The sequence below is a fragment of the Gordonia hankookensis genome (assembly GCF_014673215.1).
In the GTDB taxonomy this organism is placed as follows: Bacteria; Actinomycetota; Actinomycetes; order Mycobacteriales; family Mycobacteriaceae; genus Gordonia; species Gordonia hankookensis.
Genome location: NZ_JACWMS010000001.1, coordinates 1,036,328 through 1,151,670 on the forward strand (window position 1 = coordinate 1,036,328; position 115,343 = coordinate 1,151,670).

Genomic DNA, 115,343 nt, shown 5'->3' on the forward strand with positions numbered 1-115,343 from the left:
GCTGATCTTCGCGTCGGCGAAACCCGCCTCGTGCAGGTTCTCCAGGGCGCGCACCGCCATGTCGAAGGAACCCGGGCCACGGACCGCGTCGTTGACCTCCGCGGTGGCACCGTCCAGCGAGATCTGTACGTCGACGTAATCCGAGGCGGCCAGGCGCTCCGCGACTGCCTTGTCGATGCGTAATCCGTTGGTGGAGAACTTCACCCCGACCTGGTGGCTGGTCGCGTAGTCGACCAGCTCCCAGAAGTCGGGCCGAACGGTCGGTTCGCCGCCACCGATGTTGACGTAGAAGACCTGCATGCGCTGCAGCTCGTCGATGATCGCCTTGCACTGTTCGGTGGAGAGCTCGCGCGGGTCGCGCTTACCCGACGACGACAGGCAGTGCACGCACGCGAGGTTGCACGCGTAGGTCAGCTCCCAGGTCAGACAGATCGGGGCGTCGAGGCCCTTCTCGAACTGGTCGACCAGCCGTCCCACCTTGGGAGTCTTCGGGACAGGCGGCGCAGATGCGGCGAGATCCGTTGCGGTGGGCGGAAGTTCCAATGTGGTCATCGGGCGTGACTCCTCAGGGCTGGACGAGGCGAGGGACAGTACTCAGGCGGCGCGGGGGACGATCATGCCCGAATCGGCGAGCGCGCCGAGCGCCTGCACGTAGAGCGCACGATCGGCTTCGCCGATGCCTGCGGCGGCCAACGCGTCCGAGGCAGTGGCGTGGTCGCCGAGTGAGGACACGATGTCCACGACTGTCAGGTTCTTCAGGAAGGACAGCTTGCGGGTGCCGAAATGGTAGAGCAGCGCGCCGAACGGCTCGGGCCGCAGAGCGACCTTGGGATTGAGCGTCCATGCCCCACCGGAATCGAATTGCGGTGCCGGGCCGGTGCCGGCGGACGCGTCGAGGCGGCCGCCGGACACCGGTGCGGATGTCGGGGTCGACATCAGTAGACCCCGCACATCCCGTCGATCGACACCTCTTCGACGAGGGACTCGCCCACGAGCTCGGTGTCCTGCGTCGTGGCTGACTGATCGGCCATGATCCAACCTCCAATTTTTGCCGGTAGTGATGCGGATCACCGCATACTATAATGGCACTCGGTGCAGAAAAACACCCCCGCGCCAAAACTGACCGGACGGACAGGTGACGATGAACCCATCAGACGCGGTGCACCCACTCGTACGGACCGCGCACGCAGGTCGCCGACCGGTCACCTCGCGAGCCCAGATCAGCACCGTCGCGATCGACCTCTTCACCGCCAGAGGCTTCGAGGAGACGAGCGTCGACGACGTCGCAGACGCGGTCGGCATCGCCCGCCGCACACTGTTCCGCTACTACCCGTCCAAGAACGCGATCGCCTGGGGCGATTTCGACGGTCATCTCGCCGAGATGCGCGCCCTGTTGGCCGAGATCCCCGACGATCTGCCGATCGCCGAGGCCCTGGGGCGCGCACTCATCTCGTTCAACGAGGTGCCCGACACCGAACTCACCGCCCACCGCCGCCGGATGTCACTGCTACTGGGAGTGCCGGCGCTCCAAGCACACTCGATGCTCATGTACGCGGAGTGGCGTCAGGTGATCGCCGACTTCTGCGCGCACCGCCTCCACCTCGGCGAGGACGAGCATCTCCCCCAGACGATCGCCTGGATGTGCCTGGGCACCGCACTTGCCGCCTACGAGCAGTGGCTCGCCCACCCGGGCTCCGACCTCGAAGCCCTGATCGTCGCCGGTACACGTACTCTGTCGCAAGGAGTCGGCGCGCTGTCGTGATGGGCTCCCCATGCGATACGCTGGACTAGAACGTGTTCTACTTTTGTTCCGGAACGGCGATGCCCGGACGCCCGTCCGGACATGCCGGCCAGACATGGAGAGGTGGCGAGATGACCGAGTTGACACCGCACGGCTCGCGCAGTGTGATCCTCACGGTCGCCGAGGTCATCGACGAGACCGCGGACGCCCGTTCAGTGGTCTTCGAGATCCCGGACACTCTCACCGAGTCCTTCACGGACTACAAGCCCGGCCAGTTCCTGACGCTGCGGATTCCGAGCGATCAGACCGGATCGGTCGCGCGCTGCTATTCGCTCGCGTCCGCGCCCGGCACCGACAAGCTGCCGAAGGTCACCGTCAAACGCACGGTCGACGGTTACGGATCCAACTGGGTCTGCGACAACCTCACCGCAGGCGCCCAGATCGAGGTGCTGCCGCCCTCCGGTGTCTTCACCCCCAAGGAACTCGACACCGAACTGCTGCTCATCGCGGCGGGCAGCGGTGTCACCCCGGTGATGTCCATCCTGAAAGCGGCCCTGCACGGCGGTTCCGCCCGGGTCACCTTCTTCTACGCCAACCGTGGCGTCGACGACGTGATCTTCGCCGATGAGTTGCGCGAACTACAGCAGGCACACGCCGATCGCCTCACGGTGATCCACTGGCTCGAGTCTCTCCAGGGCCTGCCGAGCCATGAAGTGCTGGCCACCACCTTCCGGCCGTACTCCGAGCACGCCGCCTACATGTGCGGTCCCGGTCCGTTCATGGATGCGGTCCACAAAGGGCTTGCGGGCGCCGGATTTCCGCATCACAACGTGCACACCGAGGTATACAACTCGCTGTCCGGGGACCCGTTTGCCGATGTGGAACTCGACGAGGTCAGCGAGGCCGAGGACGCAGAGGCCGCAACGGTCGAGGTGGAACTCGACGGCGAGACACACAGTCTGAGATGGCCGCGGAAGCGGTCGCTCGTGGACATCATGCTGGCCGCGGGTCTCGACGCGCCGTACTCCTGCCAAGAAGGCGAATGCGGTTCGTGCGCCTGCACCCTCAGCGAGGGTACGGTCGAGATGGAGAACACGGGGGCACTCGATCCGGAGGACATCGCCGACGGTTACATCCTCGGATGCCAGGCGCACCCCACGTCGGACTCGCTCAAGATCGAGTTCTGACCCACCACCGCGCGAACTCGACGAGAAGGACCGACAATGACTACCGAACGACTGGCACGTGGCCTCGGCGGCATGCTGTTGACCATCGGCACATTGCATTTCGCCGCACCGAAGCCGTTCGACGAGATCATCCCGAAAGAGATCCCCGCCGATCCACGCACGCTCACCTACGCATCCGGTGTCGCCGAGGTCGCCATCGGCGCAGGCCTGCTGGCACCGCGCACGCGACGCCCGGCTGCCGCACTGGCCGCCGCCCTCTTCGTCGCGGTCTACCCGGCGAACATCAACATGGTGCGACTGTGGAAGGACAAGCCTGCTGGGATGAAGGCCGTCGCCATCGGCAGACTGCCGCTGCAGTTCCCGATGATCTGGGCCGCGGTCAAGGTGTTCCGTTCCACACCGCAGAGTCGCTGATCCACAACCACTTTCGGACCTTTCGAGGTCTCGATGACGGAGTCGCTCAGCGTAGCGACCGCAGATGCGCCCGTTCACCGGGATCGAGGTGCTCGGTCGCGTAACTCAATGCGGTACGGCCCATCTCGGCAGCATGAGCATTCAGGTAGTCGGTCAGCACGGTGCGGTCCACGCGCTTCCCGAGTTCGCGCAACATCCATCCGGTCGCCTTCTGGATCAGATCGCGTCGATCGTGGATGACAACCGGGATCACGGCGAGCGTGGCATCGGGAGATCCGTGCTTGAGGAACGCGAACGTCCCGACGATGCCAGTCCGCCGGCACCACAGGTCGTCGGTTTCCGCCAGTTCGACAAGCGGCAGGTGGTCGCCACGTGCGACCAGCCATTCACCCAGGATCGGGTCGGCCGACGAGTCGACGAGATCCCAGTTGTCCACCCGCCCGTCGTGCAGGGCGGTCAGGTAGAGCTCGACCCAGGCGGTCTGCTCGGTGCCGGACGGAGCCCTCTCGAACTCGGCACGGAGCAGGAAAAGAGCGAGCAGGCGATGCTCGTGGATCGGCGAGTCCAGCAGCTCACGGATCACGCTCGGCCGCACTCCGCGAAATCGCTTGGCCACCTTGCGTAACGGCGGCACCGCCACACCGACGAACACATCCCCCTCGCCGTACTCGCCCGGCCCGGTCTTGAAGAAGCGCGCGGAGCTCACGGCCCGGGCGGGATCCGCGAGGTCGGCGACCGCGGCCACGATCTCCGTTGCCGAGAACGCGGCGACCATCGTCAGCCGATGACGTCGGCGATCGGGGTGCGTGTGAGGAGTTTCGGGCGCGTCTTCATCACCGCGCCGACCTTACCCGCGCCGACCACACCGGTCAGGATGCCGTCACGGCTGTAGTACGCCAAGAACTTTCGGCCATCGTCGTCCACCACGTGAACCTCGTCGGTCGACTCCGGGCGGCCGAGGACCTGGATCTTGAGATCGTACTGATCGCTCCAGAAGTATGCGGGTGTGGCGGGGATCATCGCGTCCGTCTTCGCGATCCGGTGCGCGACGACGCTCGCCTGCTCGACCGTGTGCGTCCAGTGCTCGACCCGCCGTGTGCCACCGTTCTCGATGCGCCAGTTGGCCACATCGCCGAGGGCATAGACGTCGGGCGCCGACGTCACGCCGTGTTCGTCACAGGCGATGCCGCCACCGACCTCGCGGGGGGCGACCTCGATGCCCGAGCCGTCGAGATAATCGATGACGGGCGCCGATCCGATTCCGACCACCACAATGTCGGCGTCGATCTCCGCGCCGTCGGACAGGCGCACACCGCGAACCCGGAAGCCGTCCGACAGCACCTCGTCCACGCCGACGCCCGTGCGGACGTCGACGCCATTGGCGACATGCAAACGGGTGACCAATTCACCGATCTCGGCACCAAGCGCCGCGACGAGAGGAGTCGGTGCCGGCTCGACCAGGGTCACCGTCAGACCACGCTGGACGAGACTCGCCGCAACCTCGCAACCGATGAATCCGGCACCCACCACGACCGCCCGGGTCGCACCCTCGAGCTCGCCGCGCAGGGTCAGAGCGTCATCGATGCTGCGCAGGACATGCACACCCGGCACGTCGTGCGCACCGGGCAGCGACCGGGGCCGCAGCCCGGTGGCGAGGACCAGGGTCTCGTACGCCACGATCTCGCTGCGTGCCGGCTCGTCGAAACGCTCGACGGTGACCGTGTGATCATCGGGAGAGATGGCACTCACCCGCTCCCCGACCCGCAGGTCGATCGACGAATCGCCGAAGAACTCGGCAGGCTTCAGGTCGACGCGGTCATCCTTGCCCAGCAGCACCGACTTCGACAGCGGCGGGCGATCGTAGGGCGGGTGGGGCTCTGCCCCGATCAGCGTGATGGTTCCGGCATAGTTGTTGGCGCGCAGGCTCTCAGCGACGCGGATCCCGCCGAGACCCGCTCCCACCACGACCACACCCGCGGTTGACCCACTCATCTGCGTCCTCCCATGACGTATTCAGATCCGCGCCCACGAGGTGCGACCCGGCGCCGCGACGTCGACGCGTTCCGCGTCGCCTGCGGTCGCCGGCCACCGTGAGCCGGCCGGAGATGCGCTGGACGCACCCCCTCATCGGGTGACATCGCCGACCATCTCGAGGTCGGCGAGCCGCCAGTTGCCCCCGACATTACGCATAGTGGCCCACCGAGCGGTAGAGGTGCGTTCGCCCCCGGCGCCGGCGGATGGGGTGGTCACGCCGGGAAACCGCACGGACTGATCGGTGAACACCATCATCTGGGCCTGGTCCGCGGCGTACGAGTTCACCCCGACACCGACCACCCGTACCGTCATGCTCGCTCCGCCCGTCACGGCACCGGGCAACACGACGTCGGGCCCTTCACTCCGGTACCGGAGGAGCAACGAACCCGTCAGATGCGTGGCCACCGCGGCGCGCTCGGACGGCGTGGAACCGGGCCCGAATGTCATCAGCGCCGTGACCGCCTGACTCGTCGCGGCCTGCACGGCGTCGCGCTGGTCCTCGTCGGGAACCGGGCGGGCGTGGTGGGCACCCACGAATCCGGCGATCGCGACGATCGTCGCGATGACCAGCACCGCCACCGCCATACCGAACCAGCGCCGTCCACGACGGGTGAGCTGCAACCTGCCGGTCATGTCAGCCCCGCCTGGCTCATCAGCCACCCGGCGGCTGTTCGTGTCATCGTCACCTCGATGGTCACACGACGGTCGTCATAGTCCCCACCGACCAAGGTCGGATCGGTTGCCTCAGCGACCATCAGAACGCGTGCCTGCGCGCCGACGTCGTCGGACGGCGGGTCGGTGATCAGACCGGCGGACAAGACCTGCCCGGTACTCGGCTGGTCCTGGCGACCGACCTCGGCGACGAGGGCGTCGCGCGACGTCACGAGTCGGTCGTGTTGAGCCCCGGTGGTCACCGCCAGCACCCGGTCGATATATCCGGCGGGGTTCTGGGGGTTCGCGGTCAGCAGCGTGGTCACCGCCGATCGTGATGCATCGAGTGCCGCCGTCGCGGCGTCGGCGCGTTGAGCCGCAGCTCGATTGTGCACCGCGACCCCCACGATCACCGCGACCAGGACCACCACGACGGCCGCGGCGACCGCAGCCCCGATCATCAGGCGCCGCGACCTGCGACGTGCCCGAACGCGCAGCGGTCCCGCCGCCGCGATACGCGCCAGCCGCGTGGCCCGGGTCGCCTCGTCAACCCGGTGCCGTGCCTGTGCCAGGCGCCCCTCAACGACCTCACTCACGAGATCACCTCGACGCGGGTCAGCAGCCAGTGGTCGGCGTTCTTGTCGAATCTCGCTGTGACCGATACCTTCTCGGCGATCGGGGTATCTCCGGACACCGCGGGCGTCGTCACGATCTTCGCGCGGATCAACACGTCCCCGCTGTCGGGTCCCGCGTCGACGATGCCGACGGCCTCCGGCGTCCACACGACGCTGCGTGCACCATCGGCAGGCGGGCGGGCGAGTTCTGATGCATACCGGGCGGCGAACTCACCGCCGACCAGTCCCCGGGCCCTGACCCGATCGGCCCGCCATGTCGCACTGTCGACCGAGAATACCTGCGCCACAACTCTTCCAGCGGTCTTGCGCAGTTCATCGCGGCTGTGCTCGGTGGCGGAGTCGGTGACCGAGTTCCGCCACTGCCAGGCCAGTACCGCGAGCAGGACGACGAGCACCGTCCCGATCGCGCAGCCGATGACGACCGCCGATCTCCTCGAGACGATCCGGGAATGGCCGCCCGAAGCGTCGGCACGGGTTTCGGTCATGGGATGTACTGCACCGCCGAGAGTTTCAGCTGGCCGCCGTCGGGCGAGACCAGCACACGTAGCCGGAACTGCCGGATCGCGGCGGCGCGTCCCGCGGCCGCGTCACCGGAGAACTCGACCGTCGCGGCAACCAGAACCGCGGCTTCGTCCCCGGACCGGCCGGAGACCCCGGCGCCATCCACCATGCCGCGCGCCACGGTCCCCTGGCTCTGGACGAACCGGCTGTAGCCGTCGGCGGATTGCGCGAACTCGTCGTAGAACGCGCCGGTCGCACCGTCGAGGATGCGCCGCGCCTGATCGGGCCGTCGATGATCGGGACTGAGCAGGAGAGACACCCTCGCCACCGCCGCCCGCTGGAAGTCGCTGTCGGTATAGGCGCGCTCGGCGCGCACCCACAACGTCCCTCCGACGACTGCCGCGACCACGGCGACGACGGTCAGGACCGCCATCAGCCACCGGATGCGGGACGGGCGCCGCTCACCGGCCTCGATCTCCGCCGTCCGCAGTTCGTCGACCGCGCTGCGCAACTCGGCACGCGCGGTCCGCTCGTCGTCGAGCAGACGGTCGCCGGCCATGCCTCGTTCCTCTCACCGATGGCACCGACGCCATCGTCGGGCCGTGTCCCACCCTAACGGTGACACCGGACACAGCCACAGGGGCATGGTGCGCTCGAACGCGCTACCGCCCGTCGGCGCCGATACGCTGCGAGTATGCCGCGCGCTGATCGTGGTCGTAGTCCAAGAACATGCTGTCCAGCTTGGTCATTCGGCGCGACATCCGCTTCATGCGCTGCGGGATCGTCGCGTTGGCGTGCACCCAGGCCATGGACCGGGGGGCCGTCACGCGAACCCTCGGCCGGGCGATGATCGACACGACCTCGGCCGCGACGTCCTCGGGATCGACCGGCCGAACGAGCGAATTGGTCCGCAGTCCCGAGATCAGACCGGTTCTGGTGAAGGTCGGCAGCACCGTACTGATTCGCACGCCGGTGGATGCCAACTCCGCATCGAGGGCCTCGGAGAACTCGATGACGGCGGCTTTCGCGCCGTTGTAGACGGTCAGTCCGGGAGTGGGCAGACGTCCGGCGACCGATGCGATGTTGACGACCTGGCCGCGCCCCCGCGTCACCATCCGACGGGCCGCGAGCTGGGTCCCGGTGATCACCCCGATGACATCGATGTCGAAGGTCCGGCGGATCAAGGCCTCGTCATAGGAGAGGAAATGCCCGACGGGCATGATCCCGGCGTTGTTGATCAGTACGTCGATCGGGCCGAGGGAATCCTCGACGCGCGTGAGGAAATCGTCGAAGGATTCGCGGTCGGTGACGTCGACGGAGAATCCCTCGACCCCGAGGTCGGCGGCAGCCTTGCCGACCGCCTCCTCGTCGACATCGCCGAGGGCGACGACGGCGCCCGCATCGAACAACTGTGTAGCCGTCTCGAATCCGATGCCGCGGGCACCGCCGGTGATGGCGATGATCTTGCCACGCAGAGCGGATCGGACCTCGTCATGATCGGGGTTTCGGCTGAGCCGGTTGCGCAGGGACATCGCTGATCCTTTGGTGCTGAACGGAATTGAGGAGACGGTGACCGGATGCGGTCACCAGATCATCGGGGCCAGATACTTGGCGGCGAGTGCTCGGACCGCTTCGGGTTGCTGCCGGCTCTCGTCGGAACTGGGGACCTCGAGATACGAGATGACCAACCGGACGTGGAGCTCCACCGCCTGCAGCAGATCATCCGCGGGCATCGTGGCGCCTGCCTCCCGTAGCGTGGCGGCGACCCGATCGGTCACCATGTCGATGAACAGGGCGGTCACCGACGCGGTGATGCCCTTCATCTCCGAGTCGGTGAGCACCAGGCGGCGCATCAGCGGATCCTCGGACACCATCAGCGCGCCCTCGGCGAAGGCCTCGACCACCGCGTCGGCGGGCCCGAGCCCGACGACCGCCCGTTCGAGGCGGCGCATCCCACGTTCGTAGAGTTCGTCGGCCACCGCCAGCAGCAGCGCCTCCTTGTTCGGGAAGCGGCGGTAGAGCGTGCTCCGACTGACGCCCGCTTGCGCGGCGACCTCATCCATGTTCGCGCGCCGGACCCCGACCGAGGTGAACTCGGCCCCGGCCGCCGAGAGGATCGCCTGTTCCTGATCCTCCGGTGACGAGGTGTTACGCGTCTTACGCGGCGCCCGTGTAGTCGTCATCGGCGTCGGATGCTCACGGGGAGCTTGTCTTTGGGCACGGGAAGGGAGCTGTAGTCCATCGGCATCGTATAGGTCTCCGGCACCGACCACTCGTGATCGCGTACCAGATGATGCAGGATCGTCTTGATCTCCATCTGGCCAAAATACAGGCCGATGCACTTGTGCACGCCACCACCGAACGGCATCCACGCCATCCGGTGGCCCTTGTCCTCGGCGCGGCCCGCCGAGAAGCGCTCGGGATCGAACATGTCCGGGTTGGTGAAGAACTCGGGGTCCCGGTGATTGGTGAGCTGCGGCACCGAGACGAAGCTCCCCTTCGGGACGAAGTATCCCTGGACCGAGGTGTCCTTGATCGCCATCCGCGGCTGCGCGGGCACCGGCGGACACATCCGCAGGGATTCCTTCATCACTGCGTCGATGACCGTGAGCTTGCCGAGGTCGTCATAGCCGAGCTCGCTGTCGAGTTCCATCGACTGCTCGTACGCCTTCTGTTGCCACTCGGGCGCTTTCGCCATCCGGTAGGCCATCTGCGTCAGCGTGATGGTCGACGTGTCGTGGGCGGCCATCAACACGAAGATCATGTGGTTGACCACGTCCTCGTCTGTGAAGCGATCGCCGTCGTCGCTCTCGGCATGGCAGAGCACCGAGAACAGGTCCGGCGTCTCACGCGCTCGTTTGGCCGGGATGTTCTCGTAGAAGAACTCCTCGAGGACCTTGCGAGACCGCAGCCCCTTCCACCATCGGCCGCCGGGAACCGGCTTGCGCACGTAGGCGACTCCTGCACGGACTGTCTCGATGAAGGCCTTGTTGAGCCTGTCCGCATCGTGTTTGGGCAGTTCGACGCCGAGGAAGACCTCGAGGGCGACGTCGAGCGTCAGCTCCTTGAACTCGCTGAACAGCTTCACATCGCCGGTGGGAAAACGCTCGATCCGATCGGCGATCATCGGCGCCATCTCCTGCATGTAACCCTTGAGCGCCGACGGGGTGAACGCCTGTTGGAGGATGTGCCGGTGATGCCGGTGCTCGTCGAAATCGAGCAGCATGATGCCGCGATTGAAGAAGGGGCCGATGAAGTAGCTCCAGGCGGGACCGTTGGCGAAGGCCTTATCGCGGTTCATGAGGATTTCGTCGGCGGCCCTCGGACCAGACGCGATCACCATCTGGATACCCAGCGCATTGAGCCCGGACACCTGGCCGAACCGTGCCAGCCGGTCGTCGCCGAACGCAAACGGATCACGGCGCATGGACATCATCTCGAGGATTCCGTTGCGGTCGGCGCACGGCACCTCGAGCAGGTCGCTGCCGGCCGGGGACTTCGCGAACACCGTCGTTGTCATGCCACGTCTCCTCACACCCACAGATCAGGCACAGATTGTGACCCCGATCGCGTTCAGTCGAACCATTGGAACAGAATATCGAAAATGTTTCTAGTCCCGGCCGCGCCCGGGGCCCCGGGCGGACAGCAATGCATGACAACGGACCAGGCGGTCGCGCCACCACTGCTCACGCGGCCCGTCGGCCAACGGCACGCCACTCCGATCGATGATGTGTTCGGGCCCGAACCAGCGCGTGGTGACCGCCCCTTCGGTCGGCAGGAACGGCACGGCCACATCGGCACCGAAGAGAGCGCCGGTGCCGAGCCCACAGGCATGGTCGAGGGTCGGCAGGGCGGCCGCCGCAGCCACTCCCGCAGCGATGCCCACCGCCGAGTCGAGCGCCGACGACACCACGACGGGCAGACCGATCGAGTCGGCGATCTCCAGCGTCGCCCGCATCCCACCGAGGGGCGCGACCTTGACGATGGCCACGTCGGCGGCATCGGCGGCGACCACCCGATAGGGATCGGCCGCCTTCCGGATCGATTCGTCCGCGGCGATCGGGACGTCGACGGCACGGCGAACCTCGGCGAGTTCCTCCACGGTTGCACACGGCTGTTCCACGTACTCGACTTCGCCGATCGCCCGGATCGCCCGGATCGCCTCGGCAACAGTCCATTTGCCGTTTGCATCGACCCGCACCCGGGCCACCCCGGCGCGGGCGGCGGCCACCCGCGCGACGTCGTCGTCGAGCGTCTGCCCGGGTTCGGCGACCTTGACCTTCGCGGTCGAGGCCCCTGGATAGCGAGCCAGAATGCCTGCGACCTCGAGCGCCGGCACCGCAGGCACGGTCGCATTGACGGCGATCACGTTGCGGACCCGCGGTGGCGGCCCCTGGTAGGCCGCCTCGATCCCGGCCGCGAGCCAGGCCGACGCTTCGTCGTCGTCGTACTCCACGAACGGACCGAACTCCCCCCACCCGGCGGGCCCGGCGAACACCATCGTCTCGCGCACGGTGAGGCCGCGGAACCGCGTGCGCATCGGCAATCGGACCACCATTGCCGTGGCGAGCAGGTCGGCCGTTGTGGGCAGTGCGTTCCCGGACATCACCGGTCCCTTCTCACGAATCCTCCTTGGAACAAATCTTTCACTTCGTTCCAAGCTGGGTTAGTCTCCTCCCATGTCAGTCAATCAGGACTACGAGCAGTCGATCCGTGAGGCCGAACCGGTCATCGTCGACGACGCGGCCGATACGGCGCTCCCCTCGCCGCGTCTCGGTGCCGATTCCCTCGTCTGGAAGTTCTACGGCGACAGTCGCGGGATCCTCGGCTTCCAGCGTCTGGCCGGCACCGAGAACTGCATCGAACAGCTCGGCCAGGCAGTGCTCGACCACTCCGTCATCTTCGACGACTTCCTGGGTCGCGCGCGGCGGACCGGACCACCGGTGATGAAGACCGTCTACAGCACCGAGCCGCAGAAGTGGGGACGGACGGTTCGCGACTTCCACCGCGACATCAAGGGCACGATCAGCGACGGATCGCGATATCACGCACTCAATCCCGAGCTGTTCTATTGGGCGCACGCGACGTTCGTCGATCAGGTGCTCTACATCACCGACACGTTCATCCGCAGGTTGAGCTACGCCGAGAAGGTCCAGATCTTCGAGGAGAGCAAGATCTGGTACGAGCTCTACGGGGTCAGCGCCCGGAGCCAGCCACAGACCTACGAGGAGTTCCTCGCCTATTGGGACGACATGCTGAACCGGTTCGTCCCACACAAGACCGTCGTGTACGCCACCGGTTACATCCGCCAGGGCCTCCCCCGGCCCAAGAAGGTTCCCGCGCCGGTGTGGAGGGTGGCTTCGGCCCCGCTGAACGGATTCATCCGCACCGTCATCGTCGGCACGATCCCGCAACAGATGCGCGACGTGTGCGGTCTCGAGTGGGATGCCAAACGGGAGAAGCGCTTCCAGCGTTTCGCGGCGGCCATGCGGGCGGTGAATCCGGTGTTCAACCGACTGCCGCTGAAGTGGCTCTACGTGCCATGGGCCTACCAGGCCTGGCGCGAGATCGGTGTTGACCCACGACCGTTGTACAACAAGAAAGTTTCGTCGTAGGACGACTCCCCCGGTGACCGGAGGCGCGGCGCGGGCCCGAGGTCGCCGCCGTCGAGCGCCCTGCTGATCGATGGTCCGATCCGCGCGACGCCGGCTGCCGCCGTCGAGCGGCGAGTTGCTCCGCCCACCAGGGCCGGTCGAGGCCTACGGCGACCGGAGGAATTCACCTGCGGCGGAGCCGAAGTCGGCGGTCCGATCCCGGTGCACACTGTGTCCGGCGCCGATCACCGTGAATCGCCCGCCGGGGAGCACCTCGCTGAGCGAGCGGAGATGTTGCGGCGGAAGGAAGCTGCGCCGCCCACCCGAGATGACCAGGGCAGGTGCCGTGACCGCCCGTAGGCGCGTCCACCAGTCCGGGTCGGCGACCTCGAACTGGGTCGAGACCTCGGTGGCCACCCGCCGGTCGAATCGGATGATGGGAACCGGATTGCGCACGGCCCAGCCCAGACCACGTACGCGTTCGCCGAGAGATGCCGCGACGACGATGTTCTCGTCGAGATCGTGTTGATCGCGCGGCATCGGCGGGATCTCCTCGAGGACGATGCGCCGCACGCGGTTCGGCACATCCATCGCCAACCTGAGCGCGGAGTGCGCCCCGAGCGAATGCGCGACCACGTCGGCCACGTCGATGTCGAGGTCATCGAGGACGAATCTCAGGTCGTCGCGGAAGTCGTCGAGCCGGTAGGTGGCGGCGTGCCCGCTGCGGCCGTGACCGCGGAGGTCGACAGAGACAACCGACCTGCCCTCACGTCGTAGCGCCCTGGCGAACGTGCGCCAGGTGCTGTGGTCACCGGCCATCCCGTGCACCAGCACGACGGGCGGACGATCGGGGTCGACCCCGGCGACCCGGACATGGAGTGCGAGGTCCCCCGAAGCGGTCGGTCGATGCAACACGCGCATGCCATCGAGGGTAATGAGCGGTGCTGCCGCCGAGATTCCGGGTGCTGTCGGCGGATCAGTCGCGGAACCAGCCGCTCTTCTTCGCACGCATCACCATGTCCTGCCAGTAACCCCACTGATGGGTACCGAGCGCCGGATAGTCGGTCGTGATCCGCACGCCCGCAATCGCCGCCCCGACCTCGAACGTGCGGGTCTGCGCGAGCGAGATGACCTCGAGCGGGGTGCCCTTGATGGATCCGATCGCATCGGTGTTGTACTTCCCCCACACACCCGATGCCGCGCCCACCCGGATGTGCATCCCACGCATCCGGGGGATCTGGACGAGGGCGTCGTTGCGGACCCACCGCTCGTTCCACGGCAGACCCCACATGGCGTCGGCGCTGAACGGACCGACCCCCGCGGCCATCCCGGCGTCGATCAGCGCCAGCCGCACCGCTTCCCGCATGGTCGGCGCAGACAGATTGAGGAAACCCGACATCGAGAAGACATGGGAGATCCGCTTCCGGTGGTATGCACCGTAGATCATCGCCGCGTTGCCGCCCATCGAGATACCCATCACGGCATACTTACCCCGCGGCCCCACCGCGAGACCGCGCGCATCCAGCTCTCTCACAATGGTGTTCAGGCGACACGTCCACCGATACCGGTATTTGATCCTGTTTCCCGGGCTGGCGGCATTCCAGTCGGTGTAGAAGCTCGCCAGTCCGCCGACCGGTTCCACCACGTTCACGCCGGTGTTGGCGATCCGCTGGATTCGCGTCTCATGGCGCCAACCGCTCTCGTCGTTCGTCGCCCGAAGCCCATCGAGCGCGATCACCGTCTTGTAGTTGCCCCATCTGGTCCACATGTCCACCGGCGTCGAGGGCATCCCGCAGCCCGACACGTAGAAACGACCGAAGGAGGCCGCGTTCGCGGTTCCCGCAGCGACCACTCCCGTCCCGGCAGCCGCGGCGAGCGCGAGCAGAAACACGAGGAAGCGTCGCCGCGCGACGGCAAAGCGCCCGCGGTCGGTGAGAACTGGCACCGCAGCACCGTAATTCGCCCACACCGGCGATCGCCATGGTTGTGACCACAGCTCCCACACATTGCAATCACGGTGTTACCAAAGTGACGCATGTGGCCCGTGTTACTCGCTTTTGTGCCCGCACAGCGGACCGATGAACGCCATGGATATTTCTGGTCGTTCAGACTTCGCGCCTGCGGACTCGGTGGCACACTTTCGCCTCAGAGATGAGCCGCCGGAGCTCACCGGTGAGAGGATCGCGATGGACGAGGCAGCGAACGCGAAGGTGGGAGTCAGCCGTCGGACGTTTCTCACGACGTCGGCCGCGATCGGCCTCGGCGCCACGGTGGCGACGAGCACCGGGGTGCGATCGGCCTCGGCCGCACCTTTGGGCACCGGCTCGGCGATGGTGGGCGGTGGCCCACCCCCTCCGCCGCCGGGATGCGGGAGCGTCAATTCCGGCGACTTCCTGTGGAAGTCGGTGAAGGACGCGACCGTCGCGAACCCGGGAGCCGGGAATCGTGTGGTCGAGCCCCAACCACAGCCGACAACAGCGTTCACGCAGCTCTACGCGGTTCGCCACGGCGGTGACAAGCCTTCCTCGGCATTCGACCAACTGCTGGTGCCGACCCGCCGGATCTCGGGCATCGAGTGCGAGACCCTCTGGCAACCGGACATGCTGAACCTGTGGAAATACGCGTGGATCGAAGCCACCGGCGTTCTCCCGACAGCGGAGGAGAACATCGTCGTCGGCGTCAACTCGCAAAAGGCTCGCAGACTGAACCAGCTACACATTCATCTGTCCCGGTTGTACGCAGGCACCCGTAAGTCCTTGGACGGGGTCGGGGGCCTACCGACCCAGCTCGCGGACTGGACCAAGCCGAAGGCGAACGTCGAACTGGCGATCGACGACCCCAATCGCACGTCCGCGCATTTCCGCGTCGTTCACCTCGACGCACTCCTGCCCAACCTCTTCGCCACCCTCCATCAGGCGGTCGGCGCGAAGGGGATGGCCGCGCAGATGATCGCGGTGACCAAGGCGCCCAAGGGTTTTTACGTGATCAGCAGCGAGAGCGGTTTGCCGCACGGGGGGACGAGCACCTGTGACGGCCTGTTCCACATGTGATCGGACCGACCGCCGTCCCGACCGGGTCATAGGTTCTGATGAGCAGCGCAGACGACGAAGGCGCCCGGTCACTTTCGTGACCGGGCGCCCTCGTGTGTTCGTCTAGATCAAGGTGAGTGACAGGGTCACTTGTTGATCTTGGTGACGCGGCCGGCACCGACGGTGCGGCCACCCTCGCGGATCGCGAAGCGCAGGCCCTCGTCCATGGCGACCGGCTGGATGAGCTTGACGCTCATCTCGGTGTTGTCGCCCGGCATGACCATCTCGGTGCCCTCGGGGAGGGTCACGACGCCGGTCACGTCCGTGGTGCGGAAGTAGAACTGCGGACGGTAGTTGTTGAAGAACGGGGTGTGACGACCACCCTCGTCCTTGCTCAGGATGTATGCCTGGCCCTCGAACTCCGTGTGCGGAGTCGTGGTGCCGGGCTTCACGATGACCTGACCGCGCTCGACGTCCTCACGCTTGAGGCCGCGCAGCAGCAGACCGGCGTTGTCGCCCGCCTGTGCCGAGTCGAGCAGCTTGTGGAACATCTCGATACCGGTGACGGTGGTCTTGGTGGACTTGTCGCGGATGCCGACGATCTCGACTTCCTCGTTCACGTTGACCTCGCCGCGCTCCACGCGACCGGTGACCACGGTGCCGCGGCCGGTGATGGTGAAGACGTCCTCGACGGGCATCAGGAACGGCTTCTCGGTCTCGCGGACCGGATCCGGGATCGACTCGTCGACAGCAGCCATGAGCTCCTCGACCGACTTGGTCCACTCGGCGTCGCCCTCGAGCGCCTTCAGCGCCGAGACCTTGACCACCGGGGCCTCCTCGTCGAACTCCTGGGCGGCCAGCAGTTCGCGGACCTCCATCTCGACGAGCTCGATGATCTCATCGTCGTCGACCATGTCGGCCTTGTTCAGGGCGACCAGGATGTAGGGCACACCGACCTGGCGGGCCAGCAGCACGTGCTCGCGGGTCTGCGGCATCGGACCGTCGGTGGCGGCGACCACGAGGATCGCGCCGTCCATCTGAGCCGCACCGGTGATCATGTTCTTGATGTAGTCCGCGTGACCGGGAGCGTCGACGTGCGCATAGTGACGCTTCTCGGTCTCGTACTCCACGTGCGAGATGTTGATCGTGATACCACGAGCCTTCTCTTCCGGAGCCTTGTCGATCTGATCGAACGCGAAGCTCTGGTTGAGTTCCGGGTACTTGTCGTGCAGCACCTTGGTGATGGCCGCGGTCAGCGTGGTCTTGCCGTGGTCGACGTGACCGATGGTGCCGATGTTCACGTGCGGCTTGGTCCGCTCGAACTTCGCCTTCGCCACTTGATTGTCCTCCTGGACTGTTGTTGCTCTGTTGGGTGGATCCCAACAGCTCTGTTCGGTTACTTACGTTGTTGCGCCCGCTTGTGATGTGGCCGGCGCGTGTCGCGGGGCGACCGACTTACTCGCCGGTGGCCTTCGCGATGATCTCCTTCGACACGTTCGCGGGAACTTCCGCGTAGGAGTCGAACACCATGGAGTAGTTTGCCCGGCCCTGGGTCTTCGACCGAAGGTCTCCGATGTAGCCGAACATCTCCGACAGCGGCACCTGCGCCTTCACGACACGGGCACCACTGCGCTCCTCCATGGCCTGGATCTGGCCACGGCGGGAGTTCAGGTCGCCGATCACGTCACCCATGTAATCCTCCGGAGTCGTGACCTCGACGGCCATGATCGGCTCCAGGATGACCGGGCTCGCCATCCGCGCGGCCTCCTTGAGGGCCTGCGAACCGGCGATCTTGAAGGCCATCTCCGAGGAGTCGACGTCGTGGTACTGACCGTCGAGCAGGGTGACCTTCAAGTTGACCAGCGGGTAACCGGCGAGCACGCCGTACTGCATGGCGTCCTGCGCGCCGGCATCCACGGAGGGGATGTACTCACGCGGAACGCGACCACCGGTGACCGCATTGTCGAACTCGTAGGTGGCGCCGTCCTCGGCGTCCACCAGCGGCTCGAGCTTGATGATGACCTTGGCGAACTGCCCCGATCCACCGGTCTGCTTCTTGTGGGTGAACTCGTGCTTGTCGACAGCCTTCTTGATGGTCTCGCGGTAGGCGACCTGCGGCTTGCCCACGTTGGCCTCGACCTTGAACTCCCGCTTCATGCGGTCGACCAGCACGTCGAGGTGCAGCTCGCCCATACCGCCGATGACGGTCTGGCCGGTCTCGTCGTTGAGCGACACCGTGAAGGTCGGGTCCTCTTCGGCGAGCTTCTGGATCGCAGTACCGAGCTTCTCCTGGTCGGACTTGGTCTTCGGCTCGATCGAGACGTTGATGACCGGGTCCGGGAAGCTCATCGACTCGAGCACGATCGGCGCATTCGAATCGCACAGGGTGTCGCCCGTGGTGGTGTCCTTCAGGCCGATCATCGCGTAGATGTGACCGGCCCAGGCCTCGTCGACCGGGTTCTCCTTGTTGGCATGCATCTGGAAGAGCTTGCCGATGCGCTCCTTCTTGCCCTTGGTGGCGTTGAGCACCTGGGTGCCCGGCGTCACGTGGCCGGAGTACACGCGGACGAAGGTCAGCTTGCCGAAGAACGGGTGAGCCGCGATCTTGAACGCCAGCGCCGAGAACGGCTCTTCCGACGAGGGCTTGCGCGACAGGACCTCTTCCTCGTTGCCCACTGCGTGACCCTCGACCGAGGGGACGTCGAGCGGCGACGGCAGGTAATCGATCACCGCGTCCAGCATCGGCTGGACACCCTTGTTCTTGAAGGCGGAGCCACAGATCACCGGGTAGTACTCGCGACCGATGGTCAGCTTGCGGATCGCGCCCTTGATCTCCTCGGTGGTCAGTTCCTCTCCACCGAAGTACTTCTCCAGCAACGCCTCATCGCTCTCGGCGACGGTCTCCATGAGCTTCTCGCGGTACTCGGCCACCTGGTCGACGAGATCCGCGGGGATCTCCTCGATGGTCGGCTCGGCGCCGATCTCGACGGTGCCGCGCCAGGTGATCGCCTTCTGCTCGATCAGGTCGACGATGCCGTCGAAGTTGTCCTCGGCACCGATCGGCAGCTGCAGAACGAGCGGCTTCGCGCCCAGGCGCTCCTCGATGGTGCGCACGGTGAAGAAGAAATCCGCACCGAGCTTGTCCATCTTGTTGACGAAGCAGATACGCGGGACCTCGTACTTCTCCGCCTGCCGCCAGACCTGCTCCGACTGCGGCTCGACGCCTTCCTTGCCGTCGAACACGGCGACCGCACCATCGAGAACACGCAGGCTGCGCTCCACCTCGACGGTGAAGTCGACGTGCCCGGGGGTGTCGATGATGTTGATCTGGTTGTTGTTCCAGAAGCATGTCACCGCTGCGGAGGTGATGGTGATCCCCCGCTCCTTCTCCTGCTCCATCCAGTCGGTGGTCGACGCACCGTCGTGGGTCTCACCGATCTTGTAGTTGACACCGGTGTAGAAGAGGATTCGCTCGGTTGCGGTGGTCTTGCCGGCATCGATGTGGGCCATGATGCCGATGTTGCGAACCTTGTTCAGGTCGCTGAGCACTTCCTGTGCCACTTAATTGCCTCGCAATTTCGCTAGAGCTGAATTGGTTGTGGTGAGCGTCGGGCCGATGATGATCCATCGCCGGCCCGACGACGAGATCACCAGCGGTAGTGCGCGAACGCCCGGTTGGCCTCGGCCATCTTGTGGGTGTCCTCGCGACGCTTGACCGAAGCGCCGAGACCGTTGGAGGCGTCGAGCAGTTCGTTGGCCAGACGCTCGACCATGGTCTTCTCGCGACGCTGGCGGCTGAAGGTCACCAGCCAACGCAGTGCGAGGGTGTTGGCGCGGTTCGGCTTGACCTCGATCGGCACCTGGTACGTGGCGCCACCGACGCGGCGGCTCTTGACCTCGAGGGTCGGCTTGACGTTGTCCAGAGCGCGCTTGAGGGTGACGACGGGGTCGGTACCGGTCTTGTCGCGGGCCTGTTCGAGCGCCTGGTAGACGATGCGTTCGGCGGTCGACTTCTTGCCGTCCAGCAGGATCTTGTTGACCAGCTGGGTGACCAGCGGCGAGCCGTAGACAGGGTCGTTGATCAGGGGGCGCTTGGGTGCGGGTCCTTTACGTGGCATGACTTATCAGTTCCCCTTCTTCGCGCCGTAACGGCTGCGGGCCTGCTTGCGGTCCTTGACACCCTGGGTGTCGAGCGAGCCGCGGATGACCTTGTAGCGAACACCCGGGAGGTCCTTCACACGACCGCCACGGACGAGCACCATCGAGTGCTCCTGAAGGTTGTGACCCTCACCCGGGATGTAAGCGGTGACCTCGACGGAGCTGGTGAGGCGCACACGGGCGACCTTTCGCAGCGCGGAGTTCGGCTTCTTCGGGGTGGTGGTGTAGACGCGGGTGCACACGCCGCGACGCTGCGGGCTCCCCTTGAGGGCCGCGGTCTTGGTCTTCGCGGCCTTGTCGTGACGGCCCTTGCGGACCAGCTGATTGATGGTTGGCACTAGGTGTTCTTCCTTTGTCGGCAGTTCCCGTCGGCGTCTCGTCAACGCTGTCGGCGGGCTTGTAGTTGTCGTGTCGCGGTTTGTGCTCCGGGCAAGCGCCGCGGATCAGAATTCGATCCCGTTGCTTCCACAACTCGCCCCACCAGCCCGTATGTGCTGGTCAGTACATTATCGCTACCCCGAGGTCGGGCGTGTCAGACACTCGATCGCGGTCTCGCTTGTCAGGCCGCGATCGCCCGGTTGCCGGGCATGCGGACTGGCCCAGCATGTGCCGGGCACCGGCGATCCACTCTACCGATCGAGTTTGCACAGGTCAAAAAACGGATTCACCCATCACGACGACGACCAACGGATGGTGAACGCGGGGTGTCCTGTCCGGTTGGTCAACGGACGGCGGCGGAACTTTGTTCCGCATGGTGCCGCTCGACACGGGCCGCCGACTCCTCGTCGCCCCAGAGCTCGAGGGTCTGCACCACCCAGAAGGCCGCGAACTCGGCCAGCAGCACCACCTCGACCCAGAACAGCCACGACGCGCCGACCGGGCCGATGCAGACGATGCCGATGAGTGTCAGAGCCATCACCACGGCGATGGCCGCGTATGCCAACGGATACCAGGAGCGCGCTCCCCCACCCTCGCGGTCGGCCAGTGCCGCAAGGCCATTGAAGACCACGACGAGGATGAGGCCGACGAACATCGACACCGCGGCGACGTCGTGGGTCGAACCGGGAATCCAGGTCCAGTGTCCGAACAGCCGCACCACGACGAGGATCACGGCCGCCACGCCGAGGCACCGTGCGACGATGCCGATCCACGTCCGGTGCGGCGAGGATGCGTAACCCCGGAGCCTGCCGAAGACGAACCACAGCACGAGCCCGGCCGCGGTTGCGGCAAAGGCCGCCCACACGTTCCACCGGACCCAGTCCGGGCTCGTGAGCGCCCGCTGGTCGGCCCGGACGGGTGTCGGGATGAACGCGACCAGGAACGCGAGAAACCCCGCGTAGTTGAGCAGGACGTCCTCGACCTCTGAACGACCCTTGTACGCCATGAGCATCGCACCCATCGCGCACAGTGCGCCGATGAAGACCGCGTGGACCGAGGTGTAGTAGTACCGGCTGATCGACGACTCGAGCCGGCCCTCCTCGATGCTGTCGATGGCGATGGCCACCCCGAGCATCAGGATCAGGGAGATCATCCCGACCCGGATGTTGCGGTACGTGTCGATGGTGTCGCCGCGACGTCGCGGCTCCACGTGGTCGTCGGCGAACCTCCTCAGCTTCCTGACACCGGATTCGACGATTCCCATGCCGACGTTGTCCATACCGAGGCCCCTTCGCCGTTCGCCGGTTCGACCAGACCGATGCCATCCATTGGATACGCACCTCCGGTGACGCGACAGGCTTTCGCGGATTCTGCGTCCTCCGCCGACACGAGGTTCGGGCCGGCCCGAGTTCACCGGGCCGGCCCGAACGGAGCAGATCTCGATACCGCCCTACGGCGTGTTCCACCACGTGACGATGGACGGCCAGGCCTTGGGATTGGACGTCTGGTAACCGATGTAGGCGCCGATTGCCGCACCGATCGCGGCACCGGGGACGGTCCAGATCAGGAAACCGATCAGACCACCGATCAGCGTGTACAGGGGCGTGTTCCCCTTCCAGCCGGCGTTCAGTTCTTTCCACATCATGTCGTAGCGCTGCTGCTTGCTGATGCGCTTCGCACGCGGCTTGGCCTTCTGCTTGTCGGCCGCGTCGGTGGCCGCCGCCTCGAGAACGGACCGGTATCCGGCAGGCACGACGGGCATGAACGTCGCCGTGCGGCGATCGGCGCTGACCGACCAGCGCAGCGGCACCCGGAAGCCGTCCATCGTGCCGCCCAGCGGCATCGTCTCCACGACCCGCCCCTCGATGTCGCGGACCTGCAACCCGGTGCCCGCCGCGGTCGGCGAGAAGACGCCGTCGCGCAACGTCGCGACGATGCTGTGTCCGTCCGCCGCGTACCCGGCGGTGACGAACGGAGTGGTCGTCACCCGGGTCGGCGCGGCGTGTGCGTTGGCCGACGGGATGACGAGGGCGACCGCGGTGACCGCGGCGATCGCCAGGAGAACACGGTGAATGTGCTTCATTGACCCCAACTTCGATGTGAACCCTGACTGCCCTCAGGCGAGATCCTGAGAGACGGCTGAACAGTAGCCCGGCATCCGGACAAAACCGCCCCGAAGGCCGGGCACGTGCGCCAGATCACACCGAATGTCGACCGATGAGACGACAGCGGCGAACTCCGCTCGGAGCCAAGGTTATTCGGTCGATTGGGGCAGCTTCACCTTCGCGGCGCCACGCTTCGCGGGGTTCGACGGCGGCGGCACGACCGGGCCGATGTCGCCGTCGGGCGCATTGTCCAGATCGACGACGACCGGTGCATGGTCACTGGGTTTGCTGCCCTTGCGCGCCTGCCGGTCGATCCACGCCGATGCCACCCGATCGGCGACGGGCCCACCGGCGAGGACGAGATCGATCCGCATCCCCAGGTCCTTGTGGAACATCCCGGCCCGGTAATCCCAGTAGCTGAAGACGCGGTCGTCGGGCCATCGCTCGCGGACCACATCGCGCAGACCCAACTCCTCGAAACCGGCGAGCGCCCGGCGTTCGGGCACCGTCACGTGCGTATGGCCTTCGTAGGCAGCCGGATCGAACACGTCGGCATCGGTCGGCGCGATGTTCATGTCGCCACAGAGCATCGTGCTGTCGGCGGTGGCGCCACCCGATGCAGCGGCGACACTGTCCCGCAGACGCGCCAACCACTCCAGTTTGTAGTGGTAGTGGTCTGAGTCGGGCTCCCGGCCGTTGGGTACGTAGAGCGAGTACACCCGGACGCCGTCGCAGGTGGCCGACACCGCACGCGCCTCGGTCGGCGAGTCCGGCTCGGGATACCCCGGAATCCCGTCGAAGCCCGACCGGACGTCGGCGAGTCCGACTCGCGACAGGATGGCGACACCGTTCCACTGCCCTTGTCCCACATGGGCGACCTCGTAGCCGCGCTCCGCGAGGTCTGCGCCCAGCACGTCATGGAACGCGTCGTCGGAGAGCTTGGTCTCCTGCAGGCAGACCACGTCGGGCGCTCGTTGGTCGAGCCAGGGCAACAATCGCGGGATCCGTTGCTTGACCGAGTTCACGTTCCAGGTCGCGACGCGCATGGTGTCAACCGTAGTCGCGGGTGCCCCACCCGCCGACGGCCTGCCGGTCACCGCGCGCAGCGGGCCCCGGGGCTGGCGCAGCGGGGTGATGTGTGTCACGTTAGGGCATCGATCCACTCGCCCACCCCTCCGAATCGTCACCCCCGCGCCCGGTCATCGAGCACTCGTGGCGTCGATCGGCCCTGTCCGGGGTTCGCCCCGACGACGCGACCCCGACCACCCTGGTCGACATCGCGTCGGCCGATCCCCTGCTCGATGCCGCCCGACCGATCCTCGACGACGCCGCCACGCGGCTCGGTGACACGGACATGAGCCTGTTGCTGGTGGACCACGAATGCCGGATGGTCTCCCGGGTGGCGTCCGGCAGCGCGCTGGAACGCAGACTCGACGATGTGGGAGCGGCACCCGGTGTGCCGTTCGGCGAGGACATGGTCGGTACGACGGCACTCGGTACGCCGGCCGAGATCCGCGGCGGGATCGCGATCAACGGGCGCGAGCACTACCTGGAGCAGTTCAAGTCGCTCAGCTGTTTCGGTCAGCCGATCATCCATCCGACCACCAGGCGGCTGGCCGGCATCATCTGCATGACGGAGATCTCCGACCAGATCAACCCGCTGGCGGTGCCCTTCGTCAACGGGATCGTGGCCGACATCGCCGACCGGCTGCTGGATCGTTCCCGAGCCCATCAGCGACGGGTGCTCGACGCGTTCCAGCGCGCGGCGCCACGGCGGGACATCGCGGTCGCCGCGATCGGCGACGATCTCCAACTGACGAACGCGCTGGCGGCCGAGTTGCTCTCGCCCACCGACATCGGCGCCCTTCGCATGGTCGCCGCCGATCCCCGTCTGCGCGAAACCGTCATGCCGCTCACCCTGGTGTCCGGCATCGACGTGGAAGTCCAGGTCGAGCCGGTTGCCGGCGCATCCGGGGCGGCGCTGTTCCGTTTCCGTCCGATCGTTGCCGCCCCGGCCACGCCGTCCGTGATCGCCACGGCGCCTGCGTGCAGCGTGGCGATCACCGGCGAACCGGGCACCGGCCGGAGCACCCACGCGCGATCGGCCACGGTGGACGCACAGGTCCCGCCGATGGTTCTCGACGTCGCCGACGAGTTGATCGCGGGACGCCACCCCGACGTCCTCGCCGCGCTCGCACTCGCCCGCCGGGAACGCTCGCCGCTGATCATCGACGGCGCCGATCTGCTCGACGACCGATCGGTCGCGATCCTCGGCAAGGCGGCTGCGCAGGCCACCCGGGAGGCTCCCCTGGTGGTCGTGAGCGGACCGCGCGAACACGTCGGCTCCGGCGTCGCGGCCCTGCTGTCCCGCTGTGTCACGCGCATCGACCTCGCGCCGCTGCGACATCGCACCTCCGAGCTCGCGGCGCTCGCGTCCGCGATGCTGACGGAGATCGACGAAGGACTCTCGCTGTCGGGGCAGGCCACCGATGCCTTGTTGTGCCAGGACTGGCCCGGAAACTTCTCCGAACTCAATGCTGTTCTCCGGCAGTCGGCCTCGGCATGCGTGGGCCGGGCGGCCCGGGTCGTCGAGCCGGGCGATCTGCCCGCCGCATATCGCACCACGAGTCGCGCCGCCCACCTCTCGGGCCGCGAGCAGGCGGAACGGACAGCGATCGTCGATGCGCTCGACCGTGCCGCAGGCAACAAGGTCCACGCCGCTCGCGACCTCGGGATCAGCCGCACCACCCTGTACGCGCGGATGCGTGCGCTGGGGATCTGATCCCCAACCGCGGCTACCCCGCCACCCGCCCAGGGCAACCCGGGATTCGCTGACAGCAACGTCGTCTCACGTCGAGAGCAACGTGCTGCCCACCGGACACCGCCCGCGCCGGTCGACAGCGCTGTGCAGGCCGGTGTTCAGATTCTGGACAGGGCGGCCGGTCGCATCGGTGGCAGAAATGAAGCAGGTCACATCTATGACCCAGATCACTCAGATCTCGCCACCTGACCAGGAGGTTTCATGACCGCCGTTGCCACCGACCTGCTCCACGGGGTACGCGACTTCATATCCCGCGACCGACCGATGTTGATCGGCGGTGAGTGGGTGTTCGCCGAATCGGGACGGACCTTCGAGACCATCGACCCGGCCACCGCCCGACCGATCACATCCGTCGCGCACGGCGACGCAGCCGACATCGACCGGGCGGTCCGCGCGGCACGGCAGGCCTTCGACACCGGCCCGTGGTCGCGCATGAAGCCCAACGAGCGCGAGCGGCTGATCTGGAAGGTCGGCGACCTCCTCAGCGAGCGGGCAACGGAATTCGGGCAACTCGAGGCCCTCGACAACGGCAAGGCGGCGACCGTCGCGACCGCAGTCGACATGGCGTGGTCGGCCGACATCTTCCGCTACAACGCCGGACTCGCCACCAAGATCACCGGCAGCACCGTCGACGTGTCGATGCCGTTCGTGCCCGGCGGTGAGTTCCATGCCTACACGTTGCGCGAACCCGTCGGCGTGTGCGGCCTGATCGTGCCGTGGAACTTCCCACTGCTGATGGCCGCGTTCAAGCTCGCGCCTGCGCTCGCCGCAGGCAACACCGTCATCCTCAAGCCCGCCGAGCAGACCCCGCTGACCGCGCTGCTCCTCGGAGAGATCTTCCAGGAAGCGGGATTCCCGCCCGGCGTGGTCAACATCGTCACCGGCTACGGCGAGGCGGGTGCCGCACTGGCCGCCCACGACGACGTGGACAAGATCGCCTTCACCGGTTCCACCGAGGTCGGCAAGAAGATCGTCGAGGCCGCGAAGGGCAACTTGAAGAAGGTCTCCCTCGAACTCGGCGGCAAGAGCCCCAACATCGTGTTCGCCGACGCGGACTTCGAGAAGGCCGTGGCCGGATCGGTCGCGGCGTGGATGTTCAACCACGGGCAGTGCTGCGTCGCGGGCACCAGACTCTTCGTCGAACGACCCATCTTCGACGACTTCACAGCCGCAGTCGCCGAGGCGGCATCGCAGGCCAAGATCGGTCCGGGACTCGATCCGGCCACCGAGCTCGGACCGTTGATCAGCCAGGAACAGTTCGATCGTGTGTCGGGCTACCTGTCCGCGGGACTGGCCGACGGCGCCCGCGCACTCACCGGCGGAAAGCGTTGGGGCGAAGAGGGATTCTTCATCGAACCGACCGTCTTCGTCGACGTCGAGCCCAGCTTCTCGATCGTGTCGGAGGAGATCTTCGGTCCCGTGGTGGCCGCTCTCCCGTTCGATGCCGACACCGGGGTGGCCGCCGCCGCCAACGACTCGATCTACGGACTGGCGGCAGGCATCTGGACCACCGATCTGTCCAAGGCCCACAAGACCGCACGGCAGGTCAAGGCCGGTTCGGTGTGGGTGAACCAGTACAACGGTTTCGACACCGCGATGCCGTTCGGCGGGTACAAGCAGTCGGGCTGGGGTCGCGAACTCGGCAGCTCCGCGATCGATCTGTACACCCAGACCAAGGCCGTCAACGTCGCGCTCTGAGCCGACACCCAATTCGCAAAGGAGCACTCACACATGTCCATCACCACCAAGGCGGCCGTACTCACCGGCCCGGGCAAGCCGTTCGAACTCGTCGAACTCGATCTCGACGAGCCCAGGGACGGCGAGGTCCTGATCAAATACACCGCTGCCGGACTCTGCCACTCCGACCTCCACCTGACCGACGGCGACCTGCCGCCGCGTTATCCGATCGTCGGCGGCCACGAGGGCTCCGGCATCATCGAGGCGGTCGGCCCGGGCGTCACCAAGGTCAAGCCCGGCGATCACGTCGTCTGCAGCTTCATCCCCAACTGCGGCACCTGCCGCTATTGCTCGACCGGTCGACAGAACCTGTGCGACATGGGCGCCACCATCCTGGAGGGGTCGATGCCCGACGGGTCGTTCCGCTTCCATTCCGGCGGAGACGATTTCGGAGCGATGTGCATGCTCGGGACATTCGCCGAGCGGGCCACGATCTCGCAGCACTCGGTGGTCAAGGTCGACGAGTGGCTGCCGTTGGACAAAGCGGTCCTCGTCGGGTGTGGCGTGCCGTCGGGATGGGGTACCTCGGTCTACGCGGGCGGCGTGCGCGCGGGCGACACCTGCGTCATCTACGGCATCGGCGGCCTGGGCATCAACGCGGTGCAGGGTGCGGTCTCGGCAGGCGCCAAGCACGTCGTGGTGGTCGATCCGGTGGCACTCAAGCGTGACACCGCGATCAAGTTCGGTGCGACACATGCCTTCGCCGATGCGGCCGAGGCAGCGGCGAAGGTCGACGAACTGACCTGGGGCCAGGGAGCCGATCAGGCGCTCATCCTGGTCGGTACCGTCGACGAGCAGGTCGTCGCGAACGCCACGGCAGTGATCGGCAAGGGTGGCACGGTGGTCATCACCGGCCTCGCCGACCCGACGAAACTCACTGTCCAGGTGTCGGGAACCGATCTGACCCTGAACCAGAAGACGATCAAGGGCAGCCTGTTCGGGTCGGCCAACCCGCAATACGACATCGTCAAACTGCTCCGGCTCTACGACGCGGGCCAGCTCAAGCTCGATGAGCTGATCACCCAGACCTACACCCTCGACCAGGTCAATGAGGGCTATCAGGATCTGCGTGACGGCAAGAACATTCGCGGTGTGATCATCCACGACGCCTGATCGACGGCGACCGACCCCGGCCCGGACACGACGAATCTCCCCTTCCGTGTCCGGGCCGGTCCACGTCGGTTCGGTCTCGTCACCATTCAGCTGACCGATACGTTCCACACGGCCAGGAGCCAGGGAACCGAGAGCGCCACGACCAGCGCGAGGTTGAGCCACCGGTGCTTCCACATGATCGCGGCGAACTCGCGAACCTCGGCGTTCGGGACGAAGTACGACGCGGTGCGCGCCCCGGTGGCGAACCCGTCGATCTCATTGCTGCGCATCAGCATTGCGGCACGCAGCGCATGGAAGTCACTGGTGACGACGGCAATCGGCCCCGCAACCGCTCGATCGGCGAGAAGCTCGGCCGAGAAGGCGATGTTCTCGGCGGTGTCGGTCGAATCATCCTCGGCCAGCACGGCATCGCCACGTATCCCGTGGGCCAGCAGATAGTCCGACATCGCTGCCGCCTCGGACATCTCCTCGTCCGCGCCGCGCCCACCGGAGCAGATCATGATCGGTCGGCGGCCCGACGCCTCAGCCAGGTCGAACACCTCATGAGCGAGATCGAGCCTGCCTGCCAGCAGTCTCCCCACCCGGCGTCCGTCGATGAGGCCTGCACCCAGCACGACCACGGCGCCGACCGGATCGCGCCGGACCCGTCGTCGAGCCCATGCGTCGTAAACGACCGACCAGAGAACCAGCGCCAGGAGCGCGAAGCCGAGATAGGCGCCAGGCACACCGATCGCCGCGAGGACGACCAGCAGGCGGTGGTCCGAGGTCGGGATCAGCCAACCGACCACCAGGCCCATGGCGACGCCGACGACATAGACCAGCAAGAGCGTCCCCAGCGTGGCCGACAGCATCATCGACGGGCGAAGGCCCTCCCTGCGCACCAGCTCGACTCCGGTGCGAACCAGGTACACACCGAGCACGGCCGCGGCGACCAGCCCGGCCACCGCCACGACCGCGAGCACCATGGCACCCGACAACTCGCGTCCGCGGGCACCCACCACCGCAGCGACCACCATCATCGCCACGACCACGACCGCGCCCGTTCCGAAGATGCCCGGCAACAATCGGCGCGGCTCACGCCAGGCACTGATGCCGGCGCCGAGCGCGAGGAGAACGAGCGCTATCAGCAGTGCACCCACGTCGGCAATCATGGCAGCCGCGCAGGCGCACATGAGGTCATTGGGGCGGACGAATCGATGGCCGTGGCCCCACCCGGTCATCGGCGGCCGGTCGGCGCCCGGTAGGAAGGAGACGAGGGCCGGCGACGGAGGTGAAGGTGTGAACAGGACCGTGACGAGATTCTGGACGTCATCGATCGTCGTCGGTGCGTGTCTGCTCGGTGGGACCGCATGTGGTGGGGAGCCGGCGTCGACACCGACCTCGGAGTCCGGCGTCGCGACCCAATCGGTGGTGGACAACCCGATCGATCCCGGATCGGTCACGCAGATCGCCGATGCCGTCCGTGGTCAGAACCTCGAGTTGACCGGCGAAAAGGACGTGACCGCCCAGGTATGTCCGACGGCCGGCTGTACCGGCGCCACGGCATTCGATCAGGCGACGTTCCTGAAGTTCCCGACCACCGGCCGGGCCACGACATACGCGGGTGCCCAGGACTCCGCCTACCAGGTGCTCGACCTGGTGGTGACGTTCCCGGAATCGACACCACCCGATGTGCGTACGAAATACGAGAACGCGGTGCGCGTCACCGTGCGCTGAATCGGAGTTCGCCGGGCCGCGACGCCACCGTGCTCAGCCGTGTCCCGCCGTGAGCAACCGGTTTCCCGCCGACGGCACCGGCGCGCCCGGTGAGTCACACACCTTCGGCCGACCGTAGTGCAGCGGCCACCAACTCTGTCCACGTCGCGACGACCTGCGCGCGGCGTTTCGAGTCGTCGGAGAGCGTGTCGGCCAGCCCGAGTCCGCGGGCGAGGTCGAGGGTGACCTGCGCGACGTTGTGCGCCTGCGGATTGGCGCCGTCGGGGTCCAGCGCCTCCACCGTCATCTGATGGGCCGCGTGCGCGAACCTGTCCTCCATCGGCAGGATCAGTTGACGCAGCGCGGGGTCTGAGGCCGCCGCGGCCCAGACCTGCAGCGCCGCCTTGAATTCCGTACCGGTGTAGATTCTGACCGCTCGGTCGACGGCCGCGGCGATCCGGTCCGGCCCCGCAGGCATCGCGGTGATCGCGGTCGATGCGGTCGAGGTCATGTCCTCGAAGACCTGCTCCAGAGCAGCCGTGATCAGGGCCTCCCTGGTGGGGAAATGATGCTGCGCCGCGCCTCGCGACACACCGGCCTGTTCGGCGACCGCTGCCACCGTTGCCGCCGACCAGCCGTCGTGGGCGAGCGCCTCGATGGTCGACCGCAACAGTCGCTCCCGGGTGATGCGGGAACGCTCCTGACGCGGCTCGCGCGGCGGCGGCGTGCGGGAGCCCACGGTCATCTCGTCATCGATTCCACTGCATCATTCCTTCTGCGTCATTCCTTCTGCGTCATTCCTTCTGCGCACCCAGGTCCCACCGCGGCGAACGCTTCGACAGGAACGCGGTCATGCCTTCGCGGGCCTCGTCGGAACCGAACAGGGCGGCCGACTCGTCGGCGCGCTGGCGGGCCAGACCGCGGAAGCTCGACAACACGGTCGCCGTGGTGAGCATCTTCGATGCGGCGAGGCCCTGCGGCGAGGCACGCCGGATGCCGGCCAGCACCGAGGTCAGACCGGCATCGAGGTCGTCGGCCGAGGCGAATGCCTCGGTGACGAGTCCGATCTCGACCGCGGCCGACGGGTCGAAGGTCTCGCCGGTGAGGAAGTACCGGCCAGAGGCCCGCGCGGTCATCTTCGGGAGCAACACCAAGGAGATCACCGACGGCGCCAGGCCCAGCCTGGCCTCGGTGAGCGCAAACGTGCACCGCGGTCCCACCAGCGCGATGTCGGCGGCACCGAGCAGCCCGAAGCCACCGGCGCGGACGTGTCCGTCGACCTTGGCGATGACCGGCTTCGGCATCTCCAGGATGACCCGCATCAGGTCGAGCATCGCCGACGTGCCGGCCGCCGACGCCTCTTCGACGTCGGCGCCGCGCGCCAGTGCCTCACTCAGATCCGCACCGGCACAGAATGTCCCGCCCGCATGCGTCAGCACGACGGCGCGGATGCCAGGGTCTCGTTCGGCGGCGCGCAAACCGTCGAGAAGCTGCGCCACCAGCGCCTCGCCCAGTGCGTTGCGATTCGCCGGAGAGTCCAGTGTGAGCGTGAGGACCTCATCGGCGATATCGGTGTGGACGACTTCGGTCATCGGCGACCTCCTCAGTACGACTTGGGCAGACCCAGGCTGGTCTGCGCGACGAAGTTCAGGATCATCTCCCGGCTCACCGGCGCGATCCGCGCGATACGGGCCAGGCTGAGCATCGGCGCCAGCCCGTACTCACTCGTCAATCCGTTGCCGCCCATCGAATGCACGGCGTGGTCGACGATCCTGACGCACGCCTCGGCGGCCGCGTACTTGGCCATGTTCGCCGGTTCGGCCGCGCCCCAGTCATCACCCGCGTCGTACAGCGTGGCGGCCTTCTGCATCATCAGCTTGGCCATCTCGATCTGGACCTTGCCCTCGGCCAGCGGATGCGCAATCGCCTGATGTGCCCCGATCGGCGTCTTCCAGACCGTTCGGTCGTTCACGTAGGCGACGGCCTTGTTCAGGGCGAAGCGGCCCATTCCGACCGCGGACGCCGCGGCCATGATGCGTTCGGGATTGAGCCCGGCGAACAACTGGCTCAACGCAGCGTCCTCGGAACCGACCAGTGCGTCGGCAGGCAGACGGACGTCGTCGAGGAAGAGCTGGAACTGCTTCTCCGGGTTCTGTAGTTCCATGTCGATCATCGTTGCTTCGAAACCCGGTGCGTCGGTGGGCACGATGAACAGCGCGGGCTTGAGCTTGCCGGTCTTGGCGTCCTCGGTGCGCGCGACGATGAGCACCGCCTCGGCCTGGTCGACACCGGAGATGAAGACCTTACGACCGGTCAGCAGCCACTCGTCACCGTCGCGGCGCGCGGTGGTGGTGATCTGGTGTGAGTTCGATCCGGCGTCGGGCTCGGTGATGCCGAACGCCATCGTGATCGTGCCATCGGCAAGGCCCGGAATCCATTGCTGCTTCTGCTCATCGGTGCCGAAACGGGCGATGATGTTGCCACAGATGGCCGGTGAGACGACGAGCATCAGCAACCCGGTACCGGCCGCGGCGATCTCCTCCATCACGATCGACAGTTCGTACATCCCGGCGCCACCACCGCCGTACTCCTCCGGCAGGTTGACCCCGATGAAACCGAGTTTCCCTGCTTCGGACCACATCTCGTCGGTCTTGCGTCCCTCACGGGCGCATTCCCGGAAGTACTCTTGACCGTACTTCGCGGCGAAGGCCGCCACCGAGGCCCGCAGGTCCGCCCGCTCAGGGCTCTCCACGAACGGGTTGGCGGCAATGTCATCCAGGTGTGCGGTCATCCGACTCTCTCCTCTTGGTTCGGGTTGTCCGAATGGTCCTCTACGGTGCCGGTGCCGGCGTCATTCCCGTCGTCGGCGCTGATCACCGCCAGTACGTCACCGACGGAAAGCTGTTGTCCGGGTTGGACCGACAGCGTGGCGACCACGCCGTCGGCGGGTGCGGTCACGGTGTGTTCCATCTTCATCGCCTCGAGCCAGAGCATCGGCTGCCCGGCGACCACACGCTCCCCCTCGATGACCGCGACCCGGATGACGGCACCCGGCATCGGCGCGAGCAGTGAGCCCGGGCGCGCCACCGCGGACGGATCGACGAAACGCGGCACCCGCCGCAGTGACACTGCGACACCGGGTCCGTCGACGAAGACGTGATCGCCATGGCGCGCGACGGTCAGGGTGCGGCGGACTCCGTTGACGGAGACGACGACCCGATCCGGGGACGTCCGGAGGACCGAGACACCGGGCAGGTCCGGCAGATCGATGCCGCCGCGCCCATGCCGGTAGCGGACCTCCATCTCCGGATCGTCCGCGCGCGTGTCGAGGTACCGCTTGACCTGATACCCCGACGCCAGATTGCGCCACCCCGCGGGCAATCCGGCCTGCACTGTGGCCCGGCCGCGTGTCTCCGCCGCATCCGCAAGCGCTGCCGCGACGGCTGCGACACGCACGTCCTCACCACCGGCGAGGGACCTGGCCAGCACGTCGAGACCGATGCTGTCGATGAATCCCGTGTCCGTGCGGCCGGACCCGAACGCCTCGCTGCGCAGGGTGTTGACGAGCATGTCCCGGTTGGTGACGGGACCGTGGATACGTGCGTCGGACAGGACACGCGCCAGCATCGCCGCCGCCTGCCGTCGGTCCTGCGCCCAACTGATCACCTTTGCCAGCATCGGGTCGTAGAAGGTCGAGATCTCGCTGCCCGCCTCGATACCGGAGTCGACCCGGATGCCCGGGCGGTCGAGGAGGCCGAACCGGACGTCGTCGGCGATCTCGATCGCGTGCACGGTCCCCGACTGCGGTTGCCAGTCGGCAGCGGGGTCCTCGGCGTAGAGACGGACCTCGATGGCGTGCCCGGATGCGGCGGGAGGTCGGACGTCGAGATGCTCACCCATCGCCACTCGCAACTGCCACGACACCAGGTCGGTGCCCGTGGTCAGCTCGGTCACGGGATGCTCGACCTGCAGTCGGGTGTTGGTCTCCAGGAAGAAGAATCGGCCGCTCTCGTCGGCGAGGAACTCCACTGTGCCAGCTCCGGTGTATCCGATCGCCGCCACCGCGGTACGCGCCGCCGCGTAGAGACGGTCGCGCAGGTCGCCCCCGAGACGCTCGACCAAGGGGGCAGGCGCCTCCTCGACCACCTTCTGGTGCCGGCGCTGAATGGAGCACTCGCGTTCGCCGACCGCCCAGACCGCCCCGTGCCGGTCGGCCATCACCTGGACCTCGATGTGATGCCCACGCTCGACGTAGGTCTCACAGAAGACCGTGGGATCGCCGAAGGCGGACTCCGCCTCTCGCGCGGCAGCGGCGACCGCGTCACCCAATTCGTCGAGCGAACGAACCACCCGCATCCCGCGACCACCACCGCCTGCTGATGCCTTGATCAGCAGCGGCAGGTCGTCGGCCGTCACGGCGGCCGGATCGATGTTGCCCAGCACGGGTACCCCCGCGTCGGCCATCAGCTTCTTCGCGTTGACCTTCGAACCCATCGCCGCGATCGCGGCCGGTGGCGGACCGATCCAGACGAGCCCGGCATCCATCACCGCCTGCGCGAACTCCGCGTTCTCCGAGAGGAACCCGTAGCCCGGATGGATGGCGTCCGCTCCGGCCGCCTGTGCCGCCGCGATGATGAGGTCGCCGCGCAGATACGTCTGCGCCGACGTCGAGCCGGGCAGCGCGACGGCGGTGTCGGCCATCTGCACATGCGGCGCGGCCTCGTCGGGATCGGAGAACACGGCGACGGCGCGCATACCCATCGCGCGGGCGGTGGTGAACACGCGGCAGGCGATCTCGCCGCGGTTGGCGACGAGTACAGAGGTGATCGTGGTTGTCATGTTCGCCTCACATCCGGAAGACGCCGAAGTTGGACGTGCCCTCGACCGGGCCACTGTCGATGGCCGAAAGGCACAGCCCCAGAATGGTCCTGGTGTCGCGCGGGTCGATCACGCCGTCGTCGTAGAGCATGCCGGACAGGAACGCCGGGACCGACTCGGCCTCGATCTGCGCCTCGATCATCTGCTTCATCGCCGCATCGGCTGATTCGTCGACGGTTCCTCCCCGCGCCTCGGTGGCGGCCCGGGACACGATGGAGATGACGCCCGCGAGTTGGGCCGCACCCATCACCGCCGACTTCGCGCTGGGCCAGGCGAACAGGAATCGTGGGTCGTAGGCGCGTCCGCACATGCCGTAGTGCCCGGCACCGTAGCTCGCTCCCATCAGCACCGAGATATGCGGCACGGTGGAGTTGGACACCGCGTTGATCATCATCGAGCCATGCTTGATGATGCCGTTCTGCTCGTACTCCTTGCCGACCATGTAACCGGTGGTGTTGTGCAGGAACAACAGTGGCGTATTGCTGCGGTTGGCGAGCTGGATGAACTGGGTCGCCTTCTGCGACTCCTGGCTGAACAGCACTCCCTGGGCGTTGGCCAGGATCCCGACCGGATACCCGTGGATGCGGGCCCAACCGGTACACAGTGAACTGCCGTAATCCGGTTTGAACTCATCGAAGTCGCTGTCATCGACCACGCGGGCGATCACATCGCGCGGATTGAACGGGATCTTCAGATCCGACGGGACGATGCCGAGCAACTCCTCGGCGTCGTAACGTGGTTCGAGCACCTCGGCCACCGGACCGGGTCCCTGCTTGCGCCAGTTCAACCGGGACACGATGCGCCGGCCGAGCCGGACGGCGTCCTGCTCGTCGGCGGCGAAGTAGTCGGCCAGACCCGACTGACGGGCGTGCATCTGGGCACCGCCGAGAGACTCGTCGTCGCTGTCCTCGCCGGTCGCCATCTTCACCAACGGCGGTCCGCCGAGGAAGACCTTCGACGCGTTCTCGATCATCACGACGTGATCACTCATGCCGGGAACGTAGGCGCCGCCCGCGGTCGAGTTGCCGAAGACCAGCGCGATGGTCGGTATCCCCGCAGCAGACAGCCTCGTGAGGTCGCGGAACATCCGGCCACCGGGGACGAACACCTCCTTCTGGGTGGGCAGGTCGGCCCCGCCGGACTCGACCAGCGAGATCATCGGCAGTCGATTCTGCAGCGCGATGTCGTTGCAGCGCAGAATCTTCCGTAGCGTCCACGGATTGGACGTGCCGCCTTTGACGGTCGGGTCGTTGGCCACGATCATGCACTCGACGCCTTCGACCACGCCGATGCCGGTGACCGCCGACGCCCCCACCTGGAAGTCCGAGCCGTACGCCGCCAGCGGGCACAACTCGAGGAACGCCGAGTCCTCGTCGATCAGCATCTCGATGCGCTCGCGGGCGGTCATCTTGCCACGCTCGCGATGCCGGGCGACGTACTTCTCGCCCCCACCGGCGAGTGCCTTGTCGAACTCGGTCCGGATCTCGACGAGCTTGTCACTCATCGACGAACTCGCCGCCCGAAAGTCCTCACCCGCCGGGTCGAGGGTGGATCGGATCGCCGTCATCGCTGGTACCCCAATCGTTTTGCCGCGAGACCGGAGAGGATCTCGGTGGTGCCGCCGCCGATACCGATGATCCGCATGTCGCGGTACTGCCGTTCCACCTCGGTGCCGGTCATGTACCCCATCCCGCCGAACAGCTGAACCGCTTTGTTCGCCACCCACTCGCCGGCCTCGACCGCGGTGTTCTTCGCGAAGCAGACCTCGGCGATCAGATCGTCGTCGGAGGTCACCTTCCGTTCCACGACGGCGCGGGTGTACGTGCGTGCGATGTCGATGCGGCGGGCCATCTCGGTCACCGCCTCCTGCACCGATTGGCGTGCGATCAAGGGCTTTCCGAATGTCTCCCGATCACGGACCCAGTCCAGGGTGAGATCGAGGCACCGTTGCGCGCTCGCGTACGCCTGAACGGCGAGGCCGGATCGCTCGGTGACGAAGGCCGTCGCGATCTGCGCGAACCCGGAGTTCTCCGCACCCACCAGACCGGCGACCGGTACGCGGGCATCGACAAACGACAGTTCGGCGGTATCCGAACTCCGCCAACCCATCTTGTCGAGCTTGCGGGTGACGCTGAGTCCTGGTGTGTCCTTCTCGATGACGAGCAGCGAGACGCCGGAAGCGCCCGGGCCACCCGTGCGGACCGCGGTCACGACGAAGTCGGCGCGCACGGCGGAGGTGATGTAGGTCTTGGCGCCGTTGACCACGTAGTGATCTCCGTCGCGGACCGCGGACGTGCGCAGGTGCCCGACGTCGCTGCCCCCGCCCGGCTCGGTGATCGCGAGGCTGCCGATCTTCTCGCCTGCGAGGGTTGGCCGGACCCAACGGTCGATCTGATCGGGATCACCGGCCCCGATGAGATGCGGCAGCGCGATGCCGTGGGTGAACAGTGATGCGAACACACCGCCTGCGGCTCCCGCGTAATGGAACTCCTCGCCCAGGATCGAGCCGTCGACGAGATCTCCACCGGACCCGCCGACCTCCTCGGGGATTCCCAGACCGAACAGCCCGAGCTTCGCCGCCTCGCGATGCAGGTCGCGCGGGATCAACCCGTCGCGCTCCCACTCGTCCTGATGGGGCAGCACGTGGCGCTCCACGAATGCCCTGACAGTGGAACGCAGTTCGAGGCGCTCAGGGGTGTCCCACACCGGACTGGTGATCGTCACTTGCTCTCCTTGCTGTTCGTGAAGGCGATCGGGATGGGCACCGGACGCGAGCGCAGCCACTCGCCCATGCCCTTGGCCTGTGGATCGAATCGGACGTTTTCGGCGACCCCGCGTCCGAGCACACCGTCGATCACGAAGTTGACCGCATTGAGGTTCGGGAGTCGGTGACGCCGCACCGGGAGATCGGCGATCTCGGGCAGCAGCTTTCGGAGCAGGTCGACGTCGAGGGTGCTGTCGAGCCAGGGGAACTGCTCCGGGTCGCGCACCCACACCCCGATGTTCGCGCTTCCGCCCTTGTCACCGCTGCGCGCGCCTGCCACCGTGCCCAGCGGCAGCGACGCCGTCGGGCCCCAGTCCGCGGAGGTCTCTGCCGGCCCGTCGTCGGAGTCCTCGGGCACCTCGGCGCGTAAGGGGCTCGGCGGGATACGTTCGACCACACCGGTTTGCAGGGCCACGCGGTGGTCGACAGCCGTGGCATCCACGTACCCCGGCTCGAACACGCCGTAGGGGTTGCCGTGTCCGGGAGGTGCGGTCGCCGCGAACCCGGGATAACTTGCGAGCGCGAGTTCGATGGCAGTCGACGAGAAAGCCCGGCCGACCTTCTTCGCGTCGGGATCACGCACCACGCAGCGGAGCAGCGCACTCGCCTGTTCTTCCGTCTCGGCATCCGGACGGTCGAGTCGCGAGAGTTCCCAGTCGATCTCGGCGGGCGCGGTGGGCAGGGCCGCCGTGAACTGATCCTTGAACAGCTCGGCCTTCGCCTCGATGTCGAGCCCGGTGAGGATGAGGGTGATCTCGTTGCGCACTCCGGCAAGGCTGTTCAGCGACACCTTGGTGGTCGCCGATGGCGCTTCGCCCCGCACGCCGCCGATGGCCACCCGATCGTCGCCTGCCTGCGCGAGCTCGATGGTGTCGAGCCGCGTGGTGACGTCGGGACCCAGGTACCGAGGTCCGCCGACCTCGTAGAGCAGTTGCGCGGTGACCGTCCCGACGGTGACCGCGCCGCCGGTCCCGGGGTGCTTGGTGATCACCGACGACCCGTCGGCGGCGACCTCCGCGATCGGGAAGCCGAGGTGACCCATCCGGGGCAACTCACGGAAGAACGAGTAATTGCCCCCGGTCGCCTGGGCGCCGCATTCGATGATGTGCCCCGCCACCACCGCACCGGCGAGTGCGTCCAGATCGTGGTATTCCCAGCCGAATTCACTGGCTGCCGGACCGACGGTGAGTGACGCGTCGGTGACCCGGCCGGTCACCACGATCTCGGCGCCGGCGTCGAGCGCGGTCTTGATCCCGAACGCTCCGAGATAGGCATTGGCGGTGAGGGGGTCCCCGAGTTGCAGCTCGGCTGCGCGGTCGAGGAGGTCGTCGCCGTCGACAAAAGCGATGTCGGCGCTGATGCCCAACCTCTCCGCGAGTTCACGCAGCGCCACCGCGAGCCCGTGCGGATTGAGACCACCGGCATTGGTGACGATGCGAACGCCCTTGTCGATGGCGAGACCGAGACAGTCCTCCATCTGACGCAGGAATGTCTTGGCATAGCCCGATCTCGGGTCCTTCATCCGGTCCCGGCCGAGGATCAGCATGGTCAGCTCGGCCAGGTAGTCACCGGTCACATAGTCCAGATCGCCACCCTCGAGCATCTCCCGCATCGCGGAGAATCGGTCGCCGTAGAAGCCGGAGGCATTGCCGATCCGGACGATCCTGCCTGCATTCGTGTCGGGCATGACTCAGTGGACCTCTCGTTCAGCAGTGGTCGACGGCCTCCCCGGTCCGGGTGGTCCGGCGAAGGCCTGGGCGATGCCCGCCCATCGCGTCGCGTCGGAGCCGATGATCTCCAGATCGAGATCCGCCAACGCACGTCGCTGGGTCACCAACTGGCAGAAGTCGATTGCCGGCCCGCGCACGACCTCGGCTGCGTCGTCGGGCCCCCAGGTCCACACGTCGCCCGACGGCGCGGTGATCTCATATCGGAACGGCGTGGCCGGTGGCGTCAGTCCGTTGACCGCGTAGGCGAAATCCCTGGTGCGGACACCGATGTGGACGACACCCCGGATCCGGTCGGTGGGCACCATCGTCACGCCCAATGCGTCCGCGACGTCGAGACCGTGTGCCCAGGTCTCCATCAATCGTGCCGTCGCCATCGACGCCGCTGACATCGGCGGGCCGAACCACGGGATCTTCACACCGTCGGGGACGGCACACAGTGCGTCGGCGAGGTTCACACGCGCAGTCCGCCAGCCCTCGAGATTGTGTGTGGGTGACGCGGTCGCCCCCTCCTCGGCTGCCTCGTCGACAAAACCCGTCGGGTTGTCGGCAGCCTTCTCGAGGGCCGCGCCGAAGGCATCCGGGTCCGTTGCGGCCATGGTCGCCATCCGGTCGGTCCACGACAGGTGGGCGATCTGATGCGCCACCGACCATCCGGCCGCAGGCGTCGGCAGCGCCCACTCGGAATCGTCCAGAGCGGCGACCAGGGTGTCGAGCTCCGCCGATTGCGCCGTCAGATCTGCTACGAGCCCCTCCACTATCGACATGCGATCAGGGTCACACAGCCCGCCAGAAAAATCAATCACGCGTGATTGTTTTTGCGCCGGCCGCACCCCAAATGCGCGACGAATCCGGTGCTTTGTCGACGGCGAGGAATCGACGTTGCTGTCGGCGGGATCTCGGTTGCCGTCGGCGGGCGGTCAGCGGTAGTGGACGTCCGCGGAGCAGCGACTGAGCAGCGTCCCGTCGTGCGCATGCATGGCGGCGTCGAACGACGCGACCCGACGACCGATCTTCACCGGCGTCACCTCGACGACGACGTCGGCGCCCTGCACCGCAGGCGACCGGAGAAAGCAGATCGCCAGATCGGCGACCTGGTAGTCGCGTCCGGCCGCCGCGTTCGCCTGGCCGGCAAACGAGCATCCCTGCGCGACGGCGGCAGCGATGATGCCGCCGTGCATCGTGCCGAACACGTTGCCCATCCACGGTTCGGTGCCCACGGTGAAACGCACACCGGTGCCGAGCGGGTGATCGACGGTGTCGACCCGACCGTTGAGCAGTTCGGTCAGATTGCCCGCGGCACGCGTACCCGCGGCGATCTGCTCGATGATCACCCGGCCATCGAGACCGGGCTCGATGGCCGGCGGCAGCGGCAGCCCCGGTAGGTCGGAGTTGCCGGGTGGAGCCGCTGCGCCCCGATCGCCGGTCGGGTTGTGGTCGAAGGTCCGACCCACTGCGACGTTGCGAGCGGTTCCAGAAGAGCAGATCCGGCCCGTCGACGTCACGATGTCGACGCGGGTGGTCCCGAATGCCTCGTCGTGCATGAGGAGTTCGGCATTCGCCGTCAGCCGGTCCCCCACATCGACACCACCCTGCATCGAGATGGCGAGACGGGCCTGCACGCATGGCGACCCGTCCGGATCGGAGGCGAAGTACGGCAGGCCACCGAGGTGATCGAACAACACCGCGAGCGCCGGTAGATCGATTCGGCCGCGGTGGTCCACGAGGTCCGTACTCACCTGCTGCTCGGCGCGCACGGTCGTCGGTCCGGTGGTCGCGACATTTCCGATGCCGAACGCCGTGACGGGATCGCGCGGCACGATGCGAGTGGATGAGGCCCTGTCGACAACCATGTCTACGGTCCTATCAGCACAAGCATCCGACCGACGAACCGAGCGGACGCTCGGACGAGCAGATGAGACACCATTCACATCTGGTGTCCTCACCAGCACCTCCCGCCCCGCAGGCAACCCCCCGCGGCAGTCTCGGATCCATAACAGAACCTGCGCACATCTGTACGCCCAGACCCCGCTCCGACACCCTGACAGACACGGAACGTGCTCGATCGGACTGGAGGGAACCTCAGATGACGGGACGTCGGACAACGATTCGGGCCGCCGCCTGCGCAGCCGCGGCCGCCGGCATGGCGATCGGCGTGATCGCGGGCGGTGGAACCGCGAATGCGGCACCGAAGATGCTGCGGGTCGACCAGGTGCCGAATGTGGGCGTCACCGTCGACCGGAACGGGCTCTCCGGCGGCTTCGCTGCCACCCTCGCGGCCACCGCCACAGGTGCCGACACCACCCGACTGCGGATTCTGCCGGTGGGCGACGCATGCTCGCGCAATCTCGGCCAGACGCGGGTCGCCATCACGTGGCGGAACGAACGCACGAACCACACCGACGACGTCGTGTTCGCCACGTGCACCGCGGGCAAACCATCGCCGGGGGCCGAGATCCGCGCCGGTCACGGCCGCATCTCCTTCACCACCACCATCATCGGCAAGGCTGATCGTGCCTTCACCGTGACACCCGGCGTCGGATGGTTCATCCGCTGAACACAGCGGCCGCCGGGCCACGAGTAGACATTTTTCAGAATGTGTTCACAAGAAATGAGAACACGTTCTAGAGTGGCGGCATGGCCGAGACCGTGACCCAGCTCCTGCAGGAGCGCGCAGACGACGACAACCTGGCGATCACCTACGAGGGCAGTCAGTGGTCCTGGCGCGAGTACGTCACCGACGCCAAGCGCGCTGCCGCAGCGGTGCTCGGCCTCGCCGATCCCACGCGTCCCATGCATGTTGGCGCCCTGCTCGGCAACACGCCGGACATGCTCATCGCGCTGGCCGCAGGGGCCCTCGGCGGATATGTGACGGTCGGCGTGAACAACACCCGCAGGGGCGACGGACTCGCCGCCGACATCCTCCGGGCCGACTGCCAGATCCTGATCACCGACGCCGAGCACCGTCCGCTGCTCGACGGTCTGGACCTCCCGGGCGTGCAGATCCTCGACACCTCGACACCCGCCTGGGACACGGCAACCTCCACCGCAGGCGAACTCGTCCCCCACTCGGTACCCACCGCGACCGACACCTTCATGCTGATCTTCACCTCCGGCACCAGCGGCAACCCGAAGCCGGTCCGGTTCGCGCACATGATGATCCCGTTCGCCGGACCGGTTCTCGCGGACAAATACAGCATCGGGCCCGGCGACGTCTGCTACTTGTCGATGCCGCTGTTCCACTCGGCAGCACTGATGGGCGGCTACTGCGTTGCGCTATGTGGCGGTGCCGCCATCGCGCCGGCGAAGTTCTCGGCGTCGACGTTCCTCCATGACATCCGGCGCTACCACGCCACGTACATGAACTACGTCGGCAAACCGCTGGCCTACATCCTCGCGACCGAGGAACGACCCGACGACACCGACAACCCGCTGCGAGTCGCCTTCGGCAACGAGGCAACCGACCGCGACATCAACGACTTCTCCACACGGTTCGGCTGCACTGTCTGGGACGGTTTCGGCTCGACCGAACTCGCCATCATCATCACTCGCGAACCCGGCACCCCAGAGGGATCGATCGGCCGGGGATTTGCCAATGTGGCGGTGTACAACTCGGAGACACTCACCGAATGTCCCCGGGTCGAGTTCGACGAGAACGGCGCCCTGGCCAACGCCGACGACGCGATCGGCGAGTTGGTGAACGTCGATGGCGCAGGCATGTTCATGGGCTACTACAACGACGAGGAATCCACCAGCGAGCGCCTGCGGCACGGCATGTACTGGTCGGGCGATCTCGCGTACAAAGACGCCGAGGGCTGGATCTACCTGGCCGGACGCACCGGCGACTGGATGCGGGTGGACGGTGAGAACCTGGCCGCCGGGCCGATCGAACGCATCCTGCTCCGCCTTCCGGAGGTCAACCGCGTCGCGATCTATGCGGTCCCCGACGAGCACGTCGGCGACGCGGTGATGGCCGCCGTCGTCCTCCAGGACGACGAGGAACTCACCCCCGAACGATTCGCCGAACAGCTTGCCGCACAGGCAGACCTGTCCCCCAAGGCGTGGCCGCGCTATGTGCGGATCGCCGGCGACCTGCCGACCACGGCAACCAACAAGATCCTGAAGCGGGAACTCAAGAAGGAGGGCCCGAGCGCGGGCGACGGCACGCTCTGGGTGCGCGAGGGCCGATCGAGGGACTACGTCGTCGTCGGCGCCTCGACGGCCGCGGTCTGAGGACCGATGACGATCTCACACGCCGGTGACGCCCGCCGATCGACCATCCCCACCGACGTCGATGGTCTGACCGCATCGTGGCTGTCAGACCTGTTGCGCTCGGCGGGGAACGACGCCGAGATCGTGTCTGTCGAATCCGAGCCGGTCGGGTCCGGCCAGATGGCCGGTTCATATCGGCTCACCCCGACCTGGGCGGCTCCCGGCGACCTGCCGAGGACGATGGTCGCCAAACTCGCGATCGGTGAACGTGCGCAACGCGAATTCGCAGCAGGTGTCTTCCACAACGAGGTGCTCTTCTATCAGCAACTGGCGCCCACCCTGACGGCCCCGATCCCGCTGTGTCACGCAGCGGTGATCTCCGACGACCACACCGAGTTCGTGCTGCTGCTCGAGGACATGGCGCCGTCGGTTCAAGGCGACCAGATCATCGGATGCACCCCGGAGCAGGCTCATGCGGTGGCCCTGGCAGCGGCAGGCCTGCACGCACCTCGGTGGTGCGATGGCACCCTCACCCTCCTGCCCGGCCTTGCGCTTCCCACGCACGACGACCGACTCCTGATGGACTCGGTTCTCGGTCCGATGGCCGATGCGTTCCGTTCGCGATTCGACCTCTCCGGTCGCGAGGCCGCCACCATCGACTGGCTGGTCGCGACTGCCGGGGACTGGCTGGAACGGGATCCTCGACGGTTCTCTCTGATCCATGGAGATCTCCGCATCGACAACATCCTGTTCGGACCAGATGATTCGGTCACGATCGTCGACTGGCAGACCATAACGCTGGGAAATCCCCTGCGCGACATCGCATTCTTGCTCGCCACCAGCCTGGGCACCGACGATCGTCGTGCTCACGAACGGGAGATGGTGGCGGCCTATCATGCTGCGCTGCTCGCGCATGGCGTGACCGACTACTCCCTCGACGACTGTTGGTCCGACTACGTCGACTCGCTGATCCAAGCGCCCATGATCATCGTCTTCGGGTGTGGCGCGGCGATGCCGACCGAGCGCGGTGACCGAATGTTCACGACCATGCTCGAGCGTGCCGCCGCTGCCATCGACGACTTGAATCCCGGTGTGCTCTCGTGAAACTGGTGATCGGCGCGAGCGGATTCCTCGGCTCGCACGTGGTGCGCCGTCTCGTGGAATCCGGCGAGCAGGTCCGCGTGCTGGTCCGCGACACGAGCGACACTCGCGGCATCGACGATCTCGCCGTCGAGCGGGTCGTCGGCGACCTGTTCGATGCGACGACCGTGTCCACCGCCCTCGATGGCTGCAATGACGTCTACTACTGCGTGGTCGACACGCGCGCCTGGCTGACGGATTCGGAACCGCTCTTCCGCACGAATGTCGAGGCGCTGCGCGCTGTCCTCGACGTGGCAGTGCATGCCGACCTGCACTCGTTCGTGTTCACCAGTACCCTCGCGACGATCGGCCGCGTCACGGGCCGCGCGGCCAGCGAGGCCGACGAATTCAACTGGGGTGACAAAGCATCGGACTATGTCCGGTCGCGTGTCGCGGCCGAGAACCTGGTCGTGGACTACGCGCGGACGCGGGGATTGCCTGCAGTCGCCATGTGTGTGTCCAACACCTACGGTTCAGGCGACTGGCAGCCGACACCGCACGGAGCCTTTGTCGCGGGAGCCGCCCTGGGCAAGATGCCCTTCACGGTGCGGGGCATCCGCGCGGAGTCGGTCGGCATCGATGATGCCGCCGACGCGTTGGTACTCGCGGCCGCACGCGGCAGCCGAGGCGAACGCTACATCGTGTCGGAGCGCTTCATCGATCTCGGCGAGATCATCGCCGTCGCCGCACGCACCGCCGAGCGCAGACCGCCCCGCCTCGTCCTGGGTCGGTTGTCGCTGTATGCATGCGGTGCAGTCGGTTCGGCGCTCGCCAAGATCACCGGCCGACCGCGACAACTGACCATCACCTCGGTGCGGTTGATGCATTACATGTCCCCGATGGACCACGGCAAGGCCGAACGCGAACTCGGCTGGCGCCCGAGCCCGGTCACCGACGCAGTCGCCGAGGGTGCCCGGTTCTGGATCGACCGTTCGGCACGACGCCGCGCCGACCGTGCCCGCGCCGGAGACCGACGCGGGTAGGTGACTGTTCCCGGGTCGGGGGCGACGTCACGCCAACAGGCCGGTCAACTCCGCCAGGCTGTAGGGCGCACTGTCCTGATGGTCGCGGTACGCGATGAACGTCGCCTGCTGTGGTTCGTACCGTCCGATGAAACCACCTGCAGCCGTGAATATCTGCCCGCTGATGCCCTTGGCGGCGTCACTTGCCAGGAACACATACAGGGCGGCCACGTATTCGGGCGGCGCCGGGTCCAATGCGGCGTCCCTGGTGAGATCGTCGAGGATGCCGCGACGGTGCAGACTCTCGATGTGCGCGATGTAGTCGTCTCCACTCGACAGCCGCGATTTGGCCCCTGGCATCACGACATTCACCCGAACGCCATGATCTGCGAGATCCGCACCGCCCGCCAGCGCGAGCGCGTTGACGCCTCCCTTTGCGGCGGGATAGCCACTCCCACCGAAGATCCCGAGCGACGCCGCCGAGCCGGTCAGCACGATCGATCCGGTCCGTTGCCGGGAGAAGATCTGTCCGGCGGCCCGCATCAGATGGAAGGCACTCATCAGGTGCGCATCGACCTGTTCGCGGAACTCGGCATCGGTGATGGTGAGGATGGTGGAGCCGGCGGGTTCGGCGATACCCGCGCAGTTGACCGCGATGTCGAGGGCGCCGTACTCGGCCAATGCGGTGTCCACCATCTGCTGGGCCACGCCATCATCGCCTGCCGACCCGACGACTCCGACGGCATAGCCGCCGCCCCCGCGGATCTCGGTGACGGTCTCCTCGACCGCCACCGGATCCCTGCCGTTCACCACCACCGACACGCCGCGGCCGGATAGCGCGTAGGCCACCGCGAGACCGATACCACGGGTGGCACCGGCGACCACGGCCACCCGCCCGGACAGGCTCAGATCCGGGTGGTACTCCGCGGACGACGATGTCCGGCCGTCCTCCATCAGACGCCGCTACCCACCGGTGTGATCGGGAGCGAACGTCCCCGGTCCGTGAACTCGAAGGAGGCACCCGAGCTGAATCGTGCGATCGCGACCTCGCCGGACTCCTTGTGCGTCTCGCTGCCGCGGATCATCACGAACTCGATCGCCTCGTCCGTCTCGTCGCTCGATCCGACCGTCCAGTGCGCATCCACCGCAGTTCCGATGGCCTGCAACGGCTCGTGGTGTTCGCTCTCCAACAGGGTGACCCACCCTCCGTCGGTCACGGCGTCGGAGCTCTTGGGTACCCGGACCACCACATCGCCGTCGCGGGCCTCGGCGGTCACGCCGGTGTACTGCCCGGGTCCGAGGACCGGGTGCAGGTTGATCACCGCGGCCAACCCCTCGGCATCCGGTGCGAGCCCGAGTGCCGCACGCAGCCGATCCGCAGACAGGCCCGCGATTCCGGTCAGCTGTTTGCGGAAGATCTCACGCGCCTGCTCCTCGCTCTCCGCGTGCCGGCGCACCGACAAGAGAAACCCGAGCGAGAGCAACTGGTGTTGCAGTGCAATCTCTTCGGCGATGCGTGCCAGCGCCGAACGTGACCATTCCCGGAACTGGAGATCGGCGACGAGAGGCCCACGATAGTCGGTCAGTCCGTCGCCGGATGACGAGTCGATCGGCGTGAGGACCGACTGCCCGGCTCGGGTGGTGAACATCTCGGCGGCATCGGCCGGCAGCGGCAGTTCCTCCCGGTCCGGTTCGATCGTCACCGTCCACTCACAGTGCGGCATACGGTCGACAGGCCGCCGCGGCGGACGGTGGATCGGCCGGATGCGCGCGCGGCGATTGGTCGCGATGGCGGTCGCGTCGAACGTCGGATCCTCGATGTCATGGCACATCGTCGTCACGTAGTCGTCGCCCATCGGCTCGACGTCCATCAAGGCGCCACAGTGTTGCAGGAAGAAGGAGCCGTGGTATTTGTCGGTCACCTCGTAGCGGAAGTCCATGAACTGAGGCGGAGCTCCGATGTCGAGTTGGAGGCATTTGAACATGTCCTCCACCCCGTCACCGTCGATCCCGAGCGCGGTCCGCATGCGGTGGGTGTACACCGGACTCGCCGCCATCCATTCCTCGATGGCGACCTCTCCCATCACCTCTCGCCCGAAGGCGCTGATGAGATGGGCCATCCCGCTACGGTCGATCAACTGCCCGGAGAGTAGTAACTCGGGCACCAGGATGGCCAGCTGATCCTGACTCAGGCCTTGGTAGGCCGGGGCTGTGTGAGTCATGGGTCAGATCACCAGAACGGGACGGGCGCTTTGCCGAACGGATACCAGCCGGGCAGGTCGCCCGGCGCCGACTTCTCGATCCGCTTGAGCATGCCGTCGCTCATCGCATTGGCCTTCAGTAGTTCCACGAACAGCGCCGACACATTGCCGAAGTCGAAGAAGTCGCGCTGCCAGGAGAACTGGAAATTGCCGGCGTACTTGAACCAGCTGCCCTGGATGCCCTCCAACGCATAGTTGGTGCCGTCCTCGCGTTTACGGTCGTAGACCTGCTTCCACAGTCCGATCATGTCACCGGTCTTCTCGTCGATGACCCACGCCTGGTACGGGTACTCCCACCCTTCGAGGCCCTCCATCTCCTGGCCGAGGGCGAGGTCACGGATCTCGTCGCGACCGACGGCCATGAAGTCTTTCTCGGGACCGTAATTCCATCCGTACGTGGCGTCTTCGGTGTAGAACTCGGCCAGCGGCTTCCAGTCACCCGCCTTCTCCGCGACGACGTTCGCATCCAGCCACCGCTGTTTCATTTCTTCCAGTTCGGCACGATCAAAAGACATGTCACTCCACTTCACTCGTCGTCTTCGACAATTCTCAGAGCTTGGGTCGGGCAGTACATCACCGCGGCCTCGACCTCGGCGCGGCGACTCTCGTCGGGTTCCTTGTCGAGGATCTCGACATGGTCGCGGTGCGCCTCGAAGACGTCGGGCGCCTCCATCTCGCACATCCCGTGCCCTTGGCACAGATCCAGGTCAACCTCCACACGCACTGACGATCACCGCTTCCGGTACTTCACGCGGCATGGTTGCTGGAGCTGAACGACCATCTTGGAGTGGTCGTTACGATAGGTCTCCGATGGCTGCAGCATCTCGAACTCGTAGTTCTGGAACAGCACCGAGAAGATCGCCTTGAGCTGCATGATGGCGAATTGCGCTCCCACACAGCGGTGCCGACCCGCGCCGAAGGGGATCCAGGTCCACCGATTGGCGATGTCTTCCTGCCGCGGCTTGTCGTAGCGGTCGGGATCGAAGGTGTCCGGTTCCGGGAAGTCCTCGGGCAGACGGTTCGAGATCGCGGGCGACACGGCGATGGACTGCCCGGCCTTGACCTCGAAGTCCTCGACATGGAAGTCCTTCTGCACCACGCGCATCAAGATGATGAGCGGTGGATGCAGACGCAGCGCCTCTTTGAGTGCATTCTCCAGCTGAGGCATCTGCCTGGTGTGCGCGAACGTGTACTCGGGACGCTCGCCCGCCGGCGTTTCGCCGTAGATCTCATCGAGTTCGCCGTACACCCGAGACATGTACTCGGGATTGCGCAGCAGCTCGATCAGCGTCCACGCCGCAGTACCCGAGGTGGTGTGGTGCCCGGCGAACATCATCGAGATGAACATCCCGGTGATGGTGTTCGCATCGAAGCCGACCTGGACGAGCACGTCCATCAGATCGCGATCTTCTTTGTTCTCGGTCGGATTCGCGATGCGGTCGTTCATCACACCCTGGATGAACTCGACCAACTCTGCACGGGCCTCGTCGCGCTTGCGGAAGCTCTCGATGTCGGCCTTGTAGTCGACATAGGCGATCGGGTCCGTGCCCTTTTCCAGATCATGGAACAGGTGCGCGATGTGTCCGTTCAGGCTCTCCCGGAACTTCCGGCCGATCAGGCATGCCGACGAGGTGTACAGGGTCAGCTCGGCAAAGAACTCGAGCAGGTCGATCTCGCCCTCGTCACCCCAGTCCGCGATGATGCGCTCGACCTCGTTGGGGATGGTCACCGCATGCTGTTTCATGTGCGGGCCCTTGAGGGCCGCATTGTGGATGGCCTTGGAGCGCTCCTCCGGGTCGGTGTCGAAGACGACGCCCTCACCGAAGACCGGTGTCATGAACGGATACGCGGCCGCCTGGTCGAGGTCCTCTTCCGGCGCCCGGAAGAACTCTTCGTTGGCCGCGGCACCGGAGACCAGGATCACCTCGCGATCGGCGAGCTGGAACATCCCGACGTCGCCGCACTCCTCGCGGATCCGCCAGAACAACGAGATCGGGTCGCCGGCCAGCTCGTCGAGATGCCCGTGTTCGCCTTCTCCCCGGGAGACGCGCTTCGGTTGGGTCAGAGCAGTCATCGCTGTTCTCCTTCAGGCTTCTTGTCACGTGTGAGGGCGCCCTCGGCCTCCACCTCGACCACACGCATGTGCGCTCCCCGCGGCATGGTCACGATCGCGGTGACGGCCTGGGCGATATGCCCGGGCTCGAGGAAGTTGCCGTGTCGGGCGAGTCCGTGCCGGATCCAGTCGTTCAGCATCTGTTCGGTGGTCTTCTGGTCGAGATCCATGCCCATGCCGGTCAGCACCTGACCGGGCCGGATCACGCTCGCGCGCACGCCCGTTCCTTCCAGCTCCAACTGGGCGGTGGCGACGAGACCGTCAATGCCGGCCTTGGCCGCCACATATGCCGACGACCACGGTCGCGGATGAAGGACGACGTCGGAACCGATGAAGACGTAGTCGCCACGGCGCCGCTCGATCATGCCCGGCACGACGGCCCGATACAGACGGTGGGCACCCACGAGATGGATGTCGATCTGCGAGGCGAAGTCCTCAGGGCTCACCTCGTAGGACAATCCGACCGCGAGGTCACCTGCGCCACTCACGACGATCTCCAGATCACCCAGGGCGGCTTGCGATTTCGCAACACACTCGGCGACAGATCCCTCGTCGGTGATGTCGAGCGGGACCGCAACCGCTTCCCCGCCCGCGGCCGTGATCTTGTCAGTCAGTTCTTGGAGCTTCTCCACCCGCCGCGCGGCAAGCGCCACCGGATAGCCTGCGGCGGCGAGGACCTCGGCGGTCGCGGCACCGATGCCGGACGACGCGCCGGCCACCAGCACGGGGCGACGATCGGGATGAGGAATGAACGCCATCAGCGCACCTTCACTTTCACGGGGAGCTCTGCGAATCCGCGCACGTTCACCGAGTGGACGCGGACCGCGTTGTCGATGTCGATGTCAACACTGCGGATGGAACGCGCAACCTCACCCAGCCCGATGTTGGACTCCAGTCGGGCCAGGTGTGCGCCGAGACAGAAATGTGTACCCATACCGAAACTCAGCAACGCCTGGCTGCAGTCCCGGCCGATCTGGTACTGGGCGGCATCGGCGCCGAAGACGTCGGTGTCCCGGTTGGCGGCGCCGACCAGCAACAGGACCCGCTCACCCGCGGGGATGGTCCGGCCGCCGTACTCGACATCGGACAGCACTCGACGCAACACCATCTGAGTGGAGTTGTCGTAACGCAGCGTCTCTTCGGTCCAATCCGCGACAGCGTCGGGATCGGCCAGCGGCTTCGCCAGCTCGTCCGGGTTACGCCAGCCCCAATACAGGGCATTGGCAAGGAGTTTGGTGGTCGTCTCGTTACCTGCGACCACCATCAGGACCATGAACCCGACGATCTCGTCCTCGGTCAGGCGGATCTTCTCACCGGTGGCGTCGTCGTCGACCTCCGCCTCGATCAGCGCCGACACCAGATCATCCCCGAGATTCTTCCGGCGATCGGCGATCAGGTCCGAGTAGTACTTGTGCAGCTCGATATAGGCGTAGACAGCCGCTTCCGGGATGTCGAGAACGCCTTCTTCCCGATGCAGCAGCAGATCTGACTGGTGCCGCAGATGCGCGCGATCGGCCTCCGGGACACCGAGGAGTTCGGAGACCACGTCCATCGGCAGCAGACCCGCGAAGTCGGCGATGTAATCGAACTCCCCCATGTCGAGACACTTGCTCCAATGCTGATGGGTGAGCGCCGTGATCCGTCCGGACAGATCACCGACCCTGCGGGGGGTGAAGCCCTTGGAGACCAGCTTGCGGATCCGCATGTGCTTCGGATCGTCCATGGCCAGGAATGACATCGACTTGTGCGCGTCCGGACCGTACGAGGACGGATCCATCGACACGCCCCAACTGTTGGACAGGTTCACAGCGTCCCGGAATCCGGCGCGGACATCTTCGTGACGGGACAGCGCCCAGAAGTCCATCGCCGCATTGTGATAGACAGGCGCCTCGCGGCGAAGCCGGTCGTAGGTCGGGTACGGATCCTCGTGGAAGTCGTACTCATACGGGTCGAACGGCACGAGATGCTCCATCCCCGTTCCCGTGGCGGTTTCGGTCATCACTTCTCCATCAGTAGATGTGCGGCTGCGACAAGACGTTCGGAGGTCTGCTCGTACGTCATGTGGCCCATTCCCGCGTGCACCAGACCGCCGGCGTAGATCATCTCCAGCGCATCGAGGAGTGGGCCCGGATTCTCCGGCTCCACCTCGAGTGCCTCGGCGAGCCGTCTGCGGATGAAGCCACCGATCCGCAGGCGGAGGTGTTCCACGTCGGGATCGGTACCGAGGAGCGCCATCGTGACCGCGCCACCGAGCTGCCCCTCCCCCGCGACGACCATCGACACCTCACGAAGCACCTGCGCCACCCGCTCGGTCGGCGTCGTCGTCAGGTCGGGCTCACCGACACCGGCACTGAGTCGGCGCCAGAAGACCTCGGCGACCAGATGACTCTTCGACGAGAAATAGGTGTAGGCGGTCGCGGGTGCGACACCCGCCAACTTGGCCACGGTTCGGACTGTGAGTCCGTCGAATCCCTCGTCGTTGAGCACCTCGACCGCCGCATCCGTCAATCTCGTGACGGTCTCGGCCTGCTGCTGTGTCAGTCTCCGGCGAGTGGATTCCTGGGATACAGGACTGGACATGTGAGCGAGGCTACACTAGGTTTGAACTTGAGTCCAGACACCTGTCCAGATGGAGTTCCAGCCAATGTCCTTACGTCCTGCATCGTCGTCGGAACTGCTGATCGACGGCAAGCTCACCCCCGGCGGGGGCGGCACCTTCGATGTCGTCAACCCGGCCACCGAGGAAGTCCTCGGCCAGGCCGCCGATGCCACCGCGGCCGACATGGACGCAGCCATCGCCGCCGCCCGAGTCGCCTTCGACACCACCGAATGGTCGCGCGACCACACACTGCGGGCCCGCTGTCTCCGCCAGCTGCGCGACACGCTCCTGGCCCATGGTGACGAGCTGCGCGACCTGACGGTCGCCGAGGTCGGTTGCCCCGTGTTCCTCACCAGCGGACCGCAATTCGAGGGACCGGTCACAGATCTCGGCTATTTCGCAGATCTCGCCGAGTCCTATCAGTGGACCACCGACCTCGGTCGGGCCAAGCCGATGGGAATCAAGAACGTCCGGGAGATCCGCAAGGAGGCGGCCGGAGTGGTCGGCGCGATCACACCGTGGAACTTCCCACACCAGATCAACTTCGCCAAGATCGGTCCGGCTCTGGCCGCAGGCTGCACCGTGGTGCTCAAACCTGCGCCGGACACCCCGTGGTGCGCTGCCCTGGTCGGCAAGGTCATCGCCGAGGAGACCGACTTCCCGCCAGGCGTAATCAACATCGTCACCTCCACCGATCACTCGCTGGGCGCGCAGCTGTCCACGGATCCGCGCGTGGATCTGGTGTCCTTCACCGGATCCACCGCAACCGGCAAGAAGGTGATGGCCGGCGCTGCCGAAACCCTCAAGAAGGTGTTCCTGGAACTCGGCGGCAAGTCCGCCTTCATCGTCCTCGACGATGCAGACCTCGCTTCCGCCTGCTCGATGGCCGCGTTCAACGTGGTCACCCACGCCGGGCAGGGCTGTGCCATCACCACCCGCCTCGTCGTGCCACGAGAGAAGCTCGACGAGGCGATCGCCGCGACCCGTGACTCGCTCGCCGGGCTTTCGGCAGGTGACCCGACCGACGCCGGAACCATCTGCGGACCCCTGATCTCCGCCACCCAGCGCAATCGTGTCGAATCCTACATCGAACTCGCGAAGACCGAGGGCGGCACCGTCGAGATCGGCGGCGGCCGGCCCGCCGACAAGGCCAAGGGCTACTTCGTCGAGCCGACGTTGATCTCCGGCCTCGACAACTCCGCCCGTGCCGCACAGGAGGAGATCTTCGGTCCGGTGCTGGTCATCCTCGCGCACGACGGTGACGACGACGCCATCCGCATCGCGAACGACTCACCGTATGGGTTGTCCGGTGCCGTCTGGGGTACGGACCCGGCACGTATCGACCACGTGGTCAACGGCGTTCGGACCGGAACGATGGGGATCAACGGCGGCATCTGGTATTCCGCCGATGTCCCGTTCGGCGGATACAAGCAATCCGGCATCGGCCGCGAGATGGGCGTCGCGGGCTTCGAGGAGTACCTGGAGTCCAAAGCGGTCGCGACGCCGGCCTGAGTGATCGACCCTTCCGACGCTCGCGAGCTCGCTCTTGCGGGACCGGGCAATCCCCAATGAACAGAAAGCAGGACAATGAGTTCCGACAACCGCTCGAACCGCTTCGCCGGCAAGACCATCATCGTGACCGGTGCCGCCGGAGGCATCGGTGAGGCCTACGCCCGCGCACTGGCAGGCGAAGGCGCCAATGTCGTGGTCGCCGACCTCAACGACGAACAGGGCAAGCAGGTCGCCGCCGACATCGGCGGTCTCTACGTCAGCACCGACGTCGCCGACGAGCAGTCGGCGCAGGCCCTCGCCACCGCTACGGTCGACGCCTACGGCACCATCGACGGACTGGTGAACAATGCCGCGATCTACGGCGGTATGAAGCTCGATTTCCTGATCACCGTGCCGTGGGACTACTACAAGAAGTTCATGAGCGTGAACCTCGACGGGGCGCTCAACGTCACCCGCGCGGTCTACCCGCACATGAAGGACGGTGGCGCCATCGTCAACCAGTCCTCCACCGCCGCTTGGCTCTACAGCGGCTTCTACGGCCTCGCGAAGGTCGGCGTGAACGGCCTCACCCAGCAGCTGGCCACCGAACTCGGCGGCCAGAACATCCGCGTGAACGCCATCGCGCCGGGTCCGATCGACACCGAGGCGACCCGCTCGACCACACCCAAGGAGATGGTCGCCGACATCGTCAATCGCCTGCCGCTCAAACGTTTCGGTACCCCTGAGGATCTCGTCGGCATGTGCCTGTTCCTGCTGTCCGACGAGGCAGGTTGGGTCACCGGACAGATCTTCAACGTCGACGGCGGACAGGTCATCCGATCATGACGGTGCGCCTGGGTTACGTCGGTCTCGGCAACATCGGCGGGCCGATGGCTGCCCGCCTGGCCAAGTGGGAAGGTGGCCTGACCGCCTTCGACCTCTCCGAAGAGGCGCTCGGGAAGGTCGTCGACCAGGGGGCCACCGCCGCCACCTCACTGGGCGACCTGGCGACAAAGGCAGACATCATCGGCATCTGTGTCCTCGATGACGCCCAGGTGCGGACCGTGGTCGCCGGCGACGGCGGCCTGCTGAGCGCCGCCGCACCGGGGACGATCATCACCGTCCATTCGACGATCGGCCCCCAGACCGCCGTCGATCTGGCCGCGGAATGCGCCGAACACGGTGTGACCCTGCTGGATGCGCCGATCTCGGGCGGCGCAGCCGGTGCCGAACAGGGCAGACTGGCCATCATGGTCGGCGGAGACCGCGCTTCCTACGAACAGCTCAAAGAGCCCTTCGGTCTGGTCGCGGGCATGCTCGTCCACGCGGGCGACGATGTCGGGGCCGGCACCAAGATGAAGCTGGCCCGCAATCTCCTGCACTTCATCTCGTTCACCGCAGCATCCGAGGCAGCCAGGCTCGCAGAGGCCGCCGGGATCAGTATCACCAAGCTGGGCAAGGTCGTTCGGCACACGGATGCGATCACAGGTGGTGCCGGGTCGATCATCCTGCGCGACACCACCGACGAGATCGCACCCGACGATTTCTGGTATGACATCTTGACACCGGTACGCAGGCTCGGTGAGAAAGACCTGTCGCTCGCACTCGAACTCGGACGTGAGCTCGGCGTCGATCTGCCGCTCGGCGACATCGCACTCCGCGACTTCGCCATCGGGCTGGGCGTGCCGCACCGAGAAGGAGAGGACGCATGACGTCAGCTGACGAGACCACCAGCCCGCAACGCCGAAAGGGCCTGGACATGATGTCCAAGGTCTACGGCTGGGAGATGTCGGACGGACCGGGAGACTTCTTCGCTCATACCGCCGACCAGGTGTTCGGCGAGGTCTGGACGCGGGAGGGACTCTCGGTCCGCGACCGCCGCCTGATCCTGCTCGGCGCCCTCGCCCAGGCGGGCCAGATCGACGTGGCCGAGATCCAGGCCGGCGCAGCGCTGGCGAACGGTGAACTGACGGCCGAACAACTCGAGGAGATCAGTCTCTTCCTGTGCTACTACGTCGGCTGGCCATTGGGTACCAAGATGCATTTCATGTTCGGGAACGTCATCGGGAAACACCAGAAGAAGCAGAAGTGACTGCTGGAGTCGACTTCACGGAGCTGACCGGGGGCGGCGGCTGCTCGATCATGAGCGCCACCCCCGGCCCCGACCTGGAGGCCAATGGCTTCCAGGAGAACGAATATGCCGCATCCGGGGTCGCGACCCGCTACGCCCACGCGGGCCCCGGATCGGTGGTACCACTCGGCGAGGACAAATTCGCGACGCGCGTCCTCGTGCGCAGACCGCGTCTCGATGCCGATTTCAACGGCACTGTCGTCGTCGAGTGGCTGAACGTCAGCAGCGGGTCGGACGCGGCACCCGAATACACCTACCTGGCCGAAGAACTCGTCCGTGGTGGTTACGCGTGGGTCGGCGTCTCGGCTCAGTACACCGGCGTGATGGGCGGGTCCGGCTCGGTGGGCGGTCTCGGCGAAAGCACAACGGCCACGCTCGCGGCCAAGGACCCGGAACGCTATTCCGGCCTTCATCATCCGGGAGATGCATACTCTTACGACCTCTTCGGGGCCGTCGGGAGGTCGCTGCAGTTGCCGTCCGCTGCGGGCGCCGGGCATCCGCTACGCGGACTGTCCGTTCGGCGACTGCTCGCCGTCGGCGAGTCACAGTCGGCAATGGCGTTGACGACCTATGCCAATCTGTTCGCCGCCGAGCACGCGGTGTTCGACGGTCTGTTGATCCACAGCCGCGCGGCCGCCGGGCTGTCGCTGGGAGAGGCAGGCACCGCCATCGATGTCGATACCGTGTTCGCCCAGGAACCGGTGACCATCCGAACCGATCTGCCCATCCCGGCCTTCATCGTTCAAACCGAGACCGACGTGCTGACGAACTTCCGCTTCTACCGGGCACGCCAGCCCGACACCGATCGGCTGCGGGTCTGGGAGATCGCGGGCACCTCGCATGCCGACCTCCACCAGATAGGACCGTACGAGCACATGCTCGGATGTCCGACTCCGGTCAACCGCGGGCAACAACGATTCGTGTTACGCGCCGCATTGCGCCATCTACGCGACTGGGCCGACGGCGGGCCGGTGCCCCCGGCTGCGGCGCCCCTGGAGCTCGACGACGTCTCGGACACAACGCAATTCGCTCTCGACGAGGTCGGGAACGTCCGAGGTGGCGTCCGCACACCGTGCGTGGACGCGCCGACCGAGATCCTGAGCGGCATCGTCGGCGACGACGTCCCGCGCATCTGCGTGCTGTTCGGCTCCACCTTGCCGATCGCACCGGAGATCCTGGCCTCGCGATACACCGGACGCGCCGATTATGAGCAGCGCTACCGGGCGGCCACCACGGCAGCGGTCCAGGCGGGTTTCATCCTGGCGGCCGACCGTGACGAGGCTCTGGCCGACGCCCGTCCCGACGTGATCCCGGACTGACCCACTCGCTGACGGCAGGAGACAAGGAATCATGGAATTCACACTCGAAGACATCTCCGCGCAGGAGTTCGAACGTCGTCGTGAGCTGTTCGGTCCTCTCGCAGATTCCGTTCGCGAACTGATCGACGCGGTGATCCGCACCGAGGTCGACGAGGACATCGTCCATGACGCCCACGCTCAGATCGTCTCGGTGGTGGAATCATTGCGCACCAGGCAGATCGAGGGCTCCTTCGGCGTGCGGCACACCGCCGACATGAAGGGCATGCCGTGGGGAAATGCGGTGATCGGCCTGCGGAACGCGGTGGCTCCGCCCTTGCAGTTGACCAGGCAGGACAACGGTCTGGTGACCACCGATTTCACCCTCGGGGCCGCATATGAGGGGCCGCCGGGCTGTGTGCACGGCGGGGTGTGCGCGATGGTCCTCGACCACGTCCTCGGTCAGGCCGGCAGCGCCGACGACGTCCCCTGTTACACCGGCACCCTCACGATGAGATATCTGCGCCCGACACCGCTCGGCCGATTGCATGCAGAGGCCATCATCGCCGAACGCGACGGGCGCAAGAAGATCGTCCGAGGAGCGATCTCTGATGCGCATGGCGAGACCGTCACGGCTGAAGGCGTTTTCATCGTCCCCAAGGACTGGGCGGGCGTCATGCCCGAGACTCCGCGCCCACCGGCCCGTTGATCCGGGCTGCGCAGACCTGATGCGCCACGCGTAAACCTGATCATCGACGCGCAGAACGCAATAGCCGACACCACAATGGGTCAGTCGGAGCCGCCGAGATACGCGTGCTCGATCCGCCCCAGGTCGTGGGCCAGCACAGACGAGTCATCCGTCAGCCTCACCTGGCCGTGTACCAGCACGATGGCACGGTCGGAGACCTCGAGGGCGAGCCGAACATGCTGTTCGACCAGGATCACAGCCGTGCCACTCGCCGCGACATCACGCAGAACCGGCAGAATCGACTGCACCACAACCGGTGCGAGACCCATGCTGAGCTCATCGATCAGCAGAACCCTCGGCCGCTGCAGCAATGCTCGGGCGATCGCCAGCATCTGCTGTTCCCCGCCTGACAACTGCCCTGCGGCCACTCCGAGCCGCGGGTTCAACGCCGGAAAGTGCTGGAGTACTTGCTCGAGAGACTCGCGCGCAGCGCGGCGCCCTCGCCCCCGGATCGCCAGTCGCAGATTCTTCTCGACGGTCAGTCGGCGGAACAACGCACGGTCGTCGGGGACCAGGACCACGCCCGCGCGGACCGCAGCGCGTGGCTTCCCCGAGGGCAGTACCGTGCCCGAAACCGAAACCGAACCACCCAGACCGGGCAACAATCCGGCCAACGACATCAGCAGGGTGGTCTTACCGGCACCGTTCGGCCCCAGGAGCGCGACGACCTCGCCGGCCTGCACCGTGATGTTCAGGTCGCGTACGCACGGGGCCGAGCGCGCGTAGCCGGCGTCCAGATCCGTGCACTCCAACAAGGTCATGACGGCACCTCCTCGGTCGTCGCCGCGGGCGAACTGTCCATCTGCTTCTCCGCAACGTGGTCGGACGATCCCACAGGCGCGCCGAGATAAGCACCGATCACCGCCTCGTTCGAGCGGATCTCTTCCGGTGTCCCGGTGGCGATCACCGACCCGAGGTCCAGGACGATCACGCGATCGCAGATGCTGAGGACCAGGTCCATGTCGTGGTCGACGAGCAACACGGAGACGCCGAACCCACGCGCTGCCCGAAGGCGCTCCCCCAGCCAGCTGCTCTCCGTGCTGTCGAGCCCGGCCGCGGGTTCATCGAGCAATGCGACCCGCGGCCGCCCCGCCAGGACCCTGGCCACCGAGACCAATTGCCGCTGTCCCTGGGAGAGATCTGCGGCCACGACATCGGCCAGATGCCGGATCTCCAACAATGTCAGCACGGTGTCGACGACGTCGGTGGTGTCTCCCGACAGGCGCGCGGCGCCGACGGTCACGTTCTCGGCCACGGACAACTCGTCGTAGAGCTCGATGTCCTGGAACGTGCGGCCCAGCCCCAGACGGCCCCGCCGATGGGGTGCGAGTCCACTGATCTCTGTGCCGTCCAGGACAACTCGACCGTTCGATGACGCAAATCCGGAGATCGCATCGATGAGCGTCGTCTTGCCCGCCCCGTTCGGACCGATGAGACCGATGATCTCGCCCTGCCGGAGGTCGAAACTCACGTCGTCGACCGCAACGACGGGACCGTAGTTCACGCTCACCCCCTCGACCGAGAGAACCGTCTTCGCACCCACGGCCGGGGCCTGATCGATCACCGATGTCATCGACGACCCCGGAACGGGTGGGGTGTCGACCACCGCGCTCCGCCGGGCGACGGCCGGAACGCGGATTCGATGGAGGTACCCGGCAAGGCCATCCGGACTGGTGACCACGGTGAGCACCAACAGGATTCCGCTCGCGAGCATGTAGTAGTCACCGAAGGCCAGGTAGCGATCGGAGATGAAGTAGAGGACGCCTCCCGGGGCCAGTAACCCGGCCAGGAGCCCGCCCGATACCGACGTCACGCCTGCCACGTAGAAGACTGCGAACAGCCCGATGCCGGCGAAGACGGTGTACGAACTCGCGGTGGCGATCGTCTGCTGATAAGCGAGCAAAGCGCCACCGAGACCGGCAACGAACGACGCGATGGCGAAGGCCGACAACTTGGTCACACCCACATTGATCCCCGCGGCTGCTGCGGAGCGTTCGTTGGCCCGCACTGCCAGCATCGAGGCCCCGAGCGCGCTGCCACGCAGCCCTGCCACGCACCACGCGACCGCTGCGAGTACGACGAGGCAGACCAGCCCGAACGCGACTCTCGGATATCCCTCGCCTGACCCGATTCCCAGATCGAGGCCGAACAGCGTCGGCGATTCGATCGGCGCACCCTGCATGCCGCCGTTCATGCTCGGGTTCCGGAACCAGAAGGCCTCCAAGAAGACCGCGAGGGCCAGCGTCGCGACCATCAGCGGCAATCCACGCACGCGTAGAGCCGGAAGGCCCACCACGACACCGATCACCATCGCTGCGCACGCTGCCAGGATGGGCGCGAGCGGGAACGGGATGCCGAGGTCGGAGGTGAACCGGCTCAGTCCGAAGGCGCCAACGCCCGCCAGCGTGAGCTGAGCGAGCGAGACCTGACCGGTGTAGCCGGTCACCACCACCTGGGACAGAGCGATGACCGCGAAGATCATCGAGGCGATGACGGCGAGGCGCAGGCTGCCCGACGTCGCGAACAGGACGGCGACGGCGACCAGACACCCGATCAGTCCGGGGACCACCACGCGGCGAGGGCGTGGCGATCGCCCGAGATCGTGGCGCGTGAGCGAACCCCGACCCGGTATGGCCTGTCCCCGGACAAGGAGGAAGACGACGATCAGCAGGAGTGGAACAGCCTCTGCCACGCCCGCATCGGGGAACCATGCCAGGGTGGCCTGCAGGTTGGTGGCCTCGGATTGGAGCATCCCGATCACGAGTCCGGCGCCGACCGTCAGCGCGATGGCGGAGAAGTTGCCCACCAATGCCGCGGCCAGTGCCGGCACGATGAACATCGTGTAGGCAACCGGATTGAGCGGGACGATGGGCGCGATGACGATCCCGCCGAGGCCGGCCGTTGCCGACGACAGCGCCCAGTTGCTCACCGCGATCCGATCCGGCGAGAGGCCGGTGACCAACGCACCCTTCTCGGACTCGGCGGCCGCCTCGGTCGAGATGCCGAACCGGGTGTAGCGCAACACGAGTCCGGCACAGATGGCCAAGCCGATGACCACCGCCGCCAGCCAGAGGCGATCCGTGGACACCGCACTGTCGCCGATCCGGATGACACGCGGGGTAAAGATCGCACTCACGGTCGGGGTCTCGGTGCCGACCCGCAGTGCGATGAGCGCCTGGATCACGAGCATCAAGCCGATCGACGCGACCGCCTTGGCCAATGCCGGGGCCGTTCGCATCTGGCGGAATACCAGCAGATAGAGCACGACACCGAGCAGCGCCGAGATCAGCACCGAGACAACCATCGCCGGCAGAATGGACCAGTCGCCCCCGAGGTCGATCGTGGCGGGGAACCCCGGGATCGGGTTCAGGAGTTCGCCATGCCGCAGAAAGCCGTAGGTGTAGGCCGCATACAGAGCGACGGCGCCGGTCGCGAAATTGACGACGCCCGAACTCTTGAACGTCATCACCAGAGCGAGTCCGAGTGCCGCGTAGACCGCGCCGTTACCGAGGCCGAGCGCCAGGAAAGCGAGATGTTGAGTCATGTACGCCCCCGATCGGGGGCCGCGCTGCGGCCCCCGATCCTCCAGAACTAGTTGTTGACTGCGACGGTGTTCTCGAGCTTCGTATCAGCGTTGACGTCGCTGACCAGAATTGACTTGCTGCACAGAGACTTCAGTTGCGGAACGGCAGTGCCGTCACAGCTGAAGGTGAGGCCCGGTGCGGCAGGCAACGGAACATTCTTGGCGGACGACAGTGCCGTCATGAAAGCCTGTGGCGTGACCGGTCCGGTGAGCGACTTGCCGACCTCACCGAGCGACATCATCACCTGATAGCCGAGGTAGGCGAGGCCCGCCGGATCGGTGCCGGCTGCGTAGGTGGCCATCACGCTGCGGTACAGCTCCGAGGAAGGATCATCCGAGTCGAGTTTGACCGTGGTGAATGCCTTTGCCCCGGTCACTGCGTCGGCGCCCACACTGTCGATGACCTGCTTGTCCAGGCAGCTGGCGATGAGGTACTTCTTGACCGTCGGCGCCGCGGTCTGCAATGCCTTGATCGTCGAGATGCATTGGCTGGTCTCACCCAACACGGTGACGGCACCTGGATTGTCGGCCAGACCGGCGGTGATCTGAGGTGTCGGGTCCGCGGCAGACGCCGGGATCGTGATGACGTCCATCTCGACACCCGCCTGCTTGAATGTCGGCACTCCGATCGCCTTCACCGAGGACGCGGCATCGCCCGCGTCCGAGATCACAACCGCGACCTTCTTGACTCCTTCTTTGGCCGCAGTGGCGGCTTGACCTGCAAATACAGCGAGGATGCCGCCCGAGAGCATGAACGAACCAGGCGTCATCATCTCGACCTGCGAGACGGGCGCCTGGGCCACGTAGGGAATGCCGGCGCCCGCAACGATCGGCAACATGACCGCACCCTGTGAGCCGAACGGTGCGACGACGACGGAGACCTTCTGTTCGACCATCTGGTTGGCACAACTCGTGGCCGACGCGGGGTCCTCCTGCTCCTTGCAGACGACCAGGTCGATCTTGTGACCACCGATCCCGCCGCCGTTGTTGTTCAGGTATTGCGTTGCGGCCTCACCACCTTCGCGGACCATCGGCACCGTGATCGGACCACCCTCCGGGGTGATGAAGCCGACCTTGATCGGGCTTCCGGTGGCTGCGTTCGACGGCAATGCCGAGGTGGCACCCGCGGAAGTGGTGGAATCCGAGGAACTGTCGTCGGCGCACGCCGACAATCCCCCCAGGGCGAGCACGGCGACGGCGCCGACCGTTGTCGCCGTGCGGAGGGCACGCTTGACCGATTGCGATGGTTTCACTGCTGGTCCCTTCAGAGGTGAACGACGGACCCGGACGGTTCACGAGCCGCAGTGGAGCCGCCGGCCGAACATCGCGCTGGTCATGCAGCTTCCGGCAGAACTGTAACGCGTTGCACTTGCCGTTCGGCTCGAATTGGAGAAACCCGACAACCCTGCCCCGCCGATCCAAGTTGGTCACTCGCCCAACATATTTAGCGCTCACGCCGGCACCCGCACGGCACGTCCGCGGCCCACCGGCGTTGGCATCTCGGTGACCACCAGCTTGCTCATGACTCACCCGAGCACCGGGCCGCGGACCGCGCGACCGTCGACGGTAGTAGCGTCGAAGGAGTGAACAGCGCTGTTCCCGACCGACCCGCATCCGCCGCCGAAAGCCTGCCAGAACCCTTCAGTTCGGCGGAGACCCAGCGTCTGCGTGACGCCTGGCAACACCTCGGCGTGCCCGGCCTGATCGACGTCCACACCCACTTCATGCCGAAACCGGTGATGGACAAGGTGTGGGCGTACTTCGACTCCGCGGGTCCCCTGATCGGACGCGAGTGGCCGATCGCCTACCGCGCCGACGAGGACGTCCGCGTCGCGACCCTGCAGGACTTCGGGGTGCGCGCGTACTCGTCCCTGGTCTATCCGCACAAACCGGACATGGCCGAGTGGCTGAACGGGTGGGCGGCCGATTTCGCGGCGCACCATCCCGACTGTCTGCAGACCGCGACGTTCTATCCGGAGGAGTCGGCGCCCGCCTACGTCTCGAAGGCCATTCAACACGGCGCGCGGGTGTTCAAGTGCCACATCCAGGTCGGCGACTTCTCACCGCTGGACTCTCTCCTCGACGGCGTCTGGGCGCAGATCGCCGACAGCCAGGTCCCGGTCATCATCCACTGCGGCTCGGGTCCGGCTCCCGGGACACATACCGGTCCAGACCCGATCGCCGCACTGCTGCACCGTTTCCCGTCGCTGCCGCTGATCATCGCGCACATGGGAACTCCCGAATACGTCGAGTTCCTCGATCTCGCCGAGCGCTATCCGGAAGTACGGTTCGACACGACCATGTCGTTCACCGATTTCTCCGAGGAGGGCGCGCCGTTCCCGAAGAGCGAACTCCCCCGGTTGCGCGACCTCGGCGACCGCATCATGTTCGGCAGCGACTTCCCGAACATCCCGTACCCGTATACCCACGCACTCGAGGCCGTCGCGCGCCTCGATCTCGGCGACGACTGGCTACGCGGTGTGCTCTATGAGAACGCCGCCGAGTTGTTCGGGGTCGGCTGAGGCCGGCAGCCTCTCACAACACCTGAGACAGGAAGGCGCGCAGTCGTTCTGATTCCGCTGCGTCGAAGATCTGTTCGGGATTGCCGGTTTCCACCACGGCGCCGTGATCCATGAACAGGACGCTGTCGGAAACATTGCGGGCATAACCCATCTCGTGGGTGACGACGACCATCGTCATCCCCTGCTCGGCGAGGTCGGCCATCAGCGCCAACACCCCTTTGACGAGTTCCGGGTCGAGCGCCGACGTCGCCTCGTCGAAGAACATCACCTGCGGTTCCATCGCCAGCGCCCGGGCGATCGCCACGCGCTGTTGCTGTCCGCCGGACAGACTTCCCGGCCGCGCGTCGGCTTTGTTGGTCAGGCCGACGATCTCGAGCTGGCGCATCGCGACCGCACGGGCCTCCTCCTTGCCGAGACCGCGCAACTTACGCGGCCCGAGTGAGATGTTGTCCACGACGGTCTTGTGCGGGAAGAGGTTGAAGTGCTGGAACACCATGCCGATCCGACGCCGGAGCTCGTCGGGATTGTCCCGCAGGACCGATCGGCCGTCGAGGAGCACGTCGCCCTGATCGGGTTCGTGCAGCCGGTTGAGCACTCGCAGCAGCGTCGACTTCCCGGACCCCGATGGCCCGATCACAGTCGTCGTGGTCCCTGCATCGACCTGGATGTCGACCCCGCGCAATACGTGGTTCTTGCCGAACGACAGGTGCAGGTCGGTACCGGTCAGGGAGACCGCCTCGCGTGCGGTGATGGTGTCCATTTCGCTCATCCCTTCTCGACCGCGGTCACCGGCAGCGGGTCGTCTTCGACGTCGGCCGGACGGCCGGTGCGCAACCGGTTGTCGATGTGGTTCACGAGGTGTGTGAGAGGAATCGTCAGCACGAGATAGACGATGCCCGCCGCCACCAGCGGCGAGAGGTTGCCGGTCTGCGCGTTGAGGTCCCGACCGACCGCGAACAACTCTCGTTGACTGGCGAGCAGGCCGAGGAAATAGACCAGTGAACTGTCCTTGATCAGGCTGATGAACTGATTCATCAGTGCTGGTAGGACGCGCCGCACACCCTGCGGGATCACGACGAGCCGCATCGACTGCCGATAGCTGAAACCGATGGCGCGTGAGGCCTCCATCTGCCCGTCGTCGACGCTCTGGATACCCGAACGGAAGATCTCGCCGATGTAGGCAGCGGCGAGCAGTGCCAACGCGACGGCGCCGAGCCAATAGGGGTTGTTTCCGGTGAGGTTCTTGACCACCGGGCCCACCCCGAGACCGACGAGCAGGATCACCACCACGGCGGGCAGGCCGCGGAAGATGTCGGTGTACACGCGGGCAGGCCAGCGCAGCCATCGTGAGCGGGAGATGCCGGCAACGGCCAGCAGCATGCCGATGATGGTCCCGAGGACACCGGACACGAGCGACAGGATCAGGGTGTTGACCAGTCCGGTCTTGATCAGGTCGGGGAAGGACTCCCGGTAGAGGTCCCAGTTGAAGAACGTGCTGCCGAGTTGGGCGAAGGTTCCCTTCGGCGCGGTCGACTCCTCCGCCTTGCCCGCGTTCTCGGCTTCGTTCTCCTTGGCGATGGCGGCGAAATCCGGCAGTTTCGGCTCGGGTGCTGCCTTGCTGCCGGGTTTCCAGCCGTCCGGCAGTTCACGCGGTACCCAGTCGGTGTACAGCTTCGCATAGGTGCCGTCGGCGATGATGGCGTCGAGTCCGGAGTTGAGCGCCGCGACGAGTTCCGGTTTGTTCTTGCCGACCGCCCAGGCAACGAAGTTGTTGACGCTGAAGGTGTTCTCGACGATGGCGGTGCCGTCACCGTCCTTCACCGCTCCTTCCGCCTGCTGTGAGGGCGCCACCCAGGCGTCGATCTGGCCGCTCTTCAGGTTCGCGTACGCGGTCGCATAGTCGGGGAACTTCACCGGGTCGAGCTTGAGCGTGTTGATCACGTAGTCGTCCTGGACCGTGCCCTGGACGACGCCGATCCTGGTGGAGTCGCTCAGGTCCGAGAAGCTCTTGATCGATCCGCTCGTCGGTGCGACCAGCGAGAAATAGCCGAAGTCGTAGCCGTTGGTGAAGTCGACCGTCTTGCGTCGCTCGTCGGTGGTGGTGATCGACGACGACCCCACGTCGAACCGGTTGTTGGCCACCTGCGAGAGCAGTCCGGCGAACTCGGTCCCGGAGAACTGGATCTGCAGGCCGAGCTTGGCCGCGACCGCTTTGAGCAGCTCGTTGTCGAAGCCGGTGAAGACACCCTGACCGTTCACACAGATGCTGGGGCCGGCGTCGGACAGCGTGCCGACCGAGATCGTGCCGGGTTTCAGCAGGCCGAGAGCATTGGTGTCGATCTGGTCGACCGGGGTCGTGGTTGCGGTGGTGTAGCGGTCCTCGCCGCCCTGATCCGCCGCCGCCATGTTGGTCGGGGCCGCCGATGCCGACGCCGCACCGGCGGGCGTGCAACTGTCCGGCGGCGCGGCGGCAGCAGGCGGAGCCGCACCACCGACGGCGGCCATCAGACCGATCATGGCCACGACCACCAGGAATGCCAGGTGGCGGACCGGTCTGGGAGCGGAGCGAGCCGAGGCCGGACGGGTGGCAGTCACCTCAGCACATTAGCGAGCGACGACCGCGAACACCCAACACTTCCGCTCATCACTGCGCGAAACCCCGGGTGTCAGACCGACCCTTGTGCCGCCATCCGCGCCCGCACCTCGGGACGGCGCAGCGGCGGCACGGTCTTGGGCGGCTGCCGTCGCTCGGGCAACACATCGAGCAGCGCATGGGTGGCCTCGGTGACCTGCTGCACGGCCATCTCGAAGGCCTCGACGTTGGCCGACGACGGATGCCGGATGCCACTCACCTTCCGGATGTACTGGCGGGCCGCAGCTTCGATCTCCTCGTCGGTGGCCGCGGGTTCCAGACCGCGCAGTTCGGTGATGTTGCGGCACATGGGGGGCTCCCTCGGTTTCGATACGTCTCCTCGCTCCGCTCGTCGACCACTCAACCAGCGGAGGAATCCGTCACCCTCCGCTCGTCGACTACTCGACCAGCGGAGGAATCGCTCAGTCGGCGATCTTGACGACCGCTTTCCCCAGGATCCGCCCTTCGGCCAGATCGGTCAACGCCTTGGGCAGTTCGTCGAGCGAATAGGTGACGTTGACCTGCGGCTGGAGACCTGCCGCGATCATCTCGGCCAGTTCGTCGTGCAACATCTCCGGCACCCCGGGATGGGTTCGCACGTACTCGCCCCACGCGGCACCGACGACGGAGATGTTGCGGAACAGCACCCGGTTGAGCTTGACCGTCGGGATACCGCCGGCAGCGAAACCGATCACCACGTAGCGCCCGTCGGGGGCGACCTGACGAAGGGCCTCGTCGAAGACCTCACCGCCCGATGGGTCGATCATGACGTCCACGCCCTCGGGTGCGACCTCCCGGAGCTTGTCGCCCCAGCCATCTTCGAGCGCGACGATCTCGTCGGCACCCGCACTGCGCAGCAGCTCCTCGGCGCCCTTGCGATGGACGATGGCGATCACCTTGGCGCCCATCGCCTTTGCGACCATGATCGAGGCGGTACCGACGCCACCCGCAGCGCCGAGGACACCGACGATCTCGCCGGGCGCGGTCTGTGCGCGGAGCTTCAGCGCGAACAACGCGGTCTGGTAGTTGATGCCCATCGCCGCACCCTGGTCGAAGGTCAGGCCTTCGGGTAGCGGCAACAACTGCTCGGGCGCCGCGGCGACCTGCTCGGCGAAGCCGCCGACGATGGACGCCACCAGCACCTTGTCGCCCGCCTTCACCGACGAGCCGGCCGGAGCCTCGCGGACCACCCCGGCCACCTCGGTACCCGGGGTGAAGGGCGTCGGCATGCGCAGCTGATACTTGCCCTGACTCATCAGGAGGTCGGGGAAGCAGACACCACACGACTTGATGTCGACGAGGACCTGTCCGTCGGCCGGAGCGGGGTCTGCGACGTCGGTCAGTTCCAGTCCAGCGGGTCCCGTCTCGGCGGTGAGCACTTGTGCTTTCATACGGCTCACCCTACGCGGCCACCGATATCGACCGGATAGGATCAGCGGTATGACTGCATCGTCGGCAAGGACGCCGAACGCACCATCGCCGGAGCGTCTCAAAGTGGCCGAAGAGGCCCCCGGATTCATGCCCCTCGACGAGGCACAGACACTTTTCGAGATCGCGGGAGAGTATCTGGCCCAGCCGAATTCGACGCGGGTGGGGATCGAGATCGGCACCTACTGCGGCAAATCCACCGTCTTCCTCGGCGCTGCCGCCGAACATTACGGGGCGACCATCGTGACGGTCGATCACCATCGCGGCTCCGAGGAGCACCAGCCCGGCTGGGAGTACCACGACAAGTCCCTCGTCGACCCGCACACCGGGACACTCGACACCTCGGCACGCTTCCGCCAGACCATGTACGACGCGGGTCTCGAGAACACGGTGATCGGCATGCTCGCAGGGTCGACCCTCGCCGCAAAGGTGTGGGGCAAGCCGGCCGACTTCGTGTTCATCGACGGCGGCCACAGCATGCAGGCCGCGCAGAACGACCTCGACGGCTGGGCGCCCTGGGTGCGGATCGGCGGCGCACTGCTCATCCACGACGTGTTCCCGAACCCGGAGGACGGTGGACGCCCGCCGTACGAGATCTATCGTCAGGCGCTGGCCACCGGGCAGTTCACCGAGGTGCGGGCCGAGGGCTCACTGCGCGTGCTCCGTCGCGACGGCGGCGAGGTCGGCACCCCGCTGGGCTGACCCGCCCTGCCGCCGGAGGATGCCCGAGGTCCTCCCCCGGTCGTACTTCGTTCTTCGACTGCTGCCGGACGATGAAGCGACACCGGGGACGAACCATCAGGACATCATCGCCCGCACTTTGCCGAGCACGTCGGGGTAGCGCTGGAGATGCGCGCCGCCGTTCACATCGAAGGCGGCTCCGGTGATCCACGCGGCCTTGTCGGATGCGAGGAACACCGCCATGTCCGCGATCTCCTCCGGACGACCACTGCGGCCCAACGGAGTGTTCTCGATGTACTCGTCGGTGAGCCCCGGGACCATCGACAGTCCGGCCGTGAGCGGGGTGTCCACAACACCGGGCTGGATCGCGTTGACGCGAACCCGGCGCGGCGCCATCTCCAGCGCGGCCACCTCGACGAGCATCGTGGCACCGGCCTTCGAGGCACAGTAGGCACCGACACCGTTGCCGGGCTGACGCCCGTTCAGGGATGAGATCACGGTGATACTGCCACCCTCGACGACGCGTTGGCCTGCATGTTTGAGTACCAGAAACGATCCGGTGAGGCAGACGTCGATGGTGGTCTGCCAGTGGTCGAGCGGCAGTTCGGTGATGGCGCCGGGAATCGTCAGACCGGCACAACTCACGACGGCGTGCAGATCCTGCACCGCCTCGAAGCCCGCGGCCACCGATGCCTCGTCCGTCACGTCCATCGTCACCGCGGTGGTGGCACCGCCGATCTCGTCGGCGGCCGTCCGCGCCGCACCGGCGTTCACGTCGGCGATGGTGACGACATATCCCTCGGCGGCCAACGCCCGCGCGGTCGCCAGACCGATACCAGACGCTCCGCCGACGACGACCGCAGCACGCGTGCCGCTCATGAGGCACCGCCTGTGGCGGCCGTCTCGGATGCAGACGTGAGGTGTGCGGTCAGAAATGACAGCTGATGCGCGACAGCGGGTTCGAACCAGTCCCTGCCCGCGAAGACGTCGAAGTGGTCGCACGGGTAGTGCCGCACCTCGGCGCGCGCCTTGAATCCCGCCTTCGCCGCGGCGTGGGGTGGTGCGCCCTGATCGAAGTCGGCGATCTGCATCAGGACCGGCGCGGTGATCGCATCCGCAGACTTGTCGGCGCGGAAGTTGCCGAGTTCCAACCCGATCGACGCGTCCACCTCGTTGCGCCACGACGGGCCGGCGATCGCGAGATAGTCCTCGTAGAAGCCCGGCGACGTCAGCGCGGCCTTCTCCCCCGGCCTCCCGACCACCGGCATCATCGTCGGCGGCCGTCCCATCTTGCCTGCGAGCGCACTACCGATGCCGACGGCGGTCGATCGCGCCATCGCAGCTGCACCGACCTGTGGATAGTGGTGCACTCCGGCCGCGAGACCGTTGACCAGCGGCACCATCGCGATCACCGCGCAGACGTCGGACCGGCCTGCGGCCACGACCAGCGTATGACCACCGGATTGCGAGACGCCCCAGAGGATCACGCGCTCGGGGTCGACCCCCTCCTGACGCTTGGCCGCGACGATCGCCGCGCGATAGTCGTCGGCCTGTCCGGCCATCGAGATCCGTTGCCGTGGTTCGCCGCCCGATAGGCCGAACCCTCGGTAATCGAAGGCGAACACCGCGAGTCCGGCGTCGGCCAGGCGCTGCGCGTACGGCTCCAGACCGGAGTCCTTGGTGCCGGCGAACCCATGTGCCATCACCACCACGGGCCGGCCCGCCGGGGTGTCGAACTCTGACGAGTCGGCGCCCGGGAAGTACCAGGCGTCACAGCCTGTTCCGTGGGAATCGAAGGTGATGGTCGTCCTGGTCGTCGTCACTGCGGTCCTCCCGGTGCGGCCGCCGCGGCGACCATCGGCTCGTCATGTCCCTCGACTCGGGCCCATGCAGGGGCGCCCTGCCCCCTGGCGCGACCGAGACCCGCCGGTATCTCCTTGACGCGGATGTTGTGTTCGTAGAGGTAATGGTCGAGCTGCTGGGTATGCCGTGGCCGGTCGAGCATGTGGCCGGTGAAGAACTGCTGGTCCTCCGCGATCACCCGACGCATCTCCGGCTCCGACGGCAGGCGATAGCGCCCGACGGCGTATGCGCCGAGCAGTCGAGCCTGACATTCGACGAACGGGAACAGTGTCGGAGTGGCTTGCGCGAAGCCGGCGAACACGAGATCGTCGATGCCCGGGTAGAACATTCGCTTGTACAGATCGATCCGATTGTCCGGTGCACTGATGACGTCGGGGTCGAAGAACGGGAAGGTGATGTTGTAACCCGTCGCGTAGATGATGATGTCGAAGTCGTCGGAAGTGCCGTCCTCGAAATGGACAGTGTCACCGTCGAACCGTGAGATGTTGGGCTTCGGGATCACGTCACCCGAGCCGAGGCGCAGCGGCAGCTCCACCGATTGCGTCGGGTGCGCCTCGAAGAACTTGTGATTCGGCGTCGGCAGTCCGAAGTCCTCCGGCCGTCCCGCGGTCATCGGCTGCATGACCTGCATGAACTTCCGCTGCCACGAGAACGGGATGTACGGCGAGGTGTGGTAGTACCGGTCGGCCGGTTTGCCCGCGAAGTACTTCGGCACGATCCAGGCGCCCGATCGCGTCGACAACGTCAGCTTGTTGCCGAGCGCCTTCGACGACAGCTCCACCGCGATGTCGGCAGCGCTGTTCCCGAGTCCGACAACCAGAATCCGCTTGTCCGAGAACTCGTGCGGCGTCTTCGGATCGATGTAGTGGTGCGCATGCATGGTGGTCCCGGCGAACTCGCCGGGGAACTCGGGAAACCTCGGGTCCCAGTGATGTCCGTTCGCGACCACCAGGAGGTCGAACCGGCGTCGCTCGCCCCGTTGGGTCTCGAGTTCCCACCCCCCGCCGTCGAGCCGACGCGCATGGGTGACACCGTTCTCGAACTCGATGTTGTCGAGCAACCCGAACGTCTGCGCGTACGAGTCGAGATAGCGCTTGATCTCCGAGTGATGCGGGAAGTCGGGGTACTCGTCGGGCATCGGGAAGTCACGAAACGACAGCTGGTGCCTGGACGTGTCGATGTGCAGTGAGCGGTATGCGCTGCTGTGCCCGTTCGGATTACCGAACGCCCAGTTCCCACCGATTCGGTCAGACGATTCGAAGCAGGTGTACGGCACGCCGTAGTCGGCGAGCATCTTTCCGGAGGTGAGACCGCTGATCCCTGCCCCGATGACCGCGGTACGCGGAAGATATGTGCTCATGGTTCCTCACCCGAACAGCCCGCGGATCCGGGCGGTAGACAGATTGTTCATTCTGTCTACCGCATTTCCGCGCGAGGGTAAACAGAATCCGGGATTTGTCTACCGATTTGCTAGGGTGCGAACGTGAGCGAGGTACCGACGAACCCCCAACCGACGGGCCCGGTCACTGCCCGACTTCTCGACGCGTGCGAAAGACTGCTCGCCGAGAAAGGAATCCGCTCGACCACGATGCAGGAGGTCGCGGAGACGGCCGGCGTGTCCCGGGCCTGGCTCTATCGACATTTTCCGGACAAGTCCACCCTCATCGGCGCCGCCATCGTGCGGCTCAACGAGTCCTTCTGGGTCGATGCGGTCGGCGAACTCGAGGCGATCGACGGCCTCGATCGGCAAGTGAGCGCCGGCGTGCGTATCGGCCGCGGCGCCTACGACGATCCCGGGACACTGCTGATGCGGTTGCGTACCACCGAACCCGACGAATTCGCCGCCTGCGCCGGTGCCGGAGTTGCCGGGCTGGTACCCGACCTCGCAGCCTTCTGGCGCCCGTTCATCGACGCCGCCGCCGAGCGCGGCGAGATCCACCCCGATCACGACTTCGGCGAGGTGTCCGAATGGGTCGCGCGGGTGCTGATCAGTCTGGGCACCGTTCCCGGCGACGCGGTCGATCCCGATGACTCCGACGCGGTGCTACGGCATGTGCGGCGATACCTGATGCCCGGGTTGCGGACGACCCCGGAGGAGTGAATGGGCATGTGGCGCACGTGGTCTCGATACGCCTCTCGCCTAGCGGCTCGACGCTACTCGACCAGCGGGTAGACGGCTTATCCGCCGGCGGGTAGACGATTCATCCGCTGGTTGAGTAGCGTCGCACGAGCGGAGCGAGTCCGATGCGTATCGAAACCGAGTCCGATGCGTATCGAAACCGAGTCCGACGCGGTGCTACGGCATGTGCGGCGATACCTGATGCCCGGGTTGCGGACGACCCCGGAGGAGTGAATGGGCATGTGGCGCACGTGGTCTCGATACGCCTCTCGCCTAGCGGCTCGACGCTACTCGACCAGCGGGTAGACGGCTTATCCGCTGGCGGGTAGACGGCTTATCCGCTGGTTGAGTAGCGTCGCACGAGCGGAGCGAGTCCGACGCGTATCGAAACCGAGCCCGGTACGATCGAGCCCCTCAGACCGCGGCCGGGGCGAGGCCGAGTTTCCCGGCCAGCTTCGCGAGGTAACCGCTCGCACGCTCCACACTGTCGTCCGGCAGTCCATAGAGGACGGTGGTCACGCCGATCTCACGCCACTTGTCGAGGCGTTCGGGAACCGGCTTGAAGTCGAGTACGACGATCTGCGGTTCCCCGTCCCGGCCCGCCTCCGACCAGATGCGCTTGAGGAGTTCCACCGAACCCTCGATGTCGTCTTCACCGGGCGTGGTGATCCAGCCGTCCGCACTGCGTGCGATCCACTTGAAGTTCTTTTCGTTGCCCGCCGCGCCGACCAGGGTCGGGATCGACGATTGCGGCGGTTTGGGCCACGCCCAGCTGGCACCGAAATCGACGAACTCCCCGTGGTATTCGGCCTCTTCCTGAGTCCACAACGCACGCATCGCCTCGAGGTATTCGCGCAGCATGGTGCGCCTGCGCTTCGGCGGCACGCCGTGATCACCGAGTTCGTCTAGGTTCCAACCGAATCCGACACCGAGGGTGACACGGCCTCCGGAGATGTGATCCAGGGTGGCCAGCGTCTTGGCCAGCGTGATCGGATCGGACTGCACCGGCAGAGCCACCGCGGTGGCCAGGCGGATCCGCTCGGTGACCGCAGCAGCCGCGGCCAGGGACGTCCACGGATCCAGAGTCCTCATGTAGCGGTCATCGGGCAGCGACGAGTCCCCGGTCTGCGGATGCGCGGCGTCGCGCCTGGTGGGGATGTGACCGTGTTCCGGCACGTAGTACGCAGCGAATCCGGCCTCTTCGATCAGCGGGGCGAGCACATGGGGCTTGAGCCCACGATCACTGGTGAACTGCACGATTCCGAATTCCATGAACCCTCCAACGCCGCGTCGCGAGATGTCACGTCCAACCCTGGACGACTGACTGGACACCAGTCTAGGTCATTCAGCGCCCGACGGCCAGGTTTTGTCGCACGTCGCGGAAGATCCCGTTGGCCGCACTGGTCCGACTGATCGCATCAGCAGCAAGGATGACCGCCGCCGAGGTCCAGCAACTCTTCTCGACCGGCCACCGTTTGCCGTCGGAATAGACCAGCCCGGTCCAGTAGGAGCCGTCGGGATCCCGAAGGTGCTGAATCGATTCCACCAGCGTGATCGCGTCTCCGGTGTCCCCGAGCGCGTCGAGGGCGAGCGCGAGCTCGCAGGTCTCGGCGCCGGTGACCCACGGCCGATGGTCAACGCAGCGAACACCTTTGCCGTCGACCACGAACTCGTCCCACCGGCGTGCGATGTGTTCCTGCCCCGCCCGACCGCGCAACGCGCCGCCGAGGATCGGGTAGTACCAGTCCATCGAGTGATCCGACGGCGGTTCGAAGATCTCCGGCCGGTCGCGGATCGCGTCGCCGAGCGCGGTGTGCGCGCTCACCCACTCCTGATCCGGTTGACCCACCTCGTCAGCGATTCGGATCGCGCAGTCGACGGCCTGGAAAATGCTTGCGTTGCCGGTGATCTGGGCCTGATCGAACATCGCTCCGGTGCCGTGGTCACCGCCCCACCGGAACGCACCGTCTGGGCGCTGGAACTTCATCACCAAGTCGATCGCCGACCACACCATCGGCCACATCCGATCGAGGAACCTGGTGTCACCGGTGATCAGGTAGTGATGCCAGACGCCGACCGCGATGTAGGCGCAGAAGTTGCTGTCGATGTTCGCATCCTCGACGTGGCCGATGACGGTACGGATGGGCCACGACCCATCCTCGCGCTGCAGGCGTCGCGACCACTCGTAGGCCGCTTGCGCCTCCGCGATACGTCCGGTGACCGACAGCGCCATCGCCGACTCGATGTGGTCCCACGGATCGGTCTGACCGCCCGGGAACCACGGCAGTGCACCCGAGTCCTCTTGCATCGCAGCCACAGCGGCGCCCGTGGCGTCCATCTGCTGCGCGGTCAGCACCCCGGCGATCGCCGGAAACCGCGTCACGGTGTCCCGGACTCGGCCGGCTTCCGTAGGTACAGGGCCACCGACTTGCCGATGAACGGGTTGAGTGCCTGCTCCCCCACCCGGGTCAGCCACGGCTTGCTCATCATGTCCCAGACGAGCAGCTGGTGATATCCCTTCACCAGGACGTTGTCGTTGTTCTCCACGCCGACAGCACATTTCAGCCACCAGTACGGCGCGTGAAGTGCATGCGAGTGATCGGTGCCGGTGACCTCGAGCCCCGCTCGGGTCAGCTTGTCGGCCAGTTCGGACGCCTTGTAGATCCGGACGTGACCGCCTTCCACCTCGTGGTACTCGTCCGACAATGCCCAGCACACCTTCTCGGGCCAGTAGCGGGGCACGGTGACGGCAGCGACCCCACCCGGCTTGAGTATCCGGACCATCTCGGCCATCGCGGCTTCGTCACCTGGGATGTGCTCCAGGATCTCGGACATCAGTACGACGTCGAAGCTGTTGTCGGCATACGGAAGACGAAGCGCGTCACCGACCTCGGCCCGCGCTTTCGCGTCGGCCGGCACGTGGCCTTCGGCCATCATCGCGTCGAACATCTCGCCGACGTCGGCCATGTCGGATTCGGACTGGTCGAAGGCGATGACATCCGCGCCGCGCCGGAACATCTCGAAGGAGTGCCTCCCCTGCCCGGCACCGATATCGATCGCCTTGGTCTGCGGACCCACCCCCAGGCGGTCGAAATCCACTGTCAGCACGCGCGTTCCCTTCGTCGATCCATGATGTTGCCGTGGTCAGCCCGCGAGCGGGCCGGGCTCGGTCGCCACGCCCCCATCGCGCGCGACCCGTTCCAGAACGGTTTCGTAGTGAGCCGCGGTCTTGGCGGCCACCGCCGCCCAGCTGTACCGGTCCTCGACGCGGCTGCGGCCGCCCTGTCCGAGTCGACGGCGCAGCTCGGCATCGTCGAGCAGGCGTCCGATCGACTGTGCGAGTTTGCCGGAATCGCCCGGCGGCACCAGCAGAGCCGCCTCCTCCTCGGTTCCGACAACCTCGGGAATCGCGCCTGCGCGGGTCGCGACGAGCGGGGTCGCACAGCTCATCGCCTCGACCGCGGGAAGTGAGAACCCCTCGTACAGGGATGGGACACACGCGACCTCGGCCGAGGCCAGCAGGTCGGCCATCTCCTCGTCCTCGAGGCCCGAGACCACGCGGACCCGATCACCGATGGCCAGGTCGTCGATCATCTTGGCCGACGGACCGTTCGGGTCGAGTTTGGACACCAGTACCAGTTCGACCGGACGCTCCGCACTCAGTTTCGCGATGGCCTCGAGCAGGTACGAGACCCCCTTGAGCGGTGCGTCGGCACTGGCGACGCACGCTACGCGGCCCGGGACACGTTCGACGCCCGGACGGAAGACATCCGTGTTGACGCCGAGCGGGATCGTGGTGATGCGGCCCGACGGGATGTCGAATGCCTTGCGGATGTCGACCTCGCTGCTGCGCGACACGGTGAGCAGTTCGGGGATTCGACGGGAGACGCGACCCTGCATCCGCAGGAACGAATGCCATCGCCACGCGGTGATCTTGCGCCAGCCCTTGGCCGCCTTGACCGCCAGTGTGCGATCGCGGGTGATCGGATGATGGATCGTCGCGATCAGCGGGAAACCGGCCTTCTGGATGTCGAGCAAACCGTAACCGAGGCATTGGTTGTCGTGGACGATGTCGAAATCATCCCGCCGCTGCTTGAGCAGTCGGGCCACCCGCAGACTGAACGTGAGGGGCTCACCGAAGCTCGCGGTCCACATCGACCCGACCTCGAGCGCATCGATCCAGTCGCGGTACTCGCCCGGTCGCGGGGTACGGAACGGGTCCGGCTCGTCGTAGAGCGCCATACTCGGCACCTTCGTGAGCTTCACCCCCGCATCGATGGCGACCTGATCGAGTTCCGGATATGGCTGGCCGGAGAAGATCTCGACCTCGTGACCGAGCAGTGCGAGCTCTCGGGACAGGTGACGGACGTAGACTCCCTGACCGCCACAATGCGGCTTGCTGCGATACGACAGCAGTGCGACGCGCATCCCTACTGCACCGGTTCCATGCCGGCGGCGACCTCGAACTCGTTGAGCGAGACGAACTTCACGCGGCGGCGACCGGCGGACTTACCGGCATTCTTCTCGGCGGCATCGATGGCCTTCCAGCCATCCATGTCGATCCGACGGGCACCGCGGTCCGACACGATGTCGGCGACGTCGTCGCGAGACGTGGCCGGGCTCGAGAACGACCCCGCCACATAGTCTTTCAGTACGGCCTCCGCGGTCTCCTGACCACATATCCGATTCATGCCGATCCCCCCGGTCGCACCACGTTTGATCCATCCAGTGACGAAGAGCCCCGGCACGACCTCACCGTCGGCAGCGACCTGAACCCTGCCGTCGGTGTTCGGCACGACGCCGTTCACGTCGTCGAAGGGCAGGTCGATGACAGGTACGCCACGATAGCCGATCGCCCGCAGCACCACTCCGGTCTCGATGTCGAAGTGCTCCTCCGATGGCGTCACCGCCACCCGTTCGGTGCCCGGCGCGTACACGTTGCGCACGCACGTCAGCCGCTCCACGTGCCCGTCGCCGCTCAGCTCCATCGGCGAGACCAGGAAGCGGAACACGATGCGCCGGTTCCCCTCGGTGGCCGGCCGCTCCGCGAACTCCCGCGCCAGGCGGATCTTGGTCGCGATCGTGGAATCCAGGGTGTCGTCCTCGAGTGCCGCCTCGCTGGCCGGGTCGAGGACGAGTTCGTCGGGGTCGATCACGACGTCGACGCCTTCGACATCACCGAGTGCCAGGAACTCACTGTTGGTGTACGCGGCCTGCGCGACGCCACGACGGGCGAGCAATACGACTTCCTTGACATTCGACTCACGTAACGTTGCCAGCGCGTGGTCGGCGATGTCGGTCTTCGCGAGTTCGTCGGGATCGCTGACCAGGATGCGCGCGACGTCGAGGGCCACGTTGCCGTTGCCGACGACCACCGCCCGCTCGGACGACAGATCGACGTCGAGGTCGGCATAATCGGGATGGCCGTTGTACCAGGCGACGAACTCGGTGGCCGGGATCGATCCGGACAGATCCTCCCCCTCGAGCCCGAGACGTTTGTCGGTGGACGCACCGACCGCGTAGACCACCGCGTGATAGCGCTCGACGAGCTCGGCGTGTGTGATGTGCTTGCCGACCTCGACGTTCAGGAAGTACTGGAAGTTCCGCTTTGCCGCGGTTGCCGCAAAGGTCTTCTCGACGCCCTTGGTTGGGGCGTGATCCGGCGCGACGCCGGCCCGGACGAGCCCATACGGCGTCGGGAGCCGATCGAACATGTCGATCTTGACCTGAGGTTTGCGCACGAGTTCCTCGGCCGCATAGAAGGCGGCGGGCCCGGCTCCGATGATGGCGACATGCAGCTCGCCATCGGGCAACTGGGGCGCCTTCTTCGGGGGTACCAGGCCGCCTTCTACGTCGTGGTCCTTGTAGTAGTCGGCGTTGATCTGCAGATACGGCTCGTCGCGTTCTTCGAGTTGGTCATCGGGAAGAATCGCCTCGACAGGACACTCGTCGATGCAGGCTCCGCAGTCAATGCACGTCTCAGGGTCGATGAACAACATCTCCGCCGTGAAGAACTCCGGCTCATCGGGCGTGGGATGTATGCAGTTGACCGGACACACGCTGACACAACTGGCGTCGTTGCAACATGGTCGGGTGATCACATGCGCCATCTGCTGTTTCCTCTAAATCCAACACGTGGAACGTGTTCTAGTTTTCTCGTCCTGCGTATCTTAACTGTAAAGGTACCGGTGGCTGAAAGTAGGGACCGAGTGAGCACCTCGCAAGCAGCGGGAACAACGTTCGAACCATTGTCCGATCGCAAGGACGGCGCGCGATACTTCGAGGCGGGCTATCGCGTCCGGACCGGAGACGTGGATCAGGATATGCGGGTGCGGCTCGATGCCGTCGCGCGCTACCTGCAGGATGTCGCCAATGACAACATCGAGGCCACCGACTACGGCGCCTCCGATCCGTTCTGGATCGTCCGACGGACCGTGATCGACGTGATCCGCCCGTTCTCCTGGCCCGCCGCGGTGACCGCGCAGCGCTGGTGCGGGGCACTGTCCACACGCTGGACCAACATGCGTGTACGCCTGACCGCCGATCACGAGACCAACCGGTTCAATCCCGACGAGCGGGAACCGGGACTCATCGAGACCGAGGCGTTCTGGATCAATGTGAACGATCAGGGGATGCCGTCGCGCATCACCGACGAGATGCTCGAGATGCTCTCGGAGATGACCGATGAGCACCGGCTGCGCTGGAAGTCCATGAATCCGGACAAGGCGCCCGACCCGTCGACGATCGAGCTCGAGGACCGCGAGCACGTTCTGCGCATCACCGATTTCGACCCGTTCAAACACCTCAACAACGCGGCCTACCTGGAGGCGATCGAGGACGAACTCGTCGATCACCCCGAGCTGGTCGACGGTCCGCACCGCGCTGTCATCGAATATCTGCGGCCGATCGTCCCGGGAGTGCCGATCACCCTGCGACGGGTGCGGGAACCCGAACGGCTCCTCGTGTGGATGCTGATCCCGGGTGACGACGGACCGGTGGTAGCGGCGACGGTGTCGGTGTCGAAGCTGCCGAGCGTGTGACCGCTTGACTACTGACCGCCGCTGAGGAGCAGCTCCATCAGTTTGATCGGCGCGGCGCACGGGTCCGCAGGCACGGCTGCCGTGCGCGGTTCGACCCACCACGTGAAGACACCGCGACTCGGCGCACGCGCCGTGACCCCACAGACCGCGGGTCGCTTGGGATCGCGTTGGGTGAATGCCGCCTGGCTGGCCACCTTGATGTTCTCGGTCTCGTAACCGAGCTTCTTGGCGGTCTGCTTCTCGACGTTCGGGTCCCCCCACTCGAACCAGTTGAAGGTCACACTCGCCGACGTGGCGCCCTCGACAAGCCAACGGCAGATCGCCCCGTTGAAGGTGCCGCGGGCGACACTTCCGCCGACCGCCTGCGCGATCTGTGCCGTCGAGAGGACCTCGCATTCGAGGAGCAGCTTGTCGTACTGGTCGGTGTCGACGTTGCCCTTCTGTTCGTTGTCGGCGGCGCCGACGGCCACCGGCTCGCCGTCGATGTCACGGGCGCACGCCGTCCCGAGCCCGAGGACCAGCACGAGAACCGCCATCAGCGTGAACAGTCGTTTCATGAGGCACGCTCGATCGAGAGCCGGGAGAGTTCACGGGTCGAATCGCAGATCTGGTCTCCGGCGGGCGGCGGCTGTGCGCTCCCGAGCGCCTGCGTGCCCGCGCTCACCGACCATTCGAAGAAGTCCGCACCGAAGGCGATACCGATCTCGCAGATCCCCGTGTCGGATGCGATGAATCCCTTGTGCCCGTCGATGTCGATGTCCTTGGTGGACTCGCGCGACAACTGCTCGGTAGCCCGCTCGCGACCGATCGGGGACCCGCGATACCAGTTGAACGAGGCGACCGGCCCGGTGCGGTCGTTGCTGCTGTCCCATTCGCAGACCGATGCGTTGTTCACCGTGTTGGCGAGACCGGCGAAGGTGGTGATCCGGGTGACCTCCTCGGTCGTGACGCCCCCACACGGGCCGAAGAACGGCCCTGCGCCGGCCTTGCCCGGTGCGTCGGCGGTTGTGGGTGCCGCCGGGTCGTCGGAGTCGTCCGAGCAGCCGGCGAGGGCCACGACCAGGACGAGGACAAGCGAGACCAGGAGGCCACCCTGCATCCGCAGGCGGTCGAGTTCGCGCCGTTCCCGCTTGGTCGGTCGCCCGGCGCCGCGATCCCGGCGCGGCTGGCTCGCGACGACCTCGCGCGGGGGTGGTGGTGGGCTGCGGTCGATGTAGCATTCGGCCGCGGCGGGCGCGGATACCCGTTTGACGATCAGCTTGGTGACCTCGACGACCCGCTCGTTGCCGTGCAGGCGCACCCGGACTTCGTCTCCGATCGCGACAGGCTGTGCGGGCTTCGCGGTCACACCGTTCACTCGCACGTGTCCGCCACGGCATGCCGCACCGGCCGCTGACCGGGTCTTGGTGAGCCGGATCGCCCAGATCCAGCTGTCGACGCGTGTGGTCATCGCTCCTCGGGGTCTACTTCTGACGGGTCAGAAAGTAGTAGCCGGCGCCGGCACCCACAAGGCCCAGCAGGATGGCCAGTGGCCAGTTCAGCAGGAACCCGACGAGGAGGAACACCACGATGCCCGGGGAGACCGCGACGAGACTCATACCGGGGTGCTGACGGACGACTTGGGAGACCGCTTTGCTCTTCGCCGGATCTACCGCCATGGCTCCTCCTTGGTGAGCGGAACGGGTGACGCTGAGGTTGTCTCCACTGTAACCACGAGAGCGACCCGTGCCGCGTGACCGACGCTGAGGCGGCGCGGCCCGTCCTAGGAGTCGCCCTCGGAGCCCGACGATGACGACGTGGACGTTGACGAGTCCGCTGAGGATGACGAGTCCGCGGCCGAGCCATCCGAGGTCGCCGACCGGCCGCCCGTCGAGGTCGTGGATCGACTCCCACTCGACGTGGTGTCAGGATCGGCGGCCCCGCCGGCCGGTGAGGCATCGGAGGCGGTGTCGGCGCTGTCGACGGTGTCGGCGCGGTGCCTGCCCACGTAGGACGTGGCCGGATCGGCGTTGTCCGTGCGCGTCCCGGCGCCCGACGACCCTGTGGTGGACGACTCGGGGGTGGACGATTCGGGGGCCGAGGAGTCGACCACGGCTTCCGTGTCGCCGGTCGTCACCGATGCGGATGTGCCCGTGGAACTCTCGCTGACGGGTGGAGCAAACTCGGCCGGCGTGGCTGCCGCCTGCACGCTGGTGGACACGCGATCACCGGAGGGCGACGGTAGGCCGAACGGCAACGCCACCTCCGGGGCGGACACCACCGGGACGACCTCGTCGGTGTCGAGATCCCCGAGCTCGAGCAGCGGCACGCCGAGATGGTTCGGGCGTTCCTGTCCGTTGACGGTCACCACCGGGTTGAGGGTCAGCTTCTGCCCGAGCCACTCGATGGTGGTCGCACCTTGACTGCCGTAGTCGCTGGTGAAGCGAACGAAATTACCACTGAACAGGTCATATTCGCCCCCGAAGCTCAGACGGCCGAAGTCTTTGGCGAGAGTGATGGGCAGGTTGCCGTCGCCGCTGATGTCGGTGATCACGGCGGTGATCACCGAGCCCAGGACGGTGGCCGGGTCGAACAGGACGCCGGTCGGGTCGGTCAGGGCGAACTGCACCTCACCATCGGGAGCCGTCCACCGGAAATCGAAGGTGCCCAGGATGTTTGCGCAGGCGCCGACTCCCTCTGCGTAGGCACCGGTCAGTCCGCCGAAACAACTGATGTGCGTCGTGCCCGGCAGGGTGATCGGCAACGGAAGCCCGACCAGTGACGTGGTGATGTCGTCGGTCGTCGTCCAGGCATTCGCCATACCGACGATGGCGAACGCGTAGGCCTTCCGGCCGTCGCTCGCTCCGGCCGTCGCGAGACTCACCGGCAGGTACGAGATCGCGGTGGCCTCTCCGCCGGTCGAGGCGAACGCGAATTGGAAGCCGCTTCCGACGATCGTCGCGTTGCCGACCGGATCCTCGGGACTCCGGAGAGTCGGGACCGTCTGCAGGCCGGTGGGCAACGCGTTGTCGACGGCGTCGAAGAAGTTGTAGATCCGCGACGCCGCACCCCAGGCGGAAGCCGGGACCAGTTCGATCCGTCCCGGCGCCACGATCGCGAGACCGACGCCGCTCGAGCCCGAACAATCCGCGCCACCATTGACGCCGCCGGACCCGCAGAGCTGGATCCGCCACTGGCCGGCGATGTCGGCGCCACCCCCGTTCACGACCTCCATCAGGCCGTCCTTGAGGTCGCCGAGTTGCCCGAGGCCACTGCTGCCGCCGAGCACATCGGAGACGACGCCGGAGATGATCTCGTCGACCCCCACCGCCTGCGCCTGTCCCGGACCCATCGCCGATCCGGCGCCGACTGCCGCGACCGTCGCCAGCGCCACCACTCCCGCGGCGACGCGGTGCTGCCGCGGGTGTCGCCGGTTGCGGCGTCGCTCCTGCTTTCGCGATCGCCGAATTGCCTTGCGCCCCAAGTCGGTCATCCGTCCCACTCCCCTGCCCGCCCGAACAAGCCGGCTCATTCAAACACGAGGTTCGTGAGGTAAAGGCGATTTCGGAGAATTGGCCGACTCACGTCTGTCGGGGCGACCCTCCCACTGTCACCAGCGCGTTCGGTCCAGTCGTTCCCCGGTTTCGGCCGCGTCTGCCGCACAACCGAATCCGACCACCCATCGGCCATCGGAGAGTTCGACGCTCCCCAGCATCATCGGGGCCGGTAGCTCCGCGAGGAACTCCCCCAGAGCAGTCGGCGACAGTGTCCACACCTCTCCGTGAATGCCCCGACCGTGTTCGGGGTCGCGGACCAGGCCAGGCTTGACGGGGGTGGTGTCCAGCGCCACGAGTCGGTAGGAAGGCGCGGTACAGACCTCACCCGACCACCGCGCTCCGCGGTCAGACAGTTCGTGGGTCAGCGGACCCCCGCGCATGTGCGCACCGAACACCGCGAGTTCGGTTGCCGGGGCTCCACTCGCCTCCGGCCAGGCCGGTCCGGCATCGGCGGTGCCGTCGAGAAACCGGCGCGCGAGATCGGTGATCACCGCATCGTCGTGTGCACGCCCCAGGAATGTGACGCCGAATTGCGCGCGCGTACCGTCGCTCTCGTCGATCTCGCCGGCAGGCACGGCCAGTCCGCACAGGTCGAAGAGATTGCAGAAATTCGTGTAGGTGCCCATCCGGGAGTTCACCCCGATCGGGTCCGCGGCCACCTCGGCCAGCGTGGGGTGCAACGGCGCCGTCGGCACCAGCAGGGCATCGGCATCACCCCACTCCACCATCGACTCGATGCGAAGCCCCCCAAGACGACGACGGGCACGCAACAGCTCCACCGCACCGAAACGTTTTGCACCGCTGATGATCCCGGACACCACATGGTCCAGCCCACACCCGGCGGCGTCGACGAACTCTCCGACCGCATCGTACCGCTCGGCGACCAGGGCATCCTCGTACAGCAGCTTCGCCGCAGCGAGGAAAGGCCCGAGGTCGATGGGCTTGATCCGTAGTCCCGCGGCCTCGGCCCGGGTGACCGCGGCACCGAAGGCATCACGCCACGCGTCGTCGAGTTCGGGCAGGTCTGCGGGTACCGCGACGGTCGGCTGCTCGGCGGCGGCCAGTCGCGTGGTCGGACCGAACGGTCGCGGCCCCTGCGCTCCGGCCATCACCGCCATCGCCCGATTCGCGAGATCGATGTCCGCCGCGAAGATGGTCGCCGTGTCGTAACTCGCGCAGGCGGGCACCACACCCGCTGTCGAGACCACACCCAGCGTCGGCTTGATCCCGATGATTCCCTGCAGGCCCGCGGGCACCCGCCCCGACCCCGCCGTGTCGGTCCCGATCGCGATGTCGGCGAACCCCAGGGCCACGGCGACGGCCGAACCGGAGCTCGATCCACCCGAGATCCGATCGGGACGTCGTGAATCCCGAACGGCCCCATACGGACTCCGGGTGCCAACGAGTCCGGTGGCGAACTGGTCGAGGTTGGTCTTGCCGATCACCACCGCCCCGGCGGAGCGTAGCGCGGCGACAGCCGGGGCGTCGACCGACGGCACGAACTCATAGTCGGGGCACGCGGCGGTCGTAGGGAGGCCCGCGACGTCGACATTGTCCTTGACCGCGAGGACGATTCCCGCCAGGGGCCCTCCCGCGGCCAGCGACTCCCGGTGGTCGGCCTCCACGTCGGCGCAGGGACGCAGAGTGATGAACACCTCCGGACGGTCGGCCTCGTCGATGAGCCGGTAGATGTCGGTGATCCTGCTCATGCGACCTTCCCCTGTTCTGCGACCTCCCCTTGTCCGACGGCGTCGGTCAGTGCATGACCCGCCGGAACTCCTGCGAACTCACCCTGACGCGACCAACGCTCGCGCTCCTCGGCACGCGCTGCCTCCATCGTGGCACGCCTCTCCGCGATCTCGGTGGCGTTCTCATCGAGGAACTGCTGGTGGTCGGCGAGCGAGAAGGTGCCTTCGGTGATCCGCACGCTGTCGCCGCGACCGGCCGCGACGTCTGCCCGCATCTCGAGGAGTTCGTCCGAACTCACCGGATACCAACGGATCTGGTCGAAGAACCGGAGCAGCCAGGGGTGCTCCGGGTCGAACCCCGGCGCAGGCGACGGGTATCGGTGGTTCCACACCTGTGTGGTGCGCCCGACGAACTGGTACCCGCCGGGCCCTTCCATGCCGTAGATGCACATGTAGGCGCCCCCGATCCCGACTGCGTTCTCCGGCGTCCAGGTGCGCGCCGGGTTGTATTTGGTGGTGACCAGGCGATGACGCGGATCGAGCGGCACGGCAACCGGAGCGCCCAGGTAGACATCGCCCAGCCCCAGCACCAGATAGCTCGCGTCGAACACGATCTCGTGGACATCGTCCACGGACCCCAGACCGTTCATCCGGCGGATGAACTCGATGTTCCACGGACACCACGGTGCGTCGGAACGAACACCGAGCATGTATCGCTCGATGGCCTCGCGGGTTGCCGGGTCGTCCCATGACAGCGGTAGATGCACGGTCCGGCTCGGGACGACGAGATCTTCCGCGGCCGGCAACTGGCTCTCGCACTCGTTGAGCCAAGCGAGCATTCGCCCCTGCGACCAGACATCGGGGTCCGCCTTGATCTGCAGTGACCGGATTCCCGGCGTGAGGTCGATGAGTCCGGCTGGACGCTCTGCGTCGATCCGCTCGCTCAGTGCGTGCACCCGGGCGCGCAACGCGAGGTCGAGGTGCATGTCGCCGTACTCGACGAGGATGTTGTCGTCGCCGCTGCGGCGGTAGGTGACCGAGGTGGAGCCGTCCGCGGTGGTGGTGGAGCCGAGGATGCCGCCGTCCGGATCCCCGCCCGAGGAGAGAACATCCACAAAGCACGCGCGGCGTCCCAACCCGGTCTCCGACGGTGACGCGGTCCGATCGCTGCGCACCGGCACGAACGTCACCGTGTCACCGGGCTTGAGCTGTCCGAGCTTCCAGCGCTGAGCGGTCACGACGGTGACCGGGCAGACGAAGCCGCCGAGGCTCGGCCCGTCCGGTCCGAGCAGGATCGGCGTGTCGCCGGTGAAATCCAGCGCACCGACCGAATAGGCGTTGTCGTGGATGTTCGACGGGTGCAGGCCCGCCTCACCGCCGTCGGTCCGGGCCCACTGCGGTTTCGGACCGGTCAGCCGGATACCGGTGCGGTCGGAGTTGAAATGCACCTCGTATGCCGTACCGAGGATGTCCTCGATGTCGGCGGCGGTGAAGAACTCCGGTGCGCTGTGCGGGCCGACGGTGACGCCGAGTTGCCACGTGTGGGTGAAAGCCGGCTGCTCGTCACCGAGGACGCGCCTGGCCGTGCCGGTCGACAGTCGCGCAGGCGTCAGTTCGTCGCCGTCGTCGAGCCTGCGACCGTTGTGACCGCCGAACCGCCCGAGAGTGAAGGTCGACTTGCTACCGAGATAGTCCTCCGCGTCGACCCCGCCGGAGACGGCGACGTAGACGCGCATGCCCAGGTCGGCCACCGCACCGACGTCGAGGACGTCGCCGTCCTCGACCGTGATCGGCACCCATTGCGGCACAATCGATCCGTTGACGGTGACCACCGCGGGTGCACCGGTGACCGCCACCCGCGCCGCCTCCGCGAAGCGCAGGGCGGGGCCCATCATGGTGGCCTCGAGCGCCGCCGCGTGATCGGGATTGCCCACCGCTTGGTTGGCCAGTCGGAACGAGAGGTCGTCCATCGGTCCCGAGGGCGGCACACCGACCTTCCAGTAGCCGACCCGGCCGGGCCAGTCCTGAATGGTGGTGAGCGGCCCCGCACGGAGAACGGTGATGGTGGCCATGGGGAGTCAGCTCCTCGTGTCTGTTCGCGGTCTAGCCCGCTGCGGGACGTGTGACGATGACGCGGACCGCGGTCGGGTCGAATCCGTTGCAGGGGTTGTTGATCTGTGGGCAGTTGGAGATCAGCACCAGGGTGTCGACGTCGGCGCGCAACGCGACCCGCTTGCCGGGTGCGGACAGCCCGTCCACGATGCCGAGGGAACCGTCGGGATCGACCGGCACGTTCATGAAGAAGTTGACGTTGCCGACGAGGTCTCGTTTGCCGAGGCCGTGCCGCGCACCGCCGATGAGGAAGTTCTCCACACAGGCGTGCTGATGTTTGGTGTGGTGGCCGTAGCGCAACGTGTTGGACTCTTGCGAGCAGGCGCCACCGAGCGTGTCGTGATTACCCACCTCGTCGCCGACGATGGTCATCATCGGAGCGGATTCCTGGTCGCGGATCACCGTTCCGGTGGTGAGGAAGATGTTTCCCTGCGCGGCGATGGTGGCCTGTGCGGAGTATCGGATCGTGTGGTCGTGGCCGCCGTAGAAGAGGGTGTCGACGGCCTGGTTTCCGTAGAGGTCGACGATGGTCAGCACGTCGCCGGCGGCGATGACGCCGGACCACGGGGCCCGCTCGCCGACCTCGGCGTCGTCGATCACCGCACCGGGCACGAGGGCCTGGTCGGCCGCGTCAGGTTGAGACATGGTGGTGGTCATGGTGTTCTCCTTGCAGAGTCGGACGGGTGCTCAGAAATGGGCCGCGGCCCAGGCGTCTTCGGAGTTCGCCACGGCGCGCTGGTATTCCGGATCGGTCGAGCCGACCGACGACAGCAGGTCGCCGAGGTCGTCGGGAGCGTGCCAGCCGAGCACCTCGAGGGGGCCTGCGGTGAACACCGGCGCGGGATCGAGGGGATGTGCGGTGTTGACGATCGCAACGATGCACGGCAGATGCAGGATCAGGTCGACGGACTTGTCCAGCCCCGCCGAGCCCTTGGACGTCAGCGTGCCGTCTGCCTCCACCACGACGCCGTGGAAGAACGAGAGCGACGGCGCCACGTCGGCTGCGCCCAGCCCGTTCTTGGCAGCGGCCAGGGTGAACAGCTCTCGTCCGGCCGGGCTGTCCGAATGAGCTGCTCCGGCACCGTACTTGGCCAGATTCGATCCCAAGGTGGTGGTACCGCACAGGGCGTCGTGATGGGCGCTGTCGTCGGCGACCACGGTGGCCAGCACCCGGCCCTGGTCGCTGAGCAACGGGTGCCCGGTGGTGACGTATGCCTGCCACGGCACCTTCACGGTATCGGCGACGTTGAGCCGCTCCCACGGTGCGTCCACACGCCACAGCATCAGGTGTGCGCAGGCGCTGCCGGTGACGTCGCGCAGGCGTAGCCGGGTGCCACGGGCCAGCACCTTGCTGGTGTAGCGGCCGCCGGGAACTGTTTCGGCCCAGGTCAATTGGGATGGATCGAGGTCGGCGGGCGGATTCGGCCAGGCGCTGGCAGGTACCACCGGCATCGAGTCGGTGAGGGTACCGGCCTGTGAGCGTGCATGCTCACGGGCGCCTGCGGTGCTGGCGGTGGTTGCGATGCTGGACATGGTGATGAAACTCCTTGCAGGTGGAATGGGTGGTCGACCGTCGAGACGCTCGCGAGCTCGCTCCTCATGGATCGAGAGACGTGGCGGTTCCGGGCGCCCGGTCCCTCACGTGTGAGCGAAACGAATCACGCAGGGCGGGCGACTACACGCCGACGGTGACCGGCTTGGGGTGTTCCTTGCCCCGCGGGAAGCAGGCGATGCCGACGAGCACGGTGACCGCGATGCAGATCGGACCCGCCCACCGCAGGATCGGCATCTCCCCTGCCGGATCGAACACCTCGGCCCGCGGCCAGGAGAGGTTGACCACCATCAGCGCCCCGTACAGGACCGCGAGGAGGTTCACGACGATGCCGAGTCGACCCATCGAGAACAGCTTCTTGCCCTCGGCATCCACCGCTACGCCGCCCTTCGGCCAACCCTGGAATCGGCGGTAGAGCATCGGCGCGGTGACGGCGAGGTAGGCCAGGTAGATGAGGATGATGCAGACGCTGGCAAGGGTCGCGAAGATCGCCGAATTGCCGACGTTGACCACGAGGATGCCGATGCAGAGCAATCCGATCAGGATCGAGGGTGCAATCGGGGTGCCGGTGCGTTCGTTCACGTGGGACAACGTCGTGGAGAACGGGAGCCGTCCGTCGCGAGCCATCGAGAACATCAGCCGCGAGCACGCCGTCTGGATCGCCAGGGTGCAGATGAAGATGGCGACGGCGACATCGCACAGCAGCACCTTGCCCCAGAAGCTGCCGAGAACCGAGTCGAGAACGTAGGGCAGACCACCGGTGGCGAGTTCGTCGTCAAGGGTGGGTGCCGCCATCAGCGCACCGAGCAGCATCAGTCCGCCACCGATCGCGGAGACCGTCAGGGCGAGACGGATCGTTCGGGGAGCGACCCGGCGTGGATTCCTGGTCTCCTCGGCGAGTTCACCGGCCGAGCCGAAGCCGACCATGACGTAGGCGGCCATGAGGCCCGAGACGATGAACGCCCAGATGTAGCCCGGTTGCTGGCCGGGGATCCCGGTGTCGAAGACGACGTCGGGCCCGCGCTTGGCGTGGGTGAACAGCGCCAGGACCACCGCGACGACGCCGACGAGCTCGCAGGTGACGCCGATGTTGTTGATGCGGCTCATCCAGGAGATGCCGACGCAGTTGATGGCCGTGACGATCACGAGCAGGATCGACCCGAGCAGCACCGCGTTGGCGGCGCCGCTGGTACTGGTCAATGTCGGGTCGTCGCCGATGATCTGGAAACCGCTCCACACCGACGGCAGGACCACCTGCAGTGCGATGGCCGCGGCCGAGGCCGTGACGACCTGGGCGATCATCATGAACCAGCCGCCGAACCAGCCGATCACCTCTCCGCCCATGCGCCGCGACCACTGGTAGATGGCGCCCGAGATCGGATAGCGGGCGGCGATCTCCGCGAAGCAGAGCGCAACCAGGAACTGACCTGCGTAGACGATGGGCCACGTCCAGAAGAATGCCGGCCCGCCGAACCCGAAGCCCAGACCGAACAGCTGAAAGATCGTGGTGAGGATCGAGACGAAGGAGAAGCCGGCCGCGAACGACGCGAACGTGCCGAGCGAGCGGTGCAACTGTTGGTCGTAGCCGAACTCGGACAGATCATCGGCATCGCCGCCCGACGATGTCGGCGGCTCGGCCGGAGGGGTGATGGCGGTGGAGGTCATGTTCGTTCGCCTCTCTGCTGAGGGTCGGGAGCTCCACGGTGAGCTTTTATCTGTCGAGTGACAGATAAACCTCCGGCGATTTCTGTCGAATGACAGAATTGTTTCGAGCCGGAAAACGCGCGCTACGTCTGTGTAACACCACCCCAGGTCAGCGGATCGGCGCGGGTCGTAACGGTGCACTAGGGTGAATCTGTCGACCGACCGACAACAACACGAATGGGAACGAGATGGCGACGCCTCCGGCTTCTTCGCGCACAGCCGCGAGCCCGGGACGGCCACGACTGGTCAAACCCAAACGCCGGGGCGAGACCGCCCGCGAGGAGATCCTCGACGCCGCGGCCGAGTTGTTCACCCGGCACGGGTACACCGGGACGTCGACGCGGATGATCGCCGACGCCGTCGGGGTCCGGCAGGCATCGCTCTATCACTATTTCAAGACCAAGGACGACATCCTGGCCGCTCTGCTCGCGACCACTGTCGATCCCTCACTCGAGCAGGCGCGCGAACTCCTGGCGTCCGAAGGGGAACCGCTGCAACGCCTGCTCGATCTCGCGCGCTACGACGTCACGCAACTGGCGGCGGCACGGTGGAACATCGGAGCGCTCTATCTGTTGCCCGAGCTGGCCGACGACAGGTTCGGTGAGTTCCGCGCCGCCCGCCAGGAATTGTCGGCCGCATATGAAGCGCTCGCCACCGCGGCCCTGGCCGACGTGTCCGACACCCGTGGACTGTTGCCTTTCCGGCTCGTCGAGTCGGTCATCATGATGCGGTCCGACGAGACACGCGGCGAACTCGGCGCTCATACGGTCACCGGACTGGTCGACACCATCGTGGGCGCCATCGAGATGCTGATGGAGCACAAGCCGGCCGACTGACGTCGACCGGCTTGTGCTGGTTCAGTAGGAGTCAGGAGAGACTCCCGTCCGGCTCGAAATCCCACTTCGAGCAGCCGTAGACGACGTTGTCGACGTATGACGAGGTGCTGGCCGAGCCGTTCCGCACGCCGTATTCACCAACCCATGCGCGCGGATTCTGGTCCGCGATCTGCGACAGGGTCAACAGCTTGTCCCTGGTGGGCAAGCCTGCAATGGGGTTCGTGCTCCACCACTGGCCGCTCGCGAGATCCGGGTTCGTCACCCAGCTGTTGGCACCCGCGTTGCCGTTCTTGGAGGGCTGCCAGACGAGCGTGGTGAATCCCCCGAGCACTGAATCGGTCCGCTTCGCATCACGGATCCTGATCTGGAAAGTCGCGGACGTTCCCTTGTACATGAATCCGAGGGCATTCCGTTCCCTCGCCAATTGCGTCAACGGAGTGCTGAATCCGGGATGGAACAGGCTTGCTGGACCCTGACTGTTCTCCAGTTTCAGTGACCCCTTTCCCGAATTGCCATCACCCGGGCCGCTCACGAATTTCGGTTCGTACCCATCCAGTCGAGTCCAGCCCCAGGTGGCGATCGGTGGAGAAACGTTTGTGTGAATGCAGGGGAATCCCGGTGGCAGTACCTGATCGAGGCTTCCGTTGGGACCGGCGTTCGCGGTGGTGACACCGGGGAGGACAGAAAATGCGGCTACCGAGATCGCCGTAATCGAGAGTCGTGCGGCAAGTGACAGACGAGCGCGGGAAATCATGGATACCTCCTACGTAGAAAATGAGCGAGAATACTCGTCGCGCATCAGTTCTCCACACGTCGCGCACGCCCCGTCGAGCGAGGTTCTTCACTCGAATCACGGTGTGGGGATGTCGAATACACTATGACAGCGAAACATCACCTGCCTCAGCCGGCCGAGGGGGAATTCTCCGGTCCATTACCGGGCAATCATATTCCGCTGCCGAAGGCCCCCGTCCGGCGTTTAACGATGATTGATGGTGCGCTTGACATTCTCGAATCGCCGATGGGATCGCAATTATTGCCCGGAAAACATTTCCGTCGAACCTTCGGTCCGCGCCATCCGCCGCGCTGCCGTCGACTCCGCCGGCCCGACCGGCCGAGCACCCACGGCCTCGGCCAAACCCCACGGCGACATCCCGCTGCTCACCGTCTCGTGCTCCCCGATCACGTAGGTCTCGTGCCAGATACCGACGGAATCGGCGTCGGCGAATCGCTTGGCGAACGACCGCCAGGCCGGTAGGTGGGGCCCGTCCGAATCTGCTGCGAACCGTTGCAGCGCGGCAGGTGATCGCCAGTACGAGACGACCATGATCGATGGTCCGAAGTACATGCGATAGGTGAGCATCCCGGCGTCTGCATGCCTGCGCAGATGTATGAGCATGCGCGGCATCGCCAGGACGACCGACAACCACGCCCGGACACGCAGCGGATGGGTCACCCGCATCCCGATGAGGAAGAGGGTCGTCCCCGCGGGAGGAGGGACATTGGTGATCCGGCGGGCATCGGGTGCGGGCATGGCAGCCTCCTGTGGTTCCGAAACGTTCTATAACGTCGTTACGAAACAACGTTATGAAACAATCGCGGGCATGGCAAGACCCAAGGTGCACACCGAGGAACTTCGCGATCGCCTCCTCGACGAGGCGGTTCGAGTGGTGAGCGAGCACGGCCTCGCCGCACTGTCGGTGCGCGATGTCGCCCGCGTGGCGGGGACGTCGACGACGGCGGTGTACTCACTCCTCGGCAACAAAGAGGGCCTCGCCCGCGGAGTGTTGACCCGGTCCTTCGAATCATTCGCCACCGCACAGGAATCCGTGGCCACGGGCGACGACACCAGCGACCTTGTCGGGCTCGGCACGGCGTATGTCGGGTGGGCCCTGGACAACCCGCGGCTCTACGAGATCATGTTCGGAGAAGCCCTCGCGGGTATCGCGCCAACCGCCGAGACGGAAGCCGCGGCGGCACGCGCGATCGCGCCGCTGCGCGACGGGGTCACGGCGGCGATGGAGTCCGGCCTGTTCCGCCGGGCAGACGTCGACACGGTGGTCGCGTCGCTGTGGGCTCAGGTCCACGGCACGGCAATGCTGCTGCTGTCCGGGCACTTTCCTGCCGGAGCGGACCCCGTGGCCGCGGCGAAGGCGGTGATCGACGGCTGGCGCACCGATCCGGTTCACGCCGATCCCGGCGCAGGCACGTCCACAGGGAACCGGGACGCGAACGCGACCGGGACCCTGCGTGGCCACTGACGGCTCATGCAATGGCTAAGGTGATCTGCATGGCAGGCCGCAGCATGCGTTTCGACCCGATCGCCGAAGCGCGTCAGAACTGGTCCGATGCCGGCTGGGCCGACGTCGCCGACGGGATGGTCGCGGTCACCTCGGTCATGCGCGCCCATCAGATCCTGCTGGCCCGCGTCGAATCGGCGTTACGACCCTACGATCTGAGCTTCTCCCGTTTCGAACTGCTACGGCTGCTGGCATTCTCACGACAGGGCGCCTTGCCGATCACCAAGGCGAGTGACCGGCTTCAGGTTCACGTCACGAGCGTCACGCACGCGATCCGGCGCCTCGAGGAGGCCAAGCTGGTGCGCCGCGTGCCTCATCCGACCGATGGACGCACGACTCTGGTGGAGATCACCGACCTCGGCCGCTCGACCGTCGAGGACGCGACCGCGACGCTCAACACCGAGGTGTTCGGCGACGTCGGGATGAGCGACGACGAGATGGCCGCGATGGTGACGGCGATTCAGTCGCTCAGGCGAGACGCCGGCGACTTCTGACCCTCGCCTGACGTCAGAAACGTCATTGCGTGGGTGCGGGTTCAGTGCAGCGACGTGATGATCGCGCTGAAGTCGAGGTCGGAGTGCTGTTCGGCAAAAGCCTTGTACAGCTGGGCCGCATGCGTACCGAGTGGCGCCCGCGACCCGGTGCCGGCCACCGCATCCATGGCCAGCCCCAGATCCTTGTTCATCAATGCCGTCGCGAAGCCGGGCTTGAAATCGTTGTTCACCGGTGAGGTCGGGACCGGGCCGGGAACCGGACAATTGGTCTGGACCGCCCAGCAGTTGCCGGTGGCGCCGGTGATCACGTCGTAGAGGGCCTGGTCGGAGAGTCCGAGCTTCTCGGCGAGCACGAATGCCTCGCCGACCGCGATCTGCTGAACGGCGAGCACCATGTTGTTGCACACCTTGGCAGCCTGGCCTGCACCGGCAGAACCACAGTGGATCACCTTGCCCGCCATCGGGTCCAGCGTCGAGCGCGCAGTGATGAACGCGTCGTCCGCACCGCCGACCATGAAGGCGAGCGTGCCCGCGACCGCACCCTTCACCCCACCGGACACCGGGGCGTCGAGCTGGGCGAAGCCGTGCTCGGCGGCCTGCTGGTTGATCTCTCGCGCATCATCGACCGAGATGGTCGAGCTGTCGATGAAGAGCGCGCCGGTCGGCGACGCCGGCAAGATGTCCGCGTAGCACTTCTTCACGATCGGCCCGCTCGGGAGCATCGTGATCACGACTTCGGCTGCCGCCACGGCCTCGACCGCCGTCGGGAAGGTCTCGACACCGTTCCCCTGCGCAGTCGTCACCGCCTCCGGCACCGGATCGAACCCGTGCACGGTGTGTCCGGCCGCCACCAGGTTGGCCGCCATCGGCCCACCCATGTTGCCCAGTCCCAGAAAGGCGATCGTCGTCATTGTCGAGTCTCCCAATGTGAATTCGGTTGTGCTGGTGAATCAGTTCAGTTCTCGCGATAGCGCGCGGCGATCGACCGTCCGACCACGACGCGCATGATCTCGTTCGTGCCCTCCAGTATCCGGTGCACACGGAGATCCCGGACGATCTTCTCCAGACCGTATTCGGTGAGATATCCGTATCCGCCGTGGAGTTGCAGCGCCTGATCGGCCACCGTGAAGCAGCTGTCGGTGACGAATCGTTTGGCCATCGCGCACTGCTCCACCTTGTCGGGTGCGCCGGCATCGAGGGCAGCTGCCGCCTGCCACAGCATCAAGCGCGAAGCCTGCAGGGACGTGGCCATGTCGGCGAGCGTGAACCGGATGGTCGGCTCGTCGATCAGCGCACCTCCGAATGCCTTCCTCGAAGCGACATATGTCGCGGCACGGTCGAACGCCGCCTGGGCACCGCCCAGGGAGGACGCCGCGATGTTGAGCCGGCCGCCGTTGAGGCCGTTCATCGCGATCCCGAAGCCGATGCCTTCCTCACCGCCGAGCAGATTGGCGGCAGGCACCCGGACCTCGTCGAGGATGACCTGCGCGGTTGGCTGGGCGTGCCAGCCCATCTTTCGCTCCTGCGCACCGAAACCCAGTCCCGGAGTGTTCTTTTCGACGAGGAAGGTGGAGATCCCACGGGCACCGCTGTCGCCGGTGCGGGCCATCAGCACGTAGACGTCGCTGGTACCCGCACCGGAGATGAACTGCTTGACGCCGGTGAGGACGTAGTCGTCGCCGGATCGGACCGCCCTGGTGGACAGCGCCGCCGCATCCGAGCCCGCGCCGGGCTCGGTGAGGCAGTAGCTCGCCACCGTTTCCATCGACGCGAGACGTGGAACCCAGTCGGCGCGCTGATCGTCGGTGCCGTAGTGATCGACCATCCAGGCACACATGTTGTGGATGGACAGAAACGCTGCGACAGCGGGATCCGCGGCGGCGAGGTGCTCGAAGATGCGAACGCCGTCGAGCCGACGCAGACCACTGCCGCCCACATCCTCCGAGCAGTAGATCGCACCCATGCCGAGCTCGGCCGCCTCGCGCAACTCGTCGACCGGAAAGTGGTGGTTCTCATCCCATTCCAGCGCGAACGGCGCCAGCCTCTTGGCCGCGAATCCGGCCGCGGTCTCGACGATGACGCGCTCGTCCGCGTCGAGACCGCCGTCGGTGATCATCGTCATCGACATCAATCCATCGTCGGGATGACGAACTCGGCGCCATCCTTGACACCGGACGGCCATCTGGTCGTGACGGTCTTGGTCTTGGTGTAGAACTGGACCGATGCCGGGCCGTGTTGGTTGAGGTCCCCGAATCCGGACCGCTTCCAGCCACCAAAGGTGTAGTACGCCACCGGAACCGGGATCGGCACGTTCACGCCGACCATGCCGACGTTGACCCGCGCGGTGAAGTCGCGGGCGGCGTCGCCGTCCTGCGTGAAGATCGCGACACCGTTGCCGTATTGGTGATCCGAGGCCAGCGCGAGCGCCTCCTCGTAGTCGGCGGCCCGCACGATCTGCAGCACCGGGCCGAAGATCTCGTCCGTGTAGCTCGTCATGTCCTTGGTGACATGATCGAAAAGCGTCGGCCCGATGAAGAACCCGTTCGAGAGGTCCTCGTCGCCGTACTGCTGCTCGTCACTACTCCGCTCACGCCCGTCGATGACGAGTTCGGCACCTTCCTCGACACCCTTGCCGATATAGCCCTTCACGCGCTCGAGCGCGGCGGCCGTGACCAACGGCCCGTAGTCGGCCTTGGGGTCGAGGCTGTGACCGACGCGCAACGCATTGACCTTGTCGACGAGCTTGGCCCGCAGGCGTTCTGCGGTCTGCTCACCGACCGGAACCGCGACGCTGATCGCCATGCACCGCTCGCCGGCACTGCCGTAGCCGGCGCCGATGAGCGCATCGACGGCCTGATCCATGTTGGCATCCGGCATGACGATCATGTGGTTCTTGGCGCCCCCGAAGCACTGTGAGCGCTTGCCGTTCGCGGCGGCCGTCGCGTAGATGTACTGCGCGATGTCGGAGCTGCCGACGAATCCGAGTGCCTGCACGTCAGGGTTGTTCAGCAGCGCATCGACCGATTCCTTGTCGCCGTGGACGACCTGGAAGACGCCGTCGGGCAGACCTGCCTCGCTGAAGAGTTCGGCCAGCCGTACGGGCACCGATGGATCGCGCTCACTGGGCTTGAGGATGAACGCGTTGCCACAGGCCAGCGCAGGCCCCGCCTTCCACAGCGGGATCATCGCCGGGAAGTTGAAGGGCGTGATGCCGGCGACCACGCCCAGCGGCTGGCGGATCGAGTGGACGTCGATGCCGCCGCCCGCGCCCTCGGTGAACTCACCCTTGAGCAAATGCGGGATGCCGATCGCGAACTCGATGACCTCGATACCGCGCTGGATGTCACCCTTGGCATCGGGATGGGTCTTGCCGTGCTCGAGCGAGAGCAGGGTGGCCAGTTCGTCGGCATTCTGGTTGACCAGATCGACAAAGCGCATCAGCACGCGGGCACGGCGCTGCGGGTTCCAGGCCGCCCACTCACGCTGCGCCTCGACGGCGGTGGCGACCGCGGCGTCGACCTCGGCGGTGTCGGCGAGCGGAACCCTGGCGGCGACGGCGCCGGTGCTGGGATTGAAGACGTCGGCGAAACGACCGTCGGTGGCGGTCACCAGGGCACCGTTCAGGAAGTGCGGAACGGTACGAACGGCGTCGGTGTGGACGTTGGCTGCATCAGTTGCGGACACGTGTAGATCACCTTGATTCACAGTCGGATGGCGAGCAGGCCGATGTGGCGTGCATCTCCCAATAGTAGGACATCCAAGTAAATCTGCAACCCCCTCCCATCTGCGAACTACCACCAGGCAGCGAGTTAGGGTAGCCTACCTTCAACTATGTGGTCGTGACCTCCGCGAGGCGAGGTCGAAAGGGGTTCTGTCATGTCGGTCGTCATCTTGTACGGCACGGAAACAGGCAACTGCGAGTTGGTCGCGGACGCCATCTCCGATGTCCTCGCGGTGAATCACGACCCGTCGATCTATGACATGAGCGAGTACTCGGTGGAAGATCTCGATCCCGCCGACTTCCTGATCATCGTGTGCTCGACCTATGGCGAGGGCGAGCTGCCCAGCGGTGCCGAACCGTTCGCCGAGGAACTCGACGATGTGGAGCCGGACCTGACCGGCGTGCGTTTTGCGCTGTTCGGGCTCGGCGACAGCGTGTACGGCGAGACCTTCAACCACGGCGGCGAGATCATCGCCGAGAAGCTGGCCGCGCGCGGAGCCGTGCAGGTCGGCGTTCACGCACGTCACGACAACTCGTCGGCGGTCAAACCGGCCGCACTGGCGGCCGAATGGGCCGAGGGCATCATCGAATTCGTCGAGCCGGTCAACGCCGGCTGACGCGCCACCTCACGGGACGACGACCTCGTCGGCCGCGGCCTTCCGCGTTCGGCAATTGGCCTCGTCGGCACGGACCGCGGCAAGTTTGGCGAGTTCGAGGACGGCACGGACCATCAGGGCGAGCACGACGCCGAGGAACAGCGCGGTCGGCACCGAGACATTGAGGTTCTCACCGAGCAGCACGACACCCAGTCCCATCGAAACCGCGAGTTCGATCACCGTGAGTGCCGGGAACGACGTCTGCAGCTCGCCGGCGCCGAACGCCCGCTGCTGGGCGACGACACCGCCCGCGGCCACCACGAGGAACATATAGAACTCCGGCTGGAGGAACGCTCCCACGAAGTCGTGGATGAACTGGTAGGCGATGGTCTTGACCAGCAGCGCCGACATGCCGAACAGGGCTCCCGCGGTGACGCCGTACAAGAGCGCCTTGTAATGCTGATTGGACCGTTCGGCCGCCAGGACGCAACCGACCAGGACGACGATCACCGCACCGATCGTCACGACCATCAGCAGTCCGCCCGGCCGGCGTAGCGACGGCTCGGGTCGCGAGATGGCCAGGAAGACCGTCACGCAGACCACCAGCACTGCACCCCATGTCCACTCCGGCTTCAGCGGCCATCGGTGATCGGCCCACGCCTCCATCGGCAGGGCGAACAGTATCGCGAGCACCACGAGGGGTTGCACGAGCAGAATCGATCCCAGCCCCAGGGCCGCGACCTGCGCCGCGAATCCACACAGGGCCACGGTCGCACCGATCCACCAGCCCCGACCGATGGCGCCGCTGGCATGGGACGCGCGCTGACGCATCACCGTACCGCCGGCGATCAGTACTGCTGCGAGGATCGACAGCAGCGCGGGAACCCAGGAGTGCACCCTGTCCAGGCTATCGGTTGGCGAGCGTGGTTCAACCTGTCCGGATCGACGCGGGTCACGGTAGGTGTCCACCACGATGTCACGGTGTGTGTCCACCACGATGTCGGCTCGGCGTCGTAGGTTGGGTGCATGCGGTACCAGGCCGAACTCGAACGTCTCACCACATTGGACGCCGACGCGATCAGCCGCGCCTGTTCGTCACGGGAGGCGGTCATGGAACTGATCGAGGTGGCGATCGACGAATGCATCGAGTACGACGAACTCGCCGACGAGCACCTCGCGACCGGTGACCACGAGGACGCCGCCTATTGCCGACAGGAGGCTGCCGCGTGGCGCGCCACCACGGCCGTGCTGCAGACACTCGGGGCTGCGACGTTTCGGCCGCGCCGTCGTTCCGCGGGCGCGGCATGACGCGCACGCTGGTACTGATGCGGCACGGGAAGTCCGGCTACCCATCGGGGGTCGGAGACCATGAGCGCCCTCTGGCCGACCGCGGCCGACGTGAAGCCGCCCTCGCCGGACGATGGATGGCCGACGAGGGGCTGGCCATCGACGCCGTTGTGTGCTCGACAGCCACCCGGACGCGCGAGACCTTGGATCGCACCGGCATCTCCGCGCCCACCACCTACGTCGACGACATCTACGGTGGCGCACCGCACGAGATCCTCGAGGCACTGAGGATCCACGCGCCCACCGACGCCTCGACGGTACTGGTCGTCGGACATTCGCCCGGCATGCCGACCACGGCCCTCACCCTCGATTCCGACGGATACATCGAGCGTTTCCCGACTTCGGCCTATGCCGTGGTGACGATCGGACTCCCCTGGGACCGGATCGGAGTCGATGTCGACCCGGACGCCCATCTCATCGGCGTACGCATCCCCCGGGCCGCCGACGACTGACCGCCGCGTCGAGGCTCTCCGCGTCGTGACGTCCACCGAGCATCCCGATGCGGTAACGTCCGGATCGGATTGCGGAATTGCGCAATCCGTGTATCCGTCAAGCCATGGGCCCGCCGCTCCCGGATCGTCGCTCGCAAGGAGATCTCCACGTGCCGACCACGACCTCGACCAGCTCGGATGGTCCCGAGCGGCCGCTGTACGAGATCAAGGCAAACCTGTTCAAGGCACTCGCCCACCCCGCACGCATTCGGGTTCTCGAGGTACTGAGCGCGAACGGGGATCCGACGGCGGTGAGCGAGCTGCTCACGATCACCGAGATCGAGCCGACACGACTCTCGCAGCACCTCGCCGTGCTGAAGAGGCACCACGTGGTGGCCGCCCAACGGGTGGGCAACTCGGTGTTCTACGAACTCGCCCATCCCGAGATCGCCGAGCTCCTGGTGATCGCCCGGACCTTCCTCGCCGCCACGCTGGGCGCACGCCGCGACCAGCTCGACGCCATCGCGTCGTTGCCGCCTCTGACCAGGTCGTGACGGCTCCCCCGGTCAACCACCCGTGTAGGGCGGTACCGCAACACACGGCACCGGACGCGGATGTGCCGAATCCAACGCATTGAGCACCATCGTCGACGATCGGCGATTGGCGACGATCGAGAGGTGATCGGAATGATCTTCCGGACAGCCTTGCTGCACAACGATATTTGTCACCTGCGTCCCGGGCGGACCCGCGAGGAGCCCATTGCTGTAGGGCGTCACGATCTCGTCGTCGCGGGTCGTGATGTTGGTGTAGCGAACACCCGGTAGGTACGGGGTGCCCCGACGCACCGCGTGATTGAAATCCGTGTCGGACGGAGGTGCCGAGCAGTCCGCGCAGTGCGGGGGCGTCAGCGGCGAGATACCCAGTCTCCGCTGCACGAGCGACACCATCGCGCTGCGGGCATCGTCTTCGTCGGGCCCCTGCCGCCAGTACGGGGCGAGCGACACATAGTTCGCGACCTTGTCACGCCCACCGAGGTACTTCATCCAGTAGGTCGGGATCTCGGTGCCCAGCGAATGGCCCACGATATCCACTTTCTCGGCGCCGGTGGTGGCCAGAACACGGTCGGCGAATGTCTTGATCTGCCAGGCACCGTCCTGCTTCACCCCGAGCCCACCGAGTGCCGAGGCAGGCCACACGGTGGACAGCGCCCCGTAGGTCGGCGCGTAGACACAGTAGCCGGCGTTGGCCAGTACCGGCGCGAGCGTCGCCCAGTTCGTCTGTCGGCCACCACCGCTGCCGTGTACCAGGATCACCGGTCGTGGATGGATGCGTGAGGGTCGGCAGCGAAAATTGTTGGTACCCGGTAGCGATCCACCCGGGTTGCCGAGTTCGGCGGTGACCCCGGCGAGGAAGTCATAGGTCACCGGTAGCGGTTCGGGCCGCGCTGCCGCCTGCCCCGGGGCCACGAACCCGATGAGCGCCAGCAGCCCGGCCACCGCCCACACCAACCGCCGCATCATGATTCGTCCTCCGCCTCATCCGATTCGTCGGTGACCAGGTCCAACCGGACGCCGAGGAGCCGGACGGGTCGATCCCGTTCGAAGTCGTCGAGCAGTGCGACCACGACGGGCTCGATGTCGTCGTACACGGTGGTCGGTCCGGCCAGCTTGCGGGACTTGGTGCGGGTGAAGAACGTCGACGTCCGCAGTGTCACCGCAACCCGGAAGACCACCCGCTCCTCGGTCAGTACCTGGTCGAGCACCTCGCGGGCCAATACCTTTGCGGCTGCGCGCATTTCCTCCTGATCGACCAGGTCGACGGGAAACGTCCGCGACTTCGAGTGCGAACGGGCCAGCCACGGCTCCTCGGTGATCGTCGCATCGCCGCCCCCACGACACAGCACGTACAGCCAATTGCCCTGATGGGGACCGAAGATCCCGATCAGATCCTCGCGAGACGTCGCGATCAGCTGGTGCACGGTGTCGACTCCCTGTGCGGCGAGTTTCGCGGCCGTCTTCGGGCCGACGCTCCACAGATCGCGACACGGTCGGTCGCCCATCAACTCCAGCCAGTTCCGGGAGTCGAGGAGGAACACCTTGTCGTCGGCGGACTTCTTGGCGAAGCCGGTGGCCATCTTCGCGCGCTGTTTGTTGTCGCTGATCCCGATCGAACACGCGAGGCCGTTCGCGGACAGGACCGCCGCCCGGATCTCTTGGGCGATCTGGCGAACCCGCGTATCGTCGATCTCCGCCTCGGTGACGTCGGCAGCCCCGCCGGCCAGGATCGGCTCGACGCCCACATAGGCCTCATCCCACCCCCACACCTCGACGGGATGTCCGAAACTCCGTAAGACCGACATCACCTCGCCCGACGCGACGTCATAGGCCGGGATGTCCAACGGCAGATAGACCGCGTCGGGCAACTTTCGATGCGCGGCTCGCAACGGCATCCCCGCTCGCACCCCCACATCGCGCGCCTCATAGGACGCGCAGGTCACCACTTTTCGCGCCTCGGTGGGAACGCCGTTGCCACCGACGATCACCGCGACGTCGACGAGCTCTGGGCTCCGCAACCGCTCGACCGAGACCTGGAATTGGTCGAGGTCCACGTGGAGCAGCCAGCGGTACCGCCGTGGAGTGTCAGCCACGATCTCAGGGTACGACGACCGACTACGACGGCCGACCGGCTGCGATTTTTCGGGTCGGACCGGGCGCCGACGGCTGTACCGCCCGACGGTCCGATCCGACCCGACCCCGCGACGACGCCCTCCCCTGCGTCGACGTCGACAGGCCTTGATGCGCGGTTCGCAACGAACGCGCGGCACACTGCGGTTCACGCCAGGAAGGCGATTTGCGGGTGAGACCGGACAGCATGCCACCTCCACAAGATCCCCTGACGTGCCGAAACCGCCACCCCCGACGGTTACCCCCGAGTAGGTTACCGTTGCGTAAGCTACCGCATGGTAAGTCGGCCTGTCCAGTGGTCTGCGACACTTTTTCTTCCAGCTGTGATCCAGGCGGTCATTGTCGGGGCGAGATCCGCAGCTCCCGGGCGTCGAGACCGACACCGCGGCAGGCTTCGCGCAGCGCATCGGGGTTGTAGACGAGCAACGACGATGCCGAGGTGTCACGTTTGCCGCCACTGAACGGCACCGACCACCGGTCCGCGCCAGGGTCGGCGAAGAAGATGCTGGCCTTGCTGATGTAGATCGACAACAACTGGCGGGCATTCGCACTGAGGCCGGGTAGCGCCTCACCCAGCACTCGCCGGAGAAGAGCCCGGTCGTCGTGCAGGGGACGCGGTCGCAGGTGCAGAGCCCGCGACGCTGTTCGACAGTCGGTCGGGTCAGTCAGCGCGTGGACGGCGACGAACGCGAACGCGATCCGGACAACCGCGACCCCGTCGGGATCTGCCGACCACCTGGGGTATGCAACGATCGACTGCACTGCCCGAACGGGCAACGCGGACGGGATATGCGCGAGATGCCTTGGACCGCAGCCGCTTTCATCAAGCGCCTCGACGACCATCTGCTTGAGGATGCCGACCCGTTGCCCGTGCTTGCGCAGCATGCCGGACAAGGCGATCGACGACTCGAAGCTCAATGCGAACTGCTGGGGTGCGTCGAGTACGGCGTCGAGCCCGGGAATGACGACCAATTCCATGATCTCGATGGCCTCGAGTAGTTCCAAGGGCCGCCGGAAGGAATCGTCGGCCAGACCGCGCATGCGGATGGTGGTGAGTGTGTCGGGCATGGGTCCCCCTTGCGTTGATCCTGAGTGTTGTCCTGAGGACGTCACGCCATGACCCCGCCCCGACACGTGACGCATGACGAACGACCCGCCGGCTCGACGACCGGCACCGGATTGTGAGTCGTGATCGAAACCTCTTGCCGGAGATGACACCTCGGTCCGGTTGACGACAGACGCCGCCGGTCGAGATGAAAACCGACCCCCCAGCGCCCCTTACTGCTCAGTAACTTGCGGACGCGTAACGCTACCGTAGGGTACGGAAGCCGCTCTGTCCAGAGGCAAATCGGGCCACTACCTCGGGCTTCGGGCTATCGAACGTTCGGTCGCGGCGGCACCGCGACCGTTGCCGATGTCAGTAGAGGTCCGGTCGCCTATCCGCGAGGTAGGGGTAGCGCCGTCGTGACTCCACGAGGATCGAGCGATCGAGATCGGCGACGACGAGATCAGGCCCGCGATCGGCGGCAGCGAGGACCTCCCCGGTCGGGGCGACTATCTCGCTACGACCGCCGTAGACCAGATCCCCTTCCCTGTCACAGTAATTCGCATACGCCACGAAGGTCTGGTTCTCCAGCGCCCGAGCGCGGAGGAGAACATCCTGGACGGCGTCGTACTCGATCATGTTGGCGGTCGGCACGCACACGACGTCGGCACCACGCACGGCCAGCGACCGGACCAACTCCGGGAACTCGACCTCATAACAGGTGAGAAGACCCAGTCGCCAGCCATCCAGATCGGCGACCGGGGGCATGGCACTGCCGGGTGCGACCATCGCGCGGTCGAGTTCGCCGAACAGATGGGTCTTGTGGTGTGTGGCCACTCGGGAACCGGTGCGGTCGACAAGCCGGATGGCGTTGTACACCAATCCATCCAGCCCCCGCTCGGCGCATCCGTACAGAACGCCGATGCCGTGGCGTCGCGCCATCGAGCTGACCTGCTCGGCGATCGTGCCGCCCGGCGGGTCTGCGAGACGACCCGCCGCATCGGCATCGAGGTGATATCCCGGGACGACCATCTCCGGCGTGATCAGGAGGTCCACCGATCGCCGAGCGGACTCGGCGAGCACGGTGTCCAGACGCGCAAGGTTTCCCGCGACGTCGCCGGTTCGAGGTACGCACTGCCAGAGGGACATTCGTAGGCCGTGTGGAGTAGTCGTCAATTCCGTCACCCCCCGATGTCGATCGGACCGAGTTCGTCGTATCGGTCCCCGGGGCCCGGATTGTCGGGGTGCGACGACCCGCCGAAGTGGTGGATCACGCCCCACACGGCGTTGAGCGCGGTCTGCACGGCGCCCTCCACCCAGGCGGGCATGAACGACACGTCGTCGCCGGCGATGAAGATGCCTCGCTCGGCGGCCGGCAGTTGCTCCTGCCGGTGGAAATGCCCGTACATGCGGGTGTTGTATCGGTAGTGGCCGGGCAGGGCTCCCTTGAATGCGCCGAGGAAGTGCGGCTCGGCCTCCCAGGACACGGTCAGGGGGCGACCCACGATGTGTTCGGCGATGTCGACGTCGGGGTAGATCTTGCGTAAAGCATCGAGTGCCAACGAGACCCGTCGGTCCACGGGGTGTGGCAACACCTTGAGTGCGTCGCTCATCCAGGTGTAACTGAGACAGATGACCCCCGGCCGGTCGGGTCCGTTGTCGAAGAGGTAGGTGCCGCGCGTCAACCGGTCGGTCAGAGTCATGCTCATCGTGTCGCGGCCGGTGGTCGGGTTGCGATCGGTCCAGAACGGCCGGTCGACCATGACGAACGTCTTCGACGACTGCATGTATCGCGTCCGATCCAGCGCCATCCACAGATCCTGACTGAAAAGGCTCTCGTCACACTCGATCTCCGTGGACAGCAGCCATGCCTGGCACGTGGCGATCACCGCCGGGAACTCCCTCGAATCGCCCCAGTGGTCGATGACCTCGATGCGATCGGGGCCGACACGCCGGATCGCGGAGACCCCGGCCCGCGGGACTCCGCTGTGCAACGACGACAGACTGGTACCGACCGGCCAGTGCCGGATCCTGGCAGGGCTGTCGGACCACAATCTGCGCGGCACCTGCTCGGCCCCGCCGACGATCAGGTGTTGGCTGGTGTCGCAGTTGGTGACCACCACGCGAAGGATCTCCAACATCGAATTCGCGAAGTCGGAATCCCAACCGCCGGTGCCGAATCCGACCTGCCCGAAGAGCTCGCGGTGGCGGAAGGACAGCGATCCGAACTCATCGGAGGTGGCCAGGAAGTCGTAGAAGCTCCGATCGTCCCAGTCGACGACGAGGCGGTTCCACAGCTCCTTGAGTCGCGGGACGTCACGTTCCCGGATCGCATCCTGCAGCGCGGAGAATCCGGCGACGCGTTCCAGCGCACTGTCCCAGGCGTTCTCGATCTCGGTGTAGATCGGCGGCAGGTCGTCGAGGGTGCGGGCGTACAGGGTCTCACCGCCCAGGTCGATCACCGTGCTACCGGCCGCCTCGGTGAGCGGGTTGGGAAACGGCCGGCTGCGGAGACCGAAGGTGTCCACGTAGTGGAAGAACGTCGACGACGATGCCGGGAACCGCATGCCACCGAGTTCGGCGACCTCGGGCTCACCCGGAACGAAGTGCTCCGATCGCAGCCGGCCGCCGATCCGCTCGGGTTCGTAGACAACCGGTCGCAGCCCGACCTTCATCAACTCATAGGCGGCGACCATCCCGGCCATTCCCGCCCCGATGATCGCGACCTCGGCGCCCAGTGCGTCGGCCGGTATTGATCCGGTACCGGCGGGATGCGTGATCCAGTCATCGTGGGCGAACGGGAAATCGGGACCGAAGATGGTCACGGGCCGGTCGGGCTGCACCGTCCCAGCGTATGGCCCGAATCCGATCGGCGCGTCACACATCGTCCACTGGCGCGTCGGGACATCATTGACTCAGCCCTCGAATGCGGACGTCAGTTGTCCGCTATTTGGAGCAGACTCAATGTGTATCGAAGCTCGACCCGCACAATCGCCCCATAACAATCACCACAGACAGAGAGAAGATCATGGACTGGACACTCGAGGTTGCGTTTCTGCCCGTCACCGATGTCGACCGGGCGAAAGACTTCTACACACGGATCGGTTTCAATCCCGACCACGACCAGTCCCCCACCGAGGGCATCCGGTTCGTCCAGATGACGCCGCCCGGATCGAGCTGCTCGATCGCGTTCGGCAAGGGCATCGTCGATGGCGGTCCGCCGAATCCGGGAACGCTCATGCTGTGCGTCTCCGACATCAACGTCGCCCGCAAGCACCTCCTCGAGGCCGGCGTCGAGGCCAGTGAGGTCGACGAGCAGGCGTGGGGACACTTCGTCTACTTCGATGATCCGGACGGGAACCACTGGAACGTGCAGTACCTGCCGTATCGGTAGGCGAACTGAGTGGCGGGTGGTGACATCTGGGATCACCTCCTGAGAGTTGGGTCCACCTACCGATCCGATCGGCCACCAGATGCTCTAGAAGACACCGGCTGCCTATTGGAGCCGGGACGCCCGACGAACAGCCTTGGCGAACAGTTCGTTGAACTGCGCTGTGTCCGGAGCGGCGCCCAAACCGTCTACCTCTTGATAGAACTCGACCTGCACATTCCCGAGTTGAGCAAAGCCAACGACGGTCTGCCGTCTCCGCGGCGCTTCGCCTGATGACGGTGACGGGTCAGTCGTGACGTCGATCTGGATCACGAGGCAGTCATCCGCGTCAATTCCGAGGGGAGCGGGCACGACTGTGTACTTCTCCAGGGTCTCTCCAACTCCTGGAACCATCGAAACCGCCGACCTGCATACCTCGGCCAACGCTCGCTGGTCGTCGAGCGTCTGGCCGTTTCGGATGATTGTTTCTGAATAACGTGCGTCATCCGGACGCTTGGGTATGGCGACAACCCCGGTTCGCTGCGACTTCGCAATGAGAGGTACCTGGTCTGCCGTCAGCTTCGCGCACGCGGCGTTCTTGTTGACCCGTCCGTTGACCAGATCTGACTGGCTTCGAGCGCGCTCCGCTGAATCTACATTGCCGGGACTCGTCGTATAGCCAGGCGGAAAGTCATTCTGTCCCAGCAACCTTGCCTGATCTGGATTCCGCGGAGCCGACGAAGTTTCGACCGAGCGCCCAGTAACGCCACACGACGCGCTCGCGAACGCCAAGACGATCAGGGCGAAGATGCCCAGAACGCGCTGCAAATCGACTGCCCCCAATTTCATCAGTTTGTTCCTGGGTCAGGCAACGAAACCCCGCGCTTTCCCAGCGCACTCGCCTCCACTGTTGGACGCACACGTGGGCCGCGAGGTTCCACCAATCTCTCACGGACGCAGATCGGCCCCCACGCTGGGCGTGGGGGCCGATCTGACGAGATCTCGTAGCAACAGCACGCGGAAAGCGCGTGTTATTGCTACGGATTCGAACTAGCGGTAATCGTTGGAGAACCCGTAGTCGTCCAGCGGCACTGCAGCGCCGGCGGGGGCACCGAAGGTGCCGTCCGGGCTGTAGTACGTGTCGTCGTAGGACGGCACCGCGTAAGCTGCGGCACGCGCTTCCTCGGTCGGCTGAACCTGGATGTTGCGGTACCGGTTGATGCCGGTACCCGCGGGGATCAACTTACCGATGATCACGTTCTCCTTGAGACCGATCAGCTTGTCGCTGCGACTGTTGATGGCCGCATCGGTCAGGACACGCGTGGTCTCCTGGAACGACGCCGCCGACAGCCACGACTCGGTCGCCAGCGATGCCTTGGTGATACCCATCAGCACCGGACGTCCGGCCGCCGGCTCGCCACCCTCGGTGACGACGCGACGGTTCGCGTTCTCGAACTCGGCACGCTCGGTGAGCGAACCGGGCAGGAACTCGGTGGCACCGGAATCGATGATCGTCACGCGACGCAGCATCTGACGCACGATGGTCTCGATGTGCTTGTCGTGGATCGACACACCCTGGCTCCGGTAGACCTCCTGGACCTCGTTCACCAGATGCACCTGCACCTGACGCGGTCCCATCACGCGCAGCACCTCATGCGGATCGGCGGCACCTTCCATGAGCTGCTGACCCACCTCGACGTGATCGCCGTCGGCGAGCAGACGCTCACTGCCGTCGTCGTGCTTGAAGACACGCAGACGCTGACGCTTGGAGATCTTGTCGTACACGACCTCCTCGGAACCGTCGTCGGGAACGATGGTGATCTTGTAGAAACGATCGTCGTCCTCGAGGCGAATCCGGCCGGAGACCTCGGCGATCGGAGCCTTGCCCTTGGGCACACGGGCCTCGAACAGCTCCTGGACACGCGGCAGACCACCGGTGATGTCCTCACCGACGCCACCCTGGTGGAACGTACGCATGGTCAGCTGGGTACCCGGCTCACCGATCGACTGCGCGGCGATGATGCCAACCGCTTCGCCGATGTCGACGAGCTTGCCGGTGGCCATCGAACGGCCGTAGCACATCGCGCACACACCGGTACCGGTCGTACAGGTGAGCACCGACCGAACCTTGACCTCGGTGATGCCCGCACCCAACAGGGCCTCGATCGCCGGATCACCGAGATCGTGACCGCGCTCGACGATCACGGCCCCGCTCTCGTCGAGGGCGTCCTGTGCCAGCGTCCGGGCGTAAGTGGAGGTCTCCACGTGCGCATCACGGATCAGCGTGCCGTCGGCCTGCTTCTCGGCGATGGTGGTGGTGATACCACGCTCGGTGCCGCAGTCGGTCTCGCGGACGATGACGTCCTGGCTGACGTCCACCAGACGACGGGTCAGGTAACCCGAGTCGGCGGTGCGCAGCGCGGTGTCGGCCAGACCCTTACGAGCACCGTGGGTGTTGATGAAGTACTCGGCCACGGTCAGGCCCTCGCGGAACGAGGACTTGATCGGACGCGGGATGAACTCACCCTTCGGGTTGGTCACCAGACCCTTCATGCCCGCGAGCGAGCGGATCTGGGTCATGTTGCCCGCCGCACCCGACTTCACGATCATCGGGATCGGGTTGTTGTCCGGGTAGTGGGCCTCCATCGCCTGACCGACCTCTTCGGTGGCCTGCTTCCAGATCTCCACGAGAGCGTCACGACGCTCTTCCGGGGTGAGGGCACCGCGCTGGAACTTGCGCTCCAGGCCATCGGCCCGCTCCTCGTACTTGTCGAGGATCTCCTTCTTGGCCGGCGGCACCAGCACGTCGGCCATCGACACGGTCACACCCGAGCGGGTGGCCCAGTAGAAGCCGACGTCCTTGAGCTTGTCCACCGTCTGAGCGACCACGATCATCGGGTAGCGCTCGGCCAGGTCGTTGATGATGACGGCCTGACGCTTCTTCGGCATCTGCTCGTTGACGAACGGGTACTCCACCGGGAGCAACTCGTTGAACAGCACACGACCCAGAGTCGTCTCGAGCTGCCACGGCTGTCCGTACTTCCACCCGTCCGGGAACACCTCGGCCTCGATGTCGGCAGGCGGACGCTGATCGGTCAGCCGCACCTTGATCGCCGACTGCACGGTGAGCGCACCACGGTCGACGGCCATGATGGCCTCGGCGGGGCTGGAGTACACGCCACGCTCGACGTCGTCGGAGTTGGCCGCGCTGTACTCGCCTGCCGCACCATCGGTGAGGGTGGTCAGGTAGTACAGGCCGGTCACCATGTCCAGTCGCGGCATGGCCAGCGGACGACCCGAGGCCGGCGACAGGATGTTGTTCGACGACAGCATCAGGATGCGGGCCTCGGCCTGCGCCTCCGAGGACAGCGGGAGGTGCACGGCCATCTGGTCACCGTCGAAGTCGGCGTTGAACGCCTCACAGACCAGCGGGTGCAGCTGGATGGCCTTGCCCTCCACCAGCTGCGGCTCGAAGGCCTGGATACCGAGGCGGTGCAGCGTCGGAGCACGGTTCAGCAGCACGGGGTGCTCGGCGATGACCTCTTCGAGGACATCCCACACCGCAGGACGCTGACGCTCGACCATCCGCTTGGCGGACTTGATGTTCTGCGCCTGGTTCAGGTCCACGAGTCGCTTCATCACGAACGGCTTGAACAGCTCGAGCGCCATCAGCTTCGGCAGACCGCACTGGTGCAGCTTGAGCTGCGGGCCGACGACGATGACCGAACGGCCCGAGTAGTCGACGCGCTTGCCGAGCAGGTTCTGACGGAAACGTCCCTGCTTGCCCTTGAGCAGATCGGACAGCGACTTCAGCGGACGGTTGCCCGGTCCGGTGACCGGACGTCCACGACGACCGTTGTCGAACAGTGCGTCCACCGACTCCTGCAGCATCCGCTTCTCGTTGTTGACGATGATCTCGGGCGCGCCGAGGTCGATCAGTCGCTTGAGGCGGTTGTTGCGGTTGATGACACGGCGGTACAGATCGTTGAGATCGGAGGTCGCGAAGCGGCCACCGTCGAGCTGGACCATCGGACGCAGCTCCGGCGGGATCACCGGGACGGCGTCGAGGACCATGCCGAGCGGCGAGTTGCCGGATTGCTGGAACGCCGCGACGACCTTGAGACGCTTGAGCGCACGCAGCTTCTTCTGGCCCTTGCCGCTGCGGATGGTCTCGCGCAGCGAATCGGCCTCGGCATCGATGTCGAAGGTTTCGAGGAGCTTCTTGATCGCCTCGGCGCCCATCGCGCCGGCAAAGTACTCGCCGAAGCGCTCGTCGAGTTGGCGGTAGAGCTTCTCGTCGATGATCAGCTCGCCCGGGCTCAGCTTGACGAAGCGATCCCAGATCTCCTCGAGGTCGTCGAGCGCACGCTGCGCGTGATCGCGCATACGACGCATCTCGCGCTCGGCACCGTCGCGCACCTTGCGGCGCACGTCGGCCTTGGCACCCTCGGCCTCCAGCTCGGCCAGATCCTGCTCGAGCTTCTGCTGACGCTCGTTCAGGTCGACATCACGCTGGTCGGCGATCGCCTTCTTCTCGACCTCGATCTCGGCCTCGCGGGTCGAGAGCTCCGCGTGGCGCAGCTCGTCGTCCACCGAGGTGATCACGTACGCGGCGAAGTAGATGATCTTCTCGAGATCCTTCGGCGCGAGGTCGAGCAGGTAGCCGAGACGGCTCGGCACACCCTTGAAGTACCAGATGTGGGTGACCGGCGCGGCCAGCTCGATGTGGCCCATCCGCTCACGACGCACCTTGGCGCGGGTCACCTCGACGCCACAGCGCTCACAGATGATGCCCTTGAAGCGCACGCGCTTGTACTTGCCGCAGTAGCACTCCCAGTCGCGAGTCGGTCCGAAGATCTTCTCGCAGAACAGGCCGTCCTTCTCGGGCTTGAGCGTGCGGTAGTTGATCGTCTCCGGTTTCTTGACCTCACCGTACGACCAGTTGTGGATGTCATCGGCCGTCGCAAGACCGATCTTGAGTTCGTCGAAGTAATTGACGTCGAGCACTTGTTACCTTTCGAGAGCTCTAATGTCGTATGTCGGTGAGGGTCAGTTCGCCAGGTCGTCGACCGTCGCGGATTCGTTGCGTGACAGGTTGATACCCAGGTTCGCCGCGGCGCGCTCGAGATCCTCGTCGTCGGTGTCGCGCATCTCGATGGCGGCACCGTCGCTGCTGAGCACCTCGACATTGAGGCAGAGTGACTGCAACTCCTTGAGCAACACCTTGAACGACTCCGGGATACCCGGCTCGGGGATGTTCTCGCCCTTCACGATCGCCTCGTACACCTTCACGCGGCCGACCACGTCGTCCGACTTGATGGTGAGCAGCTCCTGGAGGGTGTAGGCGGCGCCGTAGGCCTGCATGGCCCAGCACTCCATCTCACCGAAGCGCTGACCACCGAACTGCGCCTTACCACCGAGCGGCTGCTGCGTGATCATCGAGTACGGACCGGTCGAACGAGCGTGGATCTTGTCGTCGACCAGGTGGTGCAGCTTGATGATGTACATGTAGCCGACCGACACCGGGTACGGGAACGGCTCGCCGGAGCGACCGTCGAACAAGGTCGCCTTGCCGTCGCCGTTCACCATGACCTCGCCGTCGCGGTTCGGCAGCGTCGAGGACAGCAGTCCGGTCAGCTCCTCCTCGCGCGCGCCGTCGAACACCGGCGTGGCCGTGTTGGTGTCGGGCTCGGCCGAGTACATGTCCTCGGGCAGCTTCGACGCCCAGTCGGGCACACCGGAAGCGACGTTGATGTTCCAGCCGGCCTTGGCGACCCACCCGAGGTGGGTCTCCAGGATCTGACCGATGTTCATACGACGCGGCACACCGTGGGTGTTCAGGATGATGTCGACCGGGGTGCCGTCGGGCAGGAACGGCATGTCCTCCTGCGGGAGGATCTTGCCGATGACGCCCTTGTTGCCGTGGCGGCCGGCCAGCTTGTCGCCGTCCTGGATCTTGCGCTTCTGAGCGACGTACACACGCACGAGCTCGTTCACACCGGGGGCCAGATCGTCGTCGTCGTCGCGGCTGAAGACGCGGACGCCGATGACCTTGCCGGTCTCACCGTGCGGCACCTTGAGCGAGGTGTCGCGGACCTCGCGCGCCTTCTCACCGAAGATCGCGCGGAGCAGCCGCTCCTCCGGGGTCAGCTCGGTCTCACCCTTCGGGGTGACCTTGCCGACCAGGATGTCGCCGTCACGGACCTCGGCACCGATACGCACGATGCCGCGCTCGTCGAGGTCGGCGAGGACCTCGTCGGAGACGTTCGGGATGTCCCGGGTGATCTCCTCGGCACCGAGCTTGGTGTCGCGAGCGTCGATCTCGTGCTCCTCGATGTGAATCGAGGTGAGGGTGTCCTCCTCCACGAGCCGCTGGCTCAGGATGATCGCGTCCTCGTAGTTGTGGCCCTCCCACGGCATGATCGCCACGAGCAGGTTCTTGCCCAGGGCCATCTCACCGCTCTCGGTGCACGGACCGTCGGCCAGGACCTGTCCGACCTCGACCCGCTGACCCTCGTCCACGATCGGACGCTGGTTGGCGCAGGTGCCGTGGTTGGAACGCGCGAACTTACGCATCCGGTAGGTGTCGCGGCTGCCGTCGTCGGCCATCACGGTGATGTAGTCGGCGGAGACCTCCTCGACGACACCGGTCTTGGTGGACACGACCACGTCGCCTGCGTCGACCGCGGCGCGCAGCTCCATACCGGTGCCGACCAGCGGCGACTCGTTACGGACCAGCGGCACAGCCTGACGCTGCATGTTCGCACCCATCAGGGCACGGTTGGCGTCGTCGTGCTCGAGGAACGGGATCATCGCGGTGGCGACCGACACCATCTGGCGCGGCGAGACGTCGAGGTACTCGACGTCGCCGATGCCCACGAACTCGACCTCGGAGCCCTTCTTGCGGACCAGCACGCGCTCGTCGGTGATCCGACCCTCGAGGTCGTAGGCGGTGTTCGCTTGACCGATGAGGTAGCGGTCCTCCTCGTCGGCGGTCATGTACTGGATGTCGTCGGACACGACACCATCGACCACCTTGCGGTACGGGGTCTCGATGAAGCCGAACGGGTTGACCCGTGCATAGACCGACAGCGAACCGATGAGGCCGATGTTCGGGCCCTCAGGGGTCTCGATCGGGCACATGCGGCCGTAGTGCGACGGGTGCACGTCTCGCACCTCGAGGCCGGCGCGCTCACGGGACAGACCACCGGGGCCCAGCGCCGAGAGACGACGCTTGTGGGTCAGACCCGACAGCGGGTTGTTCTGGTCCATGAACTGCGACAGCTGCGACGTGCCGAAGAACTCCTTGATCGCCGCCACGACGGGACGGATGTTGATCAGGGTCTGCGGGGTGATCGCCTCGACGTCCTGGGTGGTCATGCGCTCACGCACGACACGCTCCATACGCGAGAGGCCCACGCGGATCTGGTTCTGGATCAGCTCGCCGACGGTACGCAGACGACGATTGCCGAAGTGGTCGATGTCGTCGACCTCCACCGGGACCTCCACGCCGCCGGGGACGGTCATGTAGGAGGTGGTGTGCGGGTCGGCCTCGTGCAGGCGGACCAGGTACTCGACGGTCGCGACGATGTCCTCGCGGGTCAGCACCGAGTCGCCGTTCATCGGGTTGGCGGCCAGACCGAGCTTCTTGTTGACCTTGTAGCGGCCGACGCGGGCCAGGTCGTAGCGCTTCTCCTTGAAGAACAGGTTCTCCAGGAGGTTCTCCGCGGACTCACGGGTCGGCGGCTCGCCCGGACGCAGCTTGCGGTAGACCTCCAGCAGCGCCTCGTCCTGGTTGGCGGTGTTGTCCTTCTCCAGGGTGGACATCATGATCTCGGAGAACCCGAAACGCTCGGCGATCTCCTCGTTCGTCCAACCCAGCGCCTTGAGCAGCACGGTGACCGGCTGGCGGCGCTTGCGGTCGATGCGGACGCCGACGGTGTCGCGC

The 115,343-nt window shown here is 66.2% G+C and carries 109 protein-coding genes (2 of these 109 running past the window's edge); 31 read left to right on the plus strand and 78 right to left on the minus strand.

Features of this window, described 5'->3' with window-relative positions; all coding sequences use genetic code 11:
* The 3 genes in view from mftC to mftA are tightly spaced (at most 42 nt apart) and all read right to left on the minus strand, a layout consistent with a single transcriptional unit that may run on beyond the window.
* A protein-coding gene (mftC, locus tag IDF66_RS04510) for a mycofactocin radical SAM maturase (protein ID WP_164308647.1) crosses the window boundary here: on the minus strand, nt 1–552 show its start. Its footprint begins 726 nt before the window's first position; the window shows 552 of its 1,278 coding nt (coding positions 1–552); the start codon lies at nt 550–552; the stop codon falls past the left edge of the window.
* Between the two features lie 42 nt (nt 553–594).
* Nucleotides 595–936: a mycofactocin biosynthesis chaperone MftB gene (gene mftB / locus IDF66_RS04515; RefSeq protein ID WP_164308646.1), complete on the minus strand. Its 342-nt coding sequence runs from the start codon at nt 934–936 to the stop codon at nt 595–597.
* A complete protein-coding gene (gene mftA, locus IDF66_RS04520; protein ID WP_164308645.1) occupies nt 936–1,031 on the minus strand; it encodes a mycofactocin precursor MftA in 96 nt (31 codons plus the stop codon). Before mftA ends, mftB begins: the two co-directional genes overlap by 1 nt.
* Nucleotides 1,032–1,141: 110 nt before the next feature.
* On the opposite strand from mftA, the gene mftR reads away from it, so the two are divergent.
* The 3 genes from mftR (at nt 1,142) to IDF66_RS04535 (ending at nt 3,342) form a co-directional block, all read left to right on the plus strand.
* The gene (mftR, locus tag IDF66_RS04525) at nt 1,142–1,762 is read left to right on the plus strand and encodes a mycofactocin system transcriptional regulator (RefSeq protein ID WP_164308644.1); all 621 of its coding nucleotides are present in this window, start codon (nt 1,142–1,144) and stop codon (nt 1,760–1,762) included.
* Between the two features lie 110 nt (nt 1,763–1,872).
* Nucleotides 1,873–2,928 (plus strand): ferredoxin--NADP reductase, encoded by a 1,056-nt coding sequence (locus IDF66_RS04530; RefSeq protein WP_190265841.1) that lies wholly within the window; start codon nt 1,873–1,875, stop codon nt 2,926–2,928.
* 36 nt (nt 2,929–2,964) lie between these two features.
* Complete coding sequence (locus tag IDF66_RS04535) at nt 2,965–3,342, plus strand: DoxX family protein (RefSeq protein WP_164308642.1); 378 nt, start codon at nt 2,965–2,967, stop codon at nt 3,340–3,342.
* A gap of 46 nt (nt 3,343–3,388) precedes the next feature.
* Here the strand turns inward: IDF66_RS04535 and IDF66_RS04540 are convergent, their stop codons facing one another.
* The 10 genes from IDF66_RS04540 to IDF66_RS04585 form a co-directional block, all read right to left on the minus strand.
* Nucleotides 3,389–4,117, minus strand: coding sequence for a DNA alkylation repair protein (locus IDF66_RS04540; RefSeq protein WP_190265842.1), 729 nt, complete (start codon nt 4,115–4,117; stop codon nt 3,389–3,391).
* A gap of 2 nt (nt 4,118–4,119) precedes the next feature.
* Nucleotides 4,120–5,334, minus strand: coding sequence for an NAD(P)/FAD-dependent oxidoreductase (locus IDF66_RS04545; protein WP_164308640.1), 1,215 nt, complete (start codon nt 5,332–5,334; stop codon nt 4,120–4,122).
* A 132-nt stretch (nt 5,335–5,466) separates the two neighbouring features.
* On the minus strand, nt 5,467–6,009 hold the full coding sequence (locus IDF66_RS04550) for a hypothetical protein (protein ID WP_190265843.1): 543 nt from the start codon (nt 6,007–6,009) through the stop codon (nt 5,467–5,469).
* Complete coding sequence (locus tag IDF66_RS04555; protein ID WP_190265844.1) at nt 6,006–6,623, minus strand: hypothetical protein; 618 nt, start codon at nt 6,621–6,623, stop codon at nt 6,006–6,008. Before IDF66_RS04555 ends, IDF66_RS04550 begins: the two co-directional genes overlap by 4 nt.
* Nucleotides 6,620–7,147: a hypothetical protein gene (locus IDF66_RS04560; protein ID WP_190265845.1), complete on the minus strand. Its 528-nt coding sequence runs from the start codon at nt 7,145–7,147 to the stop codon at nt 6,620–6,622. The genes IDF66_RS04555 and IDF66_RS04560 overlap by 4 nt, the downstream gene beginning before the upstream one ends.
* Nucleotides 7,144–7,722, minus strand: a complete 579-nt coding sequence (locus IDF66_RS04565; RefSeq protein WP_190265846.1) for a hypothetical protein — start codon at nt 7,720–7,722, stop codon at nt 7,144–7,146. The genes IDF66_RS04560 and IDF66_RS04565 overlap by 4 nt, the downstream gene beginning before the upstream one ends.
* Nucleotides 7,723–7,825: 103 nt before the next feature.
* The gene (locus IDF66_RS04570) at nt 7,826–8,695 is read right to left on the minus strand and encodes an SDR family oxidoreductase (protein WP_190265847.1); all 870 of its coding nucleotides are present in this window, start codon (nt 8,693–8,695) and stop codon (nt 7,826–7,828) included.
* 51 nt (nt 8,696–8,746) lie between these two features.
* Nucleotides 8,747–9,346, minus strand: coding sequence for a TetR/AcrR family transcriptional regulator (locus IDF66_RS04575; protein ID WP_190265848.1), 600 nt, complete (start codon nt 9,344–9,346; stop codon nt 8,747–8,749).
* Nucleotides 9,343–10,683 carry a cytochrome P450 gene (locus IDF66_RS04580; protein WP_190265849.1) on the minus strand — a complete coding sequence of 447 codons (1,341 nt, stop codon included), beginning with the start codon at nt 10,681–10,683 and terminating at the stop codon, nt 9,343–9,345. Before IDF66_RS04580 ends, IDF66_RS04575 begins: the two co-directional genes overlap by 4 nt.
* A gap of 90 nt (nt 10,684–10,773) precedes the next feature.
* Nucleotides 10,774–11,769 (minus strand): o-succinylbenzoate synthase, encoded by a 996-nt coding sequence (locus IDF66_RS04585; protein WP_190265850.1) that lies wholly within the window; start codon nt 11,767–11,769, stop codon nt 10,774–10,776.
* A gap of 73 nt (nt 11,770–11,842) precedes the next feature.
* On the opposite strand from IDF66_RS04585, the gene IDF66_RS04590 reads away from it, so the two are divergent.
* Entirely contained in the window at nt 11,843–12,778 is a 936-nt protein-coding gene (locus IDF66_RS04590; RefSeq protein ID WP_190265851.1) for an oxygenase MpaB family protein, read from the plus strand.
* Nucleotides 12,779–12,922: 144 nt separating this feature from the next.
* Here IDF66_RS04590 and IDF66_RS04595 read toward each other — a convergent pair whose 3' ends face one another.
* Both IDF66_RS04595 and IDF66_RS04600 read right to left on the minus strand, forming a co-directional pair.
* Nucleotides 12,923–13,678: an alpha/beta fold hydrolase gene (locus IDF66_RS04595; protein WP_190265852.1), complete on the minus strand. Its 756-nt coding sequence runs from the start codon at nt 13,676–13,678 to the stop codon at nt 12,923–12,925.
* Between the two features lie 55 nt (nt 13,679–13,733).
* Nucleotides 13,734–14,642, minus strand: coding sequence for an alpha/beta hydrolase (locus IDF66_RS04600; RefSeq protein WP_223309302.1), 909 nt, complete (start codon nt 14,640–14,642; stop codon nt 13,734–13,736).
* Nucleotides 14,643–14,943: 301 nt separating this feature from the next.
* Between IDF66_RS04600 and IDF66_RS04605 the strand changes: the two genes are divergently transcribed.
* The gene (locus IDF66_RS04605) at nt 14,944–15,807 is read left to right on the plus strand and encodes a CDP-diacylglycerol diphosphatase (protein WP_190265853.1); all 864 of its coding nucleotides are present in this window, start codon (nt 14,944–14,946) and stop codon (nt 15,805–15,807) included.
* 125 nt (nt 15,808–15,932) lie between these two features.
* Here the strand turns inward: IDF66_RS04605 and tuf are convergent, their stop codons facing one another.
* The 7 genes from tuf to IDF66_RS04640 all read right to left on the minus strand — a co-directional run bounded on the left by tuf (nt 15,933) and on the right by IDF66_RS04640 (nt 23,473).
* The gene (tuf, locus tag IDF66_RS04610) at nt 15,933–17,123 is read right to left on the minus strand and encodes an elongation factor Tu (protein WP_164308627.1); all 1,191 of its coding nucleotides are present in this window, start codon (nt 17,121–17,123) and stop codon (nt 15,933–15,935) included.
* Between the two features lie 118 nt (nt 17,124–17,241).
* A complete protein-coding gene (gene fusA, locus IDF66_RS04615) occupies nt 17,242–19,347 on the minus strand; it encodes an elongation factor G (protein WP_164308626.1) in 2,106 nt (701 codons plus the stop codon).
* An 86-nt stretch (nt 19,348–19,433) separates the two neighbouring features.
* A complete protein-coding gene (gene rpsG / locus IDF66_RS04620; protein WP_164308625.1) occupies nt 19,434–19,904 on the minus strand; it encodes a 30S ribosomal protein S7 in 471 nt (156 codons plus the stop codon).
* Nucleotides 19,905–19,910: 6 nt separating this feature from the next.
* Nucleotides 19,911–20,282 (minus strand): 30S ribosomal protein S12, encoded by a 372-nt coding sequence (gene rpsL, locus IDF66_RS04625; RefSeq protein WP_007619326.1) that lies wholly within the window; start codon nt 20,280–20,282, stop codon nt 19,911–19,913.
* Between the two features lie 383 nt (nt 20,283–20,665).
* Nucleotides 20,666–21,601 carry a hypothetical protein gene (locus tag IDF66_RS04630; RefSeq protein WP_190265854.1) on the minus strand — a complete coding sequence of 312 codons (936 nt, stop codon included), beginning with the start codon at nt 21,599–21,601 and terminating at the stop codon, nt 20,666–20,668.
* A 171-nt stretch (nt 21,602–21,772) separates the two neighbouring features.
* A complete protein-coding gene (locus tag IDF66_RS04635; protein WP_190265855.1) occupies nt 21,773–22,405 on the minus strand; it encodes a glycine zipper domain-containing protein in 633 nt (210 codons plus the stop codon).
* A 171-nt stretch (nt 22,406–22,576) separates the two neighbouring features.
* Entirely contained in the window at nt 22,577–23,473 is an 897-nt protein-coding gene (locus IDF66_RS04640) for an exodeoxyribonuclease III (RefSeq protein WP_190265856.1), read from the minus strand.
* A gap of 308 nt (nt 23,474–23,781) precedes the next feature.
* On the opposite strand from IDF66_RS04640, the gene IDF66_RS04645 reads away from it, so the two are divergent.
* From IDF66_RS04645 to IDF66_RS04655, 3 genes are all read left to right on the plus strand, one after another.
* Complete coding sequence (locus tag IDF66_RS04645; protein ID WP_223309111.1) at nt 23,782–25,209, plus strand: helix-turn-helix domain-containing protein; 1,428 nt, start codon at nt 23,782–23,784, stop codon at nt 25,207–25,209.
* Between the two features lie 240 nt (nt 25,210–25,449).
* Nucleotides 25,450–26,946 carry an aldehyde dehydrogenase family protein gene (locus IDF66_RS04650; protein ID WP_190265857.1) on the plus strand — a complete coding sequence of 499 codons (1,497 nt, stop codon included), beginning with the start codon at nt 25,450–25,452 and terminating at the stop codon, nt 26,944–26,946.
* A 33-nt stretch (nt 26,947–26,979) separates the two neighbouring features.
* Nucleotides 26,980–28,098, plus strand: a complete 1,119-nt coding sequence (locus IDF66_RS04655; protein WP_190265858.1) for an NDMA-dependent alcohol dehydrogenase — start codon at nt 26,980–26,982, stop codon at nt 28,096–28,098.
* Between the two features lie 86 nt (nt 28,099–28,184).
* Here the strand turns inward: IDF66_RS04655 and IDF66_RS04660 are convergent, their stop codons facing one another.
* Nucleotides 28,185–29,237, minus strand: a complete 1,053-nt coding sequence (locus tag IDF66_RS04660) for a YdcF family protein (protein ID WP_190265859.1) — start codon at nt 29,235–29,237, stop codon at nt 28,185–28,187.
* A 139-nt stretch (nt 29,238–29,376) separates the two neighbouring features.
* Between IDF66_RS04660 and IDF66_RS04665 the strand changes: the two genes are divergently transcribed.
* A complete protein-coding gene (locus IDF66_RS04665) occupies nt 29,377–29,814 on the plus strand; it encodes a hypothetical protein (RefSeq protein ID WP_164308618.1) in 438 nt (145 codons plus the stop codon).
* Nucleotides 29,815–29,908: 94 nt separating this feature from the next.
* Here IDF66_RS04665 and IDF66_RS04670 read toward each other — a convergent pair whose 3' ends face one another.
* The 9 genes from IDF66_RS04670 to IDF66_RS04710 form a co-directional block, all read right to left on the minus strand.
* Complete coding sequence (locus IDF66_RS04670) at nt 29,909–30,538, minus strand: TetR/AcrR family transcriptional regulator (RefSeq protein ID WP_164308617.1); 630 nt, start codon at nt 30,536–30,538, stop codon at nt 29,909–29,911.
* Between the two features lie 49 nt (nt 30,539–30,587).
* The gene (locus IDF66_RS04675) at nt 30,588–31,385 is read right to left on the minus strand and encodes an enoyl-CoA hydratase family protein (protein WP_190265860.1); all 798 of its coding nucleotides are present in this window, start codon (nt 31,383–31,385) and stop codon (nt 30,588–30,590) included.
* Nucleotides 31,386–31,396: 11 nt separating this feature from the next.
* The gene (locus IDF66_RS04680) at nt 31,397–32,584 is read right to left on the minus strand and encodes an acyl-CoA dehydrogenase family protein (RefSeq protein ID WP_164308615.1); all 1,188 of its coding nucleotides are present in this window, start codon (nt 32,582–32,584) and stop codon (nt 31,397–31,399) included.
* Nucleotides 32,581–34,632: an ATP-binding protein gene (locus tag IDF66_RS04685; RefSeq protein WP_190265861.1), complete on the minus strand. Its 2,052-nt coding sequence runs from the start codon at nt 34,630–34,632 to the stop codon at nt 32,581–32,583. Before IDF66_RS04685 ends, IDF66_RS04680 begins: the two co-directional genes overlap by 4 nt.
* 7 nt (nt 34,633–34,639) lie before the next feature.
* A complete protein-coding gene (locus tag IDF66_RS04690; RefSeq protein ID WP_190265862.1) occupies nt 34,640–36,238 on the minus strand; it encodes an acyl-CoA carboxylase subunit beta in 1,599 nt (532 codons plus the stop codon).
* Nucleotides 36,235–37,395 carry an acyl-CoA dehydrogenase family protein gene (locus tag IDF66_RS04695; RefSeq protein ID WP_190265863.1) on the minus strand — a complete coding sequence of 387 codons (1,161 nt, stop codon included), beginning with the start codon at nt 37,393–37,395 and terminating at the stop codon, nt 36,235–36,237. The genes IDF66_RS04690 and IDF66_RS04695 overlap by 4 nt, the downstream gene beginning before the upstream one ends.
* On the minus strand, nt 37,392–39,122 hold the full coding sequence (locus tag IDF66_RS04700) for an acyclic terpene utilization AtuA family protein (protein WP_190265864.1): 1,731 nt from the start codon (nt 39,120–39,122) through the stop codon (nt 37,392–37,394). The genes IDF66_RS04695 and IDF66_RS04700 overlap by 4 nt, the downstream gene beginning before the upstream one ends.
* Before the next feature lie 3 nt (nt 39,123–39,125).
* The gene (locus IDF66_RS04705; protein WP_190265865.1) at nt 39,126–39,929 is read right to left on the minus strand and encodes a TIGR03084 family metal-binding protein; all 804 of its coding nucleotides are present in this window, start codon (nt 39,927–39,929) and stop codon (nt 39,126–39,128) included.
* Nucleotides 39,930–40,082: 153 nt separating this feature from the next.
* Nucleotides 40,083–40,982 (minus strand): hotdog domain-containing protein, encoded by a 900-nt coding sequence (locus IDF66_RS04710; RefSeq protein WP_317628589.1) that lies wholly within the window; start codon nt 40,980–40,982, stop codon nt 40,083–40,085.
* Between the two features lie 266 nt (nt 40,983–41,248).
* On the opposite strand from IDF66_RS04710, the gene IDF66_RS04715 reads away from it, so the two are divergent.
* The 4 genes from IDF66_RS04715 to IDF66_RS04730 all read left to right on the plus strand — a co-directional run bounded on the left by IDF66_RS04715 (nt 41,249) and on the right by IDF66_RS04730 (nt 45,497).
* Nucleotides 41,249–41,719 carry a hypothetical protein gene (locus tag IDF66_RS04715; protein WP_164308608.1) on the plus strand — a complete coding sequence of 157 codons (471 nt, stop codon included), beginning with the start codon at nt 41,249–41,251 and terminating at the stop codon, nt 41,717–41,719.
* Nucleotides 41,720–41,799: 80 nt separating this feature from the next.
* On the plus strand, nt 41,800–43,395 hold the full coding sequence (gene fadD1 / locus IDF66_RS04720; RefSeq protein WP_190265867.1) for a fatty-acid--CoA ligase FadD1: 1,596 nt from the start codon (nt 41,800–41,802) through the stop codon (nt 43,393–43,395).
* Nucleotides 43,396–43,401: 6 nt separating this feature from the next.
* Nucleotides 43,402–44,478, plus strand: a complete 1,077-nt coding sequence (locus tag IDF66_RS04725) for an oxidoreductase family protein (protein ID WP_190265868.1) — start codon at nt 43,402–43,404, stop codon at nt 44,476–44,478.
* Nucleotides 44,475–45,497, plus strand: coding sequence for an NAD-dependent epimerase/dehydratase family protein (locus IDF66_RS04730; RefSeq protein WP_190265869.1), 1,023 nt, complete (start codon nt 44,475–44,477; stop codon nt 45,495–45,497). Before IDF66_RS04725 ends, IDF66_RS04730 begins: the two co-directional genes overlap by 4 nt.
* Before the next feature lie 27 nt (nt 45,498–45,524).
* On the opposite strand, the gene IDF66_RS04735 is transcribed toward IDF66_RS04730, so the two are convergent.
* The 8 genes from IDF66_RS04735 to IDF66_RS04770 are packed head-to-tail and all read right to left on the minus strand — an operon-like array spanning nt 45,525 to nt 52,430.
* The gene (locus tag IDF66_RS04735) at nt 45,525–46,430 is read right to left on the minus strand and encodes an SDR family NAD(P)-dependent oxidoreductase (RefSeq protein ID WP_190265870.1); all 906 of its coding nucleotides are present in this window, start codon (nt 46,428–46,430) and stop codon (nt 45,525–45,527) included.
* A complete protein-coding gene (locus IDF66_RS04740; protein ID WP_190265871.1) occupies nt 46,430–47,698 on the minus strand; it encodes a hypothetical protein in 1,269 nt (422 codons plus the stop codon). Before IDF66_RS04740 ends, IDF66_RS04735 begins: the two co-directional genes overlap by 1 nt.
* Before the next feature lie 8 nt (nt 47,699–47,706).
* Nucleotides 47,707–48,252 (minus strand): Cif family virulence factor, encoded by a 546-nt coding sequence (locus tag IDF66_RS04745; protein ID WP_164308602.1) that lies wholly within the window; start codon nt 48,250–48,252, stop codon nt 47,707–47,709.
* A gap of 11 nt (nt 48,253–48,263) precedes the next feature.
* The gene (locus tag IDF66_RS04750) at nt 48,264–48,461 is read right to left on the minus strand and encodes a ferredoxin (protein WP_164308601.1); all 198 of its coding nucleotides are present in this window, start codon (nt 48,459–48,461) and stop codon (nt 48,264–48,266) included.
* A 6-nt stretch (nt 48,462–48,467) separates the two neighbouring features.
* Nucleotides 48,468–49,811 carry a cytochrome P450 gene (locus IDF66_RS04755; protein ID WP_190265872.1) on the minus strand — a complete coding sequence of 448 codons (1,344 nt, stop codon included), beginning with the start codon at nt 49,809–49,811 and terminating at the stop codon, nt 48,468–48,470.
* Complete coding sequence (locus IDF66_RS04760; RefSeq protein WP_164308599.1) at nt 49,808–50,608, minus strand: SDR family oxidoreductase; 801 nt, start codon at nt 50,606–50,608, stop codon at nt 49,808–49,810. The genes IDF66_RS04755 and IDF66_RS04760 overlap by 4 nt, the downstream gene beginning before the upstream one ends.
* Complete coding sequence (locus tag IDF66_RS04765; protein WP_164308598.1) at nt 50,608–51,849, minus strand: cytochrome P450; 1,242 nt, start codon at nt 51,847–51,849, stop codon at nt 50,608–50,610. The genes IDF66_RS04760 and IDF66_RS04765 overlap by 1 nt, the downstream gene beginning before the upstream one ends.
* Nucleotides 51,849–52,430, minus strand: a complete 582-nt coding sequence (locus tag IDF66_RS04770) for a TetR/AcrR family transcriptional regulator (RefSeq protein ID WP_164308597.1) — start codon at nt 52,428–52,430, stop codon at nt 51,849–51,851. Before IDF66_RS04770 ends, IDF66_RS04765 begins: the two co-directional genes overlap by 1 nt.
* A gap of 64 nt (nt 52,431–52,494) precedes the next feature.
* Here IDF66_RS04770 and IDF66_RS04775 point away from each other — a divergent pair, with 64 nt between their 5' ends.
* From IDF66_RS04775 to IDF66_RS04800, 6 genes are all read left to right on the plus strand, one after another.
* A complete protein-coding gene (locus IDF66_RS04775; protein WP_190265873.1) occupies nt 52,495–53,961 on the plus strand; it encodes an aldehyde dehydrogenase in 1,467 nt (488 codons plus the stop codon).
* Nucleotides 53,962–54,036: 75 nt separating this feature from the next.
* Complete coding sequence (locus IDF66_RS04780; protein WP_190265874.1) at nt 54,037–54,786, plus strand: SDR family oxidoreductase; 750 nt, start codon at nt 54,037–54,039, stop codon at nt 54,784–54,786.
* A complete protein-coding gene (locus tag IDF66_RS04785; protein ID WP_190265875.1) occupies nt 54,783–55,652 on the plus strand; it encodes an NAD(P)-dependent oxidoreductase in 870 nt (289 codons plus the stop codon). The genes IDF66_RS04780 and IDF66_RS04785 overlap by 4 nt, the downstream gene beginning before the upstream one ends.
* Nucleotides 55,649–56,032, plus strand: coding sequence for a carboxymuconolactone decarboxylase family protein (locus tag IDF66_RS04790; protein ID WP_190265876.1), 384 nt, complete (start codon nt 55,649–55,651; stop codon nt 56,030–56,032). Before IDF66_RS04785 ends, IDF66_RS04790 begins: the two co-directional genes overlap by 4 nt.
* Nucleotides 56,029–57,390, plus strand: coding sequence for an alpha/beta hydrolase domain-containing protein (locus IDF66_RS04795; RefSeq protein ID WP_344870177.1), 1,362 nt, complete (start codon nt 56,029–56,031; stop codon nt 57,388–57,390). Before IDF66_RS04790 ends, IDF66_RS04795 begins: the two co-directional genes overlap by 4 nt.
* A gap of 31 nt (nt 57,391–57,421) precedes the next feature.
* Entirely contained in the window at nt 57,422–58,075 is a 654-nt protein-coding gene (locus tag IDF66_RS04800; RefSeq protein ID WP_190265877.1) for a PaaI family thioesterase, read from the plus strand.
* Between the two features lie 80 nt (nt 58,076–58,155).
* On the opposite strand, the gene IDF66_RS04805 is transcribed toward IDF66_RS04800, so the two are convergent.
* Genes IDF66_RS04805 through IDF66_RS04815 form a run of 3 tightly spaced genes read right to left on the minus strand, consistent with a single transcriptional unit; the run spans nt 58,156 to nt 62,950 of the window.
* Nucleotides 58,156–58,875, minus strand: a complete 720-nt coding sequence (locus IDF66_RS04805) for an ABC transporter ATP-binding protein (protein WP_190265878.1) — start codon at nt 58,873–58,875, stop codon at nt 58,156–58,158.
* Nucleotides 58,872–61,658: a branched-chain amino acid ABC transporter permease/ATP-binding protein gene (locus IDF66_RS04810; protein WP_190265879.1), complete on the minus strand. Its 2,787-nt coding sequence runs from the start codon at nt 61,656–61,658 to the stop codon at nt 58,872–58,874. Before IDF66_RS04810 ends, IDF66_RS04805 begins: the two co-directional genes overlap by 4 nt.
* A gap of 47 nt (nt 61,659–61,705) precedes the next feature.
* Nucleotides 61,706–62,950, minus strand: coding sequence for an ABC transporter substrate-binding protein (locus tag IDF66_RS04815; protein WP_190265880.1), 1,245 nt, complete (start codon nt 62,948–62,950; stop codon nt 61,706–61,708).
* 330 nt (nt 62,951–63,280) lie between these two features.
* On the opposite strand from IDF66_RS04815, the gene IDF66_RS04820 reads away from it, so the two are divergent.
* Nucleotides 63,281–64,219: an amidohydrolase family protein gene (locus tag IDF66_RS04820; RefSeq protein ID WP_190265881.1), complete on the plus strand. Its 939-nt coding sequence runs from the start codon at nt 63,281–63,283 to the stop codon at nt 64,217–64,219.
* A gap of 13 nt (nt 64,220–64,232) precedes the next feature.
* On the opposite strand, the gene IDF66_RS04825 is transcribed toward IDF66_RS04820, so the two are convergent.
* The 4 genes from IDF66_RS04825 to IDF66_RS04840 form a co-directional block, all read right to left on the minus strand.
* On the minus strand, nt 64,233–64,979 hold the full coding sequence (locus IDF66_RS04825) for an amino acid ABC transporter ATP-binding protein (RefSeq protein WP_164308587.1): 747 nt from the start codon (nt 64,977–64,979) through the stop codon (nt 64,233–64,235).
* Nucleotides 64,980–64,984: 5 nt separating this feature from the next.
* Nucleotides 64,985–66,736, minus strand: a complete 1,752-nt coding sequence (locus IDF66_RS04830) for an ABC transporter substrate-binding protein/permease (protein WP_164309316.1) — start codon at nt 66,734–66,736, stop codon at nt 64,985–64,987.
* Between the two features lie 149 nt (nt 66,737–66,885).
* Nucleotides 66,886–67,161, minus strand: coding sequence for a DUF2277 domain-containing protein (locus IDF66_RS04835; protein WP_164308586.1), 276 nt, complete (start codon nt 67,159–67,161; stop codon nt 66,886–66,888).
* A 112-nt stretch (nt 67,162–67,273) separates the two neighbouring features.
* A complete protein-coding gene (locus IDF66_RS04840; RefSeq protein WP_164308585.1) occupies nt 67,274–68,242 on the minus strand; it encodes an NADPH:quinone oxidoreductase family protein in 969 nt (322 codons plus the stop codon).
* 49 nt (nt 68,243–68,291) lie between these two features.
* Here IDF66_RS04840 and IDF66_RS04845 point away from each other — a divergent pair, with 49 nt between their 5' ends.
* Nucleotides 68,292–68,981: a class I SAM-dependent methyltransferase gene (locus IDF66_RS04845; RefSeq protein ID WP_190265882.1), complete on the plus strand. Its 690-nt coding sequence runs from the start codon at nt 68,292–68,294 to the stop codon at nt 68,979–68,981.
* Nucleotides 68,982–69,077: 96 nt separating this feature from the next.
* Here the strand turns inward: IDF66_RS04845 and IDF66_RS04850 are convergent, their stop codons facing one another.
* From IDF66_RS04850 to IDF66_RS04860, 3 genes are read right to left on the minus strand one after another with little or no spacing between them, the layout of a single operon-like run.
* Nucleotides 69,078–69,839 (minus strand): SDR family NAD(P)-dependent oxidoreductase, encoded by a 762-nt coding sequence (locus tag IDF66_RS04850; protein WP_190265883.1) that lies wholly within the window; start codon nt 69,837–69,839, stop codon nt 69,078–69,080.
* Entirely contained in the window at nt 69,836–70,783 is a 948-nt protein-coding gene (locus IDF66_RS04855; RefSeq protein WP_164308582.1) for an alpha/beta hydrolase, read from the minus strand. Before IDF66_RS04855 ends, IDF66_RS04850 begins: the two co-directional genes overlap by 4 nt.
* Nucleotides 70,780–72,183 carry a flavin-containing monooxygenase gene (locus IDF66_RS04860; RefSeq protein WP_190265884.1) on the minus strand — a complete coding sequence of 468 codons (1,404 nt, stop codon included), beginning with the start codon at nt 72,181–72,183 and terminating at the stop codon, nt 70,780–70,782. The genes IDF66_RS04855 and IDF66_RS04860 overlap by 4 nt, the downstream gene beginning before the upstream one ends.
* A gap of 123 nt (nt 72,184–72,306) precedes the next feature.
* Here IDF66_RS04860 and IDF66_RS04865 point away from each other — a divergent pair, with 123 nt between their 5' ends.
* Entirely contained in the window at nt 72,307–72,924 is a 618-nt protein-coding gene (locus tag IDF66_RS04865) for a TetR/AcrR family transcriptional regulator (protein WP_190265885.1), read from the plus strand.
* 432 nt (nt 72,925–73,356) lie between these two features.
* On the opposite strand, the gene IDF66_RS04870 is transcribed toward IDF66_RS04865, so the two are convergent.
* The 5 genes from IDF66_RS04870 to IDF66_RS04890 all read right to left on the minus strand — a co-directional run bounded on the left by IDF66_RS04870 (nt 73,357) and on the right by IDF66_RS04890 (nt 79,052).
* Nucleotides 73,357–74,214, minus strand: coding sequence for an LLM class F420-dependent oxidoreductase (locus tag IDF66_RS04870; RefSeq protein ID WP_190265886.1), 858 nt, complete (start codon nt 74,212–74,214; stop codon nt 73,357–73,359).
* A gap of 73 nt (nt 74,215–74,287) precedes the next feature.
* Complete coding sequence (locus tag IDF66_RS04875) at nt 74,288–75,325, minus strand: prenyltransferase (RefSeq protein WP_164311034.1); 1,038 nt, start codon at nt 75,323–75,325, stop codon at nt 74,288–74,290.
* The gene (locus tag IDF66_RS04880) at nt 75,322–76,050 is read right to left on the minus strand and encodes a class I SAM-dependent methyltransferase (protein WP_164311033.1); all 729 of its coding nucleotides are present in this window, start codon (nt 76,048–76,050) and stop codon (nt 75,322–75,324) included. Before IDF66_RS04880 ends, IDF66_RS04875 begins: the two co-directional genes overlap by 4 nt.
* Nucleotides 76,051–76,086: 36 nt before the next feature.
* The gene (locus IDF66_RS04885) at nt 76,087–77,370 is read right to left on the minus strand and encodes a glycosyltransferase family 4 protein (RefSeq protein ID WP_190265887.1); all 1,284 of its coding nucleotides are present in this window, start codon (nt 77,368–77,370) and stop codon (nt 76,087–76,089) included.
* Nucleotides 77,371–77,372: 2 nt separating this feature from the next.
* On the minus strand, nt 77,373–79,052 hold the full coding sequence (locus IDF66_RS04890) for an FAD-dependent oxidoreductase (RefSeq protein WP_190265888.1): 1,680 nt from the start codon (nt 79,050–79,052) through the stop codon (nt 77,373–77,375).
* Nucleotides 79,053–79,151: 99 nt separating this feature from the next.
* On the opposite strand from IDF66_RS04890, the gene IDF66_RS04895 reads away from it, so the two are divergent.
* Entirely contained in the window at nt 79,152–79,982 is an 831-nt protein-coding gene (locus IDF66_RS04895; RefSeq protein ID WP_203588562.1) for an acyl-[acyl-carrier-protein] thioesterase, read from the plus strand.
* Nucleotides 79,983–79,990: 8 nt separating this feature from the next.
* Here IDF66_RS04895 and IDF66_RS04900 read toward each other — a convergent pair whose 3' ends face one another.
* The 9 genes from IDF66_RS04900 to IDF66_RS04940 form a co-directional block, all read right to left on the minus strand.
* Entirely contained in the window at nt 79,991–80,539 is a 549-nt protein-coding gene (locus IDF66_RS04900; RefSeq protein ID WP_164311029.1) for a DUF3558 domain-containing protein, read from the minus strand.
* Nucleotides 80,536–81,432 carry a DUF3558 family protein gene (locus tag IDF66_RS04905; protein WP_190265889.1) on the minus strand — a complete coding sequence of 299 codons (897 nt, stop codon included), beginning with the start codon at nt 81,430–81,432 and terminating at the stop codon, nt 80,536–80,538. The genes IDF66_RS04900 and IDF66_RS04905 overlap by 4 nt, the downstream gene beginning before the upstream one ends.
* A gap of 13 nt (nt 81,433–81,445) precedes the next feature.
* Nucleotides 81,446–81,640, minus strand: coding sequence for a hypothetical protein (locus tag IDF66_RS04910; protein ID WP_164311027.1), 195 nt, complete (start codon nt 81,638–81,640; stop codon nt 81,446–81,448).
* A 104-nt stretch (nt 81,641–81,744) separates the two neighbouring features.
* Entirely contained in the window at nt 81,745–83,454 is a 1,710-nt protein-coding gene (locus tag IDF66_RS04915; RefSeq protein ID WP_190265890.1) for a hypothetical protein, read from the minus strand.
* 117 nt (nt 83,455–83,571) lie between these two features.
* Complete coding sequence (atzF, locus tag IDF66_RS04920) at nt 83,572–85,227, minus strand: allophanate hydrolase (protein ID WP_190265891.1); 1,656 nt, start codon at nt 85,225–85,227, stop codon at nt 83,572–83,574.
* Nucleotides 85,224–87,278, minus strand: a complete 2,055-nt coding sequence (locus IDF66_RS04925; RefSeq protein ID WP_190265892.1) for a 5-oxoprolinase/urea amidolyase family protein — start codon at nt 87,276–87,278, stop codon at nt 85,224–85,226. Before IDF66_RS04925 ends, atzF begins: the two co-directional genes overlap by 4 nt.
* A gap of 31 nt (nt 87,279–87,309) precedes the next feature.
* Nucleotides 87,310–87,975, minus strand: coding sequence for an urea amidolyase associated protein UAAP2 (locus IDF66_RS04930; RefSeq protein WP_190265893.1), 666 nt, complete (start codon nt 87,973–87,975; stop codon nt 87,310–87,312).
* Nucleotides 87,976–88,005: 30 nt separating this feature from the next.
* Complete coding sequence (locus IDF66_RS04935; protein WP_190265894.1) at nt 88,006–88,851, minus strand: urea amidolyase associated protein UAAP1; 846 nt, start codon at nt 88,849–88,851, stop codon at nt 88,006–88,008.
* A 142-nt stretch (nt 88,852–88,993) separates the two neighbouring features.
* Nucleotides 88,994–90,535: an amino acid permease gene (locus IDF66_RS04940; protein WP_190265895.1), complete on the minus strand. Its 1,542-nt coding sequence runs from the start codon at nt 90,533–90,535 to the stop codon at nt 88,994–88,996.
* A 227-nt stretch (nt 90,536–90,762) separates the two neighbouring features.
* On the opposite strand from IDF66_RS04940, the gene IDF66_RS04945 reads away from it, so the two are divergent.
* A complete protein-coding gene (locus tag IDF66_RS04945; protein WP_190265896.1) occupies nt 90,763–91,410 on the plus strand; it encodes a TetR/AcrR family transcriptional regulator in 648 nt (215 codons plus the stop codon).
* 31 nt (nt 91,411–91,441) lie between these two features.
* Here IDF66_RS04945 and IDF66_RS04950 read toward each other — a convergent pair whose 3' ends face one another.
* Entirely contained in the window at nt 91,442–91,804 is a 363-nt protein-coding gene (locus tag IDF66_RS04950) for a hypothetical protein (RefSeq protein ID WP_190265897.1), read from the minus strand.
* A gap of 636 nt (nt 91,805–92,440) precedes the next feature.
* A complete protein-coding gene (locus tag IDF66_RS04955; protein ID WP_190265898.1) occupies nt 92,441–92,941 on the minus strand; it encodes a DUF4188 domain-containing protein in 501 nt (166 codons plus the stop codon).
* A gap of 70 nt (nt 92,942–93,011) precedes the next feature.
* On the opposite strand from IDF66_RS04955, the gene IDF66_RS04960 reads away from it, so the two are divergent.
* On the plus strand, nt 93,012–93,668 hold the full coding sequence (locus tag IDF66_RS04960; protein WP_223309112.1) for a TetR/AcrR family transcriptional regulator: 657 nt from the start codon (nt 93,012–93,014) through the stop codon (nt 93,666–93,668).
* Nucleotides 93,669–93,697: 29 nt separating this feature from the next.
* A complete protein-coding gene (locus IDF66_RS04965) occupies nt 93,698–94,201 on the plus strand; it encodes a MarR family transcriptional regulator (protein WP_164311017.1) in 504 nt (167 codons plus the stop codon).
* A 41-nt stretch (nt 94,202–94,242) separates the two neighbouring features.
* On the opposite strand, the gene mmsB is transcribed toward IDF66_RS04965, so the two are convergent.
* From mmsB to IDF66_RS04980, 3 genes are read right to left on the minus strand one after another with little or no spacing between them, the layout of a single operon-like run.
* Nucleotides 94,243–95,112, minus strand: a complete 870-nt coding sequence (mmsB, locus tag IDF66_RS04970) for a 3-hydroxyisobutyrate dehydrogenase (RefSeq protein ID WP_190265899.1) — start codon at nt 95,110–95,112, stop codon at nt 94,243–94,245.
* Nucleotides 95,113–95,156: 44 nt separating this feature from the next.
* Entirely contained in the window at nt 95,157–96,323 is a 1,167-nt protein-coding gene (locus IDF66_RS04975; RefSeq protein WP_190266318.1) for an acyl-CoA dehydrogenase family protein, read from the minus strand.
* A gap of 5 nt (nt 96,324–96,328) precedes the next feature.
* A complete protein-coding gene (locus IDF66_RS04980; RefSeq protein WP_190265900.1) occupies nt 96,329–97,885 on the minus strand; it encodes a CoA-acylating methylmalonate-semialdehyde dehydrogenase in 1,557 nt (518 codons plus the stop codon).
* Nucleotides 97,886–98,077: 192 nt separating this feature from the next.
* Between IDF66_RS04980 and IDF66_RS04985 the strand changes: the two genes are divergently transcribed.
* Nucleotides 98,078–98,539, plus strand: coding sequence for a flavodoxin domain-containing protein (locus tag IDF66_RS04985; protein WP_190265901.1), 462 nt, complete (start codon nt 98,078–98,080; stop codon nt 98,537–98,539).
* 9 nt (nt 98,540–98,548) lie between these two features.
* On the opposite strand, the gene IDF66_RS04990 is transcribed toward IDF66_RS04985, so the two are convergent.
* Nucleotides 98,549–99,415, minus strand: coding sequence for a DMT family transporter (locus IDF66_RS04990; protein WP_164311013.1), 867 nt, complete (start codon nt 99,413–99,415; stop codon nt 98,549–98,551).
* 129 nt (nt 99,416–99,544) lie between these two features.
* Here IDF66_RS04990 and IDF66_RS04995 point away from each other — a divergent pair, with 129 nt between their 5' ends.
* The 3 genes from IDF66_RS04995 (at nt 99,545) to IDF66_RS05005 (ending at nt 100,850) form a co-directional block, all read left to right on the plus strand.
* Nucleotides 99,545–99,826 carry a hypothetical protein gene (locus IDF66_RS04995; protein WP_190265902.1) on the plus strand — a complete coding sequence of 94 codons (282 nt, stop codon included), beginning with the start codon at nt 99,545–99,547 and terminating at the stop codon, nt 99,824–99,826.
* Nucleotides 99,823–100,317: a SixA phosphatase family protein gene (locus tag IDF66_RS05000; RefSeq protein WP_190265903.1), complete on the plus strand. Its 495-nt coding sequence runs from the start codon at nt 99,823–99,825 to the stop codon at nt 100,315–100,317. Before IDF66_RS04995 ends, IDF66_RS05000 begins: the two co-directional genes overlap by 4 nt.
* Nucleotides 100,318–100,466: 149 nt before the next feature.
* Complete coding sequence (locus IDF66_RS05005) at nt 100,467–100,850, plus strand: ArsR/SmtB family transcription factor (protein WP_317628590.1); 384 nt, start codon at nt 100,467–100,469, stop codon at nt 100,848–100,850.
* A gap of 12 nt (nt 100,851–100,862) precedes the next feature.
* Here the strand turns inward: IDF66_RS05005 and IDF66_RS05010 are convergent, their stop codons facing one another.
* From IDF66_RS05010 to IDF66_RS05030, 5 genes are all read right to left on the minus strand, one after another.
* Nucleotides 100,863–101,816: an esterase/lipase family protein gene (locus IDF66_RS05010; RefSeq protein ID WP_388000958.1), complete on the minus strand. Its 954-nt coding sequence runs from the start codon at nt 101,814–101,816 to the stop codon at nt 100,863–100,865.
* Complete coding sequence (locus IDF66_RS05015) at nt 101,813–102,946, minus strand: DNA polymerase IV (protein ID WP_388001021.1); 1,134 nt, start codon at nt 102,944–102,946, stop codon at nt 101,813–101,815. The genes IDF66_RS05010 and IDF66_RS05015 overlap by 4 nt, the downstream gene beginning before the upstream one ends.
* Before the next feature lie 370 nt (nt 102,947–103,316).
* Entirely contained in the window at nt 103,317–104,048 is a 732-nt protein-coding gene (locus IDF66_RS05020) for a hypothetical protein (protein WP_190265906.1), read from the minus strand.
* Nucleotides 104,049–104,397: 349 nt separating this feature from the next.
* The gene (locus IDF66_RS05025; protein ID WP_190265907.1) at nt 104,398–105,174 is read right to left on the minus strand and encodes a carbon-nitrogen hydrolase family protein; all 777 of its coding nucleotides are present in this window, start codon (nt 105,172–105,174) and stop codon (nt 104,398–104,400) included.
* 32 nt (nt 105,175–105,206) lie between these two features.
* Nucleotides 105,207–106,910, minus strand: coding sequence for a flavin monoamine oxidase family protein (locus tag IDF66_RS05030; protein WP_190265908.1), 1,704 nt, complete (start codon nt 106,908–106,910; stop codon nt 105,207–105,209).
* Nucleotides 106,911–107,053: 143 nt separating this feature from the next.
* On the opposite strand from IDF66_RS05030, the gene IDF66_RS05035 reads away from it, so the two are divergent.
* Nucleotides 107,054–107,419, plus strand: a complete 366-nt coding sequence (locus IDF66_RS05035; protein ID WP_190265909.1) for a VOC family protein — start codon at nt 107,054–107,056, stop codon at nt 107,417–107,419.
* 102 nt (nt 107,420–107,521) lie between these two features.
* Here IDF66_RS05035 and IDF66_RS05040 read toward each other — a convergent pair whose 3' ends face one another.
* From IDF66_RS05040 to rpoB, 3 genes are all read right to left on the minus strand, one after another.
* On the minus strand, nt 107,522–108,244 hold the full coding sequence (locus tag IDF66_RS05040) for a hypothetical protein (protein WP_190265910.1): 723 nt from the start codon (nt 108,242–108,244) through the stop codon (nt 107,522–107,524).
* Nucleotides 108,245–108,445: 201 nt separating this feature from the next.
* Nucleotides 108,446–112,402, minus strand: a complete 3,957-nt coding sequence (locus IDF66_RS05045; protein WP_190265911.1) for a DNA-directed RNA polymerase subunit beta' — start codon at nt 112,400–112,402, stop codon at nt 108,446–108,448.
* Between the two features lie 42 nt (nt 112,403–112,444).
* Nucleotides 112,445–115,343: the 3' portion of a DNA-directed RNA polymerase subunit beta gene (rpoB, locus tag IDF66_RS05050; protein ID WP_190265912.1), read on the minus strand. 590 nt of this gene lie beyond the right edge of the window; only the last 2,899 of its 3,489 coding nucleotides appear in the window; its start codon lies off the right edge, out of view; its stop codon occupies nt 112,445–112,447.

Coding starts and splice junctions, on each gene's coding strand:
- IDF66_RS04760 (WP_164308599.1), bottom strand. CDS start 50,608: ATGGCGTTCATTCCTCATCCCGATCGTCGCCCCGTGCTGGTGGCCGGC.
- IDF66_RS04780 (WP_190265874.1), top strand. CDS start 54,037: ATGAGTTCCGACAACCGCTCGAACCGCTTCGCCGGCAAGACCATCATC.
- IDF66_RS04975 (WP_190266318.1), bottom strand. CDS start 96,323: ATGACGATGATCACCGACGGCGGTCTCGACGCGGACGAGCGCGTCATC.
- IDF66_RS04900 (WP_164311029.1), bottom strand. CDS start 80,539: ATGAAACGACTGTTCACGCTGATGGCGGTTCTCGTGCTGGTCCTCGGG.
- IDF66_RS04835 (WP_164308586.1), bottom strand. CDS start 67,161: ATGTGCCGCAACATCACCGAACTGCGCGGTCTGGAACCCGCGGCCACC.
- IDF66_RS04735 (WP_190265870.1), bottom strand. CDS start 46,430: ATGGAGGACGGCCGGACATCGTCGTCCGCGGAGTACCACCCGGATCTG.
- mmsB (WP_190265899.1), bottom strand. CDS start 95,112: ATGACGACGATCGCCTTTCTGGGACTGGGCAACATGGGTGGGCCGATG.
- IDF66_RS04845 (WP_190265882.1), top strand. CDS start 68,292: ATGACTGCATCGTCGGCAAGGACGCCGAACGCACCATCGCCGGAGCGT.
- IDF66_RS04885 (WP_190265887.1), bottom strand. CDS start 77,370: ATGCGCGTCGCACTGCTGTCGTATCGCAGCAAGCCGCATTGTGGCGGT.
- IDF66_RS04840 (WP_164308585.1), bottom strand. CDS start 68,242: ATGAAAGCACAAGTGCTCACCGCCGAGACGGGACCCGCTGGACTGGAA.
- IDF66_RS04685 (WP_190265861.1), bottom strand. CDS start 34,632: ATGACAACCACGATCACCTCTGTACTCGTCGCCAACCGCGGCGAGATC.
- IDF66_RS04650 (WP_190265857.1), top strand. CDS start 25,450: ATGACCGCCGTTGCCACCGACCTGCTCCACGGGGTACGCGACTTCATA.
- IDF66_RS04565 (WP_190265846.1), bottom strand. CDS start 7,722: ATGGCCGGCGACCGTCTGCTCGACGACGAGCGGACCGCGCGTGCCGAG.
- IDF66_RS04930 (WP_190265893.1), bottom strand. CDS start 87,975: ATGACCACCACCATGTCTCAACCTGACGCGGCCGACCAGGCCCTCGTG.
- IDF66_RS04590 (WP_190265851.1), top strand. CDS start 11,843: ATGTCAGTCAATCAGGACTACGAGCAGTCGATCCGTGAGGCCGAACCG.
- IDF66_RS05035 (WP_190265909.1), top strand. CDS start 107,054: ATGGACTGGACACTCGAGGTTGCGTTTCTGCCCGTCACCGATGTCGAC.
- IDF66_RS04725 (WP_190265868.1), top strand. CDS start 43,402: ATGACGATCTCACACGCCGGTGACGCCCGCCGATCGACCATCCCCACC.
- IDF66_RS04605 (WP_190265853.1), top strand. CDS start 14,944: ATGGACGAGGCAGCGAACGCGAAGGTGGGAGTCAGCCGTCGGACGTTT.
- IDF66_RS04585 (WP_190265850.1), bottom strand. CDS start 11,769: ATGTCCGGGAACGCACTGCCCACAACGGCCGACCTGCTCGCCACGGCA.
- rpsG (WP_164308625.1), bottom strand. CDS start 19,904: ATGCCACGTAAAGGACCCGCACCCAAGCGCCCCCTGATCAACGACCCT.
- IDF66_RS04965 (WP_164311017.1), top strand. CDS start 93,698: ATGGCAGGCCGCAGCATGCGTTTCGACCCGATCGCCGAAGCGCGTCAG.
- IDF66_RS04925 (WP_190265892.1), bottom strand. CDS start 87,278: ATGGCCACCATCACCGTTCTCCGTGCGGGGCCGCTCACCACCATTCAG.
- IDF66_RS04655 (WP_190265858.1), top strand. CDS start 26,980: ATGTCCATCACCACCAAGGCGGCCGTACTCACCGGCCCGGGCAAGCCG.
- IDF66_RS04540 (WP_190265842.1), bottom strand. CDS start 4,117: ATGGTCGCCGCGTTCTCGGCAACGGAGATCGTGGCCGCGGTCGCCGAC.
- IDF66_RS04560 (WP_190265845.1), bottom strand. CDS start 7,147: ATGACCGAAACCCGTGCCGACGCTTCGGGCGGCCATTCCCGGATCGTC.
- IDF66_RS04830 (WP_164309316.1), bottom strand. CDS start 66,736: ATGATCGGTCTGATGGCCGCCGTCGGTGGTGCGGCTCCGCCTGCTGCC.
- IDF66_RS04570 (WP_190265847.1), bottom strand. CDS start 8,695: ATGTCCCTGCGCAACCGGCTCAGCCGAAACCCCGATCATGACGAGGTC.
- fadD1 (WP_190265867.1), top strand. CDS start 41,800: ATGGCCGAGACCGTGACCCAGCTCCTGCAGGAGCGCGCAGACGACGAC.
- IDF66_RS04715 (WP_164308608.1), top strand. CDS start 41,249: ATGACGGGACGTCGGACAACGATTCGGGCCGCCGCCTGCGCAGCCGCG.
- IDF66_RS04995 (WP_190265902.1), top strand. CDS start 99,545: ATGCGGTACCAGGCCGAACTCGAACGTCTCACCACATTGGACGCCGAC.
- atzF (WP_190265891.1), bottom strand. CDS start 85,227: ATGAGCAGGATCACCGACATCTACCGGCTCATCGACGAGGCCGACCGT.
- IDF66_RS04635 (WP_190265855.1), bottom strand. CDS start 22,405: ATGAAGCACATTCACCGTGTTCTCCTGGCGATCGCCGCGGTCACCGCG.
- IDF66_RS04595 (WP_190265852.1), bottom strand. CDS start 13,678: ATGCGCGTGTTGCATCGACCGACCGCTTCGGGGGACCTCGCACTCCAT.
- IDF66_RS04785 (WP_190265875.1), top strand. CDS start 54,783: ATGACGGTGCGCCTGGGTTACGTCGGTCTCGGCAACATCGGCGGGCCG.
- IDF66_RS05010 (WP_388000958.1), bottom strand. CDS start 101,816: ATGATGCGGCGGTTGGTGTGGGCGGTGGCCGGGCTGCTGGCGCTCATC.
- IDF66_RS04645 (WP_223309111.1), top strand. CDS start 23,782: ATGAGCCTGTTGCTGGTGGACCACGAATGCCGGATGGTCTCCCGGGTG.
- IDF66_RS04705 (WP_190265865.1), bottom strand. CDS start 39,929: ATGTCGATAGTGGAGGGGCTCGTAGCAGATCTGACGGCGCAATCGGCG.
- IDF66_RS04790 (WP_190265876.1), top strand. CDS start 55,649: ATGACGTCAGCTGACGAGACCACCAGCCCGCAACGCCGAAAGGGCCTG.
- IDF66_RS04775 (WP_190265873.1), top strand. CDS start 52,495: ATGTCCTTACGTCCTGCATCGTCGTCGGAACTGCTGATCGACGGCAAG.
- IDF66_RS05025 (WP_190265907.1), bottom strand. CDS start 105,174: ATGTCCCTCTGGCAGTGCGTACCTCGAACCGGCGACGTCGCGGGAAAC.
- IDF66_RS04640 (WP_190265856.1), bottom strand. CDS start 23,473: ATGCGCGTCGCGACCTGGAACGTGAACTCGGTCAAGCAACGGATCCCG.
- IDF66_RS04675 (WP_190265860.1), bottom strand. CDS start 31,385: ATGACCGAAGTCGTCCACACCGATATCGCCGATGAGGTCCTCACGCTC.
- IDF66_RS04700 (WP_190265864.1), bottom strand. CDS start 39,122: ATGCCCGACACGAATGCAGGCAGGATCGTCCGGATCGGCAATGCCTCC.
- IDF66_RS04850 (WP_190265883.1), bottom strand. CDS start 69,839: ATGAGCGGCACGCGTGCTGCGGTCGTCGTCGGCGGAGCGTCTGGTATC.
- IDF66_RS04575 (WP_190265848.1), bottom strand. CDS start 9,346: ATGACGACTACACGGGCGCCGCGTAAGACGCGTAACACCTCGTCACCG.
- IDF66_RS04950 (WP_190265897.1), bottom strand. CDS start 91,804: ATGTACAAGGGAACGTCCGCGACTTTCCAGATCAGGATCCGTGATGCG.
- IDF66_RS04890 (WP_190265888.1), bottom strand. CDS start 79,052: ATGGCGCATGTGATCACCCGACCATGTTGCAACGACGCCAGTTGTGTC.
- IDF66_RS04945 (WP_190265896.1), top strand. CDS start 90,763: ATGGCGACGCCTCCGGCTTCTTCGCGCACAGCCGCGAGCCCGGGACGG.
- IDF66_RS04810 (WP_190265879.1), bottom strand. CDS start 61,658: ATGACTCAACATCTCGCTTTCCTGGCGCTCGGCCTCGGTAACGGCGCG.
- IDF66_RS05040 (WP_190265910.1), bottom strand. CDS start 108,244: ATGAAATTGGGGGCAGTCGATTTGCAGCGCGTTCTGGGCATCTTCGCC.
- IDF66_RS04680 (WP_164308615.1), bottom strand. CDS start 32,584: ATGACCGCACACCTGGATGACATTGCCGCCAACCCGTTCGTGGAGAGC.
- IDF66_RS04825 (WP_164308587.1), bottom strand. CDS start 64,979: ATGGACACCATCACCGCACGCGAGGCGGTCTCCCTGACCGGTACCGAC.
- IDF66_RS04630 (WP_190265854.1), bottom strand. CDS start 21,601: ATGGACAACGTCGGCATGGGAATCGTCGAATCCGGTGTCAGGAAGCTG.
- mftR (WP_164308644.1), top strand. CDS start 1,142: ATGAACCCATCAGACGCGGTGCACCCACTCGTACGGACCGCGCACGCA.
- IDF66_RS04960 (WP_223309112.1), top strand. CDS start 93,012: ATGGCAAGACCCAAGGTGCACACCGAGGAACTTCGCGATCGCCTCCTC.
- mftB (WP_164308646.1), bottom strand. CDS start 936: ATGTCGACCCCGACATCCGCACCGGTGTCCGGCGGCCGCCTCGACGCG.
- IDF66_RS05000 (WP_190265903.1), top strand. CDS start 99,823: ATGACGCGCACGCTGGTACTGATGCGGCACGGGAAGTCCGGCTACCCA.
- IDF66_RS04955 (WP_190265898.1), bottom strand. CDS start 92,941: ATGCCCGCACCCGATGCCCGCCGGATCACCAATGTCCCTCCTCCCGCG.
- IDF66_RS04915 (WP_190265890.1), bottom strand. CDS start 83,454: ATGACCGACTTGGGGCGCAAGGCAATTCGGCGATCGCGAAAGCAGGAG.
- IDF66_RS04800 (WP_190265877.1), top strand. CDS start 57,422: ATGGAATTCACACTCGAAGACATCTCCGCGCAGGAGTTCGAACGTCGT.
- IDF66_RS04755 (WP_190265872.1), bottom strand. CDS start 49,811: ATGACTGCTCTGACCCAACCGAAGCGCGTCTCCCGGGGAGAAGGCGAA.
- IDF66_RS05020 (WP_190265906.1), bottom strand. CDS start 104,048: ATGCCCGACACACTCACCACCATCCGCATGCGCGGTCTGGCCGACGAT.
- IDF66_RS04765 (WP_164308598.1), bottom strand. CDS start 51,849: ATGACCGAAACCGCCACGGGAACGGGGATGGAGCATCTCGTGCCGTTC.
- IDF66_RS04535 (WP_164308642.1), top strand. CDS start 2,965: ATGACTACCGAACGACTGGCACGTGGCCTCGGCGGCATGCTGTTGACC.
- IDF66_RS04690 (WP_190265862.1), bottom strand. CDS start 36,238: ATGACGGCGATCCGATCCACCCTCGACCCGGCGGGTGAGGACTTTCGG.
- IDF66_RS04545 (WP_164308640.1), bottom strand. CDS start 5,334: ATGAGTGGGTCAACCGCGGGTGTGGTCGTGGTGGGAGCGGGTCTCGGC.
- IDF66_RS04770 (WP_164308597.1), bottom strand. CDS start 52,430: ATGTCCAGTCCTGTATCCCAGGAATCCACTCGCCGGAGACTGACACAG.
- IDF66_RS04550 (WP_190265843.1), bottom strand. CDS start 6,009: ATGACCGGCAGGTTGCAGCTCACCCGTCGTGGACGGCGCTGGTTCGGT.
- IDF66_RS04580 (WP_190265849.1), bottom strand. CDS start 10,683: ATGACAACGACGGTGTTCGCGAAGTCCCCGGCCGGCAGCGACCTGCTC.
- IDF66_RS04870 (WP_190265886.1), bottom strand. CDS start 74,214: ATGGAATTCGGAATCGTGCAGTTCACCAGTGATCGTGGGCTCAAGCCC.
- IDF66_RS04985 (WP_190265901.1), top strand. CDS start 98,078: ATGTCGGTCGTCATCTTGTACGGCACGGAAACAGGCAACTGCGAGTTG.
- IDF66_RS04860 (WP_190265884.1), bottom strand. CDS start 72,183: ATGAGCACATATCTTCCGCGTACCGCGGTCATCGGGGCAGGGATCAGC.
- IDF66_RS04940 (WP_190265895.1), bottom strand. CDS start 90,535: ATGACCTCCACCGCCATCACCCCTCCGGCCGAGCCGCCGACATCGTCG.
- IDF66_RS04740 (WP_190265871.1), bottom strand. CDS start 47,698: ATGACTCACACAGCCCCGGCCTACCAAGGCCTGAGTCAGGATCAGCTG.
- IDF66_RS04905 (WP_190265889.1), bottom strand. CDS start 81,432: ATGACCACACGCGTCGACAGCTGGATCTGGGCGATCCGGCTCACCAAG.
- IDF66_RS04745 (WP_164308602.1), bottom strand. CDS start 48,252: ATGTCTTTTGATCGTGCCGAACTGGAAGAAATGAAACAGCGGTGGCTG.
- IDF66_RS04805 (WP_190265878.1), bottom strand. CDS start 58,875: ATGACCTTGTTGGAGTGCACGGATCTGGACGCCGGCTACGCGCGCTCG.
- IDF66_RS05030 (WP_190265908.1), bottom strand. CDS start 106,910: ATGTGTGACGCGCCGATCGGATTCGGGCCATACGCTGGGACGGTGCAG.
- mftA (WP_164308645.1), bottom strand. CDS start 1,031: ATGGCCGATCAGTCAGCCACGACGCAGGACACCGAGCTCGTGGGCGAG.
- IDF66_RS04670 (WP_164308617.1), bottom strand. CDS start 30,538: ATGACCGTGGGCTCCCGCACGCCGCCGCCGCGCGAGCCGCGTCAGGAG.
- IDF66_RS04910 (WP_164311027.1), bottom strand. CDS start 81,640: ATGGCGGTAGATCCGGCGAAGAGCAAAGCGGTCTCCCAAGTCGTCCGT.
- IDF66_RS04530 (WP_190265841.1), top strand. CDS start 1,873: ATGACCGAGTTGACACCGCACGGCTCGCGCAGTGTGATCCTCACGGTC.
- IDF66_RS04935 (WP_190265894.1), bottom strand. CDS start 88,851: ATGTCCAGCATCGCAACCACCGCCAGCACCGCAGGCGCCCGTGAGCAT.